Annotated in this window: 97 protein-coding genes, 3 tRNA genes and 6 pseudogenes (1 of these 106 running past the window's edge); 76 read left to right on the plus strand and 30 right to left on the minus strand. The window is 59.3% G+C overall.

Annotated elements, in window-relative coordinates; genetic code table 11:
• Positions 1-150: 150 nt before the first annotated feature.
• Both OU26_RS03410 and OU26_RS09625 read left to right on the plus strand, forming a co-directional pair.
• A complete protein-coding gene (locus tag OU26_RS03410) occupies positions 151-492 on the plus strand; it encodes a hypothetical protein (protein ID WP_052114535.1) in 342 nt (113 codons plus the stop codon).
• A 119-nt stretch (positions 493-611) separates the two neighbouring features.
• Positions 612-1,007, plus strand: a complete 396-nt coding sequence (locus OU26_RS09625; RefSeq protein ID WP_051916218.1) for a hypothetical protein — start codon at positions 612-614, stop codon at positions 1,005-1,007.
• 576 nt (positions 1,008-1,583) lie between these two features.
• Here OU26_RS09625 and OU26_RS03420 read toward each other — a convergent pair.
• Complete coding sequence (locus OU26_RS03420; protein WP_026646885.1) at positions 1,584-2,828, minus strand: nucleotide sugar dehydrogenase; 1,245 nt, start codon at positions 2,826-2,828, stop codon at positions 1,584-1,586.
• A 45-nt stretch (positions 2,829-2,873) separates the two neighbouring features.
• Positions 2,874-5,489, minus strand: coding sequence for an LTA synthase family protein (locus OU26_RS03425; RefSeq protein WP_237743850.1), 2,616 nt, complete (start codon positions 5,487-5,489; stop codon positions 2,874-2,876).
• A gap of 207 nt (positions 5,490-5,696) precedes the next feature.
• On the opposite strand from OU26_RS03425, the gene rfbB reads away from it, so the two are divergent.
• Complete coding sequence (gene rfbB, locus OU26_RS03430; RefSeq protein ID WP_026646887.1) at positions 5,697-6,722, plus strand: dTDP-glucose 4,6-dehydratase; 1,026 nt, start codon at positions 5,697-5,699, stop codon at positions 6,720-6,722.
• Positions 6,723-6,725: 3 nt separating this feature from the next.
• Here rfbB and OU26_RS03435 read toward each other — a convergent pair whose 3' ends face one another.
• The 7 genes from OU26_RS03435 to OU26_RS03465 form a co-directional block, all read right to left on the minus strand.
• A complete protein-coding gene (locus OU26_RS03435; protein WP_026646888.1) occupies positions 6,726-7,049 on the minus strand; it encodes a type II toxin-antitoxin system PemK/MazF family toxin in 324 nt (107 codons plus the stop codon).
• Positions 7,046-7,606, minus strand: a complete 561-nt coding sequence (locus OU26_RS03440) for a Panacea domain-containing protein (protein WP_081815666.1) — start codon at positions 7,604-7,606, stop codon at positions 7,046-7,048. The genes OU26_RS03435 and OU26_RS03440 overlap by 4 nt, the downstream gene beginning before the upstream one ends.
• Positions 7,607-7,745: 139 nt before the next feature.
• Positions 7,746-8,015: a Txe/YoeB family addiction module toxin gene (locus OU26_RS03445; protein ID WP_026646889.1), complete on the minus strand. Its 270-nt coding sequence runs from the start codon at positions 8,013-8,015 to the stop codon at positions 7,746-7,748.
• Between the two features lie 5 nt (positions 8,016-8,020).
• A complete protein-coding gene (locus OU26_RS03450) occupies positions 8,021-8,275 on the minus strand; it encodes a type II toxin-antitoxin system RelB/DinJ family antitoxin (protein ID WP_026646890.1) in 255 nt (84 codons plus the stop codon).
• Positions 8,276-8,445: 170 nt separating this feature from the next.
• Complete coding sequence (locus OU26_RS03455; protein WP_026646891.1) at positions 8,446-8,817, minus strand: HepT-like ribonuclease domain-containing protein; 372 nt, start codon at positions 8,815-8,817, stop codon at positions 8,446-8,448.
• Complete coding sequence (locus tag OU26_RS09630; RefSeq protein WP_237743849.1) at positions 8,814-9,404, minus strand: helix-turn-helix domain-containing protein; 591 nt, start codon at positions 9,402-9,404, stop codon at positions 8,814-8,816. The genes OU26_RS03455 and OU26_RS09630 overlap by 4 nt, the downstream gene beginning before the upstream one ends.
• Positions 9,405-9,521: 117 nt before the next feature.
• On the minus strand, positions 9,522-9,848 hold the full coding sequence (locus tag OU26_RS03465; RefSeq protein ID WP_026646893.1) for a hypothetical protein: 327 nt from the start codon (positions 9,846-9,848) through the stop codon (positions 9,522-9,524).
• A 195-nt stretch (positions 9,849-10,043) separates the two neighbouring features.
• Here OU26_RS03465 and OU26_RS03470 point away from each other — a divergent pair, with 195 nt between their 5' ends.
• The 8 genes from OU26_RS03470 to rplI all read left to right on the plus strand — a co-directional run bounded on the left by OU26_RS03470 (position 10,044) and on the right by rplI (position 16,534).
• Entirely contained in the window at positions 10,044-11,093 is a 1,050-nt protein-coding gene (locus tag OU26_RS03470; protein ID WP_026646894.1) for a LacI family DNA-binding transcriptional regulator, read from the plus strand.
• A 234-nt stretch (positions 11,094-11,327) separates the two neighbouring features.
• Positions 11,328-12,284 (plus strand): nucleoside hydrolase, encoded by a 957-nt coding sequence (locus OU26_RS03475; protein ID WP_026646895.1) that lies wholly within the window; start codon positions 11,328-11,330, stop codon positions 12,282-12,284.
• Between the two features lie 64 nt (positions 12,285-12,348).
• Positions 12,349-13,341: a ribokinase gene (locus OU26_RS03480; RefSeq protein WP_026646896.1), complete on the plus strand. Its 993-nt coding sequence runs from the start codon at positions 12,349-12,351 to the stop codon at positions 13,339-13,341.
• Positions 13,342-13,446: 105 nt separating this feature from the next.
• Positions 13,447-14,460: a ribose-phosphate diphosphokinase gene (locus tag OU26_RS03485; RefSeq protein ID WP_026646897.1), complete on the plus strand. Its 1,014-nt coding sequence runs from the start codon at positions 13,447-13,449 to the stop codon at positions 14,458-14,460.
• A 307-nt stretch (positions 14,461-14,767) separates the two neighbouring features.
• Positions 14,768-15,055 carry a 30S ribosomal protein S6 gene (gene rpsF / locus OU26_RS03490; RefSeq protein ID WP_003810120.1) on the plus strand — a complete coding sequence of 96 codons (288 nt, stop codon included), beginning with the start codon at positions 14,768-14,770 and terminating at the stop codon, positions 15,053-15,055.
• Between the two features lie 42 nt (positions 15,056-15,097).
• Complete coding sequence (locus tag OU26_RS03495; protein ID WP_026646898.1) at positions 15,098-15,757, plus strand: single-stranded DNA-binding protein; 660 nt, start codon at positions 15,098-15,100, stop codon at positions 15,755-15,757.
• A gap of 62 nt (positions 15,758-15,819) precedes the next feature.
• Positions 15,820-16,068 carry a 30S ribosomal protein S18 gene (gene rpsR / locus OU26_RS03500; RefSeq protein WP_003810112.1) on the plus strand — a complete coding sequence of 83 codons (249 nt, stop codon included), beginning with the start codon at positions 15,820-15,822 and terminating at the stop codon, positions 16,066-16,068.
• A 19-nt stretch (positions 16,069-16,087) separates the two neighbouring features.
• Positions 16,088-16,534 (plus strand): 50S ribosomal protein L9, encoded by a 447-nt coding sequence (gene rplI, locus OU26_RS03505; protein ID WP_026646899.1) that lies wholly within the window; start codon positions 16,088-16,090, stop codon positions 16,532-16,534.
• Positions 16,535-16,749: 215 nt separating this feature from the next.
• On the opposite strand, the gene OU26_RS03510 is transcribed toward rplI, so the two are convergent.
• A complete protein-coding gene (locus OU26_RS03510) occupies positions 16,750-19,839 on the minus strand; it encodes a zinc-ribbon domain-containing protein (protein WP_033498889.1) in 3,090 nt (1,029 codons plus the stop codon).
• 164 nt (positions 19,840-20,003) lie between these two features.
• On the opposite strand from OU26_RS03510, the gene OU26_RS03515 reads away from it, so the two are divergent.
• The 6 genes and pseudogenes from OU26_RS03515 to OU26_RS03535 all read left to right on the plus strand — a co-directional run bounded on the left by OU26_RS03515 (position 20,004) and on the right by OU26_RS03535 (position 24,728).
• Entirely contained in the window at positions 20,004-21,236 is a 1,233-nt protein-coding gene (locus tag OU26_RS03515) for a zinc ribbon domain-containing protein (RefSeq protein ID WP_081815667.1), read from the plus strand.
• Positions 21,237-21,512: 276 nt separating this feature from the next.
• A tRNA-Lys gene (locus OU26_RS03520) sits at positions 21,513-21,586 on the plus strand.
• Between the two features lie 164 nt (positions 21,587-21,750).
• Positions 21,751-21,816: pseudogene (locus OU26_RS10720) on the plus strand (zinc-ribbon domain-containing protein); the annotation flags it as partial.
• Positions 21,817-21,933: 117 nt separating this feature from the next.
• The gene (locus tag OU26_RS09635) at positions 21,934-22,647 is read left to right on the plus strand and encodes a hypothetical protein (RefSeq protein WP_237743847.1); all 714 of its coding nucleotides are present in this window, start codon (positions 21,934-21,936) and stop codon (positions 22,645-22,647) included.
• Between the two features lie 186 nt (positions 22,648-22,833).
• Complete coding sequence (locus tag OU26_RS03530; RefSeq protein WP_026646903.1) at positions 22,834-23,565, plus strand: MIP/aquaporin family protein; 732 nt, start codon at positions 22,834-22,836, stop codon at positions 23,563-23,565.
• A gap of 269 nt (positions 23,566-23,834) precedes the next feature.
• Positions 23,835-24,728, plus strand: a complete 894-nt coding sequence (locus OU26_RS03535; RefSeq protein ID WP_033498895.1) for a DUF3152 domain-containing protein — start codon at positions 23,835-23,837, stop codon at positions 24,726-24,728.
• A gap of 53 nt (positions 24,729-24,781) precedes the next feature.
• On the opposite strand, the gene OU26_RS03540 is transcribed toward OU26_RS03535, so the two are convergent.
• The gene (locus tag OU26_RS03540; protein WP_026646905.1) at positions 24,782-25,888 is read right to left on the minus strand and encodes a glutamyl-Q tRNA(Asp) synthetase; all 1,107 of its coding nucleotides are present in this window, start codon (positions 25,886-25,888) and stop codon (positions 24,782-24,784) included.
• On the opposite strand from OU26_RS03540, the gene OU26_RS10030 reads away from it, so the two are divergent.
• The 10 genes from OU26_RS10030 to clpB all read left to right on the plus strand — a co-directional run bounded on the left by OU26_RS10030 (position 25,887) and on the right by clpB (position 37,301).
• On the plus strand, positions 25,887-26,306 hold the full coding sequence (locus tag OU26_RS10030; protein WP_152571306.1) for a hypothetical protein: 420 nt from the start codon (positions 25,887-25,889) through the stop codon (positions 26,304-26,306). The genes OU26_RS03540 and OU26_RS10030 overlap by 2 nt on opposite strands.
• A gap of 11 nt (positions 26,307-26,317) precedes the next feature.
• Positions 26,318-26,476 carry a hypothetical protein gene (locus OU26_RS10455; RefSeq protein ID WP_237743846.1) on the plus strand — a complete coding sequence of 53 codons (159 nt, stop codon included), beginning with the start codon at positions 26,318-26,320 and terminating at the stop codon, positions 26,474-26,476.
• A 38-nt stretch (positions 26,477-26,514) separates the two neighbouring features.
• Positions 26,515-26,694 carry a hypothetical protein gene (locus OU26_RS10460; protein WP_237743845.1) on the plus strand — a complete coding sequence of 60 codons (180 nt, stop codon included), beginning with the start codon at positions 26,515-26,517 and terminating at the stop codon, positions 26,692-26,694.
• A 326-nt stretch (positions 26,695-27,020) separates the two neighbouring features.
• Positions 27,021-27,851 carry a YggS family pyridoxal phosphate-dependent enzyme gene (locus OU26_RS03550; RefSeq protein ID WP_026646906.1) on the plus strand — a complete coding sequence of 277 codons (831 nt, stop codon included), beginning with the start codon at positions 27,021-27,023 and terminating at the stop codon, positions 27,849-27,851.
• A 490-nt stretch (positions 27,852-28,341) separates the two neighbouring features.
• Positions 28,342-29,229, plus strand: coding sequence for a class C sortase (locus OU26_RS03555; RefSeq protein WP_420312604.1), 888 nt, complete (start codon positions 28,342-28,344; stop codon positions 29,227-29,229).
• Between the two features lie 171 nt (positions 29,230-29,400).
• Positions 29,401-30,765, plus strand: a complete 1,365-nt coding sequence (locus OU26_RS03560; protein ID WP_152571307.1) for a DUF7604 domain-containing protein — start codon at positions 29,401-29,403, stop codon at positions 30,763-30,765.
• A 116-nt stretch (positions 30,766-30,881) separates the two neighbouring features.
• Positions 30,882-32,459 (plus strand): isopeptide-forming domain-containing fimbrial protein, encoded by a 1,578-nt coding sequence (locus OU26_RS03565; RefSeq protein WP_026646909.1) that lies wholly within the window; start codon positions 30,882-30,884, stop codon positions 32,457-32,459.
• Between the two features lie 263 nt (positions 32,460-32,722).
• Positions 32,723-33,256, plus strand: a complete 534-nt coding sequence (locus tag OU26_RS03570; RefSeq protein ID WP_026646910.1) for a hypothetical protein — start codon at positions 32,723-32,725, stop codon at positions 33,254-33,256.
• Between the two features lie 44 nt (positions 33,257-33,300).
• Positions 33,301-34,122, plus strand: a complete 822-nt coding sequence (locus OU26_RS03575) for a fumarylacetoacetate hydrolase family protein (RefSeq protein ID WP_026646911.1) — start codon at positions 33,301-33,303, stop codon at positions 34,120-34,122.
• A gap of 440 nt (positions 34,123-34,562) precedes the next feature.
• Positions 34,563-37,301 (plus strand): ATP-dependent chaperone ClpB, encoded by a 2,739-nt coding sequence (clpB, locus tag OU26_RS03580; RefSeq protein ID WP_033498890.1) that lies wholly within the window; start codon positions 34,563-34,565, stop codon positions 37,299-37,301.
• 85 nt (positions 37,302-37,386) lie between these two features.
• On the opposite strand, the gene OU26_RS03585 is transcribed toward clpB, so the two are convergent.
• Positions 37,387-38,286 (minus strand): hypothetical protein, encoded by a 900-nt coding sequence (locus OU26_RS03585; RefSeq protein WP_051592979.1) that lies wholly within the window; start codon positions 38,284-38,286, stop codon positions 37,387-37,389.
• A 180-nt stretch (positions 38,287-38,466) separates the two neighbouring features.
• On the opposite strand from OU26_RS03585, the gene OU26_RS03590 reads away from it, so the two are divergent.
• The 4 genes and pseudogenes from OU26_RS03590 to OU26_RS10730 form a co-directional block, all read left to right on the plus strand.
• Positions 38,467-39,801 carry a DNA recombination protein RmuC gene (locus tag OU26_RS03590; RefSeq protein ID WP_026646913.1) on the plus strand — a complete coding sequence of 445 codons (1,335 nt, stop codon included), beginning with the start codon at positions 38,467-38,469 and terminating at the stop codon, positions 39,799-39,801.
• Between the two features lie 137 nt (positions 39,802-39,938).
• A complete protein-coding gene (locus OU26_RS03595; RefSeq protein WP_026646914.1) occupies positions 39,939-40,607 on the plus strand; it encodes a type I phosphoribosyltransferase in 669 nt (222 codons plus the stop codon).
• A gap of 189 nt (positions 40,608-40,796) precedes the next feature.
• Positions 40,797-41,277 (plus strand): annotated as a pseudogene (locus OU26_RS10725) (RNA methyltransferase); the annotation flags it as partial.
• 77 nt (positions 41,278-41,354) lie between these two features.
• A pseudogene (locus tag OU26_RS10730) lies at positions 41,355-41,645 on the plus strand (TrmH family RNA methyltransferase); the annotation flags it as partial.
• Between the two features lie 124 nt (positions 41,646-41,769).
• Here OU26_RS10730 and OU26_RS03605 read toward each other — a convergent pair.
• Positions 41,770-42,840 (minus strand): type IV toxin-antitoxin system AbiEi family antitoxin domain-containing protein, encoded by a 1,071-nt coding sequence (locus OU26_RS03605; RefSeq protein ID WP_237743844.1) that lies wholly within the window; start codon positions 42,838-42,840, stop codon positions 41,770-41,772.
• 434 nt (positions 42,841-43,274) lie between these two features.
• On the opposite strand from OU26_RS03605, the gene gatC reads away from it, so the two are divergent.
• From gatC to OU26_RS03655, 10 genes are all read left to right on the plus strand, one after another.
• The gene (gatC, locus tag OU26_RS03610) at positions 43,275-43,571 is read left to right on the plus strand and encodes an Asp-tRNA(Asn)/Glu-tRNA(Gln) amidotransferase subunit GatC (RefSeq protein ID WP_026646917.1); all 297 of its coding nucleotides are present in this window, start codon (positions 43,275-43,277) and stop codon (positions 43,569-43,571) included.
• 1 nt (position 43,572) lies between these two features.
• On the plus strand, positions 43,573-45,117 hold the full coding sequence (gene gatA / locus OU26_RS03615; RefSeq protein ID WP_026646918.1) for an Asp-tRNA(Asn)/Glu-tRNA(Gln) amidotransferase subunit GatA: 1,545 nt from the start codon (positions 43,573-43,575) through the stop codon (positions 45,115-45,117).
• A 25-nt stretch (positions 45,118-45,142) separates the two neighbouring features.
• Entirely contained in the window at positions 45,143-46,639 is a 1,497-nt protein-coding gene (gene gatB / locus OU26_RS03620; protein ID WP_011743745.1) for an Asp-tRNA(Asn)/Glu-tRNA(Gln) amidotransferase subunit GatB, read from the plus strand.
• 270 nt (positions 46,640-46,909) lie between these two features.
• Positions 46,910-47,971 (plus strand): GNAT family N-acetyltransferase, encoded by a 1,062-nt coding sequence (locus OU26_RS03625; protein WP_026646919.1) that lies wholly within the window; start codon positions 46,910-46,912, stop codon positions 47,969-47,971.
• Positions 47,971-48,282 carry a DUF2469 domain-containing protein gene (locus OU26_RS03630; protein ID WP_026646920.1) on the plus strand — a complete coding sequence of 104 codons (312 nt, stop codon included), beginning with the start codon at positions 47,971-47,973 and terminating at the stop codon, positions 48,280-48,282. Before OU26_RS03625 ends, OU26_RS03630 begins: the two co-directional genes overlap by 1 nt.
• Before the next feature lie 182 nt (positions 48,283-48,464).
• Positions 48,465-50,054: an NAD(P)/FAD-dependent oxidoreductase gene (locus OU26_RS03635; RefSeq protein WP_026646921.1), complete on the plus strand. Its 1,590-nt coding sequence runs from the start codon at positions 48,465-48,467 to the stop codon at positions 50,052-50,054.
• Between the two features lie 310 nt (positions 50,055-50,364).
• Positions 50,365-52,356, plus strand: coding sequence for a transcription termination factor Rho (gene rho, locus OU26_RS03640; RefSeq protein ID WP_026646922.1), 1,992 nt, complete (start codon positions 50,365-50,367; stop codon positions 52,354-52,356).
• A 395-nt stretch (positions 52,357-52,751) separates the two neighbouring features.
• On the plus strand, positions 52,752-53,228 hold the full coding sequence (locus tag OU26_RS03645; protein ID WP_026646923.1) for an Lrp/AsnC family transcriptional regulator: 477 nt from the start codon (positions 52,752-52,754) through the stop codon (positions 53,226-53,228).
• Between the two features lie 72 nt (positions 53,229-53,300).
• The gene (locus tag OU26_RS03650) at positions 53,301-53,714 is read left to right on the plus strand and encodes a chorismate mutase (RefSeq protein WP_026646924.1); all 414 of its coding nucleotides are present in this window, start codon (positions 53,301-53,303) and stop codon (positions 53,712-53,714) included.
• Between the two features lie 139 nt (positions 53,715-53,853).
• Positions 53,854-55,788 carry a hypothetical protein gene (locus tag OU26_RS03655; RefSeq protein ID WP_051592980.1) on the plus strand — a complete coding sequence of 645 codons (1,935 nt, stop codon included), beginning with the start codon at positions 53,854-53,856 and terminating at the stop codon, positions 55,786-55,788.
• Between the two features lie 271 nt (positions 55,789-56,059).
• Here OU26_RS03655 and valS read toward each other — a convergent pair whose 3' ends face one another.
• From valS to OU26_RS03675, 4 genes are all read right to left on the minus strand, one after another.
• On the minus strand, positions 56,060-58,789 hold the full coding sequence (gene valS, locus OU26_RS03660; protein WP_026646926.1) for a valine--tRNA ligase: 2,730 nt from the start codon (positions 58,787-58,789) through the stop codon (positions 56,060-56,062).
• A 114-nt stretch (positions 58,790-58,903) separates the two neighbouring features.
• On the minus strand, positions 58,904-60,451 hold the full coding sequence (locus OU26_RS03665) for an ABC transporter substrate-binding protein (RefSeq protein ID WP_026646927.1): 1,548 nt from the start codon (positions 60,449-60,451) through the stop codon (positions 58,904-58,906).
• Between the two features lie 134 nt (positions 60,452-60,585).
• Entirely contained in the window at positions 60,586-61,251 is a 666-nt protein-coding gene (gene nth, locus OU26_RS03670; protein ID WP_026646928.1) for an endonuclease III, read from the minus strand.
• A 128-nt stretch (positions 61,252-61,379) separates the two neighbouring features.
• Positions 61,380-62,147, minus strand: a complete 768-nt coding sequence (locus OU26_RS03675; RefSeq protein WP_081815670.1) for a winged helix-turn-helix transcriptional regulator — start codon at positions 62,145-62,147, stop codon at positions 61,380-61,382.
• Positions 62,148-62,300: 153 nt separating this feature from the next.
• Between OU26_RS03675 and OU26_RS03680 the strand changes: the two genes are divergently transcribed.
• Positions 62,301-63,086, plus strand: coding sequence for a hypothetical protein (locus OU26_RS03680; protein ID WP_026646930.1), 786 nt, complete (start codon positions 62,301-62,303; stop codon positions 63,084-63,086).
• 106 nt (positions 63,087-63,192) lie between these two features.
• On the opposite strand, the gene OU26_RS03685 is transcribed toward OU26_RS03680, so the two are convergent.
• From OU26_RS03685 to OU26_RS03700, 5 genes and pseudogenes are all read right to left on the minus strand, one after another.
• A complete protein-coding gene (locus OU26_RS03685) occupies positions 63,193-63,759 on the minus strand; it encodes a manganese efflux pump MntP (protein WP_026646931.1) in 567 nt (188 codons plus the stop codon).
• Positions 63,760-64,095: 336 nt separating this feature from the next.
• A complete protein-coding gene (locus tag OU26_RS03690) occupies positions 64,096-64,584 on the minus strand; it encodes an inorganic diphosphatase (RefSeq protein ID WP_011743733.1) in 489 nt (162 codons plus the stop codon).
• 436 nt (positions 64,585-65,020) lie between these two features.
• Positions 65,021-65,128: pseudogene (locus tag OU26_RS10675) on the minus strand (hypothetical protein); the annotation flags it as partial.
• Positions 65,129-65,460: 332 nt separating this feature from the next.
• Positions 65,461-66,456 (minus strand): sensor histidine kinase, encoded by a 996-nt coding sequence (locus OU26_RS03695; RefSeq protein ID WP_237743843.1) that lies wholly within the window; start codon positions 66,454-66,456, stop codon positions 65,461-65,463.
• A 218-nt stretch (positions 66,457-66,674) separates the two neighbouring features.
• The gene (locus OU26_RS03700; RefSeq protein ID WP_026646849.1) at positions 66,675-67,331 is read right to left on the minus strand and encodes a response regulator transcription factor; all 657 of its coding nucleotides are present in this window, start codon (positions 67,329-67,331) and stop codon (positions 66,675-66,677) included.
• Between the two features lie 398 nt (positions 67,332-67,729).
• Between OU26_RS03700 and OU26_RS09840 the strand changes: the two genes are divergently transcribed.
• The 5 genes from OU26_RS09840 to OU26_RS03720 all read left to right on the plus strand — a co-directional run bounded on the left by OU26_RS09840 (position 67,730) and on the right by OU26_RS03720 (position 71,121).
• Positions 67,730-68,140, plus strand: coding sequence for a hypothetical protein (locus OU26_RS09840; RefSeq protein WP_081815661.1), 411 nt, complete (start codon positions 67,730-67,732; stop codon positions 68,138-68,140).
• 73 nt (positions 68,141-68,213) lie between these two features.
• The gene (locus tag OU26_RS03705) at positions 68,214-69,068 is read left to right on the plus strand and encodes a hypothetical protein (protein ID WP_026646850.1); all 855 of its coding nucleotides are present in this window, start codon (positions 68,214-68,216) and stop codon (positions 69,066-69,068) included.
• Entirely contained in the window at positions 69,058-69,750 is a 693-nt protein-coding gene (locus OU26_RS03710) for a hypothetical protein (RefSeq protein WP_011743727.1), read from the plus strand. Before OU26_RS03705 ends, OU26_RS03710 begins: the two co-directional genes overlap by 11 nt.
• Positions 69,675-70,382 (plus strand): hypothetical protein, encoded by a 708-nt coding sequence (locus OU26_RS09420; RefSeq protein WP_237743842.1) that lies wholly within the window; start codon positions 69,675-69,677, stop codon positions 70,380-70,382. Before OU26_RS03710 ends, OU26_RS09420 begins: the two co-directional genes overlap by 76 nt.
• A gap of 94 nt (positions 70,383-70,476) precedes the next feature.
• Positions 70,477-71,121, plus strand: coding sequence for an ABC transporter ATP-binding protein (locus tag OU26_RS03720; RefSeq protein WP_026646851.1), 645 nt, complete (start codon positions 70,477-70,479; stop codon positions 71,119-71,121).
• Positions 71,122-71,220: 99 nt separating this feature from the next.
• Here OU26_RS03720 and OU26_RS03725 read toward each other — a convergent pair whose 3' ends face one another.
• Entirely contained in the window at positions 71,221-73,473 is a 2,253-nt protein-coding gene (locus tag OU26_RS03725; RefSeq protein WP_026646852.1) for an alpha-1,4-glucan--maltose-1-phosphate maltosyltransferase, read from the minus strand.
• 507 nt (positions 73,474-73,980) lie between these two features.
• Between OU26_RS03725 and OU26_RS03730 the strand changes: the two genes are divergently transcribed.
• The 3 genes from OU26_RS03730 to OU26_RS03740 all read left to right on the plus strand — a co-directional run bounded on the left by OU26_RS03730 (position 73,981) and on the right by OU26_RS03740 (position 77,488).
• Positions 73,981-75,201 (plus strand): tyrosine-type recombinase/integrase, encoded by a 1,221-nt coding sequence (locus OU26_RS03730; RefSeq protein ID WP_004219153.1) that lies wholly within the window; start codon positions 73,981-73,983, stop codon positions 75,199-75,201.
• Between the two features lie 77 nt (positions 75,202-75,278).
• Entirely contained in the window at positions 75,279-76,370 is a 1,092-nt protein-coding gene (locus tag OU26_RS03735) for an adenine-specific methyltransferase EcoRI family protein (RefSeq protein ID WP_004219155.1), read from the plus strand.
• A complete protein-coding gene (locus OU26_RS03740) occupies positions 76,370-77,488 on the plus strand; it encodes an HNH endonuclease family protein (RefSeq protein WP_004219156.1) in 1,119 nt (372 codons plus the stop codon). The genes OU26_RS03735 and OU26_RS03740 overlap by 1 nt, the downstream gene beginning before the upstream one ends.
• A gap of 230 nt (positions 77,489-77,718) precedes the next feature.
• Here OU26_RS03740 and OU26_RS03750 read toward each other — a convergent pair whose 3' ends face one another.
• The 4 genes from OU26_RS03750 to OU26_RS03765 all read right to left on the minus strand — a co-directional run bounded on the left by OU26_RS03750 (position 77,719) and on the right by OU26_RS03765 (position 80,078).
• Positions 77,719-78,507 carry a Rep family protein gene (locus OU26_RS03750; protein ID WP_237743841.1) on the minus strand — a complete coding sequence of 263 codons (789 nt, stop codon included), beginning with the start codon at positions 78,505-78,507 and terminating at the stop codon, positions 77,719-77,721.
• Positions 78,508-78,632: 125 nt separating this feature from the next.
• Positions 78,633-79,394 (minus strand): P-loop NTPase family protein, encoded by a 762-nt coding sequence (locus OU26_RS03755; protein WP_004219161.1) that lies wholly within the window; start codon positions 79,392-79,394, stop codon positions 78,633-78,635.
• Positions 79,391-79,786: a hypothetical protein gene (locus tag OU26_RS03760; RefSeq protein ID WP_004219162.1), complete on the minus strand. Its 396-nt coding sequence runs from the start codon at positions 79,784-79,786 to the stop codon at positions 79,391-79,393. Before OU26_RS03760 ends, OU26_RS03755 begins: the two co-directional genes overlap by 4 nt.
• Positions 79,787-79,892: 106 nt before the next feature.
• On the minus strand, positions 79,893-80,078 hold the full coding sequence (locus OU26_RS03765) for a hypothetical protein (protein ID WP_004219163.1): 186 nt from the start codon (positions 80,076-80,078) through the stop codon (positions 79,893-79,895).
• Positions 80,079-80,237: 159 nt separating this feature from the next.
• On the opposite strand from OU26_RS03765, the gene OU26_RS03770 reads away from it, so the two are divergent.
• On the plus strand, positions 80,238-81,356 hold the full coding sequence (locus OU26_RS03770) for a hypothetical protein (protein ID WP_026646854.1): 1,119 nt from the start codon (positions 80,238-80,240) through the stop codon (positions 81,354-81,356).
• 92 nt (positions 81,357-81,448) lie between these two features.
• Here the strand turns inward: OU26_RS03770 and OU26_RS03775 are convergent.
• Positions 81,449-81,522 (minus strand) — tRNA-Met (locus OU26_RS03775).
• A gap of 195 nt (positions 81,523-81,717) precedes the next feature.
• On the opposite strand from OU26_RS03775, the gene OU26_RS03780 reads away from it, so the two are divergent.
• From OU26_RS03780 to nucS, 10 genes are all read left to right on the plus strand, one after another.
• Positions 81,718-82,752 (plus strand): homoserine O-succinyltransferase, encoded by a 1,035-nt coding sequence (locus tag OU26_RS03780; RefSeq protein ID WP_026646855.1) that lies wholly within the window; start codon positions 81,718-81,720, stop codon positions 82,750-82,752.
• Between the two features lie 443 nt (positions 82,753-83,195).
• Positions 83,196-84,005 carry a F0F1 ATP synthase subunit A gene (atpB, locus tag OU26_RS03785; protein WP_026646856.1) on the plus strand — a complete coding sequence of 270 codons (810 nt, stop codon included), beginning with the start codon at positions 83,196-83,198 and terminating at the stop codon, positions 84,003-84,005.
• Between the two features lie 56 nt (positions 84,006-84,061).
• On the plus strand, positions 84,062-84,289 hold the full coding sequence (atpE, locus tag OU26_RS03790) for an ATP synthase F0 subunit C (protein WP_003809874.1): 228 nt from the start codon (positions 84,062-84,064) through the stop codon (positions 84,287-84,289).
• 59 nt (positions 84,290-84,348) lie between these two features.
• Entirely contained in the window at positions 84,349-84,870 is a 522-nt protein-coding gene (locus OU26_RS03795) for a F0F1 ATP synthase subunit B (RefSeq protein ID WP_026646857.1), read from the plus strand.
• Between the two features lie 29 nt (positions 84,871-84,899).
• A complete protein-coding gene (locus OU26_RS03800; protein ID WP_026646858.1) occupies positions 84,900-85,727 on the plus strand; it encodes a F0F1 ATP synthase subunit delta in 828 nt (275 codons plus the stop codon).
• 71 nt (positions 85,728-85,798) lie between these two features.
• On the plus strand, positions 85,799-87,427 hold the full coding sequence (gene atpA / locus OU26_RS03805; RefSeq protein ID WP_026646859.1) for a F0F1 ATP synthase subunit alpha: 1,629 nt from the start codon (positions 85,799-85,801) through the stop codon (positions 87,425-87,427).
• 3 nt (positions 87,428-87,430) lie between these two features.
• On the plus strand, positions 87,431-88,351 hold the full coding sequence (locus OU26_RS03810) for a F0F1 ATP synthase subunit gamma (RefSeq protein WP_021913575.1): 921 nt from the start codon (positions 87,431-87,433) through the stop codon (positions 88,349-88,351).
• A gap of 8 nt (positions 88,352-88,359) precedes the next feature.
• A complete protein-coding gene (gene atpD / locus OU26_RS03815) occupies positions 88,360-89,844 on the plus strand; it encodes a F0F1 ATP synthase subunit beta (RefSeq protein ID WP_026646860.1) in 1,485 nt (494 codons plus the stop codon).
• A complete protein-coding gene (locus tag OU26_RS03820; RefSeq protein WP_026646861.1) occupies positions 89,844-90,122 on the plus strand; it encodes a F0F1 ATP synthase subunit epsilon in 279 nt (92 codons plus the stop codon). The genes atpD and OU26_RS03820 overlap by 1 nt, the downstream gene beginning before the upstream one ends.
• 138 nt (positions 90,123-90,260) lie before the next feature.
• Positions 90,261-90,965: an endonuclease NucS gene (gene nucS / locus OU26_RS03825; RefSeq protein ID WP_026646862.1), complete on the plus strand. Its 705-nt coding sequence runs from the start codon at positions 90,261-90,263 to the stop codon at positions 90,963-90,965.
• Positions 90,966-91,022: 57 nt separating this feature from the next.
• Here nucS and OU26_RS03830 read toward each other — a convergent pair whose 3' ends face one another.
• Positions 91,023-91,994 (minus strand): FKBP-type peptidyl-prolyl cis-trans isomerase, encoded by a 972-nt coding sequence (locus tag OU26_RS03830; RefSeq protein ID WP_026646863.1) that lies wholly within the window; start codon positions 91,992-91,994, stop codon positions 91,023-91,025.
• A 69-nt stretch (positions 91,995-92,063) separates the two neighbouring features.
• On the opposite strand from OU26_RS03830, the pseudogene OU26_RS03835 reads away from it, so the two are divergent.
• The 12 genes and pseudogenes from OU26_RS03835 to OU26_RS03890 all read left to right on the plus strand — a co-directional run.
• Positions 92,064-93,134 (plus strand): annotated as a pseudogene (locus OU26_RS03835) (hypothetical protein); the annotation flags it as partial.
• Positions 93,135-93,643: 509 nt separating this feature from the next.
• The gene (locus tag OU26_RS03840; protein WP_026646864.1) at positions 93,644-94,648 is read left to right on the plus strand and encodes a DUF8094 domain-containing protein; all 1,005 of its coding nucleotides are present in this window, start codon (positions 93,644-93,646) and stop codon (positions 94,646-94,648) included.
• 157 nt (positions 94,649-94,805) lie between these two features.
• On the plus strand, positions 94,806-95,774 hold the full coding sequence (locus tag OU26_RS03845) for a tetratricopeptide repeat protein (protein ID WP_026646865.1): 969 nt from the start codon (positions 94,806-94,808) through the stop codon (positions 95,772-95,774).
• Between the two features lie 88 nt (positions 95,775-95,862).
• Positions 95,863-95,935 (plus strand) — tRNA-Arg (locus OU26_RS03850).
• Positions 95,936-96,129: 194 nt separating this feature from the next.
• Positions 96,130-96,519, plus strand: a complete 390-nt coding sequence (locus tag OU26_RS03855; RefSeq protein WP_026646866.1) for a Rid family detoxifying hydrolase — start codon at positions 96,130-96,132, stop codon at positions 96,517-96,519.
• Positions 96,520-96,828: 309 nt separating this feature from the next.
• A pseudogene (locus tag OU26_RS09425) lies at positions 96,829-98,222 on the plus strand (amino acid permease).
• Between the two features lie 31 nt (positions 98,223-98,253).
• On the plus strand, positions 98,254-100,044 hold the full coding sequence (argS, locus tag OU26_RS03865) for an arginine--tRNA ligase (protein ID WP_026646867.1): 1,791 nt from the start codon (positions 98,254-98,256) through the stop codon (positions 100,042-100,044).
• A 22-nt stretch (positions 100,045-100,066) separates the two neighbouring features.
• Positions 100,067-101,644 carry a diaminopimelate decarboxylase family protein gene (locus OU26_RS03870; RefSeq protein ID WP_026646868.1) on the plus strand — a complete coding sequence of 526 codons (1,578 nt, stop codon included), beginning with the start codon at positions 100,067-100,069 and terminating at the stop codon, positions 101,642-101,644.
• 162 nt (positions 101,645-101,806) lie between these two features.
• Positions 101,807-103,123, plus strand: coding sequence for a homoserine dehydrogenase (locus OU26_RS03875; protein WP_026646869.1), 1,317 nt, complete (start codon positions 101,807-101,809; stop codon positions 103,121-103,123).
• Positions 103,124-103,294: 171 nt separating this feature from the next.
• Positions 103,295-104,299: a homoserine kinase gene (gene thrB / locus OU26_RS03880; RefSeq protein ID WP_026646870.1), complete on the plus strand. Its 1,005-nt coding sequence runs from the start codon at positions 103,295-103,297 to the stop codon at positions 104,297-104,299.
• Positions 104,296-105,744 (plus strand): Maf family protein, encoded by a 1,449-nt coding sequence (locus tag OU26_RS03885; RefSeq protein ID WP_026646871.1) that lies wholly within the window; start codon positions 104,296-104,298, stop codon positions 105,742-105,744. The genes thrB and OU26_RS03885 overlap by 4 nt, the downstream gene beginning before the upstream one ends.
• Before the next feature lie 114 nt (positions 105,745-105,858).
• Positions 105,859-106,977, plus strand: a complete 1,119-nt coding sequence (locus OU26_RS03890; protein ID WP_026646872.1) for a LacI family DNA-binding transcriptional regulator — start codon at positions 105,859-105,861, stop codon at positions 106,975-106,977.
• A 327-nt stretch (positions 106,978-107,304) separates the two neighbouring features.
• On the opposite strand, the gene OU26_RS03895 is transcribed toward OU26_RS03890, so the two are convergent.
• The gene (locus tag OU26_RS03895) at positions 107,305-109,128 is read right to left on the minus strand and encodes an AMP-dependent synthetase/ligase (protein ID WP_026646873.1); all 1,824 of its coding nucleotides are present in this window, start codon (positions 109,126-109,128) and stop codon (positions 107,305-107,307) included.
• A 590-nt stretch (positions 109,129-109,718) separates the two neighbouring features.
• Between OU26_RS03895 and OU26_RS03900 the strand changes: the two genes are divergently transcribed.
• The 3 genes from OU26_RS03900 to pdxT form a co-directional block, all read left to right on the plus strand.
• Complete coding sequence (locus OU26_RS03900; RefSeq protein ID WP_026646874.1) at positions 109,719-113,558, plus strand: thiol reductant ABC exporter subunit CydD/CydC; 3,840 nt, start codon at positions 109,719-109,721, stop codon at positions 113,556-113,558.
• A gap of 342 nt (positions 113,559-113,900) precedes the next feature.
• Complete coding sequence (gene pdxS, locus OU26_RS03905; RefSeq protein WP_026646875.1) at positions 113,901-114,776, plus strand: pyridoxal 5'-phosphate synthase lyase subunit PdxS; 876 nt, start codon at positions 113,901-113,903, stop codon at positions 114,774-114,776.
• A 183-nt stretch (positions 114,777-114,959) separates the two neighbouring features.
• Positions 114,960-115,343, plus strand: the 5' portion of a protein-coding gene (pdxT, locus tag OU26_RS03910; protein ID WP_026646876.1) for a pyridoxal 5'-phosphate synthase glutaminase subunit PdxT. 342 nt of this gene lie beyond the right edge of the window; the window shows 384 of its 726 coding nt (coding positions 1-384); its start codon is at positions 114,960-114,962; its stop codon lies beyond the right edge, outside the window.

Here is a 115,343-nt window from a genome sequence, read left to right on the forward strand (position 1 = left end):
CGTGGGCTGGTACGCCGTGTCCGCCAAGTAGTTCCGGCCGCGCTCCTTTCCGTTGGGGCGGGCTCGTCTTTCGGGGCGGGTCCGCCCCTTCCTGTTCCGTGGCGGCGTGCCCGTGTCGTGGAGGGGTATGCTTGGAGGGGGACCTCGAGTGTGGCGGCGGTGCTCGCGCTGGTTCCGTTGTCGTGCGTGCCGGTTCCGGTCTGGGCGTCGTCGGGCTCGTCGGTGTCGATGTATCGTTTGTATGACCATTACACGGGTGAGCATTTCTATACGTCGGATGTGTCGGAGCGTGATCATCTCGTTTCCGTGGGCTGGTCGTACGAGGGTGTTGGCTGGCGTTCGGGCGGTTCCGTTCCGGTGTACCGCCAGTACAATCCGTACGCGAGGACGGGCACGCATAACTATACGGCGGACGGGTCGGAGAACGATCGTCTGGTCTCCGTGGGCTGGCGTGCCGAGGGCGTGGGCTGGTACGCCGTGTCCGCCAAGTAGTTCCGGCCGCGCTCCTTTCCGTTGGGGCGGGCTCGTCTTTCGGGGCGGGTCCGCCCCTTCCTGTTCCGTGGCGGCGTGCCCGTGTCGTGGAGGGGTATGCTTGGAGGGGGACCTCGAGTGTGGCGGCGGTGCTCGCGCTGGTTCCGTTGTCGTGCGTGCCGGTTCCGGTCTGGGCGTCGTCGGGCTCGTCGGTGTCGATGTATCGTTTGTATGACCATTACACGGGTGAGCATTTCTATACGTCGGATGTGTCGGAGCGTGATCATCTCGTTTCCGTGGGCTGGTCGTACGAGGGTGTTGGCTGGCGTTCGGGCGGTTCCGTTCCGGTGTACCGCCAGTACAATCCGTACGCGAGGACGGGCACGCATAACTATACGGCGGACGGGTCGGAGAACGATCGTCTGATCTCCGTGGGCAGTGGCACGCCTGTGGCGCCTTCCTCTCCTGTGTTGGGTTCGTATCTGCGTGATGAGTTGGCGCTCGACGGGGCCGACGGCAACTTGCAGATTGACTGATTTGATCCGTCGAGGGCGCGTGTGACTTATTTGTGGGAGGGTATGCCTCCGTGGCTGTTGCATCAGACGTCCAGTAGGCGTGTGTCTGGTGGTTGGGATATTTCGGATCGGTTGGCGACCTACCAGTTCCGCACGGACAACAATAAAGCCGCATTGCAGGAGTTGGACCACTATGCGAAGTCTGCAAGACGGCTTAGCCACAGTTAATGGCAGACAGCCAGTGGATTTCGATGTGAACAACACCGGTCCATATACTATCAATCGGGGCGATTCGTTCGGTATATGGTGTAACTGGGGTGAATCATACATGACTGAGACGAAGAGTGGCTGGTCGGCCACCTTCATTAAACGTGGCTGGTCTCGCACATACGTTCAAATATCCAAGTACGTCTCAATCCAGCTCCTTCTGATTTCGATGCACAGGATTCTTGCTATTTGTTCCAATGATGGGAATCAAACATCGTTACGCTTGACAGTGCTATTTTCATTGGAACAGAAGGAGTGAATTTTCAGTAGCCACCCAAAATCGGGTCACGATTGCTGTTTTTGATCAAACGGCATCGCTTTAGGGGGTGTTCAGTCTCTGCAGAATAAATCGCGTGTGTAGACTTTGCCTCCAACATTTGCGAGATTGTTATCCCAGCGATTTGCCACGATGATTGACGTGCGCGCCTTGAATTCGCTGAGATCGTGGGTGACCTCGCTGCCCTGGAAGTCGAGCTTGTCCAGTGTGGGCTCGTAGATGAGCACGGGGATGCCATTGGCTTTGAACTGCCTCATCACGTCCTGGATGGCGGACTGACGGAAATTGTCGGAGCCAGATTTCATGGTCAGTCGATAAATGCCGATGACCGGATTCTGCACGTCCTTGATGCGTTCCATCACCTCGGAGGCAACGAATTCCTTGCGGGTGCGGTTCGCATCCACAATGGCCTCGATGAGGTTCTGCGGCACCTGATTGTAGTTGGCAAGCAGCTGCTTGGTATCCTTCGGCAAACAGTATCCACCATAGCCAAAGCTGGGGTTGTTGTATCCGTCGCCGATGCGCGGATCAAAGCATACGCCGTCGATAATCTCCCGGGTGTTCAGTCCTCGGCTTTCCGCATAGGTGTCAAGTTCATTGAAATACGCCACGCGGAGAGCCAGATAGGTATTGGCAAACAATTTGATGGCCTCCGCTTCGGTGGTGCCAACCACCAGAGTAGGGATGCCGGTGCTGCCATCATGATTGATACGGGACGCCTCGCTTGGATCGGCGCCTTCGGCGAGTAAAGATGCAAACTGGTGCGCGGCTTCAACGGATTCGGCATCATTTTGCGGAGCTCCGACAACAATGCGGCTTGGATGCAGATTGTCATACAGAGCATGGCCTTCGCGCAGGAATTCGGGAGAGAACAGAATGTAGTCGTCATCTAAATTCTCACGAAGCTGCTGCGTATAGCCAACTGGAATGGTGGACTTGATCACAATCCAGGCATGCGGCGAGTACTGGCGTACCGCGACAATCGCAGCTTCAACGCTGGAGGTATCGAAATAATTCTTCTTCTCGTCGTAATTTGTCGGTGTCGCAATCACTGCGAAATCGACATCCGTATATGCTTCCTGCGCGTCGATGGTGGCATGGAAATCGAGCGGCCGCTCACCGGAGGCGTTCTTCTCCAGAAAATCGGTGATTACCGGATCGACAATCGGACTTTTGCCACTGTTCAGCAGCTCGACCTTCTCAGGAACGATGTCAAGGGCGTGAACCTCGTTATGCTGGGAAAGCAGCAATGCGACGGACAATCCAACGTAACCGGTTCCTGCGACCGCGATCCTCATAATGCTTCTCCTGCTAGATATGTTGCGCATCCATTATGGAAAATACTACTTACTGGGAACTTGAGTGAATTTTGTATTTTGCAAATATCCTTTGCCTGACGTTTGATCGTACTGAACAAGCTCGTAGTCCTTAAGCAACTGTTTCGCTGTTTTCGATAGTTTTTGCTTTTCGATTTCGTCGCCATTCGAATCGAGATAAGTTGCGTTACCTTTACTACGTCCGCCTTTTTGAACGACAATTCGGCTGATGGCGGGTACGTTTTCGCGCAATTTAGTGAGTAAGGCCAAGTATGGCGACACCTTTGCATTCATATGCTCCGCAGCCATCGCCATGAAGTAATTGGATGATGTGTAGGATGTTGCGTGGTCAATTTTAATGCCTCTTGACTTTGAAGCGTTATTGGACCATATGAAGTAATCCGTCTCATGCAAGGTGAGCGCGTTATTCTTGTCCTTACTTGCATTGTCGTAGATTCCCGGAAGATGGTCTCCGTAGAAAATAACAGTGACAGGTTTATCCAACTTGTTGAGGGATTCCAGAAAAGCCAGCGTGGACTTGTCAGTGTAATTGACGCCTTTTGCATATGTGTCAATCGAATATCGATCCCAGTAGCCTAGATTCTCTGAAACGTCTGCATCCTTAAATTCGTTATTGTCATACCAATCGTTGTAGGGAAGATGATTTTGCATAGTGACAAGTTGAAGGAATTGTGGATTGCCATTATTTGTTGTGTCTTGCTTATTCAAAAGGTCAAGAATGCACTGATAGGTAGAAGCATCGTCGACATCTGGTGATTTGTCGATATGATGCTGATGCCATATTGGTTTCTTGCTATCAAGAGTATAGAAATATGAGAATTTGAACTTATTGTAATTCGTATTTCTCAGGTACATGCTGCTGTAATACGGATGAACAGCGGTGGATCCATTTGATCCATACTTTTGGTTCCAGATTTGATTGAACGAATAAGGACTTTTCTGTGTGGGGACAAGCTGCTGATAAGGAACCGTCAAAGAGCTGTTGAAGTTGGCGAGATTCAGACCCGTAAGGGCTTGGTACTCAATATTGGCGGTACCGCCACCGTAGCCTGGAGACAACATCAGACCTGAAGTGGTTGTATTTTTAAGGCTCCTGATATAGGGCATTGGATCGATGTCGTATGCGATGCCTGGAACACGTGTCGGATCTGAAAGAGATTCGGACAAAATCATGACAACATTGTTGTCGGTAAGGTTATTCGCCCTGTTTTTGTTAATGAGCACAGTTTCTTTGTTATAGCGTTGTGCCAGCTTCTGCATGGTTTCTTTGCTGTAGCCATTTGGCTCATCCATTGCTTTGACATGGGTGAGATTGAGGAAGGAGATTGCAGGGCCATTGGCTTGGGCGTCGTCGGTTGGGTTCCAAAGCTCTGCTTTGTATCCCATATCCCTAATCCACTTATATGACCATGAATTAGGTGTGCTGAGATTCCAAGTAAATGAGAAGAAGATCGCAACACTCAATACAGCTGCGATGATGCGTGTTAGATTGCCGAGGATATTCTTGATTGACGTGAACGGATGCGTCCAAGAACAGTAAATGAATTTCCTTCTTCCGTCTAGAACAAAACAGATGAAACATACGACTAAGAACCAAAGAAGGGTTGTAACAGCAGAGCTAATGAATGCTTCGCTGTCTTTAGGAATGAAAGAAACGATATTTCCGGTATCTCCTCCGGAGAGGAAAGATAAATCGGCTGGGATTATCGGTTCGCCGCGAAGCTGAACTTTAAGCATATTGGCTACGGCATAGATGGACATCACAGAGCCGAATGTCGCAGTTGCAATCCAGAATCTATTGCATATGCAAATCAGAGCCAGATAGATTAAAGCGAGGGCAACGAAATTAATCAGGAATAGATATTTCTGTTCCAGCCACATTTGACTTACGAATTTGGTAAGTTGACCTGCAACACTATTTAGAATTTTTGTTGCTTGGCTGACATGTGTGCCTTTAGCATAGTGTGGCTTGCTATACATGCCCCATTGGATGAATAATACTTCGAAGGAAGTGAGCAGGAAGAATATCGCGGTATAGAACGCATAGGAGAACTTCATGCGTTTCTTCCACAAGGCCTGCGCACCCCGGAAGAACTTGATGATGAGCTGGATGGCTTTGAAACTCGTGAAGGTATGCCATGCGTTACGTACCGTGGTTGCAGCGGCGCATGCGGTGCATGCAGTGGTGCGGGTCGCGCTGGCAATAGCGTAACCCGTTCGTTTTAAGCTATGCCCGGCAGTCGTCAGGGCCGTCCGAACCGTTTGAAGAGTGCGCGGCATTGCCTGTAATGCGTGATTGCCATTAACTTGCGCCTCTGCAGCAAAAGAGGAAATATGCTGCTCGTCCGTAATCGCAAGAATATCCGTATCACATGGTGCGACGGACGTTTCCGTTTCCGGTATGTAGATGCTTCGGTGCGCGGGTTCCGCATGAAGAGGGGCTTTATGCGTGTACAGTTCCGCGCGGTGGCGCACATCGAAACAAGAGGGGGTGTCTATCATGCTCTCGTCAGCCAGTATCCGGTAAGTTCCGCCTATAAACGATTGTTTGGAATGCCTGACGTATGAAGGCTCGAAGGCATGAACGGCAGACTGGATATAAGGCATCGTCGCTTCCTTCACGGCAAATAACCCCTTGTGTAAACGGGGGTTTATGAGCATGTAAAACCGAGCTATATATTAGCCAGTGTGTCTGGACGAGTAGGTGTCTTGACGGTATCTGGAAAATGTCTGAAGGGTAAACATGATGAAGTCGGTGTCGGAATGGGGGGTAGAGCCGGAGATGCGTGATTGCGTGGTGATGGAAGGTATGCTGGAGCGGTGAGCAGCATGAGAGAGAATGATGGTTTCAGGCCGAAGCATATTCTGGTGACCGGCGGATGTGGGTTCATCGGCGCCAATTTCGTTCGGTACGTGGCGCGCAATCATCCGGACGTGCACGTCACCGTACTGGACAAGCTGACGTATGCGGGCAATCCGGAGAACATCGCGGGACTGCCGCAATCGCAAGTCGAACTGGTGGTGGGGGATATCTGCGACACCGCGCTGCTCAACCGTCTGGTGCCGGAATGCGACGCCATTGTGCACTTCGCCGCGGAATCGCACAATGACAATTCCATCGCCGATCCGGAGCCATTCATCGCCACCAACGTGGAAGGCACAATGCGGCTGCTGGAGGCGGCGCGCGCATATGACGTGCGGTTCCACCACATCAGCACCGACGAAGTGTACGGCGACCTCGCGTTGGATGATCCGGAGCGCTTCACCGAACGTTCGCCATACCGTCCGTCCAGTCCGTACAGTGCGTCGAAAGCCGCGTCCGACCATCTGGTGCGCGCATGGGTGCGCACATACGGTCTGCGGGCCACCATTTCCAACTGTTCCAACAATTACGGCCCGTACCAGCATGTGGAGAAGTTCATTCCACGGCAGATCACGTCCATTCTGGAAGGCATGCGGCCGAAACTGTACGGCACCGGCGCGAACGTGCGCGACTGGATTCACGTGGATGACCATTCGTCGGCCGTATGGGAGATTCTGACGCGCGGTAGCATTGGCGAGACGTATCTGATTGGCGCCGATGGCGAGCGAAGCAATATCGATGTTTTGCGCATGATATTGCGGTTGATGGGGCAGCCGGAGGATGCATTCGACTGGGTGTGCGACCGACCTGGCCACGACCGCAGGTACGCCATCGACCCGACCAAGCTGCGTACTGAATTGGGATGGCGGCCGGCGCATACGGATTTCGAACGCGGCATGCAGGGCGTGATCGATTGGTATACGAACCACCGCGACTGGTGGGAGCCGGCCAAGGTGGTCACCGAAGCCCGCTACCGCGCGCAAGACCAATGAGCGTCAGTGGAATTGGTATTTCATCTGCAGCTCAATGCGATCATAGGGAGAAAGCTCACCGACGTATTCGCCAAGTGCACTCAACGGAATCTTGAGTAATCTCCGATATCGAACCGCGGATGCTCGGTTGAGTCCGGCTTCTTCCCAATTATGAATAAGCAAGAAGTCCGGGAAATTGGTCTTGCCGACTTGCGACGTCACATAAATCACCACGCAACCGTCTTCGGTGATTTCCTTGATTACGACAGGTCGGTATTTCCCGTTTGTCGGATCCTCTCGAAAAGGGAACCAGACCCTCCAAATTTGCCATGGACGTACATCGGTCAATCTTCTTCCCATCCTTCGGGAAGGAACGGATGGCCGGATGCATCGAGCTTGGCAATCGTCACCTGATTGTCGGGCGTCGGATCCTTATCGATATGCAATGGCGAGCGCTTCACCCATTCATCGATGAGTTCGCAGGGGATTTCGTTGTTTTGGTTGGGTTGATACACTTTCGACCATGGGGTGTCTGGCTTGTGTGTCATACGCATCAGGCCTGTTGCCGAATAGTCTCGCGCATAAGTGCGGTATACGTCGCATAGGAGTTCCAGCACTTCGGGCTGGACGGTTTGCCAGTCGAATGGTTGGGCGACTTTGGTGATGGAATCTCGTTGGTATCCTTTGAATGTTCGGTAGACGTCTTTTACGACAGGACCGTATTTCCAAGCTTCTAGGGGTGTGTCGAAGAGTGGTTTGCCGAAGCGTTGCAGGCTTGCCGCTTGCGCGAAAAACAGCAGTTTGTTGAGTTTCATGTTGGTGATGCCGTCATCTTCTTCCGGATCGCCTTCGTTGGCGGTCGAGATGAAGAAGTCCGCTACGTCCATAACGTTCATTAAGGCCATGGTTCACCTTTCTGCGTAGTGGCTTGCAATGCATAAAAGCATTTCGATATAAAACATTTCAGCATACTTCGCTACGGGTTTCAAGGCAAATTCGTTATTGGTGTAAAGCTGAATAGGGGGCGGGACTTCGTCTGGAACGTCAGGTGCTGCCGTAGTGGGTGCGGCATGCGATGATTTCAAGCGTCTGGTCCTGGCTGACTCGGTAGACAAGACGGTTTTTCTGATCGATGCGACGTGACCAGAATCCCTGAAACTCCCACTTCAACGGTTCCGGCATGCCGATGCCTTGGCCGACGCCGTTACGTTCGATGTCTTTGATGAGCTGATTGATGCGCTTCAATGTTTTCTTGTCCTGAGACTGCCGGTACAGATAATCGTTCCAGGCGTCATCGGTGAAGGTTTTGAGCATTGGCGTCAGTCCTCGATGAGTTCATGAGGATGAGCGTCTTTGGAGTCGAGCTGTGCGACGCTATGGCGCAGATGATCCAAATTCTGCGCCGAATAAAAGGGGTCGGCGGTGACCTCGAATGGGATGCGGCGCTCTCGGACCATGGTTTTTGCGAACATGGCGAATGCGGCGCTCATGCTGATTCCCAGTTCCTTGCACAGCGCCTTCATGGCCTGCTGTGTTTCGCTGTCCAAACGCACGTTGACTATTGCGCTGCCCATGAGTACGCTCCTTTTGTTGATTTCGCAAAAACTATATATTGTATAGATATTCACTATACAATGGATAGTGTTTTATGTCGAGCGTTTTATCTGTCGGCAGGTACTGACGGTGAATGATGGCGGGGTGGTGGCCGAAGCGTCGTCGTGCGCAAGGCCAGTGAGTGTCGGCGTCAGTCTTCGATGGAATCGACGTAGGGGCGTAGCCTGGCGAGGAGCGCTTCGGCGTCGGACGTGGCCGAAGCGTACAGGGCGAAGGCGTCGATGCCGTCGTATTCGTGCACGATGACGTTGCGCAAGGCGCGCAGCTCGTTCCATGGAAGCTGCGGAACCGTTTCACGGAAGTCGTCGGAAAGCCGTCGCGCGGATTCCTGGGCCTGCACCATATCCATCGCCACGGAATTGAATCGCATGTAATCGGATTCAAGCTTTTCGGCCGAGCCGGCGGCCGAAGCGTCGTCGTGTGCCCGTTGCAGATGCTCGACGAGGCGGATGAGGTTGGTTTCGTCGCGGAACCGCTGGTCGGTATGTCTGCGCGTCATCATGCCACCCTGATCATATCCGGCTGGATGTGCTGATAGAAGCGTCGGCTCGCCCGGCTGCGTTGCGCGTTATGCTGCAGCGAATCCAGCGAAGTGAGCGATACTTCCCGTCTGAAGGCGTCTTCCAATTCGCGTTGTAGCGACTCTCGACGCATCATGTTGAGGCGGCTGCCCGCTGCGGACCGATAAAGCAGATCGATATCCGAATCGGCATCGGCTTCGCCCCGCGCCGTAGAACCGTATACGTATACCTCGCTGAGACCGTATTTTCGTGCGATTTTGCCGATGATGAAACGTATGGTGGCGATTTCCACTGTGCTGCTGCGCGCGTTGCCGTTGCTTGTTTCGACGGACATGTTGCCATTGCTGCCTTTGCTGCCATTGCCGGAGGGGTCTCCGGTGCCACCGGAGCCGCTGGCTGACAGCGAGCGCAACGCGTCGTCGTATCGTTGCAGGAAATCCTGTGTCGGATTGCCGCCTCGTTCCGCGCGTGAAAGAGCCGATTGCGTGGTGCCCATCGTTGCCGCCACCTGGTCTTGGCTCAGTTTGAGTTGGAGCCGTTGTTGCTTCAGTTCCTCGATCATGCTCATGCGTTTAGTATAGCGTAAATGCTATATGTGCGTTTTGTTGCATGTGATTGTTGCGTGATTGTCGTGGGCTGGGCGGGGTGTGCTGTGCTGGGTGACGGCGCTTGTTATTTGTCTGCCTCAGTATTTGTCTGCGCATGGCTGCACGGTGTCATCCCCCTTGTGGCCTCCGCTGCTGGCGCTGCGTTGGCGATTGTGCTGATGGTCGCGGCAGTGGTTGCGGCGTCGGTTCTGCGAGCGTTCGAGGTCGCGGTCGAAGAGCGTTCTGTCGGCGGGGCTTACGGTGAGGGTTTCGTTGCTGGAGTCGGATTGTTCGTCTGTTGGTTGTGCCATTTCTCGGGTGTTGCCGTTCATGGTGATTGCCATTGCCGCCAGTGCAATCGTTGCGATGGCGGCGGTGGCGGTGGCTGCGATCGCTGCAGTCGCCCGAACCTGACGCTTCTTCATGGGGTCCTTCCGCTCTTCTCCGCTTCGCGCCGATGCGCCCTGCGGCCCTCTCAACATACCGTGTGAAACGGAATTCCGTCGGAAAAAGGTCGATGGTTTTTGGCTTTGAGGACATTTTTACCGGAGATTTCGCTGCGCGCGTCTTGGGAAAGCAACGTTTTATGCTGATAGGGGAAACGTTTTAAGGGGGTTCTGATGGCACGGAGGGCAACACTGAAGGATGTGGCGGCCGCTGCGGGGGTGTCCATGACCACGGTGTCGCTGGTGCTCAACGACCGCCCGGCACGCGTGTCCACTGAAAAGCGCGAGGCGATCGCGCAGGCCGTGAAGCAGCTCAACTATGTGCCCAACCAGAATGCGCGCAGCCTGGTCACCAAGCAATCCAAGCTGGTGGCGCTCATCGTGCCCGATGTCGAGAACCTGTTCTTCGCGGCGTTGGCCAAATGCGTCGAGGACGAATGCGCCACGCAGGGGTATTCGCTGATCGTGGCCAATTCCGACGATTCGCGCGTCACCGAGCATGATCTGCTACGGCGGCTCTCTTCCCGTGGGGTGGATGGTATCCTGCTGATTCCTGCGCGTGAGTCCTGCTCCGATGGTGTCGGCGCCGACCTGCGCGCGGACGTGGAGCGCATCACCTGCCCGGTGGTGCTGATTGATCGTCTGGCGCGGTGCGGTTGGTGTGATGCGGTCGGTTTCGACAATTATCTTGGCGGGCGATTGGCGGCGCAGTACCTGCTGGAAGGCGGGCATAAGCGCATCGGCATCGTGACCGGCGATGTGGCGGAGTCGAGCGCGGCAGACCGTCGTCGTGGTTTCGCGGACGCGCTCGAACAGGCGGGGGAGCGGCTCGACCCAGCCCTGTGCGTCGCTGGCGACTATCGTTTCGCCAGCGGTTACCGCGCGGCCGACCGGATCATCGACGGCGGTGCCACCGCGGTGTTCTGCTGCAACGACGTGATGGCGCTCGGCTTCCGCCAGCGCATGGCGGAGCGTGGGCTGCACGTCACCGAGGACATGCAGGTGATCGGATACGACAATATTCTGAAGCGATTCGGCCTGGGCTGGCGTATGACCACCGTCGAGCAGAGCGTGGGCGATCTCGCCGCGGCCTGCTGGGGCATGCTGGGCGGGCGGATTGATGGCGTGGTCAATGGGGGTGGAGCCGACGCGGGACGGCCGTGGCTTGCCGAACCGCAGGGGAAGGTGTTGACGCCAAAACTGGTGCAGGCGGCCTGCGCGTAAGTGTTTATAAGCGTTTACGGGTATTCGCGGATGTTTTGACGGTTGGTGGCTTCGCTGAGCCGGGGGTATACGACACGCGAGGATTGGTCTGGTTTGTGTTTTTGGTAAAGCGTTTTATCATGGATGATGTCAGCGAAATCGAGAACGTGCTCGAATTCGCGAAAAACAACCGACGATAATGGGCCGTGTGGTGGCGGACCCCCGTCGGATCCGTCAACGAGGAAAGGCGCAACCATGAAGAAGCTCATTCTGGATCTCGATACCGGCGTCGATGACGCGCTGGCCATCTCCTACGCGCTGGGCAGCCCCGAAGTCGAACTCATCGGCATCACCGGAACCTACGGCAACGTGCTCGTGGAGCAGGGCGTGCGCAACGCCCTCGCCGTCACCGACCTGCTCGGCCATCCGGAAGTCAAGGTCTACCAAGGCCTGCCGCACTCCAGCACCACCGACCACTTCGAAGTGCTGCCCATCTCCGCGTTCATCCACGGCAAGAACGGCATCGGCGACGTCGACATCCCCGACTCCAACCGGTCCGTGGAAACCGAATCGGCCGTCGACTTCATCATCGACGCCATCAAAACCTACGGCAAGAACCTCATCTACGTGCCGACCGGCCCGATGACCAACATCGAGGCGGCCCTCAAGAAAGCGCCGGAAATCAAGGACGAAATCGGCTGCATCGTGCTCATGGGCGGTGCGCTGACCGTACCAGGCAACTGCAATGCCTGCATGGAAGCCAACATCTCCCAGGACCCGGAAGCGGCCGACTACCTGTTCCGCTCCGGTGCGCCGACCACCATGGTCGGCCTCGACGTGACCCTGCAGACCCTGCTCACCTACAAGGAAACCCAGCGGTGGCGCGACCTGGGCACCAAGGCGGGCACGTTCCTCGCCGACATGACCGACTTCTACATCAAGGCGTACGAGACCACCGCGCCGCACCTGGGCGGCTGCGGCCTGCACGACCCGCTCGCCGTTGGCGTGGCCGTCGACCCGACGCTCGTCACCACGCTCGACATCAACATGAAGGTCGACGTGGAAGGCCCGACCCGCGGCCGCACCATCGGCGACGAAACCCGACTCAACGACCCGGTCAAAACCATGAAGGTGGCCGTCGGCGTCGACGTGCCGCGATTCCTCAACGAATTCATGACCCGCATTTCCGGCCTCGCCGCCAACGCCGGGTGACCGACTGAGTGGCCGGCCAAGTGACCGACGGCAATCGCAATAATCGCAAGAAAGGAAAGCAATCATGAGCGCAACCGAAATCCTTTCCGCGCTGGACCGCATCCACGGCACCGTGTCCGTGATCGGTTCCATGAATGCGGACTACACCGTGACCGCACAGCGCCTGCCGGGACCGGGGGAGACCATCACCGGAGGTCCGCTGCAGCTGCTGCCGGGCGGAAAATCCGGCAACCAGGCCGCCGCGGCCGCCCGTATCGGCGCCACCGTGCAGATGTTCGGCGCGGTCGGATCGGACCGCAACGCCGACTTCCTGCTCGGAGCGCTCGGCGAGGCAGGCGTCAATACAACGCACGTGCGCCGCGTGCTCGGTCCGTCCGGCACTACCGTCATCACCGTGGATGCGCAAGGCGAGAACACCATCGTGTACTCGCCCGGATCCAATGCGCAGGTGACCGTGGACTACGTGGAATCCGTGCGCGACGCGCTCACCCGCTCTTCGGTGCTGGGCCTGTGCCTGGAAAGCCCGATTGAAACCGTCACCGCAGCTGCGCGCATGTGCCACGAGGCGGGCGTGAAGGTACTGCTCAACGACTCGCCGTTCACCCCCTCCCTGCCGGTGGAGCTGGTCGAGGCCTCCGACATCCTGCTCGTCAACGAGCATGAGATGGCGCAGCTGCTCGGCATCGCGGAACCGGAGGATGATGATGGGGACGCGTTCGACTGGCGTCACGCGTTCGATGAGTTGCGCGGATTCGGGTTTGAACAGGCGATTGTGACGCTCGGCGGCGACGGCTCCGTAGTGCTTGATGGCACGGCGGACGATCCGGAGCATCGCATCCAGCGCATCGCTCCGGTGCGGGTCAAGGCAGTAGACACCACCGGTTGCGGCGATTCGTTCATGGGTACCGTGCTGGCCGGCCTGGCCTCCGGCATGACGTTGTCGCAGTCCGCGGAACTCGCCTCGTATGTGTCGGCCTACGCGGCCACCGGATATGGAGCGCAGGCATCCTACGGCACCGCGGCGCAGATTCGTGAGGCCTTCGCCGACGCCGAGTAGACGGAACGGGGAGGCGCTTCCGCAGAAGACGCGTGGCGTGGGCACCCACATTGTTATATTGGAGTTTGGCTTAATTTCACGCACCGAACAATTGGGAAGGCAAGCATGTCGGCGATTCTCGAAGGCACTCCGGATAAGAAACTGGCTTTGGTGACGGGACGCGCATACCCCGAGCAAGCCGAGGAAACCGCGAAATATTTGGGAACCGACGTGCTGGAGACCACGGCATACGACTTCGCCAACGGTGAGATGTACGTGCGTTACACCGAACCGGTGCGAGGCGCGGACGCCTTCGTGATGCAGGCCCACACCGAGCCGATCAACAAGTGGATCATGGAGCAGCTCATCATGGTGGACGCCATGAAGCGCGCCTCCGCCCGCTCCATCACCGTGGTCGCGCCGTTCCTTGGCTACTCGCGTCAGGACAAGAAGCATCAGGGCCGCGAACCCATCACCGCGCGTTTGATGTTCGACCTGTTCCGCTCCGCCGGCGCCGACCGCATCATGACGGTCGACCTGCACGCAGCCCAGGAGCAAGGCTTCTTCGACGGCCCGGTCGACCATCTGACCGCCATGCCGATTCTGCTCGACTACGTGCGCAACAGCATGCCGTTGGAGAACACCACCATCGTGTCCCCGGACGCCGGCCGCATCAAGGTGTCCGAGCAGTGGGCCGCGAAGCTTGGCGGACTGCCGCTCGCCTTCATCCACAAGACCCGCGACACCACCCGTCCGAACCATGCCGAGGCGCATGGCATCATCGGCGACGTGAAGGGACGCGACTGCGTGGTCGTGGACGACATGATCGACACCGCCGGCACCATCTGCGAGGCCGTGCGCACGCTGAACAATGCCGGAGCGAAGTCCGTGACGCTTGTCGCCACCCATGGCCTGCTGTCCGGTCCGGCCGTGGAGCGCCTGCGCGACTGCGGCGCCCGCGAAATCGTGCTCACCGACACCGTGCCGGTACCCGAAGAGAAGCGCCTGCCGAACATGACCGTCCTGTCCGTGGCTCCGCTGCTGGCGGCTGGCATCCGTTCCGTGTTCGAATCCGGTTCCGTTTCGACGCTGCTCAACGGCCTGCCCGAGGACATGCGTCCGCGCAATATCTACGCCTGATTTCCGATTTCGTAAATTCCCGTACGATTTCGTACGATTCACTATCGGATTTGCGCCGGCTTCGCGAGCGTCTCGCGCCGGCTGCCGACTAAGCCCCGCCGAACAGCGGGGCTTTTTCATATACGTTTTCGCACGGTTTCGCTACCGGCCCATCCCTACGGATACGTCGCGGCGTCGGGTTAACCTGTACAAGTTGCCATCAGCCGTATTCATATATCCGTCATGGCTATATCGATGCCTGAAGGCAGCTCGCATACACACTCCTGCCATGGAAGGTCCATGGCCGATAGTCCGAAGGAGGTGGGTGATGTCTGCGCATAAGTACGAACTGATGTTCATTGCTGATCCTGAGCTGGATGAGCGCGGTCTGAAGAAGCTGACCGAGCAGTATCTGGAAACTGTCACCAAGGAAGGCGGTGCCGTCGAGAACATCGACATCTGGGGCCGTCGCAAGCTTGCCTACGAAATCGCCGGCAAGACCGAAGGTAACTACGTCGTGGTCAACTACTCCGCTGAGCCGGCCACCAGCGACGAACTCGATCGTCTGCTGAACCTGAACGAATCCGTCATCCGTACGAAGATTCTTCGCAAGTAAGTAATCCAAGCTTTCTAAGCTGCAAAGTAAGTAGGTAACGACATGGCAGGTGAAACTGTAATCACCGTGGTGGGCAACCTCACGGCCGATCCGGAAATTCGTACCATTGGCAGCGGCGCCGCCGTCGCCAGCTTTACGATCGCCTCCACTCCGCGCACCTGGAACCGTAACTCGAACCAGTTCGAAGACGGTCAGGCCCTGTTCCTGCGCTGCTCCGCGTGGCGCGACATGGCCGAACATTGCGCGCAGAGTCTGTCCAAGGGCATGCGCGTCATCGCGCAAGGCCGTCTGCAGCAGCGTTCCTACCAGGCGCAGGACGGTTCCCAGCGAACCGTCATCGAGATGCAGGTCGACGAAATCGGCCCGTCCCTGCGCTACGCGACCGCCCAGGTGACCCGTCAAAGCTCGTCCGGCAACGGAGGCTTCAGCGGCAATCGCGGCGGCTACAACAACGCCAACAACAACGGCGGTTTCGGCGGCAACAACGGCGGATATCAGGGCGGCTCCAGCTATGCTGGCGGCGCCGGATATCAGGGTGGAGCCTCCGCTCCGGTCAACGCCGCTCCCGCACAGTCCGCTCCGGCTTCGGATCCGTGGGGCAGCTCGGATAATTCCGGCTCGTCCTTTGGTTCCTTCGGCGCGTCCCAGTCCTTCGGAGGTTCCTCCGAATTCGGCGGGGACAGCGACGAACCGGAATTCTGACCGGATCGACGAACCAAGCAGCTTAAGCACAGCAATTTCCAGATTTTAAGGAGAACATCAAGATGTCACGCAAGAGGCCGCAGCCGCCGGTCAAGCCGTTTAAGAAGAAGCCGAACCCGCTGAAGGCGGCGAAGGTCACCGAGATCGATTACAAGGACGTCGCCCTGCTGCGCAAGTTCATCTCCGATCGCGGCAAGATCCGTTCCCGTCGTATCACCGGCGTCACCGTGCAGGAGCAGCGCGAGATCTCCAAGGCTATCAAGAACGCCCGCGAGATGGCCCTGCTGCCGTACGCCACTTCCGGCCGCTGATCTTAGAGAGGTTTGAACAATGGCTGAAACTAAGGTTATTCTCACCAAGTCCGTCAACCACCTGGGCCACCCGGGTGACGTCGTGGCCGTCAAGTCCGGCTACGCCCGCAACTACCTGTTCCCGCAGGGCCTGGCCTTCGCTTGGTCCAAGGGTGCTGCCGCCCAGATTGAGTCCATGAAGCGCGCTCGTCTGGCCAAGGCCGTCGCCACCCGCGAGGAGGCTGTTGCCGCCAAGGGAATCATCGAGGGCACCACCGTCGAAATCGCCGCCAAGGTCTCCGAGTCCGGCAAGCTGTTCGGCAGCATCTCCGCCGAGAAGATCGCTATCGCGCTCTCCTCCAAGGTTGAGGTCAACCCGAAGAACATCACCGTCGAGCCGATCAAGACCACCGGTGACTTCCCAGCGACCGTCGCTCTGCACCCGGAAATCTCCGCCAACTTCTTCGTGAAGGTTGTCGCTGAGTGATTTCACCCCCATTCGCCGTTGGAACCCATTCCGGGCCGACGGCGAATGACTTCAGGCTGAAACACGTCTGAGCTTAAGCACAGAAAATCCCCCGTACCAATTCGGTGAGGGGGATTTTCTGTTGCGATGGCGTCCGTTGTTTGTGGCCGTGCGCGGATTCCGCTGCGCACGGCCACAAACAACGGTGTCAATCGTTGAAATCAGCGATTCCGGTATCAGTAATCGCTGTCATCAAGCGTTACCTTGACTTTGCCATTCGAGATGGAGAATCCGCCGTTCACGCTGAAGGTGGTGCTATCGTCATCCGGCTCCCACGAATCGTCGGAATTCTTCTCCTCGTACGTGCACTTCGCCTTGCCGCGTGCGGAGGAGAAGGTGCCGTTGTTGAGGTCGATGTCGGTGATCTTCGGATAGCTGCTGATGGACCATGCGAAGTTGCGGTAGTCATCGTCGTCGTACAAGTTGAAACCGAACGGGCAGTTCTCCGGCGCGTAGTCGGTGGACTTCGCGCAGTCGTCCAGCTTGGCGTTCACCGCGGAGGTCAACGCTTCCTTAAGCTTGCTCGTGGCCTTGATGATCAGCTCTTCCGAGTTGGAGCTACCCGAGTCGGAACCGCCGCTCGTGCGCACGGTGACCGTGTCGCTGGTGATGTAGTCCGACTTTCCGGCAGAGATCTTGTACGTGCCCGGATAGACACGCAACGTCCACGTGTTGCCATCCAGTTTTTCCGCGTTCTTCGGACTCACCTTGACGCCGTTGACGCTTAACGAGTCAACGGTGCTTGGAGCGACCACATTGATGGTTTTGAGTAGCGGGCTTGAGATCTTCCAGTTTGGGAAGATTAGAAGCTTCGACCCGTCCTTGTTGATGGTGAGCGAATCGTTGACCGTCTTGCCGTTCAGCGTATAGCTCACGTTGACCGTGGCTACGCCGGCGGTGGTCTTGACATCGGCCACATGCGGATTGGAGATCGTGGCGTTGTCGGTCTTCGCCACGTTGTTGGACAGCAGTTTGACCTGGTTCTTGTCCACCTGTGGATCGGCGATGCCGTTGGCCTTGGAATAGTCGCCGTCGGCGATTGCCGACATATAGTTCTGCGCCACGGACTTCGCGCTGAAGACGGTCGAATTGAGCACGCCGTAGACAATGCCCAACACGATCAGAGCACCGACTACGATGCCGCCGATGACGATCGCCTTCTTAGTTTTTGGGTCGAGCGGCTGCCCTGCTCCCGGAGCTGTGACAGGAGGCTGGCCCGGCTGCTGCGGAAGTGGCACGGAGCCGTTCGCCATGGCCGGGAAGGCTGGCTGTGCGGCGGGAATCGGGGCAGGCGCTACGGCGGGTTGTGGAACCTGCATGGCCGGCTGCGGCGCCGCGGGGGCGGCTGCCATTCCCGGCGCCATGCTGGCTACCGTGGCGGTGGTCACGGAATTGGCTGCGGAAGCCGTCTTCTTCGTTCCGTAATGAGGATCGCATGCCTTGATGTAATCGACCACGTTCTGCGGGGTTTGCTGCACGGTGCCGCCGACGAGCAACTTCCACATGCCTTGCAAGGATGCGACCAATGTCGGTCCGAACGTCATGGCCACTACTTCGATAAGGAATGCCCAGATGCCCGCGACGAGGAAATACCACATCGGCACCATCACTGCCGCGCCATAGGAGGAATAGTGTGCGGAGAACGAGGTGAACAGGAATTCCGCGACCAGCCAGAACGTCAGCACGGCCACCGGAGCCTTCCATGTGTGCTGCCATCCCGCATAATACGGGTCGTACATGTTGCGCGCCGTCTCACGCAGCGCGATGTACAGCGTAGCGACCAGGAACAGCACGAAGCAGATCCACAGGATCCAGCTGTTCTCGACCTTGGCGGAGATGTTGAACAGGGTGAGCGTCTGCTGCATGCCCGCCGAGTAGGTGATGCCACCGAATGATGACATCGAGAACAGCATGAACGGCAATGCCGGGAACAGCAACGGAACCAGCAACAGGCCGAAGACGCCAGCTCCGCCGGTGATGGATAGCACGAGCGTCGCCACGACGCCGAGCACCAGGAACAGCGCACCGTAGATCGCGAACGATTCGACGAGCGTGCGCACGAAACCGCGGGTGCGGTGCGCCCATCGCCATGCCGCGGTGAACACGTTGCTCGAATCGGCTGCGTATTGGGCGAGGGCGTATCCTGCCAACGCGCCGAATCCCGCGAGGAGGAACGCCATGATGAACGTGCGTGGCGAGGCACCGGTGAATGCGGCGGACGCGGAATAGGAGGAGTAAGATCCGCTGGCGTTCATGGGGAAGATGGCAGCGAGAATCACGACGATCAGACCATTGAGCAGGCCTACGATACCGGCGCTGATCACGCCAGTCCACTTGAACCGCAACGCGAACCTGCGGGCCAGCATGTAAGCGCCGAACGCGGCGCCGATGGCCAGTGCCATGCCGGGAAGCGCAACCGCGCCCGTCACGCTGACATGCGAGGCATCAATGCCGACATCGCTCAGAGAGAAACCACTCGAGGTGGACTTCAGACTCAACGAACCGCCGACGCCGAACGCCAGCACGGTGAAGATGATCTGGAAGAAATTCGGTCCGGTATAGTGCACTCCGCTATTGTCCAGGAGAGACAGTCCGTCGGAGAGGCCTGGAACATTTGATAGTTCACTGCCCGCCACGGAGCTGCCGGCGAAGAAGACGATCGACGCGAGCAGCGCGAATACCACCGCGGAACCGATGCCGATGCCGAGGCTGGCGCCCATGGCCTTCATGGATTGCGGAGTGGTCAGCGCGGTGATGGTCGGATCCGCCGCCGGACGCGCTACCTGCTGCGTCGGCTGGCTTTGATTCGCGGGCGCTGGCTGTGGTGCCTGCTGGGGCGCCGGAGCGTATTGGAACTGCTGTGTCGGCTGAGACGGCTGAGGTGGCTGCATCGGCTGGGCTGTAGGGAGCGGAACCTGCGATACCGACGGTGTCGGCACCTGCTGTGCCGGCTGCGGCACCGGTGCGTATTGGAACTGCTGTGTCGGCTGGACCGTGGGCTGCGGAACGGATGCGGCTGCCGGCTGCGGAACGGATGCGGCTGCCGGCTGCGGAGTGCCCGCAGCGCCGGATGCAGGCAACGGAGCGGTTCCGGTGGAAGTCTGCGGCGTATTGGACGGCTCATGTGGGACGGCGGAGAGCACAGTGCCGTCATCCGGCTGTTGGCTTTGCGACGCCGACGCGTTCGACTGGGGGAGCGGCGAACCGCATGAGGCGCAGAATTTCGCCCCTGCTATGGTCGGCTTGCCGCATTGTGGACATGTCATGGGCGTTGCCTTTCTCCTTCTTGAAATGCATTACGCCTTCCATCTTAAGGGGTTGGCTCCCGTTGGACGGTTTGCGGCGGGGTGCATACCTCGTTTCGTTGCCGACCGTGGCATAAAATGCATAACGAAGAGGGTTTCTGTTGCTGGATACGGAAGGGGCTTCCATGCGATGCGTGCGTTGTGGCTTCGAATTGACTGATGGCGGGCGATTCTGTCCGGAATGCGGAACGGACCAGCTGTCCGGAGGTACGGTGGTTGACGCGGCTCCCATGCTATGCCCGTCCTGCTCATCTCCGGTCAGTGCGGATATGCGATTCTGCCAGCATTGCGGTGCGCCGTTGCGGAGCGTTCCTCCTATGCCCAGAGCTACAGGGACGGACGCGGGTTCCACCACGGTTGGGGGTATGCCAACCGGTCCCGTCGGCTCCGAACCGCCGGTTCCGCTGCCGGCAACGTCCCAGCAGCGCGCGAAAAACGGAAAACGAGGAAAAATCGTCATTGCGGTCGTCGCAGCCATCGTGGTCGTCGCATTGGCGGTGGCCGGCATCGTATTGGCCATCAATCGCACCCATAACGACACACAGAAACATACGGCGGCATCCAGCACGATTTCCAAACCAAGCAAGGAGCGAAAGCAGCCCGGCAAGCAGGCCGACGCCGATTGCACCACCACCCCTGACGCGAGCCTGAGCGGTGTGACGGGCAACGGCTCGACGCTGATCGCCACCGTCGATTTCTCCGCGCGTGCGTGCGGAGACAAGACATGGAAAGGCAAGAACGTCAAAATCACCATCAAAAGCGATGACAATGATGTGCTTGCTTCCGCGGTATACGATTTCACCAACGATCCGATGCGTTTCAAGAACGGCGAGGCCACGCGCAAATTGGCGTATGCGACCGGCCAATATTGGCGCGCTCCGGACCAGATCAAGGCGTCGTCGACCGACATGGTGGTGCAGAAGGACGCGGAGACGAATGGCGTCGCGGCCAAGGGCGTGGGCGACGCGAAGGGCGGTACGAAGATTCCCGATTCGGATGTGGAGCGCTACGCGCATCTCGCGTTGAGCTGGCAGATCGACAACGACCGTTCCTCGGTGTATTCGCTGGAGGATGATGTGACCACGCAGTTGTCCAGCAAGAAATACGGTATGGAAGTGGACGGCAAGACGTGGAAGTACGACGATATCTACGCGCAGTACCTTGAATTGCATGCCGAGTGGCCGAAGGCCGTGATGGCGTGGGCGTCGGACTACGACTATTACACGCGCAACGGGTACGCCTCCGATTTCTATGTGATTCTTTCCGGCGAGACGTTCGATTCGAAGGACGCCGGTCGCGCATGGTGCTCGGATAACCAGTTCGGTGCGAATGACTGCATGGCGATCGATTTCGATTGATGGCTTATCGATGAGGCCGACGATGGCGCTGATGGATTTGATTCGATGATTCTTCGGCGTTAAATGTGAAGAAAATGTGATCACTTGGGATTGGTGGTGGAGTAAGGCGCCTCGAAGCGCTGCGCGGCGTGAAAAACGTCATTTCTGGCGATTTGCTGAAATCGTTGGAAAATGGCGGTTTTACGATTGCGACACGCCGAAGGTTGCGTTCCTTTCGAATCTGAGTATATTTACTCCATGTGCTCAGCGAGAACAAAAAACCTCGCCAAGACCAACGCCCCTTTAGCTCAGTTGGTTAGAGCAGCTGACTCTTAATCAGCGTGTCCAGGGTTCGAATCCCTGAGGGGGCACAGACAAGACCCAAGCCAATTGGCTTGGGTCTTTTTGTATTTTCGTGGCATGGCCCACGTTGAATCCACGGTTCCATGTTTCAGCCTCGGGCTTCCGACTCAAGCATCCCCCTACTACACTGATATGTGAGAACGAGACGGACAAGCAAGCAAAGGGCACCATCATGAAATACTGCACGCAATGCGGCAATCAGGCCGCTGACAACGCCAAATTCTGCGAGTCATGCGGAACTCCGTTCGCAGCTGTCCAGTCCGCGTCTGCGGCGCCCAGCGGGAACCTGCCGCCGATGCCATCGAATCGATCCGCGGTCCCATTGCCCCAGCCGAGCGGGAACGTTGCCCCGCCCGTGTCTGCCGCCCCCATTCAGCCGCCGATGCCGATTCCGGCCGCAGCTGGTCAGCCGATGGGTCCGGCGAAGAAAAAGAAGGTCATCATCGCCGTGGTGGCGGTCGTCGTGGTGCTTGCGTTGGCGTTTGTGGGCATCGGAGTGATGACCGCGCGTGCGAACTCCATGAAGCTTGCCGGATCGAGCTTCTTCGCGAAGGTCGATGACAAAGATGAGGAGATCACGGTGTCCGTGGGGCAGGACAACACCGTCACGCTGTCCGCTCGAGATACGTACTACGACGAGACGACCAAGATCGTCGGCACTTTGGGCAAAGGAAGCATCGACGGTGATTCGGTGAGCTATCCGGTTGCGAATCTGAAAATCTACCGCGACGGCAAGGACGTCTCTTGGAGCGATCTGTTCAGCATGAGCGAAAGCGAGGCCAAGAAGACGCAAAGCATGACATCCGTGATGCTCACCGCGCCGAAGAACGCGGCGAAAGGCAACATGGTCGGTACGTGGGGCGTCTCTTTGAACGTCGGCGTCTTCTCTTACAAAATCGAAGCCGTGGCGTATCAGGGTGGCAGCTGGTCGGGCAAGATGAGCGGCGCGGGAATGGACGCCGAGACCTTCGGCGGCACTTGGGCCAGCCAAGGTGACGGCAGCTACCATATCCACGAAACGCAGACCTACGATTCCGAATTCGACGTGACGCTGCCGTCCGCGCGGTAGACGTCACATGGCACCCGTCCGGCGATCGTGGACTGGTTCCGCGCCGGGCGGCTTTGCAAATCGCGGGACTTCCGGCGCGGGGAGTATGGTAATGCGCTGTTGTCCGCTTAGAGCGGAATCGCAACATATCTCGAATCGTACGAATCGCAAGAATCGTCAAGAGAAGAAGCAACAGAGGAAACTGCAGTGGAATACACACTCTTCACCAAACTTGCCGCGGAATTCGTCGGCACCGCCGTGCTGATGGTCTTCGGTAACGGCGCTGTCGCCAACGCGGAACTGAAAAACACCAAGGGCTACCACGCCGGCTGGCTGAACATCGCCATGGGTTACGGTTTCGGCGTCATGTTCCCGGTGCTCATGTTCGGCGGCGTCTCCGGCGCCCACATCAACCCGGCCATGACCATCGCCCAGGCCGTCAACGGACTGTTCCCGTGGAACGAGGTTCTGCCGTACATCATCGCCCAGCTGCTCGGCGCTCTCGTCGGCCAGCTCATCGTGTACATCACCTACTATCCGCACTACAAGGACACCGATGACGCCGAAGCCATCCTCGGCACCTTCTGCACCACCGACGCCCACAACGACCGCGTCAACTACTTCCTCAACGAGTTCTTCGGCACCTTCATGCTGGTGCTCGGCGCGCTGTGCTGCCTGTCCCTGCCGTGGGGCAAGGCCGACCTCGCCGCCTCTTCCATCGTCGTCGGCTTCATCGTGTGGGGCCTCGTGACCTCCATGGGCGGCCCGACCGGCCCCGGCCTGAACCCGGCCCGCGACCTGATGCCGCGCCTGCTGCACGCCATTCTGCCGATCCCGAACAAGGGCTCCTCCCGCTGGGGCGAGGCCTGGATCCCGGTCGTGGCTCCGATCCTCGGCGCCATCGTCGGCGCGTTCCTGTTCAAGGTGCTGTTCGCCTGATCGACGCCTTTGATCCAAAGACCCGTGGTTTTCTTCGTAAGCCGCGGGTCTTTTTGCGTATGCGGCGGGTCTCGGTGGATGGTGGATTATGACGATGAATGGCAGCCACGCGTCCTGCCGTCATACGTTCGTTGTGCACTGCTGTATACGTTCGCAGTATGTTGGCTGACATTGCTATTCTGTCCAAAAGAGGCTGTTGTATATAGGGGGTCGATTTGAAGCGGATTCGTCATATCATTCGCGCGCTCGATCCAAAGGCCTACGCCGGGATGAACCGTCGGGAACGGCTTGAGGCGCTTCGTATCCGCCGCTTCGCTGCGGTGGCGTTGGTTTTGTTCCTGGTTGTGGCGATGATGACGTCGTGCAGCGTGCACGCGATGTCGGTTCGTATGTCGTCGCGCACGCAGGCGACGGCGCAGACTGAGAAATCGGTGGCGAGCGCGAAAGGCAATGCCGGGAAGACGTCCGGAAAGACGCGTCGCACGACGGCGGAAAAGCGGGCTTCCGAAAAACGATCGGCGGAAAAACGAGCTTCCGAAAAGCAATCGTCTGAAGAGCAGCCGCAGGAGGAAAGTGCCGCGGACAAGGCGCTGCGCGCGCAATCGGCGGCGCTGAGCGACGAAGACAGGAACAGGATTCTCGACCAGGCGCGGAAAACCGCGCAGAACAGCGGCAATCCGGTTGTCCAATATCATTATTGCGTCGCGACCAGGGGTGATGTCGGATCGGCCGACGATTTTGCCAACGCTGCGTTCCGCATCCTTAACGACGAGCATGGTTGGCCACGTGCAGGCGCGGTGTTCGAACGTTCCACCGATGGTGACTGTGATTTCGACCTGGTGCTGTCCCAGGCGTCCCAGATGCCGTCCTTCTCTCCGTCGTGCTCGGTGCAATACAGTTGCAGGGTTGGTCAGAATGTGATCGTCAACGACGATCGTTGGAAGGGTGCCGTCCAATCATGGCTGGACGCCGGTGGCGATCTGGCCCGGTATCGCGTCATGGTGATCAATCATGAGGTCGGGCATCGCCTGGGGCATATCGACAATGAGACCACCTGTGCGGGCGAGGGACAGTTGGCGCCGCTGATGCAGGAGCAGTCCATGCATCTGGACGGTTGCAAGGTCAACGAATATCCGCTCGATTCGGAATTGTGGATTGGCTGACCGTATTGCGGATCTTCTGACCGTACCGGCGAAGCCTCCTCGCGAAGGCGTTCTTACAAACCGAAATACGCGTCGAAATCGTCTTGGCTGATGCTGCGGTCGGCCGTGTCGACGCGCACGTTGCTCCAATCGAATTCCTGCAGCGCCTCGGCCGCGCTCATCGGGCGCGGTGCGGTGCAAGACCGGTCTCCCTGCAGACCAAGCAGCCACGCGCAATAGCCGACGACCTGTTCCGGCGATACGCCGTGCGCGCGCAGCACGCCCATGTCCAGCGAGCGCTCGCGTTTGGCGAGTCGTCTGCCTTCGGCATTGTCGATGAGCGGCAGATGCGCGTAATGCGGGTTTTCCGGGGAATACGGCGATTGCGGCGTCGTTGCGGTTCGCGTTGCCGTCGTGCGTGCTGCGTGCGATTGGAATCCCGCCGCGATAAGCGCTGTGCGTATGGCGATCTGCAGCGCGTTCGACCGGAGCAGGTCGCGGCCGCGCACGATGTCGTCGACGCCCATGTCGAGATCGTCCACAACTACCACCAGCTGGTAGGAGAACAGTCCGTCGGCGCGGCGTACGATGGTGTCTCCGATGTCTTGCGGCAGGCTGAATTCCTGCCGTGCGAACACTTCGTCATCGAAATGGATGGTGGAGTTGTGGCTCGCTTTTTCAGGCATGGCGATCCGCAGCGAATGGCGGTCGCCGTTTTCCAGGCGTTGCCGCGTGGCGTCGGGATCGTTGGCGATGAGGCGTCGGCATGTACCTGGATAGACCATGAAACGGTCGCCTTCCTGCGGCGCGGAGGCGGCGCGGATGTCGGCGCGCGAGCAGAAGCAGGGATAGATCAGCGGAATCGAGGCGGAATTGCGTGCTTTCGCGGAACCGTATGCGTCATCGACCGTCAGGCGTTCCAGACATCGCAAGGCCTCTTCGTATAGGCCGTGCCGCGCCGATTGGTACACGGGCTCGCCATCCCAGTCGAGGCCGAGCCATCGCAGATCGTCCATCATCAATTCGGCAGCTCCGGGCACGACGCGCGGTTCGTCGATGTCCTCGATGCGCAGCAGCATGCCGTCGCCGCGGCTGCGTGCGGACAGCCATGCGCCGAGCATCGCGTAGATGTTGCCGATGTGCATGCGTCCTGATGGGGTCGGGGCGAAGCGACCTGGCATGATGGCTCCTTTCGGTCTGGCGGCGTCGGTTCTGTGCCGTTTTTATGGCCGGGCCTGCATCGCTCGTCTTCCGTTGCTGAAGGAAGCGTGCGTGCCGGCGTTCGCGATATATGCAACTGTACCTGCATGGTGGAGCAGTGGCGGATATGCCTTGGAAAGTCGGCCATTTACAGCCATTCGCGGCGTGATGCGCGGCTTTGCGTGTGATATGCCTCACAATCTGTGGAAAGTTTTTGCGGATGACGGCGGTGGGGGCCGTGTTTTGACTGGGGGTGTGTACAGGGTGGTATATGCCGGCGAATATGCCGGTGAACAATTAGGCAGACCCGAAACCCCTGGGAACAGTGGGCGATGGGTATTAAAAGGGGATTATAAAGAGGTAAAATGGCAAGACGGCATTTTAGTCGATTGGAAGTAGAATACCTGCGCATGCTACCGGCGATTGATTCGGTGACGGAAAGCAGGATCACGTATTCGCGCCAATTCCAGATCGACTGCATGAGACGCTATCTTCAGGGGGAGAAGCCGACCGCGATTTTCACCTCCGCTGGGCTGAGCCCGTCGGTTATAGGGGCACAAGCGTATTGAACGCAACATCGCCCGGTGGAAGCGCGACGAAAGCATCCATGGAAAAGGTGAAGCAGCCGAAGTCGTCGGACGCGCCCGTCAATACGACTCCGAGCGAGCTGCCGGAAGTGGCTTTGGGCAAGATCCAATCGCTGGTATGCCAGGTGCTGTCGCTGAACGAGCGTATCGAAGAACTGGAACGCACGGTGGAGGAGTTGCGCAAGGGGAATACTGACTGACGTCCCGTGAATCGCCTTTTCGGCGGTTCGTGGCCGTTTATCTGGTATAAATGGCTATGCAGACGGAGTCTTTGAAGTCCCCCTTCTACTGCCGTCTGATTTTGCAGCCCGTACGAATTTCGACCGCTTTATCGCTTCACTTCAGGTCGTCGTACGGGCTTCTTCATACGTTGTCGCAGGTTTTCTGGTAACACTTGCTATAGCACTTTCTGGTAATACTTTCCGGTAACACCGGTAGCGGATTCCCGACGGATGATGGAAGGGCTGAGATCAGACGTCGGGATTGGCCGTGAACCGGTCGCGGCATTGACTGTGAGAGGTGGATGATGACTGCGTATATGAATCACAAGGATCTTGCCAACGAGGTGATTGAGGACGCGCGCTCGCGTGAAATCGCGGACGGCGTGCACCGCGTGCTGGATCGCATCGCGTCGGCGGAGGAGAAGGCCGGACGCGAAGCCGGTTCCGTGCGACTGCTGGCCGCTACGAAAACCCGCGACGTCGGCGAGATCATGGCGGCGATCGACGCAGGCGTGCGCATGATCGGCGAGAACCGTCCGCAGGAAGTGGCGGCGAAGGCCGATGGCTTGGCAAAACGATGCGTGGAACGCGGATTCACGTTGGGCGTCACCGCCGACGCGGCCGATTCAACGGAAGTCGTCACGTCCGCGCATATTCCGTTCCATCTGATCGGCCAGCTGCAAAGCAACAAAATCGGCAAGGTGCTGCCGGTGGTGAATACCATCGAATCGGTCGATTCGCTCGATCTGGCGGAAAAGATCTCACGCAGGGCCGTGGCACGCGGCATCACCGTCGGCGTACTGCTGGAAATCAACGAATCCGGCGAGGAATCGAAATCCGGATGCGATCCTGCGCACGCCATCCGCATCGCGCAGAAAATCGGCACATTGGACGGCCTCGAGCTGCAGGGTCTGATGACGATCGGCGCGCACGTGGACGACGAGGCGGTGATCCGCCGTGGCTTCGCGCATCTGCGCAAAACCCGCGACCTCATTCTCGCGTCCGGCGAACCGGGCACCGGCAACTGCCATGAACTGTCGATGGGCATGACCGGGGATATGGAACTGGCCATCGCCGAAGGCTCCACCATCGTGCGCGTGGGCACCGCCATCTTCGGCGAGCGCGCGTTCATCTGAATCGCCTGTTTGTCCGATCCGCGGCTTCCGCCGGCTGACGCGATAGTCGGCGGAGGTGGGGCATCATGCCGTTTCGTGTCCGAATTCACGGTTTGGTGCCTGCAACCGTTGTCTTTTCAGGGAGGGTGCCCTCCTATAGGGGGAAGAGGCTTTGCTTCGCCGGGTGTGAACATGGGTATGTTCAAAGGAGAAACCCATGTCCTGGCTTGCCTGCCGGTCAATGCGCGGACCTGTTCGCAGGCTCGTCCATCAGACGGAATCGTATACCCATTCGACGTACCGTATGGCCGTCCGCGTGCATGCAGACGATGACGGCCTCGGCTCCGACGACGGTTGCCGTGATATGGCGGAGGGTCGTGCAAGTGGCTGTATGGATGACCGTATGCCGATGTTTTGCACGCCATCGTTTCGCGAGGCGATCGACATAGCCGGTGCGGTGCGTTCGCACAGATTGCGGCGGATTCGCTTCACTATAGTGCGATGCGTGTCGATGCTGCTGATCGTGGGCGCGGTGGCGGTGGCGTCGCTGCCATTCGCGATGCAGGCGCGTTCGGCCAGGAGGCTTGCGGAGACCTCCGATTCCGCGGCGCGCGCCGTCGCGGGATGGCCGTATCCGATGGCGGAGAACGAATTGGAACGGGCACATGAGTATAACCGTCGGCTTGCCGTGGAGGGGCAGCCTGTGCTGGGTGAGGCCGCCGACCCGTTCAGTGCTGCGACGGATGGTGGGGTCGGCGGTTCCGTGGTTTCCGTGGCGGATGTGGATACGGAATACCAGGGCCTGCTGGACTCCGGCGCGGGCATCATGGGTACGGTGCTGGTGCCTGGAATCGGCGTCGAACTGCCGATTCGGCATGGCACGTCCGAGCCGGTGCTCGCCGTCGGAGCGGGGCATCTGTATGGTACGAGCCTGCCGGTCGGGGGTGAGGGGACGCATGCGGTGGTCACCGGGCATCGTGGTTTGGCCGCATCGATGATGTTCACCCGGCTCGACGAGCTGGACAAAGGCGATTTCATGTACGTCAAGGTCATGGGCGAGACGCTGGGCTACGAGGTGGACCGGATCAGTGTGATCGAACCGGATGATGTTTCGAAGCTGAAAATCGTGCCGGGGGAGGATCGGTTGACGTTGATGACCTGCACTCCCTACGGCGTCAACACGCATCGCCTGCTCGTATCCGGCCATCGCGTGGCCTTGCCGACGCCCGCGCCGGATCCAGCCGACGTGCACGATCCGCGCGCCGACGGTCTGAATGCGCTCGCCGTCGTTGTCGGTTGCGTGGCAGGAGGCATGACGCTGTGCTGTCTGATCGTGCGTTCGATCCGTCCGCGCCGAATCGTCATGCGCCACGCCTTCGCCCGACCGGCCGGCATGTAATCGGCTCACAAGGTTGGCACGCAAGGGGAAAATCCGCTGAATTCCGTTTCCGGAACGCGCCCCGACCCCCATCAATGGAGGGTGCGGTCCGCATGGTTCCGATCCCTAATGTTTCGAGGCATGGAGGCGCATGGGCAGCCCGCCGCAGCGCCGATGAGGGGTGGATGTGCCATGAAACGGATGAGGAGCCCGCTTGCCGTTCTCGCGAACCGGCATCGTGGTTGGATAAAAGGATTCACGGCTTCGCTTGCGGTTCTTGCGATGCTGGCCGGCGTGGCCGGAGCGGGGTCGATCGCGTATGCCGACGAAGTCGCGCCGAAGGACGGTGGCGCGGTCGTCGAATCCGTGGACGATCGGACGAGCGTGGAACAGCAGAACGAAGTCGATGCTACGGAAGGCGGTGTCGCGGAAAGCGGCACGACGGAAGACGACGCTTCCGGAACCGACGATTCGGAGCGGGCGACATCCGACGGGAGTCCGCAGGAGCGATCGGACGAACAGCAATCGCAGCAAACGGAAAACCAACCCGGAACGGAGGAACAGCCTGGGGTTAGGCAGCCTTCGGCTGGATCCGACGGACTATCTCCGGATGGTGATGCGCCGGTTCAAAGCGACGATGGCAAGGACGACGCTGGGCAAAGCGGCGCGGATGATACGACGGGTGACATCGCGGATGCGGAATCCGACGGCAACACGGATGACAAGGAATCCGATGGCAAGGACGGCGAAGCAGCCGACAAAGAGGACGGCAGCGACGACGAGGACGCCAAAACGGACGAAGGCAAGGATGCCGATGATATGGCCGACGGCCACATCATGCGCGAGCGCTTCACTTTCAATCGCAAAACCGTGATGCGTGCCGCGGCGAACGAGACCGTGCCGGCGCCGGACCACACGAAAAGCATCGTCTACAACGGCGGCGGCATCAATTACGACGCGACCGGCGACGAAGGAACCGGCGAAACCTCCGCAAGGAAGCGCGGCTTCCGTTCGAACGCCGCGGCGCAGGTCTGCTACACGTTCGACCGGCAATCCGATTGCGCGGTCTACCAGCATCCCGTGCTGCAGGTGCCGTCCGCCGACGTGGTCGTGACGAAGCATTGGGAAGGCGGCGCGCCATCCGGTTCGGCCACATTGCGCATCGACCTCATGCAGAACGGCGCGTCGATGGCTGGCAAGGACCTTTCCGAGGACGACGCCATATCGACCGGCGAATGGCGCGTGACGTTCCACGGCATGATGCCGGGCGACTACACCGTCACGGAAGGCGCGATCGCAGGCTACGGCGCGAAGGACGGCGTCGCTTCGGTGCCGATTTCCATCACCAGAGCCGACATGTGGGCCGCATTCGACAAAGGGCGCACCGCGACCTACGAAGCCTCGTTCACCAACGTGCGGCAGACGGTGGCCGCGCTGCCATTGTCGGGTGCGACGGACGAACGGACATGGCTGATCGTAGCCGGAGTGGCAGCGCTGATCCTGCTGCTTGCGGGCATCATCGGACTGGCCATGATCGGACGCGGACGGCCGCTGTGAACGGAATCGGACGCAAGCCGGATGAATCGGCCAAATCAAACGAACATCTTTTCCAAAACCAACCAATCGGCCATGGCGACAGAGCCGAACAAACCAAGAAAGAGAGGTCTCTCATCATGAAGACGAGAAGACTTTGCGCAGTAATAGCCGCGGCGGCAACCCTGCTGGGCGGCATGGCGTTCGGCACGACCGGAGCCTACGCGGCCGACGACGCGTCGATCGAAGTGCGGCACTCGCGGGAAGGGCACACCTACTCCGCGTACAAGTTCGCATCGCTCACCCCCGAAGGCAGCGCCGTGCAGGTGGACACGGACGCCGACTGGGTGCAGGCGGTGACCGCCGCCGTGACTGCGGCGAATGCAGCGACGTCCGCCGACGCCATGCCGGGTGAATACGATGGCAATCCCGCCGCGTTCGCTGCCACCAAAACCGGAAACACCGACGCGGCCTGGTTCCGCTCCTTCGCCGGCGCGCTGGCCATCGGCACGGGAGTCACGGCGAACGGAACTGTCATCGGCAACGGCGAATCCGCGACCATCAGCCCGCTCGAGGAAGGCTGGTATCTCATCACCGATGTGGACAAGGACGGCAACCGTGGCATCAACGCCATCGTCGCCACCACGCTCGGCGGCGTAGCCAAAACCTTCACAGTGAAGGGCGATCCGGCCACCGGCCAAGGCAAGATCGACGCGGTCGGCGCATTCGTGGCCAAGAACGAAGACAAACCCGAACAACCGGACAAGACGGCCGACCAGACCACCACGGCAGACGGCGTTGGCATCGGACAGGCCATCACCTATACCATCGCGCTGGGCATTCCAGCCGCGGCCGAAGGCTACGACACCTACCCATATTTCGTGAAGGACGTCGCATCCAAAAGCCTGACGGTCAACAAGGACTTCTCTGCGAAAATCGGCAGCACGGATGTGCCGTTCACCTACGTGACCGAGCCGACCGTCGACACCGACGGCAACACCACCACCTTGCTGGAATTCGATCTGGCCGGCAAGAGCGGCCATCTGGTCATCACCTACACCGCCGTGGTCAACAAGGACATCATCGCCATGGACGGTAAAATGTCCAACACGGCGTCCGTGTCCCGAGACGGCGAGGCGTGGATCCCGCCGGTCGAATTCGATTCCTACACCGGCGGTTTCGACTTCCGCAAGTACGGCGTCGGAAATGACGACGACGGGTTGGCCGGAGCGACGTTCAACGTGTTCGAAGGATCCGCGGTGTCGAAGACCCCGCTCAGATTCGTCAGGACCGGGGAGGGCATGTACCGTCTCGCTGAAGCCGACGAGCAAGGCGATGAGGTCTCCGCTGACGTGGTCACCACCACCGGCAACGTGAGGATCACGGGACTGAAATCCGGCGAATACACGCTGAAGGAGATTGGCTTCGTGAAAGGCTATGCGAAGAATTTCGTGCCGACCTTCACCGTGAAGCTTGAGATCGATCAGGAGACCGGCGCCTCGACCTTCAAACTGGTCGGCGACAACAACCTCGGTCTGGCGAGCATGGATGAGAAGCCCCAGGTCATTCAGGTCAAGAACGTGAAGAACATCACGCAGCTGCCGCTCACCGGCGCTGCCGGAACCGCGCTGTTCACCATCGTGGCTCTGGTCATGGCCGGAGCCGGCCTGGCGCTTGTGTTCCGTTTCCGTGAACCCGATACGACGGAAACGGTCTGACGGGCCATTCCGAACGATCCGTCCGTGAAAGACGGAAGACGGAGTGTATATGGGCGGGTGAGTCGTCGGATGATCGGCGGCTCACCCGCCTTCGCCATGCCAAAAAGGGTGATTTGGGGTTTCCTCGGCTTAGGACGATTGGGAAACCGCCGTCCGCGCCGTTACGATGAAATACGAGACGGACGGAGAAGACGGCATGACGGAGGTCGTTCGACTATCGCGCGGCGTATGGGAGACGCCGCGTCAGGCCGAAAGGGGACATCATGCACAACGGCGGTGGAACGTTCAGTCCGGAGGAAGTCGAATATCTGCGATCCCTGCCGGTGGTCGCCGAAGCGACATCGAAACGCATCACCTACACGGAATCGTTCAAACACAACTGCATGCGCCGCTACCTTGCGGGCGAATCGCCGGTCGAACTGTTCCGTGAAGCGGGCCTTGACCCGTCGCTGATCGGCTACAAGCGCATCGAACGCTGCTTCGCGCGATGGCGCGCGATCCCATGCCGCATGCATACGGACAAGCTGGTGCCGGTCGATGGCTGCGTGCCGGACGATGGCCGTGCGTCGTATGACAGCCATGCTGCGGACGGCAAACGGACGAATGTCGCGGCCGGCGGAAGGATGCATTCCGAGGACGCGGACGTACGTGCGGATGTGGGCGCGCGTGCGGCCGCAGCATCCGCTTCGCGGACGGGCGTCGACGTGCGCGACCTGCTCATCGTCCAACAGGTGCGGCGCATCGACGCGCTGGAACGCGAGGTCGTCGCCCTGCGCGCCGAACTTGGTCGCGAATGACGATTCGCGCGCGCGGAGGGCGGACGGAAGGTAGACTGGCGGGTATGAGAATTGCACGTTTCACACATGATGATGTACCGCAGTACGCCTTCGTACAGACCGACAAGGATGACGGCAAGGACTACCTCGTGGCCTTGAACGGCTATCCGCTGTCCGGCAAGGCCGTCGAGCCGACCGGCGAGCGCTATCCGGTGGACGGCGATGGCATCCGTCTGCTCGCGCCGGTCATTCCGTCCAAGGTGTACGGCCTGGCCAAGAATTACGAGGCGCATGCGCAGTTCATGCATGACGCCGGCCATTCCGAGGTCAAGCACGCGCCGGAGGATATGGTGATCTTCACCAAGCCGAGCACGTCCGTGATCGGCCCCGATGATCCGATCGTGATTCCGCCGTGTTCGAACGATATGAATTTCGAGCCGGAACTGGCTGTGGTGATGGGACGCATCGCCAAGAACGTGCCGGTGGAGAAGGCCATGGACTACGTGCTGGGCTTCACTTGCGTGAACGATGTGACGTTGCGTGACCTGCAGGGTCTCGATCCGATGTGGACGAGGGCGAAGGGCTTCGACACCGCGTGCCCGTTGGGTCCGTGGATCGTGACGCGCGACGATGTGAATTGGAAGGATGCGAAGATCTCCTTCACGCTCAACGGCGAGGATGTCGAGATGGCATCGGGCACCACGGCGAATCTGATTCATGGCATTCCGGAGCAGATCGCGGCGATTTCGAGCTTCACCACGCTGCTGCCGGGCGACGTGATCATGACGGGCACGCCGAACGCGTCCGGTCATCTGGATCCGGGCGATGAGGCGATCGTGCATGTCGAGGGCGTCGGCGATCTGCGCAATGTGGTGGTGCGTGGCTGACCGTCGCTGACGATTGCCGTCTGTCCTTGGTTGCCTGGCCGTGTGGCTGCGGTTGCCTGGTTGCGGACGGATTCGGCGGTCGGCTGGTTGTTGACGAGCTTTTGTGTATGGCGGGTTTCGTGGCGTTTAGGACGTCGTAGGCCCGCCATCGTCGTATTTTCGGACGCCTTGCTCAATTGCGGAATCGGTTATATCTGATTTCGTAGCCGTTTTCCCAATGAAATCAGTTATAACTGATTCTTTATGCCGTATGGGGGTATGTGGCTGAAGCGTCTTGTTGATGACGTTGCTTAAGAAACGCAAAAGTTGAGTGTGTATGACTCAAGTTTTGGGAATATAATGGCGGTGAAGTCGGTTGGGCATATCAGACAACGACATATGCGCCCCGGTCCGGACACCTTCCGATCGGCCCGGGCGGGACGCGAACCATGGAGGATGATATGGAACAGAAGTTCACGCAGATGGCTCAGGAAGCGCTTTCCGACGCCATCCAGAACGCGTCGGCGCTGGGCAACCCGCAGGTCGACACCCTGCACCTGCTTGACGCGATGCTGCGTCAGGAAAACAGCATGGCGCGCGCTCTTATCGAGGCTGCGGGCGGCAACGCGCAGAACGTGAGCGCCGAAACGCATCGCGCGCTGGGCAACCTGCCGAGCGCCAGCGGCTCGACCACCACGCAACCGGACGTCAGCCGCCAGCTTGCCGCGGTGCTGTCGCAATCCGAAAAGGAAATGCAGCGGATGGGAGACGAATACGTCACCGTCGAACACCTGCTCATCGCCATCGCGGCCGCGAAACCGAATCAGAGCGCCGACATCCTGGAGAAGAACGGCCTGGACGCGGACAAGCTACGCAAGTCCGTGCCGACCGTGCGCGGAGGCGACAGGAAGGTCACCAGCCCGGACGCTGAAGGCAGCTACAAGGCGCTGGAGAAGTACTCCACCGACCTGACGGCCGCGGCCAAGGAAGGCAAGCTCGACCCGGTGATCGGACGTGATCAGGAAATCCGCCGCGTCATCCAGATCCTGAGCCGCCGCACCAAGAACAACCCGGTGCTGATCGGCGAGCCCGGCGTAGGCAAGACCGCCGTGGTCGAAGGCCTCGCACAGCGCATCGTCGCCGGCGACGTGCCCACCACCCTGCAGAACAAGAAGCTCATCTCGCTTGACCTGGGCTCCATGGTGGCAGGCTCCAAGTACCGTGGCGAATTCGAGGAACGCCTGAAGAGCGTGCTCGAGGAGATCAAGAAGGCTGACGGGCAGATCATCACCTTCATCGACGAGATCCACACCATCGTCGGTGCAGGTGCGGCCGAAGGCTCCATGGACGCGGGCAACATGCTCAAGCCCATGCTGGCCCGTGGCGAACTGCGCCTGATCGGTGCGACCACACTGGACGAATATCGTGAGAACATCGAAAAGGATCCGGCGCTTGAGCGTCGTTTCCAGCAGGTGTTCGTCGGCGAGCCGAGCGTGGAGGATACCATCGCCATTCTGCGTGGCATCGCCCCGAAATACGAGGCGCACCACAAGGTCACCATCGGAGATGACGCGCTGGTCGCCGCCGCGACGCTGTCGAACCGGTATATCTCCGGCCGTCAGCTGCCGGACAAGGCCATCGACCTGGTTGACGAGGCCGCCGCGCACCTGCGTATGGAACTCGACTCCTCGCCTGAGGAAATCGACGAACTCACCCGTCAGGTGGAACGCCTGAAGATGGAGAAGTCGTACCTGCTGGGCAATCCGAAGAACGACAAAGCCGCCGAAAAGGCCGAAACCGAACTCGACGACAGCGCCAAGGACCGTCTGGCCGACCTGAACAAGGAAATCGCCGACAAAAGCGAGAAGCTCAACGGGCTCAAAGCGCGCTGGGACGCCGAAAAGAGCGGACATAACCGCATCGGCGACCTGCGCAAGAAGCTCGACGAACTGCGCACCCAGGCCGAACGCTACGAGCGCGAAGGCGACCTGGCCAAGTCCTCCGCCATCAACTACGGCGAGATTCCGGCCATCCAGAAGGAAATCGCCCAGGCTGAGAAGAATGAGCAGAACACCAAGGACGACGCCTCCGCCGACGTGCCGATGGTTCCTGACCGCGTGGACGCCGACTCCGTCGCCGAAATCGTCTCCGACTGGACCGGCATCCCCGTGGGACGCCTCATGCAAGGCGAGAACGAGAAGCTCCTGCACATGGAGGAGTACCTCGGCAAGCGCGTGATCGGACAGAAGGAAGCCATCAAGGCCGTGTCCGACGCCGTGCGGCGCTCACGCGCAGGCATCTCCGACCCGAACCGCCCGACCGGCTCGTTCCTGTTCCTCGGCCCCACCGGCGTGGGCAAGACCGAACTCGCCAAGGCGCTCGCCGACTTCCTGTTCGACGACGAGAAGGCCATGGTGCGCATCGACATGAGCGAATACATGGAGAAGGCCTCCGTGTCCCGCCTGATCGGCGCCGCGCCGGGCTACATCGGGTATGAGGAGGGCGGACAGCTCACCGAGGCCGTGCGCCGTCGTCCGTATTCGGTGGTGCTGTTCGACGAAGTGGAGAAGGCCAATCCGGAAGTCTTCGACGTGCTGCTGCAGGTGCTTGACGACGGTCGCCTGACCGACGGCCAGGGCAGGACCGTGGACTTCAAGAACACGATTCTGATCATGACCTCCAACCTCGGCTCGCAGTTCCTTGTCAACCCCGACATGGACGCGGACGCCAAGAAGAAGGCCGTGATGGACGCCGTGCACATGCAGTTCAAGCCGGAATTCATCAACCGTCTGGACGAACTGGTCATGTTCCATCCGCTGACCCGCGAGGAGCTCGGCGGCATCGTGGACATCCAGGTCGCGCAGGTCGCGGAACGTCTGACCGACCGCCGCATCACGCTCGACGTGACCGATTCGGCCCGCGAGTGGCTGGCCAACGCCGGCTACGATCCGGCATACGGCGCTCGTCCGCTGCGCCGATTGGTGCAGACCGAAGTCGGCGACCAGCTGGCCCGCATGCTGCTGGCCGGCGAAGTGCACGATGGCGACACCGTGCTGGTGGACCAGACCGGCGGCGACCATCTGGAGCTGTCCGCCTGGGCCGCGGACCAGCTGGAGGACATGGGCGAGGATGAGGCGGACGGAACTGATGGATCCGTCGATTCCTCTGATTCCGCCGGTTCATCCGATTCTGCTCGGTGATGCCGGCTATGCCGGAATGCGCTGATTTCCCGGCCTTGGCTGGGGATCAGCGGCATTGGCCGATTCGAGGCTGAATTAATGCTGATTAATGGCTGACGGTCGCCGATGGACGGCTATCAGCCATTTTGCTGTCCGATTTCGGCTGGCTTTCCGGCAGTCTGTCGTAGGCCTGCAGCACCAGCCCCGCGACCGACAGCACGGTCGAGCCGAGCAGCATCGCGATCGCCAGCTTCGGCTGCACGCCGAACGCCAGCCATAACGCGCACGTCCACACCGCGACCACCATCGTCACCGACGTGGTGATCTGCAGCACGCGTGCACGGATCTCGTGGCCGATCGCGGCGCGGAACAGTGCTTCCTCCGCGTCGCTCAGCTGCGTTTTTCCGGTCTCCGTCTGCGACCGCACGGCCAGTCGCCGCCGGACAATCGTATCCGCCAAGGAAAGTACGGCGACCACGCCGACGAACGCAAAATACGGGTCACGCGAGCCGACCGGGAAAATCCAGGAAATCACGCACAACAGCAGGCTGTGTACATACACGATCGTCATTCCCAGCGAAACCAGGGAGTCGCCGTTCGGATGGCGACGGCGCAACGCTGGTAGTCCGCGCTGATGGATCGGCGCGGCGCAATAGAACATGACCGGCGTGATGACGATGGCATGCAGCCATGGATTGGTCATCCAACCCGGCAGGGCGATTCCGGCAAGCGACAGCAGTGTCACGATGAGCGTTGGAATGGTGAGGATCAGAGCGATGGCGAGACGCTTGCCGGGATGGTCGAAAGTGACGTCGTCGGTGATGTCGTCTGCGGCGAGGGCCATTGATTCCGCCGTTTCGTCGGACGCGCCCTCCGTTTGCGATGCGTCTGGCCGTGACGGAATGCCCGTCGACGCGTCCGAGCTTGGGAACAATCGCAGCAAAGCCCAGGTCGCGATGGCCGCGGCGACGATCGATACGGCCGCCAAAAACAGATCGAATCCCATGATGTCCCTTCGAATACCTTTGAGTACCTTTGAATGCGCAGGTATGTTCGCGTTCGGCTGATTTCAGCATAGTGCACATGTCCGTGGCATGCGGTCGTTCCTCCGGATGAATGAGCGTATGCGCGGATATGTGCGGGTAGGCGTTTGCCGTGGCGCGATCGGCATGATACAATCGAACGTATGTTCGATAATCCTGTGTTTGTTGTGATATTGCTGGTGGTCGTGGCCGCGCTGGGGGCGGCTGCGGGCTTCTTCGCTGGGCGTGCCAAAGGACAGGACATGGCCCGCGGCGCCAAGGAATCGGACTTGAATGAGGCGAAAGCGCAGATCGAGGCGGATCGGCAGGATATCGGCGATCTCAATGCGAGCGTGATGCGGTACCGCACGCAGGCGGAAGGGCTTGCGCAGCAGCTGACGTATCTCAAATCGCAGCTGGCGCAGGCGCAGCGTGCCGAGGAGGTGCGTGCGGAACGCGAACGTCAACGTGCCGCCGCCGAAGCGGAACGCCGCCAGGCCGAAAGCGAACGGAAAATGCAGGAACAGAGCAAGGTGCTGTCCGCTTTGGCTCCGGTGCAGAAGAATCTTGACGCGCTGCAGGAGAAGGTCGCGCAGATCGAGGAGGGGCGCAAGCATGAGATGGGTGCGCTCGGCGAGCAGCTCAAAGGGCTTGGCGAGCAGCAGGCGCGTCTGGACCGTGAGACGAGCGCGCTGTCGTCGGCGCTGCGCAACAACAAGGTGCGAGGCGCGTGGGGCGAGGCCCAGCTGCGCAACATCGTGGAATCGGCGGGCCTGCTGGAACACGTCGATTTCGACACCCAGGTTGTGGTCACCGACGCCGATGGGCATACGCAGCGGCCCGACATGGTCATCCACATGCCCGGTGGCAAAAGCATTCCGATCGACGCCAAGGCGCCGTACGCCGACTACCAGCGCGCATGCGAGATACCGGACACCGAGCCGCCCGAGGAACTGGCCCGCAAGAACGAGCTGCTGCGCGCCCACGCCAAGGCGGTTCGCGAGCATGTGAAGACCTTGGGAGACAAGGCCTACTGGAACGCGTTCAGCGACGCTCCGGACTTCGTGATCGCATTCATCCCCAACGAATCGCTGCTGCAGGCTGCGTTGGAAACCGATCCGACGCTGATGGACGACGCCTTCGCGCAAAAGGTGGCGCTGACCTCGCCGATCACCCTGTGGGCGATGCTCAAGTCCGTCGCCTATGCATGGCAGCAGCAAAGCTTGACCGACGACGCGAAAATGCTGTTCGACCTGTCCCGCGAACTATACGAGCGTTTCGCGGTGCTGGGGGAGCGGGCCACCAAGCTCGGCTCCGCCATCACCAAAACGGTGGGTGCGTACAACGCGTTCGCATCATCGCTCGAATCGCGTGTGTTGGTCACCGCGCGCAAGCTACAGCGCGTCGACCAAAGCAAGGTCATCGCCCCCGTCGAAATGATCGCTCCCGAAAAAGCGGACATCCGCGAGCTGACCGCTCCCGAGACCAGCGGCGAGTAGTTTTTTGTCCGTGCCGTGGACGGGATGCCCGACGGAATCGACGTGGGACGGACGGGAGTTCGGCCTCGCATGCTTTGCGTTGATATGGCGGCCGCATTACGATGTGAATGACGAGTTGAAAGGATAGGTTGGGAACCATGACCGAAGAGAACACTTTCCGCAGGACGGCACCGGTTTCGGCGCAGGATCCCGCCGTCCGGTCCGACGCCGCGTCGACGGAATCCACAGTCGATTTCGCCATGCTCGAGCCGCGGGACCAGCTCAAAACACTGCTGCAGGCCGAAATGAAGGATAAGCCGTTCTCGGAGCTTTCCTCCGTGCTGTTCGACCATCGTGGAGCCTCGATCGTCGGCCATATCCTGCTTGACACGTTGGAGGAGGCCGGATATTCCGTTGATGACTTCGACGCAGTCGGCGCACTGACCGCGGCTGCCGTGCCGCTAGTCTCCGCCATGATCCAGGCTGCCGCCTCCCGTGGCGAGGACCTGAACGGCTTCGTCATGGACTTCGTCTACCCGTCCATCAAGGGTCCGTCGATCGCGTGCAAGCGCGTGGTGTTGATCGATTCCTGGCTGTCCGAGAAATCGTACGTGCAGACCTCCTCGTTGGTTACCCTGCGCAACGGCAACGAACTGAGCCTAGACTTCTCCGTGGTGGAGAACGAAGGCGCCGAAGTGCTGGCCGTCGCCTCGCTGATCGGCGGCGTCGACATGGTCGATCCGACCATCAAGGTCATCAACCCGGTGAACGGCGAGGAATCCCAGCTGCCGTTCGTCGAGGTCTTCAAGGAATCCGAGCTCCACTGAATACGAGTTCCGCATCGTTTGCGATGACGGAATCGTCCAGTGATGCTTTGTCTTGCTGTCGCTTTGCCGAAAAACGCCATTGGATGTTCCTGATGGAATGTATGTGCGGCCGCCTATGTAGGGCGCCGAAACACAGTCTGGATTCATTCAGACGATTAGTACTTCTGACTGTTCCGACAAGGAGGGAATGTGCACGACCCGAATCCCATTGATGTGGCCGCCCAAGCGTCCGGTGAGCCGACATTCCGCGAGGTCGGCGTAGGCCCTTGGGCGCAGACCCATCCGGGGGAGCCGCGTCCGGATGACGTGTCATCCCCGAATTATGATGCCCGCTTCGATTCCGCATTGCTTGACGAAGGCGACCGCCGCAACGTGCTCGATCGATACCGCTATTGGACGGTCGCGGCCATTAAGGCCGATTTGGATTCCCGTGGCCGCCACGATTTCGAAGTCGCCGTGGAAAACTGGACGCACGACTTCAACATCGGATCCATGGTGCGCACAGCCAATGCGTTCCAGGCGCGCCGCGTACACATCGTCGGCCCGCATAAGTGGAACCGTAAGGGCGCGCTCATGACGGAGCTGTACCAGCATGTCGAGAACCATCCGTCCATCACGGAGCTCGTCGAATGCTGGAAACTGCGCATCGCCGGCGAAATCGCCGCCGCCCAAGCGCAGCGCAATGCCCTGTCCCTCCGTTTCTATAAAGCCCATAGCGAAGACGACACCAAAACGGTCGCCGAAACATTGAAGCAACTGCAGAAACTGGAAGCGAAAATCGCCGAACTGGAGGCCGCGCGCATCATCGCGCTCGACATCGTTCCCGGCGCCGTGCCCATGGAAACCTACCATTTCCCCAAGCGCTGCCTCATGTTTTTCGGTGCGGAAGGACCCGGTCTGTCCGAGAAAGCGCTCGAACTGGCCGACGACGTGGTTTACATCTCCCAATTCGGCTCGGTCCGCTCCATCAACGCCGGCGCCGCGGCCGCCGTCTCCATGCACGCTTGGATCGCCCAGCACGCCGCGCCCCAAGCCTGAGTCAATACATGCCGCGGCGGCGGCTTCAATGAATCGTCGTGTCATCGTGCCGATAAATCGCAGTACCGCCGAATCGCAATGCACGTGGCTGCGATTCTTGTTCGGTCATATCGGCATGAAAAGCTCAACCGGTGAATTGTGCGTAGTCATTATGGAGATCATGGGACGCCATCGGCACGCCGGCCTGCTTGAGTTTGCGGATCAACGGCGCTTTTTGCAGAACAACGTCGAAAGTAAAACGAACGATGTCGGTGACGCCGGCTTGCCGAAGCGCGTCTTCTCGCTCGCGTTCGAGAAACACGGTTCCCTGTATGCTTCGGCGGTCGGTCATATCCGGATCGACGTACTTCGCCGTGCCATCGAATTCACCGACGATGACTCGCTCGTCGGCCAGCTTCCAAAGAAAATCGACCCTGTAGCTTTTGCCATTGACGATAAACGGGACTTGGACCATGGGCGGCATGAAACCTTCCTCGATCATGGTTCCCCTGGCAAAAGATTCTCCTCCGTTGTCGCTATCCGGATTCGCGTAGAGAAGCAGTTTTGCGACTGCCGGATGAGCACAGGGATCCTTCTCGCATTCCTCAAGCACGTCGTTGGCCGTGACCCCATGCGCGAACGCGGAATCGAAAATGCTGAGAGCGCATCGAAAATACAGTGCGGATGAGCAGTCGATCAACGTGCGAGCGGGGGTCGTCGCCAGGAAACCGCCTATCCGCACCGGAACGCAATTCGGAACGTAAATACGTTTGGTGGGATGCCTCGCACGAATCTTGCCGTGCTCCCGTCCAACGATGGTCAATTGATGGGTGCTATGAAGGCTCCACGGGTGGTCGAAGCCATGAATCGTCGCCGATGTAAGCCCCGCGAAGATCCAATGGGGGTAGAGCAGGGACATCGAACGTGCTATGTGGAGAGTCCTCTCCGGGGGTGACAGATTGTTCCAATAATCCTGCGGAAGATATAATCCGTGGGCGGCGCGGACGAGCTCGCCGCATTTCATTCTGCGTCGCAATGCGGCATTCTCGGCCTCGTTGTGGGAATACGCGCATCTGCGTTCCATGACGGCTTCTTCGATGATTTTGTTCGCTTGGGCGTGATTCTTCATGTTTTGACGGTAAAAGACGGAGAGATTCGTGGCAAGCGCAGATGAGGGCTGTGGTCGGAGATTCTCCGACACCGCGTGTTCCAACATGTCCGGTCTTGGATGGGCTTGTGGATAACTTGCCGGAAGCCCGTAAAATCGCGGTTCTCAAAAAATGAAAACAAGTGTGCGGAATTTGTAAGCAATGCCACGCGCCCATGCCGCGATCGCGTGCCGCACCCCATGTTGTGAGCCCATGTCGTGCCCCTATGGCGTAAGCCCATGTCGTGCACTCATCTCGTGAGCCTATGTCGTGAGTGCATGCCGAGCGCTCATGCCGAGCCTCCATCGGTTTGGTCGATTGACTTCTGCGAAACCGACGCTTAGGGTTTGCTCACCGTCGGTTTCGCGGAATGGGTTAGTGCAAACCGACGCTGAGCGGTGCGTGGGCGTCGGTTTGGCGGAATGGAGGCGATTGAACCGACGGTTGGGACGGCGTGAAATGGGGCACACGCTCGTCACACAGACGCGTTACTGTTAGGGTCATGCCTACTTTCACCAAAGAAGAAATCGTGCATTTGGGCGATCTTGCCCGAATCGCACTCACGGACGAGGAAATCACCCGTCTGCAGGGCGATCTGAACGTCATCGCCGAATCCATCAACAAGGTCCAGGAAGTCGCCACCGATGACGTGGAACCGACCGCGAACCCGATTCCGCTGGAAGCGTACCTGCGTCCGGACGTCCCCGAGACCCCGCTGACCCAGGCCGAGGCCACCGCGGGAGCCCCGGTCTCCGAGGCCGGCATGTTCGTCGCACCGCGAATTCTGGGACAGGAGTGATATGAGCACCGAAAGCACCACCGAACTCGTCAAGCTTTCCGCCGCCGAGATGGCGGCCAAGATCAAGGCCAAGGAAGTCTCCAGCCGCGAGCTGGTCGAAGCCCACCTCGCCGTCATCGAAGCGGCCGAGCCGAGCGTCAAGGCCTTCCTGAAGGTCTCCGCCGATCAGGCCCTCGAGCAGGCCGACGCCTTCGACGCCAAGTCCGATGAGGACAAGGCGCAGCTGCCGGAGCTCGCCGGCGTGCCGATCGCCATCAAGGACATGATCGTCACCAAGGGCATCGAGACCACCGCCGCCTCCAAGATCCTCGAAGGCTGGGTGCCGCCGTACGACGCCACCGTCATCGAGAAGCTCAAGGCCGCGGGCATGCCGCTGCTGGGCAAGACCAACCTCGATGAGTTCGCGCAGGGCTCCTCCACCGAGCACTCCGCCTACCAGACCACCCACAATCCGTGGGACACCGACCGCGTTCCTGGCGGCTCCGGCGGTGGTTCCGCCGCGGCTGTGGCCGCGTTCGAAGCCCCGCTCGCGCTGGGCACCGACACCGGCGGCTCCATCCGTCAGCCGGGCTCGCTGACCGGCACCGTCGGCGTCAAGCCGACCTACGGCGGCGTCTCCCGTTTCGGCGCTATCGCAATGGCCTCCTCGCTCGACCAGATCGGCCCGTGCTCCCGTACGGTGCTCGACGCCGCCCTGCTGCAGGAGGTCATCGGCGGACACGACAAGCGTGACTCCACCTCCATTCCGGAAGGCCCGCGTCCGATGGTCGCCGCAGCCCGCGAAGGCATGAAGCGCGATCTGAAGGGCCTCAAGGTTGGCCTGATTAAGGAGCTCGGCGGCGACGGCTTCCAGCCAGGCGTTATGGCCCGCTTCAACGAGGGCGTCAAGAAGCTCGAGGAGATGGGCGCGGAGGTCACTGAGGTGTCCCTGCCGCATCTGCCGTACTCCCTCGGCGCCTACTACATCATCATGCCGTCCGAGGTCAGCTCCAACCTGGCCCGTTACGATGGCATGCGCTACGGCCTGCGCGTCATGCCGCCGGCAGGCGTTCCGCAGACCGCCGCCAACATGATGGCCTACACCCGTGAGGCCGGCTTCGGCGACGAGGTCAAGCGCCGTATCATCCTCGGCACCTACGCGCTGTCCGCCGGCTACTACGATGCCTGGTACGGCTCCGCGCAGAAAGTCCGCACCCTGATCATCGACGACTTCAAGAAGGCCTTCGAAAAGGTCGACGTGCTCGTCGGCCCGACCAGCCCGGTCACCGCCTTCAAGTTCGGCGAGAAGACCGAGGACCCGATGGCCATGTACGCCATCGACATCACCACCATTCCGGCCAACCTCGCCGGCGTGCCGGCAATGAGCATCCCGGCCGGCCTGAGCGACGACGGCCTGCCGGTCGGCTTCCAGTTCCTCGCCCCGCAGCAGCGCGACGAGGTCATGTACAAGCCCGCCGCCGCTCTCGAAGCGGCCCTCGAGGAAAGCTGGAACGGCCCGATCTGGCAGTCCCTGAAGACCCCGTGGCTCGACGGACTGGACAAGTAGGAAGCATCGGAGGAAAGAAAACAAAATGGCTGAAAAGTTGATGAAGTACGCCGATGCCGTCAAGAAGTTCGACCCGGTCATCGGTCTGGAAACCCACGTGGAGCTGTCCACCACCACGAAGCTGTTCTGCCCGGCCGAAGTCCACTTCGGCGGCGAGCCGAACACCCAGCTCACCCCGGTGAGCCTCGGCCTGCCGGGCTCCCTGCCGGTGGTCAACAAGACCGCCGTCGATTACGCGATCAAGCTGGGTCTCGCCCTGCACTGCGAAATCGCCGAATGGAGCCAGTTCGCCCGTAAGAACTACTTCTACCCGGACATGCCGCGCGATTACCAGATCTCGCAGTATGACAAGCCGACCAACGGCAACGGCTACCTCGACGTGGAGCTTGAGGACGGCACCATCTTCCGTGTGCCGATCGAGCGCGCCCACATCGAAGACGACGCCGGCAAGAACACCCACGTCGGTGGCGCTGACGGCCGTATCGAAGGCGCCGACCACTCGCTGGTCGACTACAACCGCGCCGGCGTGCCGCTGATCGAAATCGTGACCAAGCCGATCGAAGGCGCAGGAGACCGCGCCCCCGAAATCGCAGGCGCCTACATGCGCGCCATCCGCGACATCGTGCGTGCGCTGAACATCTCCCATGCCCGCATGGAGCAGGGCAACATGCGCGCCGACGTGAACGTGTCGCTGCGCAACAGCCCGTCCGATCCGTTCGGCACCCGTTCCGAAACCAAGAACGTGAACTCGTTCCGTGGCATCGAGAAGACTATCCAGTACGAGATCCGCCGTCAGGCCGCCATCCTTTCCGAAGGCGGCGAGATTCTGCAGGAGACTCGTCACTGGGACGAGGCCTCGCAGACCACCGCCGGCGGCCGCGTGAAGTCCGACGCCGACGACTACCGCTACTTCCCGGATCCGGATCTGGTGATGCTGCACATCACCAAGGAGCACATCGAGGAGATGAAGGCCCAGATGCCGGAAATGCCTCGTGAGCGCCGCAACCGCCTGAAGGGCGAGTGGGGCTTCAACGATCTGGAGATGCGCGACGTGCTCAACGCCGACGCTCTGGACCTGCTCGAGGACACCGTCAAGGCCGGCGCTTCCGCCTCGGGCGCCAAGAAGTGGTGGCTGGGCGAGCTGTCCCGCGAAGCCAACAACAAGGGCGTGAGCCTTGAAGAGCTGCCGATCACCCCGGCCGACGTCGCCGAGGTCGAGAAGCTCATCGCCGACGGCAAGCTCAACGACAAGCTCGCCAAGCAGACCGTCGCAGGCGTGCTCGCCGGCGAAGGCACTCCGGACGAGGTCGTCAAGAAGCACGGCTTCCAGGTCGTTTCCGACGACGGCGCGCTCGAAAAGGCCGTCGACGAGGCACTCGCGGCCAACCCGGACATCGTCGAGAAGCTCAAGAGCGGCAACATGAAGCCGATGGGCGCGATTATCGGCGCTGTCATGCGCGCCACCCGCGGCCAGGCCGACGCGAAGGCCGTCACCAAGATCGTGATGGGCAAGATCAAGTGACGTTCCGGCGATTGCCGAACGTTGCCTGATTGATGGCATCGAAAGGCGTGCGTTTTTGCGATGAGAGGAATCGTAAAAACGCACGCCTTTCTGCATTTTGTTGCTTTTTATCTGCTTTTACATGCCTTTTCGTACGATTCACGCGTCGGCTGGGGGAGGTTTCACGGGGATTTTGCCTAACAAAACTCCCAGCTGGCGTTCAGTCGGGTACAATACCGTCGGTACGTGTGTGGCGAGGGACCGCACCGAAGGACATAGGAAACGAGAATCATGTCAGAACACGCTGAAACCACAGCGAAGGAACCGACGGCGGACCAGCGAGCGAGGGAGCTTCCGGGACGCATCGTCATTCCGCCAATCAAAGGCGAGATGGTGCACCTGCGCCCCGCCACCATCGAGGACATCGCCCAGATGGACCGAATCGAAGCGTACATCGGCGCCTCCGGCATCACCGGCAAGGACCGCGTGGCCGAACGCGGCGCGGTGAACGCATGGGTGCGCCGCTCCGTGGCGTGGTCCATGGGAGAGGCATCGTCCGAGTCCGGCGTGGGCGATCCGGAATCCCGTCGCACCATCGCATGGTCCATCATCACCGAAGCCGACCATGACGGCGACGGCGAAATCGACGCGGCCTCCTCGGACAACGTGATCGGCATGATCTTCCTCATCGACATCGACGGCTGGGCGCGTTCCGCGCGCATCCAGGTGGTGCTCGGCAAGGACTACCGCGGCCGCGGCTACTCGCGCGACATCATGCCCCGCGTGATGACTTACGGTTTCGCGCCGGAGCCCGCCGGCCTGGGCATGCACCGCATCTGGGTTGCCGTGCCGGAGCAGAACACGCGTTCCGTGTCCGTCTACCAGTCGCTTGGCTTCGTGCCGTCCGGCCGTTCTCGCGACGCCCTCTGGAACGCTTCGCAGAACCGCTACCAGGACCTGATCGTCATGGACACGCTCGTCGACGAATTCGACCCGATCCGTTCGCTCGACGCGTTCGGCATGCATGTGATCGAAGACAATCCCGGCGTCAAGGAAGCATTGAGCGCCCGCGAGCATTCGATCGCCATCCAGCTCAACACCGCGCGTGACGACGGTTCCGACGATACGGACGCCAAGCAGGACGGAAACGGCGAGCAGACACCGTCTGCGGATCAGGCGTCTGTCGCGCGCCAGCAGGAAAAGCGGTCCGACAAGCCGGCTGAGCTGAATAGTCAGGCGACGGGCGATGCCGACAACACCTGGCCGTACGGCTCGGGCGAGCGCAAGACATCGAAGGATGCTTGGTGGCGCACGCTTGGCCGTGGCCGCAAGCGCGATATGGAAGGCAAGTGATGAGCGCCGAAGATCTCGACAATTACGAAACCGACGCCGAACTGGCGCTGTACAAGGAATACCGTGACGTCATCAAGCTGTTCACCTACGTCGTGGAGACCGAGCGCCGTTTCTATTTGGCCAACAAGGTCGATTTCAATGTGCGTTCCGCCGGACAGGACGTCTATTTCGACGTGCGGCTGACCGACGCATGGGTGTGGGACGTGTATCGTTCCAGCCGTTTCGTCAAGAATGTGCGCATCGTCACGTTCAAGGACGTGAACGTCGAGGAGGTCCAGAAAACCGATATCGACATCCCCGACAGCATGTGATTTTTACGGGAAAACCAGCCTTCGCAGGTTCGCCGAGTGGCTGGTTTTCCTATTTATGACGATTATTTGTGGCGGTTCCCGCTCTGTATGGCGCTGATTTTGTGTGCATATGCACAGTCGCGCTGTGCGTTTCCCTACCTTCGGGTAAACTATTTTCGATTTTGTTTTAAGGAGACTTCAAAGTGACGCAAAAGCAATCCGTGGTGATTATCGGCGGTGGCCCTGCTGGCCTGACCGCCGCGTGGGAGCTCGTCAAGGACGGCGGCTCCGACAAGTACGACGTGACCGTGCTGGAGGCTACCCGCGAATTTGGCGGCATCTCCCGCACCGTCAAGCATGACGGCAATCGCATGGACATCGGCGGCCATCGCTTCTTCTCCAAGGACGACCGCATCATGGACTGGTGGAAGGAAGTCCTGCCGTTGCAGGGCGCTCCCAGCTATGACGACAAGAAGCTCCACCGCGAGCATGATATGGAGCCGGGCGGCCCGGATCCCGAGGTCGAGGACAAGGTGATGCTCAAGCGCCACCGCGTGTCCCGCATCTACTGGAACCGTCATTTCCTCGACTATCCGATTTCGCTGAGCGCCAACACGTTGAAGGCCATGGGCTTCAAGCTGACCATGGTCGCCGGTTTCAGCTACCTGAAATCCATGATCCACAAGCTGCCGGAAACCAATCTGGAGAACTTCTATATCAACCGTTTCGGCCGTAAGCTGTACTCCATGTTCTTCGAGGGCTACACCGAGAAGTTGTGGGGCCGCCACCCGTCCGAGATCTCCGCCGACTGGGGCGCGCAGCGCGTCAAGGGCCTGAGCATCATGGGCGTGCTGAAGAACGCCTTCCAGAAGCTGCTGCCGAAGAAGCGCGACAACTCCGAGGTGGAGACCTCCCTGATCGAGGAGTTCTGGTATCCGAAGCTCGGCCCGGGCCAGCTGTGGGAAACCGTCGAATCCAACTGCGAGGCCGCCGGCGTGAAGGTCATCACCGACGCCAACGTGGTGGAGATCCGTCAGAAGGACGGCAAGATCGCTTCCGTCGTGTATGAGGATTCCGAAGGCAACCGCACCGAAATGGCCGCGGACGACTTCATCTCCTCCATGCCGGTCAAGGATCTCATCAACGCCGTGGACGCGTCCGACAAGCCGGCGCCGAAGGACATGACCGAAATCGCCAATGGCCTGCCGTATCGCGACTTCGTCACCGTCGGCCTGCTCGTCAAGCATCTGCGCCTGACCAACACCACCGACATCCCGACCCTCGGCAACCCGCCGATCGTGCCGGACTGCTGGATCTATGTGCAGGATCCGGGCTACAAGGTCGGCCGTTTGCAGATCTTCAACAACTGGAGCCCGTACCTGGTCAAGGACGTCGACAACACCGTGTGGATCGGCCTCGAATACTTCTGCGAGGAAGGCGACGCCTTCTGGAACATGACCGACGAGGAAGCCACCAAGTTTGCCATCCAGGAACTCACCCGCATGCAGGTCATCAACGGCCCGCAGGACGTGCTCGACTCTCATCGCGAACGCGTCAAGAAGGCCTACCCCGCCTACTTCGACACCTACGACCGCATGCCCGAACTCGTCGATTACCTCGATTCCTTCGGCAACCTCTACTGCGTCGGCCGCAACGGCCAGCACCGCTACAACAACATGGACCACTCCATGGCCACGGCCATCGAAGCCGTCAAGAACATCAAGAGCGGTGAGACGTCGAAGAAGAACGTGTGGTCGGTGAACACCGATAAGTCCTACCACGAGGAGAAGTAGCGATTTCCTCATCCTCGGAATCGCCTTTTTAAAAGGAAATTCAAAGGGATTCGAAGGACACGAGAAACGTGGGTCCGCTGGCACGATGTGCTGGCTGACCCACGTTTTTTCATGTCGGATACGCGGCGCGCGAACCATCCTGTGCAGGCATGATACTTGGTTTGCGTTGGTCTGGGCGGCGTTGTATGGTTATGGCAGTTCGCAACCGTGATATTTCGCGGTGAACTTTCGTTCAACGGATTTTTCCGTAATTCTTTTTTACAGCTGTCGCGGGCGCATGCCTGTGGAAGCCAAGGAAAGGCAACTACCAGTGGCAACAAGCCCTAATCTCGATGATATGAAACTGCCCGAGCTCAAGGAGCTCGCCAAGCAGATGGGACTTCGCGGTATCTCTACCATGCGCAAGACCGAATTGATCGCAACGATCCAGGCCGCCCGTTCCGGTGGACAGGCGCCGGCCGGAGTCACCGTGCGCGCTCCGAAGCCCGCCTCCACCGCAGACGCTGACGTCAACACGGCGAAGAAAGACGATAAGAACGGCGCTGCCGACGATGCGAAGCAGAATCGTCCCGTCCGCGCCAAGAAGACCAAGCCCGCGGAATACGTGAACGCCGCGAATGCCAAGGACGCCGCGAATGCCACGGCCGCCGTGGACACGCTGGAATCGCGTGAGGAGGCGCCGAGGCGCCACCGCCATCGCGACGCGGAGGCCGGTGCCGACCTGCTTGCCGAGCTTGGTCTGGACGAGCCGTCGGCGAAGCGCGACGACCGTCGTCGCCGTGACGACAATCGCAAGGACGATTTCGAGCCGCGTCGCCGTCGCCGCACGTCGGGCGAGCCGAAGGACGAGGACGTCGTGCGCGACCTCGACGACATCCTCGCCACGCTGCCTGCGCAGAACTCCTCCGAGGAGAGCGGACGTCGCGATGACGCGGAGGAGGGCGAGTTCACGCGCCACACCCGCGGCCGCAACGACCGTCGCGGCCGTCGCATGCGTGGCCGCGACCGCGAATACGACGAGCGTGACGACCGTCGCGACAGGGGTGATCGCAACGAACGCATGGAACGCGGCAACGAACGCGGCGACCGTATGGACCGCAATGCCGACCGTTCCACGGATCGCAATGATCGTAACGATCGCAACGAAACAAAGGAAGATCTCGTGCCGGTCGCGGGCATCGTCGACGTGCTCGATTCCTACGCTTTTGTGCGCACTTCCGGCTACCTGCCGGGGCCGAACGACGTGTACGTCTCCATGGGCCAGGTCAAAAAGTACGGTCTGCGCAAGGGCGATGCCGTGCACGGCTCCATCCGCACCCCACGCGAGGGCGAACGCCGCAATCAGCGCCAGAAGTTCGTGCCGCTGCAGTCCATCGACTCCATCAACGGCATGAGCGTCGAGGAGGCGCAGCATCGTCCGCAGTTCAGCAAGCTCACCCCGCTGTATCCGCAGGAGCGTCTGAAGCAGGAGACCACGCCGAACAAGCTCACCGGCCGCCTCATCGACATCGTGGCGCCGATCGGCAAGGGCCAGCGTGGCCTGATCGTGTCCCCGCCGAAGGCCGGCAAGACTATCACCCTGCAGAACATCGCCAACGCGATCGCGACCAACAATCCGGAAGTGCACCTTATGGTCGTCCTCGTGGACGAACGTCCGGAAGAGGTCACCGACATGGAACGCACGGTGCAGGGCGAGGTCATCTCCTCCACCTTCGACCGTCCGGCATCCGACCACACCACCGTCGCCGAACTGGCCATCGAACGTGCGAAGCGTCTCGTGGAGCTCGGCCAGGACGTGGTGGTGCTGCTCGACTCCATGACCCGCTTGGCCCGCGCTTACAACATCGCGGCCCCGGCCTCCGGACGCATCCTGTCCGGCGGTGTGGACGCGCAGGCGCTGTACCCGCCGAAGAAGTTCTTCGGCGCGGCCCGCAACATCGAGAACGGCGGCTCCCTGACCATCATCTCCTCCGCGCTGGTGGAAACCGGTTCCAAGATGGACGAGGTCATCTTCGAGGAGTTCAAGGGCACTGGCAACATGGAGCTGCGTCTGAGCCGCGAGCTCGCCGACAAGCGTCTGTTCCCCGCCATCGACGTGAACGCCTCCGGCACCCGCCGTGAGGAGCTCATCACCGATCCGCAGGAACTGCCGATCATCTACCGTCTGCGTCGTCTTCTGGGCGGCCTCGAGCCGGAGCAGGCCTATCAGACGCTTGTGCCGCGTCTGAAGAAGACCGCGACCAATCGCGATTTCATGGCATCGCTCATCCAGCAGAGCGGCAACGCCACCAACGGCAACTGAGGTTTCCTGAATCGTTGAAATCGATTTCCTGAAATCGATTTTCGCGGAATTCAAGGGCCATGCGACTTTGATCGTCGCATGGCCCTTTTCCATGCCATCCCATGCCACACGCCATGACCATTTTCTGGACATTTTTATGGACAGTGAAATCGCAAAAAGAAGATAAAAATACGAAAAAATCGAAGCGATGAAATAAATAATATTTATTTTGATGGGGGGTGTTTGCAAAATTTAATAAACGCTTGTGGATGAGCGCTTCACCGAAAGGGAAATGCGCGTCATTTCGCGCCGTTATGTGCGTGGTGGTGGGTATGGTTGAAAGAAAAGTAACTTGGGACCACAGTGGGGACGGCCGCTATGGCTGTGTGGCTGCATGTTGAAAAAAAGGGGTATGAATGGCCAATAATGATCATGACATGGATGACGCACGTTCGATCGCAAGCCAGCTTGATGACACCGACGGCGTGATCCTCGACATTCTCGAGAACAACGGACGAGCCACACTGTCCCATCTTTCCGAAGCGACCGGTCTGTCCGTATCCGCGGTGCAATCGCGCGTGCAGAAGCTTGAGCGTCGTGGCGTGATTCGCGGATACAAGGCGATCATCGACGACGAGCGCCGCGGTCTTACGGTGAACGCCTATATCGCGGTCACGCCGACCGATTATTCGTGGGAAGCCGACATCCCCGACAAGCTCAAGGACATCGACGGCATCATGTCCTGCGATTCCGTCGCCGGTTCGCCCAGCTTCATGCTGACCGTCCGCACCGAATCGCCCGCGAAGCTTGAGGAGCTGCTGAACCTCATCCACCGCACTGTGCCGGTCAGCACCGAAACCACCATCGTGCTGAAGCGCTACTTCTCGATGTGATTCGCGGGATGCGCGGCCCGAACGATGGTCGGGAGGCACCCAAGAGGTAGCCTTCGCGGTAGTCTGGAGACCATGAGCGACAGCGAACACGACTGGCCTCGGCCAGAAGAAGAAACCGAATCCGAAACCGTCATCGACGCGCGGACCGCGCGGAACAATCCCGAAGTGGCCGATGCGGTGGCCAAAATCGCCGCGTTGCGCCAATCCATCGACAATGTCGACACGGCCATCGTCTCGCTGCTGGCCGAACGGTTCAAATACACGTCCCAGGTCGGCGTGCTGAAGGCTCGCGCGGGCTTCGCCCCGGCCGACTACCAGCGCGAGAACTCCCAGATCGAACGGCTGCATCGCATCGCCGTCGAAGCCGGACTGGATCCAGACATCGCCGAAATGTACCGCGAATTCGTGGTGACCGAGGCCAAACGCCGTCACAAGCGCATCGCCGAGGCCGGGGGAGACCCAGGCGTCCTCGATGTGTTCGCCTGATTCGGCCGGATTCCATTCGTTTTTATTCTTTTTGTCCGTTTTCGCGGCGGCGCCGGTATGTGCGCGTCGTCGACGGGCATGCCGGGCATTACATTGAATGCTTTGGAAATGCTACTTCGATTGCGATTGTGAGGGACGTATGCGTCACGCACCCACGATTCGTCCGCAGGCGGGTCGCCGTCCACTCGCGGCGGCGGTTGCGGTCGCCGTCATCGCCGCCGTTCCGGTCGCGGCCGTCGATGTGGCCGATGTGGCCGCCGCGGTTCGTCAAAACGATCAGTACGCGGCCGAAGCGGCGCGAAACGACGTGATGAGTGCCTATTCGTCCATCGATAGGCCCGGACGTCTGTTCCTGACGCAAAGCGGCTCCTCCGCATCGCATGAATCGCGGCGCGTGCCCAAAGGCGCCGTCCCATCGCCATGGAAGGTGTCCGTCACCTTCAGTCTCGATGGGCCGGACGTGAGCGCGGCCGATGTTTCCGGCGCTTCCGGCATGGTCGGCATACGAATCGACCTACATGCCGTGGATACGTCCAAAACCGCCGGACTGACGCCGGTGGTCGCATTCACCATTCCCAGCCGGGTCGGCGACGACGTGACCGCCGACGACGGCGTGATCGTTTCCGCGGGCAACACGTCGACGCTGGTCGCGGCCGTCGGCAAACCTGGTGAGGATCTGATCTTCAGCACCTATGTGACGGCGAAACGTTTCTCCATGAGCTCGCTGGCCATCGCCGCGGTGGACGGCGACGCCGACCAATCGCTGTCCGACCTCACCAAACGCGCGTCCATGTTGGTGGACGGGCTGACCAATGTCGGCTCGCAGCGCAACCGTAAGCTTATCGCCCAACTGGAAAAACTCCGCGACAACGAGAAGGCACTGGCGGAGCGGACCATCGCGGAACGTTCCAAAGAGCACGACCAGGCGTTCGACAGCTACATCAACGCGTATGTCGGCTCCTACACCACGCACCTGTCCGGCTCCATTGGCAATTCGACGCAGCTTCCCGCCATTCTTGGCACCGCTTCCGAATTGAACGGCGACACCCCCGTCGCCAAGGCTGTGGCGGAACTGGCCAACGCCGTCAACGACGTGAGCGCCGCATATCGCCATATCGGTGCGGCCGGTGCGGTCGATGAGGTGATTCGCACCATCGAGCAGCGCGGCACGTCCGGACTGATGAGCGAGCTCACCAAACGCGTAGGCGAGGAGGGGCAGCGCGGTTCCAAAGACTACAGTGCCGGACAATCGCAACTGTCCGCCGCAATGATCCCGTATTCCATGGATTTCACTGATTCATACACGGCTCGGCTCAAGGAACTGGGCGCGACCTCCGGCAACGCGTCCGAATACGAGAGCCAGGCGATTGCCGATGTGCGGGCAGGCATGAAAGGCAACGCGAAGCTCAAGGCCGCGTATGACAAGGTCTCCGCCGCGATGACCACATTGGCGGACGCCAGCGAGCATACCGGACAGGCCAGCGCGTTCCACCAGATCGTCGTGAGATTCGCCGACCAGCTGGACTCGGATGACGAGACCTCCGACACGGAGGGCGCCGACGACTCGTCGGTGCTGGATTCGTTGCGTTCCGCCTCTGCCGGCCAGTCACTGTGCGCGAAGGCCGAGAAGGCGCGTGCCAAGGCCCAGCGCAAGGCGGAACGGGCGCAGGCCAAGAACACTTCGGACACACTGACCAGCCTGGTCGACGACAAGAACGCCATCAGCATGGATGACGTGATGAGCTACGCGGGAGGTTTGCGCCCGTCGTTCGGCGCGGCCGCGGACACCACGTCGAAGAACGTGGCGAAGGTCGGGGGAGTGGACTCTATGAAGAAGAACGATTCCGCTGCTTCCCAGAAGAATTCGGCATCGCTTGCCGTCTCGCTGCCGATTGCCGGCTACGGATTGGCGAAAACCGGTTTCACGCCGGATAACGGCGATCTGGTCGATGAGACGGTCGATTTGGCAGCGGCCGCGGAGATTCTGGACGATGCGATGCAGGCCGGGTTGTCCGTCTCTTCCGGCAGGACCTCCGCCGGACCGCAGTATCTGCTGTCGGTTCCGGTGCTGTAAAGGCGTTCACGGCCTGTCGGTGCTGGCCGTTGTATCCGGTTTCCCGGCTTTTTCGAGTACGGGGGTACATATTCCGACCCGAAACACGGTTTTCATGCCCCCGAACATGCATTGCTTGCGATTCGGCTGTGATTCACCGATTTTTCGGATACGGGGGTAGTGCGAATACGACAAAGCCTCCTTTGCGATGCAGCGATGCAGCGATGCAAAGGAGGCTTTGTCACTGGCTGGCAATCCCGTGAAGATCGCCAGCCACTATGATTTCAGAAGATTACTTCTTAGGCTTCTTGGCCGGCGGTTCGCCCAGTTCGCTTTCGGCGACCGTCACATTGGCGGCCTCGTCCTCGCCTTCGACGGAGGACGGAGCGGCGAAGGCGATCGGTCCGGTCACACGACCGGCTTCGGCGATGTCACCCAGCGCGGTCTCGACGGCCGCACGAACCTCGTCGGTGACGACCAGCGTCACGGACAGAATCGGTGTCTTCATCGAAACCTTGGCCTTTGACTTGATGCCACGCAGCGCGGCCAGAGCCTCGCCGGCATACGTCAGCAGGTCCGCGGAGGCGTCACCGGCGGCGGCTGCATACGTCTCCGCCTTCGGCCATGCGGCGCGGTGCACGGAGCCCTCGCCCGCATGCATCCAGCTCCACACCTCTTCGGTGGCGTACGGCAGATACGGAGCCAGCAGACGCGCGAACGCGTCCAGACCCAAGCCCAGCGTGGTGCGCGCGGACCTCACCGCGGCCTCGCTCGGCACGTTGCCGGTCGAATCGGCGGTGCCATAGGCACGGTTCTTGACCAGCTCGATGTAATCGTCGCAGAACTGCCAGAAGTAGTTCTCGATGACTTCCAAAGCCTTGGAATGCTCGTAGTTGTTGAGGTTCTCGGTGGCCTCGCGCACCACGTCAGCCATCTTGGCCATCGCAGCGCGGTCCAGCGGCTCGGTCACATCAGCCGGATTCCAAGTGGCGGTCGCAGGGGCTCCCACATGGTGGTTTTCGTCCTCACGTCCGATGGCCAGAGCGAACTTGGTGGCGTTGAGCAGCTTGATGGCAAGACGGCGGCCGATCTTCATCTGACCCTCGTCGTACGTGGCATCCAGACCCAGACGGGCGGCGGCGGCCCAGTAACGCACCGCGTCGGCGCCGAAGTGCTTGATCGGCTTGTCCGGCACGACCACGTTGCCCTTGGACTTCGACATCTTCTTGTGGTCCGGATCAAGAATCCAGCCAGACAGCGTGGTGTTGGCCCACGGCAGGCACTTGTTCTCGAGATGCGCGCGATCCATGGTGGAGAACAGCCAAGTGCGGATGATGTCCTGACCCTGCGGACGCAGATCCATCGGGAACGTGGCGTTGAAGATCGCCTGGTTCTCCTCGCCCGGCTCCTCCCAGCGGGTCACGATCTGCGGGGTGAGCGACGAAGTGGCCCAGGTATCCATGATGTCCGGTTCGGCGGTGAAGCCGCCCGGCACGTCACGCTGATCCTCGGTATAGCCTTCCGGCACATCGTCGGTCGGGTCGATCGGCAGACGATCCTCGCTCGGGGTGATCGGGTGATCGTAATCCGGGGTGCCGTCTTCCTTCACCGGGTACCACAGCGGGAACGGGACACCGAAGAAGCGCTGGCGGGAAATCAGCCAATCGCCGTTGAGGCCATGCACCCAGTTCTCGTAGCGCACGCGCATGAAATCGGGGTGGAAGTTCAGCTCCTTGCCGCGCGCGATGAGCTCGGCGTTCAGCTTCTCGTCGGTGCCACCGTTCTTCAGGTACCACTGGCGGGAGGTGACGATTTCGAGCGGCTTGTCGCCCTTCTCGTAGAAGTTCGTCATACGCTTGGTCGGGGTCGGCTCGCCGTCCAGATCGCCGGAGGTGCGCAGCTCGTCGACGATCACCTTGCGTGCGGAGAACGTGGTCTTGCCGGCGGTCTCCTGGAAGATACGCTTGCCTTCCTCGGTTTCGATCCAATCCGGGGTGTCCATCACGATACGGCCATTGCGCTGGATGATGGAGCGCAGCGGCAGGTTCAGGTCGCGCCACCACTCGACGTCGGTGACGTCGCCGAACGTGCAGCACATGGCGATGCCGGCGCCCTTGTCCATTTCGGCGGCCTTGTGCGCCAGAATCGGAACCTTGACGTGGAACAGCGGGGAGTAGACGTACTGGCCGAAATACTGCTTGTAACGCTCGTCGTCCGGGTGCGCGATCAGCGCGCCGCAGGCGGCCAGCAGTTCCGGACGGGTGGTCTCGATGTAGATCGGGGTGCCGTCTTCGAAACGGAACGCCACCTTGTGGTAGAAGCCCGGATATTCGCGCGATTCCAGTTCGGCCTGGGCCACTGCGGTCTGGAACGTCACGTCCCACAGACCCGGAGCGTCCTTCTGATACGCTTCGCCACGGGCCAGGTTGCGCAGGAACGCCTTCTGGGCCACGCGCTGCGGATGCTCGCCGATGGTGTGGTAGGTCTGCGACCAGTCGATGGACAGGCCGAGGGAACGCCACAGCGCCTCGAACTGCTTCTCGTCCTGGGCGGTGAGCTTTTCGCACAGCTCGATGAAGTTCTTACGGGAGATCGGCACCTGGTCCTTGGCGTCGATCTTCTTGCCGTCCGTACCCTCGAACGGCGGCACGAAATTCGGATCGTACTTCAGGGAAGTGTCCACGCGCACGCCGTAATAGTTCTGCACACGGCGTTCGGTCGGCAGGCCGTTGTCGTCCCAGCCCATCGGGTAGAACACGTCGTAGCCGTTCATGCGCTTGAAACGTGCGATCACATCGGTGTGCGTGTAGGAGAACACGTGGCCCACATGCAGGTGGCCGGAAACGGTGGGCGGCGGGGTATCGATGGAATAGACGGCCTTGCGGTCGCGGGTGCCCTGGAACTTGTAGACTCCGCTCTCGTCCCAGACGCCACGCCACTTGTCTTCGAGACCGTCCACGCCGACCCTGTCGGGCAGCGGCGTGAGGTTCGCGTTGATGGTGTTATCTTGGCTTTCAGTCATAGTCGCTAGTCTAGAAAGCGAATGTGACAACTGCCATGGTGCCGACTTCCGTCGAACCGAATGCCGGAATCGCATGCAAATCGCGGAAAATCCGCAGCAAAAACGGCGCTGCCTCTAGCCCAGCCTCACCTTGCTCAACGGCAGCAGCCGGTCGGTCAGATTCTTCGGATACCCCTGCAGCTGGTCGGACACAGCGATGAAGTTCTTGCGCGTGTACAGCCAATCGCTGGCGGCGTCCTCGCTGACGATGCGCGCGTAATCGTGCATGCGCGCCTGGTAATCGTTGTCGTTGGTGGCGGCCATGGCGTTGGCGTAGGCTTGCTGCGCGTCGCCGTTCTCGAAATGGAACACTGATTGGCCGCTCGCGAAGACGTTCGCGTCGCCTTCGTCGCTCATGGTGGTCAGCGCGATGTTGTACGTGCCCGCGTTCATGCGTTCCGTCACTTCCGCGGCGGAATCGAGCACCTCCAGATTGGCGCCGACGTTGAGGCTTTCGATTGCGGTTTTCACGGTGTCGCCGATGCTCTTGTACTGCTTCGGCACCAGAATGTCGATCGGGGCGATGTAGTTCGCGCCGAAGTAGGAGCGCATCTGCTGTCCCTGTTCAAGATTGTAGGGGTACAGTCCGCTCAGATCCTCATAGCCGTCCTCGAGCGGGCTGATCGGCCCGCCCAGCACGGCATAGGCGTCCGGGCTGTTCTTGGCGATGGACTGCGCATCGATGGCGTACCGCGTCATTTTACGGATCTGCTCGTCGGAGAAGGGGCTGTTCCCATCGTTGTTGAACGCCAGCAGCACCTTGTCGAAGCTGATGCCGCTGACCGTCGAGATGCCGTCGGTCTTGCCGAGTCCGTCGGCGGCTGACGCGCTGAGCGGCAATGCCATGTCGATTTTCCCGGCCTTCATGGCGTTCGCCATCGCATCCTCGTCGCCGTAGTAATACAGGGTCACCTGCGATGAGACGGCCTTGCTTCCCCAATACGAGTCGTTGCGTTGCAGCACGATTTGCGATTTCGACGCGTCGGATACGGTGAACGGTCCCGATCCGACCGCCGTTTTGGCGTAGTCCGCCTTGTTCTCCTGGTCGTACACGACGCCCGCGCGGCCGGCCAGCGCGCGCAGCAGCCGCGGATTCGGCTTGGACAGCGTGACGGACACCGTGTCCGCGTTCGGATTGGTGATCTCCTTCAGGTCGCCGAGCTGGTCGGAGCCCGCGTAATGGTTGTTGATGGTGTTCTGCAACGACCAGACCACGTCGGACGAGTCGAGTTTGTGCCCGTTGGAGAAGGTCATGCCGTCGCGCAGCGCGAACGTATAGGTCAGGCCGTCGTCGGAGATTTGCCAGGAGGAGGCGATCCCCGGCTGCAGCTTGTTGGTGTCGCTGCGGGACACCAGCGTCTCGTACACGTTGCCGAGCAGCGCCTGCTCCACGGCGGTGCCCTGTTCGGTGCGGATGTCAAGCGATTCCGGCGCCTTGCCTTCGATGCCGATCGTCACGGACGAATTGGAGGAGAGCGTGCCGAAGGATGTGATCGGGTTCTTGTGCTCGACCAGCGACAGTCCCAGCCACAGCATCACGCTGAGCACCGCCGCGACGCCGAGGAATATCAGCCATCGCGTGGCTTCGTCCTTGAGATTGCGCTTCCGCCCGTTTTCATCCATGCACCCGAGTCTAGTTGACGCGCGCTACACGGTCCGTTCTGGCTGGTGGATGAGCATACGGCGGACGATGCGTGCGATTCACCCAGTGAACACGGTGAATGCGGTGGACGCGACGAACACAGTGGATAGGACGATTACACGGCGAACGCGCTCGGACACGTGTCGTTGAGCGGGCAATCGGCGCAATCCGGCTTTCGCGCGTGGCAGATGACACGGCCATGCAGTATCAAACGGTGGGACAGATCTGTCCACTCCTCGGGCGGGAAGCAGGCGGTGATCTCACGTTCGATGGCCACTGGATCGGGGGAGGGGGACGCCCAATCGGAACGCCACCGCAGACGTCCCGTCACCCGGATCACATGCGTGTCCACGGGAAATCCGGGCACGCCGAACGCGTTGCCAAGCACCACATTCGCGGTTTTGCGCCCCACGCCCGGCAGGGAGACCAGCGAAGCCATGTCGGCTGGAACCTCGCCATCGAATCGTTCGCACAATTCATGCGAAAGTCCGATGATATTGCGTGTTTTCGTACGGAAGAAGCCGATGGTGCGGATGATGTCCTCGACATGTTCGGGGTTCGCGGCAGCCAATTCGGCCGGTCCGGGATATTCGCCGAACAGTTCCGGCGTGACCGTGTTCACGCGCTTGTCGGTGGTCTGCGCGCTGAGGACCGTAGCCACCAGCAACTCGAAAGGCGAATGGAAATCCAACGCGCATTTCGGGTGGGGAATCTCCTTGCACAGCAGCTCGTATTCGCCGTGCATGCGCGCGATCCGCGCCTTCTTCGATTCCCGAGGCATGCCTTCAGTTCACCCTTCGTATACGGAAACCAGCGGAACCTTCGAAGCCAACAGAACAGTCGGAATCGGCGGAAACCAACATGAGCCGACATAAATCGGCAGAACGGATGACGCAATCGCAGGAAAACCTAGTTCTCGCCGGTCTCGCCATCATCGTCGCGTGCCGCGTCCTTGGCCGTGGTCTCATGCTCGTTCTCCTCCGGAGGATCGAAACGATAGCCGACGTTACGCACGGTGCCGATGAGGTGCTCGTATTCGCCGCCCAACTTGGCGCGCAGACGACGGATGTGCACGTCGACGGTGCGGGTGCCGCCGTAATAGTCGTAGCCCCACACCTCCTGCAGCAGCTGCGCGCGTGTGAACACGCGGCCGGGATGCTGCACCAGGTATTTGAGCAGTTCGAATTCCTTGTACGCCAGATCGATCGGATGACCATGCAGACTGGCCGTATAGCCGTTAGTGTCCACCACCAGATCGCCGGAACGAATCAGACCATCCTCATCCTGAACACCCTGATCGCCATGCCCCGCAAGCGTGTTGACCGGCGCGTTGCCGCGTTCGGAGACCAGACGCAGGCGCCCCTCCACCTCGGCCGGAGATGCCGTGGCCACCACCACGTCGGCGATACCCCACTGCGAATTGACCACGGTGAAGCCGCCTTCGGTGAGGATAAGCACAATCGGCGTGGACAGGCCGGACGCATGAATCAGCCGGCACAGCGTTTTCGCGGTGGCCAGATCGTCGCGGGCGTCAAGAAACAGAATGGTGTTCTCCGGCATCTTCACCAGGCTGGCCGCATCCATCGGCAGCACGCGCACGCGGTGGGAGAGCAACGCCAACGAAGGCAGGACGGTAGCTGGGTCGCTAGCGAACGTCATAAGCGTAAGATCCGTCACGTCAGCTCCCTTTGTCTTATACTGTTGCCGCGATTGTACACGCGAAATGTGTTATCGGCGTTTCGTCGATTGTAGCCGAAGTATGTGGACACATACGGCTACATTTATTCATATTGCATACGTATTGACCATAATATGAAAAGGGGGTCGAGGATGGCCGCTGTGAAGGACGCTGTCCGGAAACCTGCGTCGAAGGTCGCCTTCGGAAAGGTTCTGGCGATTCAGATCGTCGCGTACGTGGTGCTGGTCGCGCTCGCGCTGATTCCCGGCATCACATATGGTGATCCGGCCAAGCCGGCCGTGGTGTCGTTCTCCGTCATCGGCTCGCTGGCGATGATCGCGCTGCTGGTGGCGTTCAGTCCGTTCCATGACGGCGCTGCCGGACATGTGATCGCCGTTGTGGCAGGCCTGCTGTCGGTGGTGTGCGCCACGACGATGATGTTGGGACGTGCGATTTTCCCCGCCGGTGTGGATGGTTCCAGGAACTTCTCCATGGAGGAAGGCTGGATCGCCGGCGTCGGCGGACTGCTGATCGTGCTGGTCATTGTGTCGTTCGGCCGTCAGATGGCACGTGAGAACCGCACGCACCTGATTCGTTCGCTGTCGCACGGCGTGGTTGAGGGCGCCGCCATGATCGCCAGCGCCGGCTGGTGCTTCCTGCCGACGTTGCTGCCGACGACGCATGACAAGGCCATCGCGGCATCCGTAGCGGCCGGAGCCGATGGCACGTTCGTCGGTCCGGTCACCATGACGTGGGCCATCGCCGCTATCGTGGCGCTGCTGGTGGCCGTGGTGCTCGGCGTGTGCTCGTACTTCTGGTATCGCGACGCCGACCCGGAGCCCGATGCGCGCTCCCCGTGGATCGGCATTGCGCTGCTGCCGGTCATGCTGACCGGTGCGGCGGTGGGTATCGCCGCGTTTGCCGCCGTGACGTTCTGACGGAAGCTTTGATGGACGGTGGTAGACGGCCGATAACGCCCCTATGACAAGGAAAGCCCGTAATCGATTGCGATTACGGGCTTTTGCGTTTGCTGTGGCCGAATTATCAACCGATGAAGCCGAGATGCTCGAGCAGCACCTTCAGGCCGATGAGAATCAGCACGACACCGCCTGCGATCTGCGCCGGCTTCTGCCAGCGCGAGCCGAACAAGCGGCCGATGATTAGGCCGGCCGCGGAGAACAGACCGGTGGTGATGCCGATGATGACCACCGACAGCCAGATGTTGAGCGTCATGAACGCGAGACTCACGCCGACGGCGAACGCGTCGATGCTGCAGGCCACGGCGAGCGGCAGCATGTGGCGCCAATCGAATTCGGGGGTCTCCTTGGCATTCTCCTCGTCTTCCTCGAACGCCTCGCGGACCATATTGCCGCCAATCAGCGCAAGCAGGCCGAAAATGATCCAATGATCCACTGCGGTCACGTATTTGCTGAACGTGCTGGCCGCGAAATAGCCGAGCAGAGGGAAAAGCGCTTGGAATCCGCCGAACCACAGGGCGGTTTTGAACGCATCGACGCCGCGAAGCTTCTTGACGGTCAGGCCTTTGCCAATGGAGACAGCGAACGCGTCCATGGACACGGACACGCCAATAAGCAGAATCTGAATGAGCATAGCTGGTGAAAAGGTTCATCCCGCCGGTCTCCCCACGGGATGGGCCTCGACGGATTGCGTTCCGCCTACGCCTAGGAGTACCGACACAGAACTGCCGCACGCGGATGTGATATGTGACGTCCAGCGGGCTTTGAATTCAGCGAATACTGTTCGCATGCCGAAAATTACAAGAGACCACTATAACGCACAAGCCGCCCTTGAAACAAGAGCGGCTTGTTATCGTCTATCGTCGAGTCGGAATTATTTCGACTCACTTCTCGCTTCCGCATGCTGCGCATGCGGCTTCGCAGCATAGCTGCTCACTTCGGCTACTGACAGCGCACCGCGCTGTCAGCTTCACGCCTCAGCGAGGCGCTTGCGAGCGGCGACGATTTCCTCCTCGGCCTTGGCGGCACCGGTCCAGTAGTCGCCCGGCTTGACTTCCTTGCCCGGTTCCAGAGCCTTGTACTGCTCGAAGAAGTGCTTGATTTCAGCCTTGTGGTACTCGGATACGTCATCGACGTCCTTGATGTCGTCGAAGCGGACGTCAGCCGGCACGCACAGCACCTTGTCGTCTCCGCCGGCCTCGTCGACCATGTGGTACAGGCCGACGGCGCGGCATTCCACCACGCAGCCCGGGAACACGGAGTTCGGGATCATGACGAGAGCGTCGAGCGGATCGCCGTCCTCGCCCAGGGTGCCGTCGATGTAGCCGTAGTCATCCGGGTAGCCCATGGAGGTGAACAGGGTACGGTCCAGGAACACGCGACCGGTCTCGTGATCCACTTCGTACTTGTTCTTGGAACCGCGCGGGATCTCCACCACGACGTTGAAGGTTTCTGCCATTGTTTTCTCCTTGATCGAATGATCAGCAGTAGTTCGTTACTTAGAATACCCGCTTTCGCGCCATATCGGCACCATTTTCCGGATACCTATATGAATGGTGCTCAGTGCTGGGGAGATAAGGCGTGATGCGCTCGCTGGTCAACATCTTTTTGGCCGATTGTGATTGACTATCCTGCCTTGGAACGTTGGAAGAACAATTCCGTAGGTGGTTTTGCTCTTCCGTAGGTGGTTGGCTCTGGTATCCCTGCGGCAAAAAGGCTTGATTTCAGCCATTCTGTTTGCGTGGATTGACCGGAGAGCACCTACGGAATCAAAAAACCACCTACGGAATGCACAAAGCCGGGTTGAAAACGTGAGAAACGTCTTCAACCCGCCCTTGATCTATGTGTTTTGCGCTGGCTGGGTGCTAGGCAGAGTGCCTAGCATCCAAACTCACTCAGTCCTCGACCACCGTCAGCACGTGCGCCACGTCGGCCCACGGTGCCAGTGAGACGTAGTTGTCCCAGCCCCAATCGAACTCGCGTCCGGTCAGTTCGTCACGCACCTAGGTGCGGACTGGCAAGGAACTGTTGCCGATTTGTTATTTCAGGAGATAGCAGAGCAGCCCGTATCATGAAAGTGCATTTTCGACGTTTTGATAAGTCTTTTGCCTTCATCGGAAAAATAAGGCGCGAGCGGGGTTGATAGACATGATGCAATTACCATAAGCTTATGGTAGAAAACTCCGTAATCTTACAAACGTTGAAACTAAGCCTGAGTGATTAGGTGAGCGATTGTAGTCATTGCGGTATCACGGTATGCTGTAAGACCGTCCTGCGGATATTCCACCATCGTTGGGCGGGTATATAGTGCGTCGTCGGTTGGCAAGGTGGTTGCTCAATCCAACCGAATTCGCATTCGTCCAGCTGAATGGTGGCCATCGGTGTGGTCGGTGTCCATTAAAGGTATGGCGGCTTCCAGCGTCCACTGGTCATCGGAGGCGGAGGCGGATAATTCGCCGCCTAATGCCGCGAGTCGTGTTTGATATGAGCGTATGCCTGTGCCATTGCCAAATTGATTGTTGGTGGCATTGTCTTGCGGATGCTTTGAGGTGCTGTTCTTTAAAAGAGGCGTATCGCTGGCGCTGATATGTAATGTGCTGGCGTTGACATACGCAGTGATGACATAGCCATGTGAGGGATCCGCATGTTTGAGTATATTGCCGAAGATTTCTTTGATGAGCTGCTTGATGATAATGCTTTTGCCAGGTGTTGTTGTCAGGCTGTCGGATCCGTCCGCTGCAATAATGCCGTCGAAACCAGCCTTGGCGAGTTTCATACGTTCTTGTTCTAGCAGTTCGATGATGTTGATTGTGGTGATATCGATTTCGGATGTGGAGCAACTGCCATCGTCTTTGCGGAGTGTGGTTATGGCGGTCCTTGAACAACTCAATGCCTCTATGAGACTATCTCTGATGTCAAGTAATGCCATGTTTTCTGCGATCTCAGGGTTTCTCTGACTGTTTGGATTTTCATTCTTTAAAAGGTTTATTTGGTGGATTGCGTAGGTAAGATCGTTGCATACGATGTCGTGCAACTCTTCTGCGATTTCTTCCTTCCATTTGTGGATGGTCAGTTGATTGATGGCGCGTTTTTGATTCTGATGGAGACGAATGGCGCACCCGATTATGGCTAGGGTCAAGAACGTAGTATCGAACATGACGAGTGCGCTCTTGTCTGTATGAGGTTGGAAAAATAAGATGCCTGTGGCGAACAAGAGGATGCTGATTGCTGAAGGGATATTGATATATCCGAGAATTACCGTGGCGGACAGTCCCGCGAATACAAAGGAGTAGGGCAGTACTGGTTTTATGCTAACTGCAGTAATCCACAATATGATGATTATTATTGATCCTGTGTAGGGGAATTGAATAAAAAGAACGATTGAACATAGTTCTGCACAGATGAAAATAATGGAGAATACTGTGAATTGATGGTAGTACCCGCTGATAAGTTCTAAGGAATACAGTAGAAACAGTGGAAAAGCTATGCATAGGGATAATCTTCTTGATAAATTGCGATTCACTTCGCAGTATTGTTTTTTGATTGATTTTATAAAATGTCGTATTTTTTGCATAGTCGAATTATCTCTGATCTATTCTTTGCGCCTATTTTTTTCGAGACTCTGTGAATGTAAGAAAATACGGTATTGGAAGAAATGCCAAGTTGCGAAGCAATTTCTGAAGTATTGTTATTTTGCGTGTAAAGGCGAAGCACTTGAAGTTCTCGCGGGCTGAGCTGCTTGATCTGAGAGAATGAAGAAGGTTGTTCTGCCAGTATGTCATGCGCTTGTTTTGTGGTTGGGAACGAATTTGGTTCAGCGGATTTGCCTTGTGCCACGATGGGCAGTACTTTATTGCAGACATGTGCCAAGTTTTCTTTGGCGATAAGAGCTTGACCGCCGGCAAGCGCTAAATCAGTCTTGTACCGTTCAGGATCATATGCAGTGATGCCGATGATGCCGATGTCGGCGGTTCGTTTTCGTATCTGAGTGCATACGGATATGCCAGTAGCATCGTTCAACGCCATGTCAAGCAAGAGAACATTTGGCTTGTCGTTGGTGTATATACATCGATGGATCGCTTCTGCCGCAGAAGTGGTTTGCCAGATGACATGATACAAAGGTGAGCTGCCGTCAATCCACCGCGCGATTGCCCGTAAGCTCCATGAGTCATTGTCCAGAACGGCGATGGAAATGTCTTTAGCCATATGACGTGAGTGTAGTCGTGGGCCACTCAATCCATGGTGCGATGTGATGAAAATCTTTACATTGCCTTGTTTTGTTATTGCGGAAACAGATTAAAACTTCAAGTGGATTCAACACAATTATGAGAAAAGATATATAGATGAGAGAGATCGCATTAGGAATGATGGCTGTGATGTTGATGGGAGGGAATGTCGACAATGTTTCCGTGTTCAACAGTTGGGATGGGCGAATGTCATATTTGTCTGTTTCTAGAGTTGTGAATTGCCCATCTGGAATTCCTAAGTGGATCTGTTCTTTGTGGAATGCATAAAGAATTTCATTACATAAGATGAACTGGCTTCCTTGAATTATCTTATTATTGCCTTTGTCTTTATTAACATAGCAGAGAAAGGTTTCAACGATGAAATCACGTATTGCAGGCCGAGTGGTTGCAGTTGCAGCAGCTGTGGCTGCTTCTTGTTGTTTTATAACACCGGCGTTTGCTGGGAATGTAGGAAAAACATCATGGAGCGCATATCTTACAGGTTGGAATACGGCAGATACGCCAAATTGTCAAAAACAAGATGCTTCAAATGGCTATATTAAAGCTGATCATGTGTCTGGTGATCGGACGATACGTGCGTGGATGCTTGGGTATGCAAATGAAGATGTGGAATCCGGCGTTGTAACTCTTACTTCAGGCCAAGAGGGTTGGGTCACCAACCAAGTATATAAGAATTTCGGTAAGAAACAGGTCCATATGCGTTTGCAAGCGGCGCATGCGTACTCTGGTGCAACGGAAACATCGGGTAAATGGAGCCCCGATAACTGAGCATGGTTGTGTGGCGTAGAAGATTGCTCTTCTACGCCACGCTGTTTGGATTCGGGAAGACGAAGGGGTCTTGATGGATTGGCGGTTGATGAGAAATCAGTTGGTTGGGCAACTGCGAAGTGTCCGGATGATTGGTGTAATCGTCATATCCTGTATGTTGGTCGCTGTCCAATATCTAACCACGTATAGGGCGAGTTATGTCATTCCCTCGAGCGAATCTACATTGCTACGGGATGTGATGCTATTCAGTCAATACGGGACAGGCGGTGGCATGTATCTGCTGTTGCTGCCTTTCCTATCTGCTCTCTTAGGAGGTAGCGTCGTATCGTTGGAACGGCACGCCGGGCGGCTCCCCATGGTCGTGATTCGAGAAGGACGAGGACGTTTTGTAACGACTGCGATGTCATCTGGATTCGTACTTGGTGGTGTGGGTGGAATAATGCCGATGATTGCGAATCTATCAATAGCTGCTATGCGCAATCCTCATTTGAATTTTATCGATGGTGTATCAGCGGATGCGCGAGGGCGCGTATATAGCAGCAAATATATTTTGATTTCTTCTGATTCTTGGATATATCCGTTGTATGAGTTCAATCAGGTGTTATGCATACTATGCGTGGTGTTGTTGATATTTGTGATTGCCGGACTTTTCTCCACGGTGGCCGTTGGCGTGTCCTTTTTCATGCAACGCAAATATACGGAAGTGTTGGTTCCGTTCGTACTGAGTCTTGTATGGTGGATGCTTCCTTCTCTTACGGGGGGTAAGATACCGGACCAGTGGAGCCATGTTATCTTTCTGGACTTTGCTCCAGGTGCAGACCATTCTGTGCGTTGGCAAAATTATGTGGGCATTGTGCTTTCGACGGCGCTCTTACTTGCATTGTCTACCGTACTGGCGTGTGTGGAAAGGTATCGTGATGCTTTGTGATGGTTTTGCTTCCGTACGGTATTCCACCATTGGTATGAGAATCAGTGCCATATTGGTTATGGTGGTGGGATTTGCGTATGGCATTTCATTATTATTCGACCCTCACGATTTCGTATCTGACTACATCGGATTTATGAAGCAGGGAGCTTCGGCCACAGTACTTCCGATTTGTTTGATGGCAATGTGTTTGGGCCGTGTTCGATTTAGGACGTTTGAATTGGTGCGTCGGAATCCCCGTGACGAGCTTGGTGAAAATGTTATATGGCTGAACATGATGTCTTGCATATGCGCCGCATATGGTGGCCTTGTTTTTGCTGTCATGGAATTTGTCATTAAAAGACAATCTGCATCTGTTCTGCATGGGTCTTTGACTGCAATGCTAGTAGTTCAATGCTTGATGATGAATATTTCAATAGGCTTGGTCCAGCTATTGCTGAGCTACATGGGATTAGTCATGGAACATGTCGCCGCGGTGCTGATTGCGCTTTTTGCTATTGCGCAGTGGTTATTGACTCCGTTGGTTGATGGAGCAGCTCGTATGATGTTCTATTTTTGGTACCCGATCAGTCCAGACTGGTCAGATATTGTTATCTGCCAAGTCATTCCATGCTTTGGATTCTGCTCATTGCTCATTATGGCCTGTATCGTGGCGTTCAACTCCAGAGATCGGCTGAAAAACTAATGCATGCTATATGTCGCATCGGACAGGTTTGTGGCCGTAAAAAAGGTCTGCGGATGCTGATATTCGTCATTTACGCCATATTCGCTTCACGCTTTTACTACAGTGCGCAGGATACAGGTATCTTTATGGGGATGTTTCGCATTGCTCCTGCAATGAGTCATCCGGATCTTACCTTGAATATGTATCCGTTGCTGTTTATGGTCGGGGGAATAGCGCTTGCCTTGGAACAGTGCTCTGAATATCTGATGATTCCTGATTATCTGGTGTATGTCAGAAGTCGTCGAGGATGGTCTCATTTTTGTCGATATTGTGCGCTGCTGCTGTGCTACTGTGCCCTGTTCGCCGGTGTGCAGTTAATTATCGCGGTAATGATTGTTTCTAGGGATCGGCAGGAATGTCTGTTGATGACTGCGATTTGTGCGGCTTTGACGCTTGCCGTACTGATGCTCATCATCAATATTGGTTATTTGCTGAATTGCCGGGTGATGGGCTATGCCACAGCTGCTGCGCTGTATACTGCCTTGCTTTCGTTAGATGGGGTTCGACGATGGTTGATATCCTCGTGGATTGGCATCCTCCCATGTTGGGTACCTGTTTTGACGGTTCTTTTTTTTTGGCGCTCGCTATGGTGAATCTCATTGTTTTTGAGCATGTGGAAATGTATTGAGTTCCAGTAAAACAAAGTGTTGATTGCAATATGGCGCAATGCAAAGGAGGAATGACAAAATGTATGTCAAGATCCGTCATCTTACAAAAACCATCAAACGCAAAGTGGTATTGCGTGACGTGAATGCTGAATTCGAACGGGGTAACATCTACGGCATTGTTGGTCCTAATGGGTCAGGAAAAACAATGCTGTTGCGCGCGATTTGCGGTTTTATCCGGCCGGATAATGGTACGGTGAGCATTGATGGTAAACCCGTGGAATTCAATAAGAAATTACCTGAATCCGTAGGAGTAATTATCGAGAATCCTGGATTCATTCCCAGCCAGAGTGCTATGGAGAATCTTCGGTATCTTGCCGACATCAACCACGCCTTTGATCAGGATGAGATCATGCGTTTGCTGGACTTATTTGGTTTACGGAACCACGCGCACGAACAAGTGCGATCTTACTCTTTGGGTATGCGGCAAAAGCTGGCGATTGTGCAGGCATTGATGGAACATCAACCTTTGATTTTGCTCGATGAACCGACTAATGGCCTTGATGAGCATTCTGTCTCGGTGTTTCTGGAGGAGATGAAGCGTCAGCGTGATATGGGTCGAACCGTATTGATTGCCAGTCATCATAGCGATGAGCTGTCTCAAATCGCGGATCATCTATACCTTATGTCAGACGGGGTGCTGTCTTCCTCTGATGCCGATTGCTGATAGAGCCACGGAGCTATCAATAGCGAGGTGCATGTGAAGCGCGGGTGAGCCATTTGAATGGTCTGCCCGCGCTCTTGTTAAAGTCGGCCGGGCCGAAAATCAGTCCTCGACCACCGTCAGCACGTGCGCCACGTCGGCCCACGGTGCCAGCGAGACGTAGTTGTCCCAGCCCCAATCGAACTCGCGTCCGGTCAGCTCTTCGCGTACCTTGAGCGGCTTGTCGGTGGCGAAACCGAAGTCGGGCAGTTCGATGTGCACGATGGACTGGTGCGCGTTGTGGCCGTCGAGATTCACCACCACGATCACCGTATCCGCCTTGCCGGTGCCGGTCAGTTCGGCCGGGGTCTGGCGCAGGAACGCGATGACGCCCGCATCGTCGCTCGGCAGGATGTGCAGGTTGTGATAGCTGCGGCATGCCGGATGCTCGGCGCGGATCCTATTGAGCGAGGTGAGCAGCTCGGCGATGCCGTACTTGTCGGACTCGTCCCAATCGCGCACCTTGACTTCGTACTTCTCGTTGTCGATCTGCTCTTCGAAGCCCGGACGCTGCTTGTTCTCGATCAGCTCATAGCCGTTGTAGATGCCCCAGCTCGGAGAGCCCATCGCGGCGAGCACCGCGCGCACCGCGTGGCCGGCGATGCCGTTGTCGCGCAGATAGGCGGTCAGGATGTCCGGCGTGGACGGCCAGAAGGTGTTGTGCTGGTAGAAGCCCTCGTCTCCGTTGGTCTCCGCCAGGTACTCCTCGAGCTCCTCCTTGGAATTGCGCCACGGGAAGTAGCAGTGCGACTGCGTGAATCCGGCGTAGCTCAGCGCGCGCATCATGCCCGGACGGGTGAACGCCTCGGCGAGGAACAGCACCTCGGGATGCTTCTTGGTGACCGCGGCGATCACATCCTGCCAGAACCGCACCGGCTTGGTATGCGGATTGTCCACACGGAAGATCGTCACGCCGGCCTTGACCCACAGGTCCATGATGCGTTCAACCTCGGCCTCGATGCCCTCCATGTCGGCGTTGAAGTCGATCGGATAGATGTCCTGGTATTTCTTCGGCGGATTCTCGGCGAATGCGATCGTGCCGTCCGGCTTGGTGTGGAACCAGTTCGGATGCTGCTTGACCCACGGATGGTCCGGCGAGCACTGCAGCGCGAAGTCGAGTGCCACTTCCAGCCCCAGCTCATGCGCGTGCGCGCAGAACGCCTTGAAATCGTCCATGGTGCCGAGCAGCGGGTCGACGGTGTCGTGGCCGCCCAGCTCGGAGCCGATGCCGAACGGGGAGCCCGGATCGTGCGGTCCGGCAATCAGCGTGTTGTTGCGGCCCTTGCGGTTGGTCACGCCAATCGGGAAGATCGGCGGCAGGTACACGATGTCGAAGCCTTCGGCCTTCGCGCGGTCGAGGCCGGACAGCGCCGTCTTCAGCGTGCCCTGCACGATCTTGCCGTCGGCGTCGAAATACGCGCCTTCGGAACGCGGGAAGAACTGGTACCATGCGGCGAAGCTCGACTTCGGACGCTCCACGCGGAAGCGCTGCGGATTCGACGCGCTCAGGCCGTCGCGCAGCGGATTGGTTTCATGCAGGCTTGCGATTGCGTCGGTGGTCGCTGCGGCAAGACGCGCGGTCGCGTCGAGCGACTTGTCGGCAACGGTCTTCGCGGCTTCGCGCAGCGTCTTCTTGTCGTCGGCGGTCAGCTTGGAATCGCGTGCGCCAGCCCAACGTTCCAGCAGCTGCGCGCCGGATTCCAGCGCGTTCTCCACATCGTCGCCGACCTCGACCTTGATTTGCGCGTCGTGCAGCCAGGAAGCGTACGTATCTTCCCAGCCTTCGACCACGATGTGCCATTCGCCCAGCTGGCGCTTGATCTCGGCGTAGCCGTCGTCCCATGGCTTCAGGTCGCTGTGCTCGCCGATCCTGACCATTGCCTCCCAGCGGTCGAGGCCGGGGTTGGTGCAGGTCATGGGGAAGCGCGCCTTCTCGGTGCCGCGCGTATTGCGCACGGACACGGTGGCTCCCGCCTTGGTGCGCCCCTCGATGAACACCTGCGCGGTGACCTTGAAGGCTTCGCCGAGCTCCGCACGGGCCGGATACAGGCCATTTTCGGCGTTCGGGGTGATGTCCAGGACGTTCACGCGGCCGAACTGCTCCGGGCTGGTGCGCTTGATGACTGGTGCGGGGGTTTCGCCGATGGTTCGCGTCGCTGCTGTTTTCGGCTTGGAGGTGCGTTTGCTTGCCGGCTTCTTGGCTGCTTTCACGGTGGTCCTTGCCGTTTTCGCCGCCGTTGTTTTGGCTGATGTCTTATCTGTCTTTTTTGCGGTTGTCTTTGTGCGCGTTTTCGCGCTTGATGTTTCTTCTTCCATGTAGCCGATTATAGAGGTATCGGTGTTCATCCCGTGATCTCCTTATTTAATGGTGAGCGCACGTGCGGCCATCATAAAATTCTTCACTAACGATTGGTAAAATGCTTTAGTCGCATATGGTGCAATCGCTTTACTGCGGTGGTGGCGATGATTCGATTGGTTCCGAGTGATATTGGCAAGCCGATGGCGCTGGTGGCATGCGATTCATGCGAAAGGGGATTGGATTTGGCGAAATAACAGAAAAACCGGAAACCATATGGTTTCCGGTTTTGATTGGTAGCGGGGCATGGATTTGAACCATGGACCTCTGGGTTATGAGCCCACGTTTCTACAGTTTATCCGAGTTTGGTATTGTTTATTCTAGGTCTTGACAATGACCTAGAAACGCCGTAATTCATTGATTTCTGTTAATGGTGATTGGTGACTTTGTCCAACTTTTGTCCAACTGCATCCATGTCCAGAATTGTCCAGAAATGATACACTGGATACATACGAAGGAGGTCAAAGATGGCGAAGCGAGAGACATCGGGAGAGATCAAAGAGTTGGAGCGCGGTCGGCGGTATTCGATTCGTGTGCGACTTGCACCGGACGATACTCACCAATCGTGGCACTGGTCAAAGAGTCGCAAGGTTCAGGGAAACAAGGCAGAAGCCACAGCAGCTCTCGTGGCTTACAGGCAGGAGCTAGAAGATGCTCGTAGTGGGAAGAGCGTTACTGTCGGAGAGTATGCAACCGATTTCCAAGCTAAGAGGAGGGCTCTCGGAAAGGTGTCTTCGCTGACTATCGAACGAGATCAGCACGAGATTGATCGCATCGTGAAGTTTCTCGGTGATGTTCGCGTAGTGGATCTAGATGCACAGCGTATAGAGAAAGCATACTTGCACATGGCAGAGCAAGACAACGCATCGCCTGACGCGATTCATAAGGTGCATATGAAGTTGGCGCAGATCATGCGCAAAGCCTACCTCGAGGAACTGATTGAGCGTAATCCATGCGATGCCGTAGAGGATATCAAACGTCCAAAGGTAAGTCCGCAGAAACGCAAAGAAACGCGAATTACAAAAGAACAGGCCTTGGAGTTCGTGCACAAGCTTAAGAATGAGCCGCAAGACGGTCGGATTGTGGCAGTCTGGCTTGGTCTGGCAACTGGCTTAAGGCGCGGCGAAGCGCTGGCGCTTGTCTGGGAGGATGTTGATTTAGAGAACGCACGTCTCCGGATTCGTAAACAGTACGGCAAGGAGAAAGTACTTAAAGACCCGAAGACAGCAAAGTCTCGCCGCACGATTTCTATTGATAACCAGACTGTAGAATTCCTTACGAAGTGGAAGACCAAGCAAGCAGGGCTATTTGCAGAAGTGGGGCTTACTTTGCAGGAATCCTCGCCAGTATGCAGTAATGATCTGTGCGTTTTCCTCGATCCTGACAACTTCAGCAGATGGAGGAGGAAATTCTATGTTGAAGAGGGACTGGCACATTACGCGCACGAATCAACCTATATCGATCGTCGCGGAATAGAACGAGTGAAGCGGTCGGGATACATCGGCCCGAACTTTCAGGCATTGCGAAGAGCTCAAGCCACGCTGCTGGTGGCGGGGGGAGTGGATCCCAAGACTGTGCAGGCGCGCTTGGGGCACGAGAGCTTGAACACAACGCTGAATATCTATGCCGAAGAAGTGGGCGAGAATGATCGTAAGGCTGCCGATTTTATGGGCAAGCTGTTGGAATAGTGGGTTATCGGTAGTGCTGAAGATCTAGGGTGTATATAATTAATCGATCAGAATGAATGGATGGTGGTGATACAGGCATGGCTACGCCTCTCAATCGAGCAAATCAGGCGAAAGAAGACGAGTTCTACACTCAGTTGTCAGACATCGAATCTGAGTTGAAACATTATCGGAAGCATTTTGCGGGCAAGACGGTGTTGTGCAATTGTGATGATCCATTCGAATCTAATTTCTTCAAATATTTCTGCTTAAATTTCAATCGTCTGAAGTTGAAGAAGCTCATTGCAACTTGCTATTCAGGATCCCCGATAACAGGGAACGAGCTCACGCTTTTCGGTGACGACACAGAAGAGGAAAGGCGCACGCCTTACAAGGCTGTTGTGACTTCTGTGCGTGATGCCAATGGTGATGGTGCTACCAGCATGGTTGACGTGGCCGAATTGTTCAAGCAGGGCGAGAACCTTTGCGAACGTCTAGAAGGCAACGGCGATTTCAGATCAGAAGAATGCCTGAGATTGCTAGATGAAGCGGACATCGTGGTGACCAATCCGCCTTTCTCGAAATTCCGTGAATTCGTGTCTACCCTTGTGGAGCATGATAAGAAATTCATCATCATCGGTAACCAAAACGCTATCACCTATAAGGAGTTCTTCCCCCTATTGCGGGATAACAAAGTCTGGCTGGGCTATGGTTGTGGCGATATGGCGTTTAAGGTTCCAGATGACTATGAGCCGCGTAAAACGCGATATTGGCAAGATGAGAGCGGGCAGAAGTGGCGATCCATGGGAAATGCCTGTTGGTACACCAATCTCGACATCAAGAAGCGCCATGAAGACCTAGTTCTGGTTAAGCGTTACAATCGCGACGATTACCCAAAGTATGACAATTACGAAGCCATCAATGTCGGTAAGGTGATTGATATTCCTTGTGATTATGAGGGAATCATGGGTGTACCCGTCACATTCATGGACAAGTTCAATCCGGATCAGTTCGAGATTATCGGGCTACTTGCTGGCAATATCCGGGGATTAGCCGGCATTCCGTCCTCTACTGGTAAGGACGGCCCATACATCAACGGCAAGCTGAAATTCGGGCGGATACTTGTCCGCAACTTGCACCCCGAACCTCGCCCCTATGAAACAGTCACTCTCGAAGAAGCGCAAGGAAAGTAATGCAGATCACTGAAAACCGCATCAAGGTTCGCGACGTATATGAAAACTATGAGAACGATGATGAAGAGGGTGTGGTCGGCTATGACGATCGCTTGGATATTCGTCCCCGCTATCAGCGTGAATTCGTTTACAAGGACGCGAAGCGTGATGCCGTGATTGATACCGTATTGCAGGGGCTCCCGCTCAATGTGATGTATTGGGCTAAAACAGGCGATGACACGTATGAAGTTCTTGATGGCCAACAGCGCACCATAAGCCTGATGGAATACGTCGATGGCAATTTCTCAATCAAGTACGAGAACAATGCTATGAACTTCGATAACCTTCCCGAAGACGTTCAGGAGAGGATTCTTGATTACGAACTTCTCGTCTACATCTGTGATGGCACGGACTCTGAGAAACTCAAGTGGTTCAAGACCATCAACATTGCAGGAGAACGGCTCACTAATCAAGAGCTCCGCAATGCTGTGTATGCAGGGCCGTGGGTATCGGACGCAAAACGTTATTTTTCGAAGACAAACTGCCCAGCGGCCCGTTATGGGAACAGCAAGGGTTGTAACGGTTACGTCAAGGGCGAGAGTATCCGACAAGAGATCCTTGAGACAGCAATCGAATGGATCGCAGACCGTGACGGCACTACGGTCGATGGATACATGTCGGCGCACCAGAATGACCCGACTGCTCAGGAGCTGTGGAGTTATTTCCGTACGGTAATCGAGTGGACGGAATCACTCTTCCCCGTATATCGGCGAGAGATGAAAGGGCTTCCGTGGGGTCTCTGGTATAACCAGTATCATGAGCAGAAGTACGACCCCAAGGCACTTGAAGATCGAGTGAGTGAGTTGATGGCAGACGACGACGTAACTCGAAAGTCTGGCGTATACGAGTACTTGCTGACCGGCCATGAACGCGTCCTGAATATTCGCGCATTCACCGATCGAGATAGGCGTGCTGCCTACGAAAAGCAAAAGGGCATTTGCCCGTTGTGCCAGCAACACTTCGAGCTCTCCGAGATGCAAGCAGATCACAATATCCCATGGAGCAAGGGCGGCAAGACGATTCTTGAAAATTGTGTGATGCTCTGTGTCAAGGACAACATCAAAAAGAGCAACAAGTAAGCCTCGTGCTATGAGTGGCCTAACGATTGCGCTTAGGCCACTTCACGAGAATGCCTCCATGCTCTGCGATGTGCGCGTTTAGAGCGCTCTCTGTCACGTAGTCCTTGCTGCCGACTCGAATCGAGGGAAGCGCGTCCATCATTAGGCGAGCCTTATTGCGTCCTACATGGAACATCTGCCGTAGATCGTTCACATCGTAGAACTTCAGTCGATCTGACGGGGTTTCGCTGCTAGGCACGGTGGCCATGGTTCTTCCTCCTCTGCTTCTTGGCGCTTTTTTGCGGTTGGTTTTTTACTCGACGATTTTTCCGAGATTTGCGAGCGCTCTGATCGAGCTTCTTTCTCCGCGCACGCTGCTTCGTCTGCTCAGTGGCTTTCTTCCTCCGCAGTTCTTCACGCTGACGTTCCATTAATTCGTCTTTGAACTTCGAGTTCCGTTCTTTGAACTGCCAATATGACCAGATGACTTCACGGCAATAGGTTGTCGCTTTGGCTGCGACCGGTAGTAACTTCGGTTTCTTGAGCTCGCAGAGCTTGAGCAACTCAAAGTAGCCATGCACCTCCCACTCCTCAATGAGTTCCAGAAGTTCCATAACTTCTGGTCGTTCCTCATCTGTGAGCGCGATTTTCTTCCAATCGGCTCCATTGATCTCAATCACATCTTCCGGCAGATACTGAACTTTTTCAGGGTTATCGAGATGGACCAAGTAGCGAGCCATTCCGCGCGGACTTTCCACTCGCAGTATGGTTTTCGGCCCATTAAACTGCTCGAAGAAACGTGTCGCATTGCGACGTGTCGTCGTGTTCGTCCACATTGCGACAACGTGCCTATGTGGTTTCTTCAACTTCCCAGTCTTAGGATCCTCGATGTCCTTGTCATGGACTGGCGAAACCAGTATCTGCAAACCCGACATTTGCATGGTTGCTTTCCAGTCATCGGGACAGCTGTCGGGGTAGATCAAGCCCGCCCAATACCGACCCTTGTCGTTCAGGCTGGTTTGCGTATTATCGTCGGTCATATTCTCGCCTTTCTCGCATCTCACATCTCGTATGGGGGCAGTCGTAGTAGGCCCCCATACACCTTTCAGGCGGCGACTCTGCTGGGTCTGGGCTTTCGCTGACGCTTCGCCCATCGCCAGCCGAGTCACCGATGCAGCCGGTGCAGCTCCTCGTCACTGATGAATGGAACATGCAGATAGACCGTCTGATTAGTCTCGGTATCCCACAAATACCCATCGCCAGGTCGAGAAAAAGGTATCTGCCATGGGCGGGCTCCACGCTTCACTGCATCTTCACCCAACGCCATGGTGGCTTCGCCTTTAGAGTTCAATCGAAGTGCCACGGTAGTGAGCAACAAGCTCCGATATGGCAAGCTGGTGCTTACCCGCGGGTTCTGGGTAGCTACCACGACCGTGCAGTTTAGAGCGCGGGATCGTGAGAGAATCGATCGCACCAACTCGATGCACGAGTCTGATAGCTTTTTGTTCGGGCCCGATCGAACCATGTCCGCCGCTTCATCGATGACAAGCAGTCGGTGGCATGTCTGGGCGTCGGTGAGGGAGCGCGTCTTGCCGCGCCATTCGGCGGCTAGTGTGTCCACATTCGAGTTGAAATCAGTCAGCAGATCATATGCTTCTTCGAGGGTGTAGGCTTTACGGGCCAGCACGTTACAGTAGTTCTCTGCTTCCATGCCTGCTTTCAGATCGATGAACCAAATTTCTCCGCCGAATGCCACCTCCTGAGAGATGATGTTGGCGATGACGCTACCTTTGCCGCTGTTGGACTCTCCGATGACGGCAAGATGTGCAGATCGCGGGATTGTGACTGTCCTCTTCGGGTCGGCGATGTCAAGACCGAGAGAATATCGGTCTGACGGCAGTTTCCGATGGTTTCTGAAGATATTCATCGAAGCTCCTCTAATCGGGCGAATGTGACCCTGTATTTTGCTCTTGAGAACAGTCCCTGTGGGATTGTCTCCACGTTCACTGCTTGGAATGCGTGGCCGAGACGTGGGGCAACCGCATCTGCCCATGCATTCACGTCTTCGTCTGTAGTGAGTGCGGCGGGTAGCAAGAAAATCACGCGCTTGGGCTTCCTCGCGTACCTCACCTTCACTGCTTTCTCCTCGTCTGGCGACAGGCTGAGTGGTTTTGCGCACAGTGTGTCATGTTTGCGGGCTGCACGGCTGTTGTGACGTGCGATGAAGAACGCGCACACAGCGAGGAGGGCGAAGAGAACGATTGCAATGACGATGAAGTGGTCTTGTGCGAACAGTTGCGCTTTGGTGATGAAATCCATTGGTTCTCCTTGGACTGGTTCGAATATGACAAATGTGAAAACAGTGAAGATGGAGTGCCGAAGCTGAGGTTCGCTCCGGCACTTCGGGACAGCCATTGAGGAGAAATCAGAACGTCATGTCTGATTCATCTTGCAGAGCGGCTTTGATAGAGCGCATTTCCAGTGGAGTTGGGAAGAGACGGCCAACGGAGTCCTCTCCAAGAAGAACTTCGAGACACTCGTATGGCTTACCCGCCTTGCTCACACCCTGCACGATTTCTACGTGCAAAATCGGGTCCGTGGTGTTTGCCATGTTGCTCACCTCCTTTCGTTCGTGTTCGTCGGTGATTCCATCTAAAAACATGCAGTTCGGTTTGACGAATTTCGAGTGCAGAAATTACACCTGATGTGGCTTGAGACCTTGATATCATTGGGATAACAAAATTTGAAAAAAGATACGGCCGAGGTGAGTATGGAGATCGATAGCAAAATGTTGGTGGCTTCGCTAAGGAACTATGCGGAAGCAAAGCACATGCAGCTGCAAGATGTAGGTAAGCAGCTGGGATTCAGCAAAGATAGAACCAAGAGCATCTTTACAGGACGATCAAAGCTCACTGGTGATGATGTGCTTCGGATTCTCATGAACGTGGATATACCATTGCCGGAGCTGAAGAGGTACAGGCAACTTTGGCGTTTGCGCAGGGAGGTTCTGAATTTCGAAAGGCCGGACGACTTTGAACAGTTTGTTGACGGCCTGAATGTGAGTGCGACTCTCTTTCCGAGGAAAGTGCAAGGATCATTGGCAAGGAGCGACAACGAACGAGTGTCCACTGAATTGGCTAGAGACATGATGGCACGTGAAAACTGGTATGTGCTTCGAAATGGTTGGGTCTGTGCGCTCAAAGTTGAGGGTAAGTGGGTGACTTTTACACCATTCGCACCAGATTTCATGACAGCGGCAAGGGCAATGATCGGGCTTAAATGGATTCACCGAAAGACTGAAACGAGTATCCCGTTCGTCGATTGGGGCGCTGTTCGTGGAGGATGCCCCTCCAGCGAAGAGACTTCTCGGTTCGTGGGACGAGAGCTGCTGAAGTATATCCAGAGCAAACCTGATCGTTTCCCTCTAGATGACGAATTTCGGGGCATGGTTGCGGGGAAAGCCATGGGTGAATTCCAGCAGAATAGAATTCTCGAACTAGAAAAAAGCTTGAACACGGTAAAAGAGATTGCAGAAAGCTCCTTAAAGTATTCATTGTCTACGGAAAAGGATGAATACGGTATCAGTCCGGCGGAAATCTATTCCAGTGTTTTCGATTATCTGGAGTCAAATGTTACGAATCTATATGGAATCCGTCACCTACTTCTTGAAGACGGCATAACCATACCGCCGCAGCTTGAGGAAGAATGCGAGAGAGTGCTTGGGTTAAATGAACAACATTACAAATATTCGCTGTACATCGAGCCAATTCTTGCGGTAAATGATCTACCGGATAGGCTTGCAAGTCCTACTAAGGCAGAGCGAGTGCAGTATGAAAAGTTACGTGCAGATAGCGAGGAAAAGAGCAAGAAGAGCAAGAGTGGACGATAGTATGTCCAGAATTTGTCCAAATCCGCGTTCTAGCGTAGGGCAAGAAGAAAATAAAAAGCCTAGAAACCGCACGATTTCTAGGCTTTGATTAGTAGCGGGGCATGGATTTGAACCATGGACCTCTGGGTTATGAGCCCAGCGAGCTACCGAGCTGCTCCACCCCGCGTCGGCTTGTCTTCCTTGAGACAGCTCTTATTACTTTACGGATATGGTGAGTAATGTCAAATCGGCGTGTCGCATACCTCGTCCCCAGTGAAAAGGTATGCCGGATAACCCGTTATCCATTTTTCGTATATCGCCGGAGTTCGCTTCGGGAAACTTCCGAATACGCCATATCCGTGCCCGCACCATAATAGGAGACATGCCTATCAAGATCCCCAGTGGCCTTCCGGCCAGAGACATCCTCGACTCCGAGCGAATCTTCGCGCTCGAAAAGCCCGAAGCGGAGCGTCAGCGTGTGCGCCCCCTCAAGCTGGTGGTCCTGAATCTCATGCCGAAGAAAATCGAGACCGAAACGCAGTTGCTGCGCCTGATCTCCAAGAGCCCGCTGCAGGTGGAAGTCGATTTCATGAAGACCTCCACCCACGAGGCCACGCATGTGAGCGCCGACCACTTGGTCAAGTTCTATGAGACGCTCGACACGTTCAAGGACAATTATTATGACGGCTTCGTGGTGACGGGCGCACCCGTCGAGCATCTCGATTTCGAACAGGTCGATTACTGGGACGAGTTCAAGCAGATCCTCGATTGGGCCTCCACCCACGTCTTCTCCACCATGTATCTGTGCTGGGGCGCGATGGGTGCGCTCAACTACCGTTATGGTGTGCGCAAGGAGCTGCTGCCGAAGAAGATCTTCGGCGTGTTCCCGCAGTATCTGCAGGACGAGTACTGCTTCCTCACCAACGGCTTCGACGAGATTTGCCTGCAGCCGCATTCGCGTCTGGCCGGAGTGAACGAGGGCGACATCGCGCACAATCCCGAGCTGCAGGTGCTCACGTGGGGGCCGGAGTCGGGCCCGGGGCTCATCGCCACCCGCGACTTCTCCGAAGTGTTCGCGCTCGGCCATTGGGAATATGGCAAGTACACGCTTGCCGAGGAGTACGAGCGGGATATGAAGAAGGGCATGACCAACGTGCCGTTCCCCAAGAACTACTTCCCGCACGACGACCCGAAGCTCGAACCGCTGTTCGCCTGGCGCGCCCACGCCAACCTGCTGTGGCGCAATTGGCTGAATTGGGTATATCAGACCACGCCGTACGATCTGGCCGAAGTGCCGAGGCTCCGTGCGGAGAAAAGGCTTGGCACCGATCGGTCGATCCGTCATGAGCCAGGCTCGCCGCGCGTCGACGCGTTCACGCCGTTCTCGCATGATGGCTACGGCGTCATCCGCGGCTGATTCCATATTTATTCCTTTATTCCCGCGCATATTCCACGTGTCTTCCGTCGTTGTATGCCGCGTCCTTTCATGGGACGCGGCATATTTTGTCGTGACGTGTATCGTGCGATATGCTTGGTAAAACGTTTTAACGATGGAAAAGCGCACAATTTAAATGGAAGAATCGACGGAAATCGCGGCGGTGTCTAATTATCGCGACATTCATCGCAACCAATGCGAAACGCCGGTTCGAGCCCTACAGTAGTAAGGGATTGTCCGTGCATGTGGGCGTTGTCTATACGCGGGCTAATAATCCTATCCAGCCGTTCGAGGCTTGTATGCGAACGCGTTTACGGGCGCGCTAACATATTCCCGAAGGACGTTGCGGTTTTGGTAACCGGAACGTCACATTCGACTCGGCTGTTGGGCTAAACTGACAGCTGACACAAGAGCAGGAGGCGTGAATGATTAGTGCATTGGGAGAGGGCATGCTGGCCATCGCCGATGGTCCAGAGATGCCGAGCATCAATGACTTCCTTCCCGATCCGTTTGTTTTTCAAGGCACGCCGTTCGCCATCAACCGCATCATCCTCGTTCGTATCCTTGCGACCGTCATCATGCTGCTGGTTCTCGGAATTACGGCAAGCCGTGCAAAGCTCATCCCTAGCCGTTGGCAGGGCGCAGTCGAATGGCTGATCGAGTTTGTCCGCGACAACATCGTCTATCAGGTGATGGGCGAGCTGCGTGGCAAGCGTTACGTGCCGATGATCACCACCGTGTTCTGCACGTTGCTGGTCTTCAATCTGTGCGGCATCATCCCGGGCTTCAACATCGCGGCAAGCGCGTCCATCACGCTGCCTCTGGTGTTCGCCATGTGGTGCTTCTGCCAGTACTGGATTGCAGGCATCCGCGAAAAGGGCCTTGGCCACTTCCTGAGGGACGAGATCTTCCCGAAGGGCGTTCCGGCCCCGATCTATATTCTGCTGTCCCCGATTCAGCTGCTTGAGCTGCTGATTATCCGCCCGTTCTCGTTGACGATCCGACTGTTCGCCAACATGGTCTCGGGCCATCTGATCCTTGCGTTGTGCCTCTCGGCCACGCAGTTCTTCCTTGTTGATGTGGTGAACAAGCTGATGATGCCGTTCGGTATCATCACCTTCGCGGCTGGCATGTTCATGTTCCTGTTCGAGGCGCTGGTCGCCTGCCTGCAGGCTTACATCTTCGCCATCCTGACCACCGCATACATCAATATGAGCTATCCGGAGATCGACTGACCACCGGCTTTTTAAGTGTTGCTTCTTGTCAAGCAATAACCAGAAAGGAAACAATCATGGATATCGTTACCCTCGCTGAGGTTGCCGGCAACCTGAACGTCGTTGGCTACGGCCTCGCCGCAATCGGCCCTGGCATCGGTCTGGGCATCCTGATCGGTAAGACCATCGAAGGCACCGCTCGTCAGCCTGAGCTCGGCAGCCGTCTGCAGACCCTCATGTTCCTGGGCCTGGCATTCGTCGAGGTGCTGGCACTGCTCGGCTTCGTGCTCGCCTTCATCAAGTAAGACTTGATCCCCAAGGTAAACACCGAAGACGCAAACGAACGTGAAAGGAGGAAGACACTATGGTGACCGCAGCTAGTGAGATGGAACTGTTCCTTCCGAAAAGCTACGACATTTTCTGGTCGTTGGTCATTCTGATCATCGTCGCCGTGTTCTTCTACAAGTTCTTCCTGCCGAAGTTCCAGGCCGTGTTCGATGAGCGCGCAGCCAAGATCGAAGGCGGCATCGCCAAGGCCGAACAGGCCCAGAAGGATGCCGACGAAGCCAAGGCGAAGTACGATGCCCAGCTGAGCAACGCACGCGTCGAGGCTTCCAAGATCCGCGACGATGCTCGTGCGGAGGCATCCCACATCATCGCCGACGCGCGCACCCGTGCGGAGGCCGATGCGGCGCAGATCACCGCCACAGCCCAGCGTTCCATCGAATCGCAGCAGCAGCAGGCTCTGGTGAGCCTGAAGGGTGAGGTCGGCGTGCTGGCAACGGCACTGGCCGGCAAGATCCTGGGAAGCAAGCTGGAAAGCGACGACGTGCAGTCGACGATGATCGATCAGATGATCGCCGATCTGGACAGCGACAAGAAGTGATCGAAACCTTCAAGAAAGGGAGGTGACCAATGCGAGGAGAAGCATCGCGTATCGCAGACCGCGTTTCGCGTGACTCGCTGGCCCCCAGGCTGCGCGACAGCGGCGAGGACGCATGGCGCATCGGGAACGAACTGTTCACGATCACCAACGCGCTCGACCACAACGTCCAGCTTGAACGTGCCCTCACCGACCCGTCGCGCCCAGTCGAAGACAAGGTTGCGGTAGTCAAGACCCTCATTGGAGATGAGGCCCATCCGTTGACGATGGAAATCATGTCCGATCTGGTGGCCCGCCGTTGGAGCCGCGTGTCCGACATCGCCAACGCCACCGAGGATTTCGGTGTGGATGGCATGATGTACTACGCGGACCACACGAATACTACTCTGCAGGTCTCCATCGAGCTTGCCCAGCTGCATTCCGCACTGCTCAACCTTCCGGTCGTACGCAGCAAGCTGTATGACACCACCGTCCCTGCCGAAGCCCGCGTCAAGCTGCTCTACAGCCTGATCGGCAATGCGGACTTCAACAAGGTGACCAAGCGTCTGGCCGAGCATGCGACCTGCAATCTGCGCAACCGCCGTTATCTGCAGACCATCCAGTGGCTGATCAACAAATTCTCCCGTCACATGGGCGAATCGATGGTCACCGTCACCACGGCGAAGCCACTGAGCAAGAAGCAGGTTGACAAGCTCATCGCCATCTATTCGGCGAAGACCGGCCATCCGGTGCACATCAACTCGGTGGTCGATCCGACCGTCATAGGTGGCATGCGCATCCAGGTGGGTGACGAGGTCACCGACAACACGGTGGTCGCACAGCTGCAACATCTTCAGCGCACGGTGAAGGCGACCGCCTGACGGCGAGCCGCACGGTGAACAAGCCTGAAACAAGACTTGACTGAATTTATAAACAACAATAAGGAGTGATCATGGCAGAACTTACCATTGATCCCACCACGATACGCAAGGCGCTCGATGAGTTTGTCGAGTCGTACAAGCCGTCGGACACGCCGACCCAGGAAGTCGGCTACGTCGCGACCGCTGGTGACGGCATTGCGCACGTGACGGGACTGCCTGGTTGCATGGCCAATGAGCTGCTGACCTTCGAAGACGGCACGCTTGGCCTGGCGTTCAACCTTGACGCCCGCGAGATCGGCGTGGTTATCCTCGGCGATTTCACCGGCATCGAGGAAGGCCAGGAAGTGCGTCGTACCGGCGAAGTGCTCTCCGTGCCCGTCGGCGACGGCTACCTTGGCCGCGTCGTGGACCCGCTAGGCAACCCGATTGATGGTCTTGGCGAGATCAAGACCGAAGGCCGTCGTATTCTCGAGGCCCAGGCACCTGACGTTATGCATCGTCATCCGGTTGACGAGCCTCTGTCCACCGGCCTGAAGGCCATCGACGCGATGACGCCGATCGGCCGTGGCCAGCGTCAGCTCATCATCGGCGACCGTCAGACCGGTAAGACCGCTATCGCAATCGATACGATCATCAACCAGAAGCGCAACTGGGAATCCGGAGACCCGAAGAAGCAGGTCCGCTGCATCTACGTGGCCGTCGGCCAGAAGGGCTCCACCATCGCATCGGTGAAGCAGTCCCTGGAAGAGGCCGGCGCCATGGAGTACACGACCATCGTGGCCTCCCCGGCTTCCGATTCCGCAGGCTTCAAGTACATCGCACCGTACACCGGTTCCGCCATCGGACAGCACTGGATGTACAACGGCAAGCACGTGCTCATCGTCTTCGACGATCTGTCGAAGCAGGCCGAGGCTTACCGCTCGATTTCCCTGCTGCTGCGTCGTCCGCCGGGGCGTGAAGCTTACCCGGGCGATGTGTTCTACCTGCACTCCCGTCTGCTCGAACGTTGCGCCAAGGTTTCCGATGACCTCGGCGGCGGCTCGATGACCGGCCTGCCGATCGTCGAGACCAAGGCGAACGATGTGTCCGCCTACATTCCGACCAACGTGATCTCCATCACCGATGGCCAGATCTTCCTGCAGTCCGACCTGTTCAACGCGAACCAGCGTCCTGCTGTGGACGTCGGCATCTCCGTGTCCCGAGTCGGTGGCGCAGCCCAGACCAAGGCACTGAAGAAGGTTTCCGGTACGCTGAAGATCTCGCTGGCGCAGTACCGTTCGCTGGAATCCTTCGCCATGTTCGCTTCCGATTTGGATGCGGCTTCGAAGGCTCAGCTGAACCGTGGCGCGCACCTGACCGAGCTGCTCAAGCAGCCGCAGTTCTCCCCGTACTCGATGGAACAGGAAGTCGTGTCCGTGTGGGCCGGCACCCATGGCAAGATGGATGACCTGCCGATCGCCGACGTGCTGCCGTTCGAGAAGGCCATGCTGGATTATTTGGACCACAACACCGATATCCTCAAGACCATTCGCGAGACCGAGGACTTCACCGCCGATACCGAGGCTGCCCTCGATAAGGCTGTGGAAGCGTTCCGTGAGACTTACGTGACCAGCGCGGGCAAGCCGCTGGTCGAGAAGAAGCCGAGCGCGAAGAACGCCACCCCGGTCGAACAGGAAAAGATCGTCGCAGGAGAGAAGTGATCCATGGGCTCGCAACTCGCATTGAAATCTAGGATCGCCTCCACCGCGTCGCTGGAGAAAATCTTCAACGCGCAGGAGATGATCGCGTCTTCGCACATCGCCAAGGCACGTGACGTGGCCTTGAACGCGAAGCCGTATACCGATGCGATTTTCGACGCCGTGCAAGCGCTGGTGGCCCACACCCATATCGATCATCCGATCGTGAAGAAGGACGAGGACAACCCCCGAGTGGCTGTCCTCGCCCTCACCTCGGATCGTGGTATGGCGGGTCCGTACACCTCCTCGATCATCCGCGAAACGGAATCGCTGTTGGCCCGACTCGATGAGAAGGGCAAGCAGCCGGAACTGTATGTGTATGGTCGTCGTGGTGTGACGTATTACAAGTACCGCAACCGTGATGTTGCCGGCACTTGGGAAGGCGATACCGACCAGCCCGGCGTGGAAGTCGCAGAGTCTATCTCGAAGGCACTGCTGGACGCCTATATGAAGCCGGCGGACCAAGGTGGAGTCTCCGAACTCTACATTGTGTTCACCGAATTCGTGAACATGGTGGTACAGAAGGTGCGCGTGCTGCGCATGCTGCCCGTTGAGCTCGTGCTTCCGGACCAGCCGGACTCCGGTCCCGTGCCGGAATCCGATGCCGATGCCGCGACTCCGCTGTATGCGTTCGAGCCGAGCGTCGACGAAGTGCTTGACGCCATTCTGCCGAAGTACATCCAGTCCCGTATCCATGAATGCCTGCTCACCGCAGCGGCATCCGAGACTGCAAGCCGACAGAACGCCATGCACACGGCTACAGACAACGCCCGCAGCCTGATCGACGACCTGACGCGCAAGCTCAACGCTTCGCGACAGGCTTCGATTACCCAGGAACTTACCGAAATCATCGGCAGCGCTGATGCGCTGAACAAGAAGGAAGAGTAGGAACGCATATGGCTGACAATCAGACCACAGCGGCTCCCGAGACGGCTGCGGAACCGACCGCCGGACGCGTCACGCGTATCCAGGGATCGGTTATCGACGTCGAATTCCCGGTGGGCCACCTGCCCGACATTTACAATGCACTTACCGTTGAGCTGAACAGCACCGGCGTTCACGAAGAGGGCGAGACCACCAAGAGGATCACCCTCGAGGTGGAGCAGCACCTTGGCGATTCCACCGTGCGCACCGTCGCCCTGAAGCCGACCGACGGCCTGGTCCGTGGCGCGACCGTGCTCGACACCGGCGGCCCGATCTCCGTGCCGGTCGGCGACGTGACCAAGGGCCACGTGTTCGACGTGTCCGGCAACATCCTCAACAAGAAGCCCGGCGAGACCGTCACGGTCACCGAGCGTTGGCCCATCCACCGCAACCCGCCGGCATTCGACCAGCTGGAATCCAAGACCCAGATGTTCGAAACCGGCATCAAGGTCATCGATCTGCTGACCCCGTACGTGCAGGGCGGCAAGATCGGTCTGTTCGGCGGCGCAGGCGTCGGCAAGACCGTGCTGATCCAGGAAATGATCCAGCGCGTGGCCCAGAACCACGGCGGTGTGTCCGTGTTCGCAGGCGTCGGTGAGCGTACCCGTGAGGGTAACGATCTGATCGGCGAGATGGACGAGGCCGGCGTGCTTGAGAAGACCGCACTGGTCTTCGGCCAGATGGATGAGCAGCCGGGTACCCGTCTGCGCGTCCCGCTGACCGCACTGACCATGGCAGAGTACTTCCGTGACGTGCAGAACCAGGACGTGCTGCTGTTCATCGACAACATCTTCCGCTTCACCCAGGCGGGTTCCGAGGTGTCCACTCTGCTCGGCCGTATGCCGTCCGCCGTGGGCTACCAGCCAAACCTGGCCGATGAGATGGGCGCCCTGCAGGAGCGCATCACGTCGACCCGTGGCCACTCCATCACCTCGCTGCAGGCCATCTACGTGCCGGCCGATGATTACACCGACCCGGCTCCTGCGACGACCTTCGCCCACCTGGACGCAACCACCGAGCTGTCCCGTGACATCGCCTCCAAGGGCATCTACCCGGCAGTCGACCCGCTGAGCTCCACCTCGCGAATCCTTGATCCGCGTTATGTGGGCCAGGCTCACTACGAGTGCGCCAACCGCGTCAAGGCGATTCTGCAGCGTAACAAGGAGCTGCAGGACATCATCGCCCTGATTGGCATCGACGAGCTCGGCGAAGAGGATAAGACCACTGTGAACCGCGCCCGTAAGATCGAGCAGTTCCTTGGCCAGAACTTCTACGTCGCCGAAAAGTTCACCGGCCGTCCGGGCTCCTATGTTCCGGCCGATGAGACCATCGAAGCCTTCACCCGCATCTGCGACGGCGTGTATGACGACGTCCCGGAGCAGGCGTTCTCCGGCATCGGCGGTATCGACGACCTCGAAAAGAAGTGGCACGACATGCAGAAGGAATACGGTGCGTGATGGCCGGATCGACATTGCAGGTGAACATCGTCGCCGCTGACCACCCGGTGTGGCACGGCACGGCGAAGTCCGTTACCATTCCCGCCTCCGAAGGCGGAATGGGCATCCTGCCCGACCACGAGCCTGTGCTGACTGTGATCAAGGAAGGAACCATCGTCGTGGTGGATCCTGAAGGCGAACGTCTTTCCTTCGAGGTGACCGACGGCTTCATCTCCTTCGATTCGAACAAGCTCACCGTCGCGGTCGAGCGTGGAACCAACGTCAAGCGGGCCGAATAATCCGGTTCCGTCGAACGTCAGGCGGTTCGTCGATAGCAATGCATTTTGTATTGCGATTCGACGGGCCGCCTTTGTTCTTGCCTTCGCTTCCACCGTCGTCGCACGCTCGTCATCGCACGCATGGTAGGGTAGTGCCTCGTGCGAATTATTGTTGCTGACTGCTCCGCTGAATATTCCGGACGATTGAACGCCTCCCTGCCGCTCGCCAAGCGCGTGCTGCTCATCAAGGCGGACAACAGCCTACTCATCTTCTCCGAACTTGGCTCATACAAGCCGCTCAACTGGATGTCAGCGCCCTGCAGCATCAAGGACATCACCCCGGACCGCGCCGACGACGACGTGGACACCGAAGTGCCTCAGAAAGTGATCCGAGCCTCGGCGGACAAATCTAACGACGTGCTCGAAGTGACCCTGCAACACATCTATTCGGACGAAACCTACGATCTGGGCGAGGACCCCGGACTGATCAAGGACGGCGTCGAAGACCACCTGCAGAAATACCTGGCCGAGCAGATCGAACGCATCGGTGAAGGCGCGAAGCTCGTGCGACGCGAATACCCGACCGCCATCGGACCGGTCGACATCATGGCCATCGACGGCAATGGCGAGCACGTAGCCATCGAAATCAAACGCAACGGCGGTATCGACGGCGTCGAACAGCTCACGCGGTATTGCGACCTGCTCAACCGTGACCCGCTGCTCGCTCCCGTGCACGGCATTTTCGCCGCGCAGACCATCACCCCGCAGGCACGGGTGCTTGCGCAGGACCGTGGCTTCAAATGCCTGATTCTCGATTATGAGGAGATGAAGGGCACCGAAGACGACTCTCTACGACTCTTCTAATGAAAAAGCCTCCCGGGTGGGAGGCTTTTCACTAGAAGGCTAGAGGAGCCGGCTGGATCAGTAGGCGGCGAGGATGTCGACCACGAAGACCAGCGTGGAGTTCGCCGGAATCTTGTCCTGCTTCTGATCCTTGTAGCCGAGGCTCGGCGGAACGACCAGCAGCACCTGCGAGCCGACCGTATGTCCAGCCAGACCCTGCTTCCAACCAGCAATCACGCTGTCCAGCGAGAAGGTCGAGGCTTCGCCGCGATCCCAGGAGGAATCGAACTGCGTGCCGTCAAGCAGCCAGCCGGTGTAGTTGGCCACCACGGTCTGCGTGTCCTTGACCACCGCGCCCTTGCCCTTGATGAGGTCCTGGGAGACCAGGGAATCGGAGCCCTTGTACCCGTTCATGTCGATCGACGGCTTGCCATTCTTGGCGAGCGTCACCTTCGGCAGGTCGGCGGGCACGTTCGCCACCTTGTCTCCGGTGGCCTTCTTCAGATTCTTCGACTTGGAAACCAGCGTGAGCACCATGAGATACGAGGGACCGGTGGAAGAGGAACTGGTGGAATTCGAGTCGTTGACGCCGAACGCCACGGTGGAGTTGAGCTTGAGGCTCTTGAAGATCTTGTAGTAGTCCTCCCTCATCTGACTGGTGTCGGATGTGACCACCGTGGAGCAGTCGGGGGTGTTCTTCTCCCACGTGCTGGCCAATTGGGAGCCGTCCTTGACGCTGATGGCGATGCCCTGCGAGCAGACGCGGTCGCCGTCCTCGATCTGGGCGCCATCGCCCTTCTGTAGCACCACGTAGCTGTTGTTCTCGACCGTCATAGGCGTTTTGAAGGAGATGGTCGGCTTCTTGCCGAGTTCGCCTTTGGCGGTCACTCCGGCAATCTGATGCATCTCGATTTTCTCTGAGGATGAGGAGGATTTCGAGTCCGATTTAGTGTTTTTCGCGTCGGAATTGCCGCCGCACGCTGAAACGCCGAGGCACAAGACCATCGCGCAGGCTGCCGTGACGGCCTTGGAAAGAAGTGATTTACGCATAGGGTCAACCATAGCGGCAAACCTTGATTTTTATGCAGTTTTCAGGCTTTTATAGGTAGACACTGTAGAATGGCGGGTGCTATGACTTTATCACAGGAAGAACAAGAGAAGCCGCGGATCAAGACGGGCCCGACCCGGCACGCGAAGATCATGCGTGGCATCGTCACGCCCATCTTCGGTCTGCTGGCCATCACGTGCATCGTGCTTGGCGCGCTGAACGCGACCGTGTGGAAGCCGGATAGCAGAATCGCGGCCACGATGTCGGTGAACGGCACGCAATACGTCGTCACCGACCCGAACGTGCTGCAGTTGGTGGATGATTATGTCGTTGCCTCCGTGAAATCGCGGAACGCGAAAACCGAAGTCTGCATCGCATTGGGGTCCGCGCGTGACGTAGCCGGCTGGATCGCCGGTTCTAAGTACACGCGTATCACCGGTTTGTCCGACTGGACCACGCTGTCCGCGCGACATTCCGCGGCGCAGGGAGACCCCGATGCTTCCGCGAATCAAACGGCATTCAAGGATTCCGACATGTGGCGTTCCGTGAAGTGTGGCACAGGTTCGGTGAATATGCGGATCCAGGAATCGTCTTCGAATGACGCCGATAATTCCGTGGCGCTGATCGATTTCGGCGACGGCAAGGCCGGCACGGTTTCGCTTGATTGGAATCGCCGCTCCGTTCCTAACTTTGCCATGCCGTTCTATCTTGTCGGCGGTCTGCTGGCGATTCTCGCTGTGCTTTCCGCTTCCGTGTTCGCGATGCCTCCTCATAAGCGCCGTCATCGCCGTGCCTTCGCTTCGGTCGAGGGCGCCGGCACCATGGAGGGCGACGAGACGGAGGTCGCCGAATGGGTGCGCAATGCCGAAGCAAGCGCTTCGTTCGGCGGTGGCGCCGCTCCGAAGCGTCGTCGTCGCCACGCGAGTCACGCGGCAGGCGCTTCGAGGGAGCCGGAGGAGGCTGCACAGCCGAGGATCGTCGATCCGGCCAGCCGCAATCTGGTCGCAGACCAGCAGAATGCCGCCGCTTCCGCCGCTGCGGTTCCTCCGGAGGAGGACGTGGAGGCGACTTCCGTGATTTCGCAGGATGAGCTGCTGGCGTATTTCGCCCGACTCGCCCGTGAGGAATCGTCCGAGGCACAGCAGGCCGCGCAGCCCGTGGAGCCTGCGAAAACCGAATCCGCAGTGGAACCCGCGGAAGAGGAATCCACCGCACCGCAGTCCGATCAGTCGGATGGAGCGCAGGCCGACCCGCAAGCGGAGAATTCGCAGGCGGAAGAGCCGATAGATGATTCGTCCGAATCGACGGAAACAAGTGAACCGGCGGAAGCCGAAACTGCTTCCGATTCGACGGAATCAGCGAAGCCGGATGAAACCGACGATTCGGCGGAAGCGGACGAATCAGAAGCGTCCGAATCGTCAGACACTGCGTCCGACACCGAAACGTCCGAAACGGAGTCCGGTAGCCATCCGGAAGCGTCAGAGGATTCGCACGCCAAAGAGCCGTCCGTCGGCAGCGTGTGGACACCGCAGGAATCGGAAGGCATCGACATCATGCAGGCGATCAAGGGATTGCAGGGAATCAAGGGATTGCATGTATTCGGGGATCCGCAGAAACAGGATGGCGACGACGAGGACGAGGAGGAGCAGCGATGAGAAAACGCAGTAGCGCGATTATCGCGGCCGTGCTCGCCGCGGGACTGAGCATCGGACTGTGCGGCTGCGAGGGGCAGCTGCCGACGCCGGTTCAGACGTCGTCGACGAACCAGACATCGCCCGTCCTGACGGCCAAGCAGGAGAAGAAGATCCGCACGGGCATTCTTTCGACGCTCAACCAGTGCAACCAGAATCTCGACGTCGCCACTTTGGGATCGATTCTCGAAGGGCCGGAGCTGGATATCCGCACCAGCGAGCTGAACGTGGCGAGAGCCACGGGCAACCTTGACCGCAAGACCACCATCCCCACCGATCTGGCACAGACCGTGATCTCCACGGACAGCGGCTGGCCGCGCACGGTGTTCTCGATCACCACGACCACCGAGGACCAGCAGTCCAAGCGTCTGCTGGTGCTGAAGCAGGATTCCGCACGGCAGAACTACAAACTGTGGGGCGTGGCACGTCTGTTCTCCGGTGTGAAGATGCCGAGTTTCGAGGTCTCCCAGACCGGCAGCGCGCAGGGCACGCCGACGGACACGGGTCTGGTCATGACGCCGAAGGCCGCGGTCGCCGCATACGCGGACCTGCTGCAGAACGGGGCCAACAGCAAGTTCGCCGGCAAATTCGCGGACGACGATTTGCGTACGAAGCTGGCCGAGCTGACCGATCAGGTGCAGAAGGCCATGGAGCTCAATGAAGGCACCCAGCAGCAGGTATTCACGCCTGTCGATGGAGCCATCGCCATCATGCGTTCCGCGGATGGCGGCGACTTGGTGGTCGCCCAGATCAACTCCGAATGGACGCGTACCGCCGGAGCCGGACGCGAATCGCAGCCGGCCTCCGACGCGGAGAAGGCGCTGTTCGGCGACGGCAAAGCCACCAGCACTATGAAGACAAGCTATGTGAACGTGATCGCGCTGTATGTGCCGCCGGCGAAATCCGGGCAGAAGATCACTGCGGTCGGCTCCGAACGCCAGCCCGTGAAGGTCGAGGCGTTGTAAGCCGTCGGACATCGGTCCTGAAGTCACGTTGACGGCGGATTTCCGCCCGTCGCGTATCTTTGGCATCCTCGACGCACCCGCGGGAATGAAAACCGTGAAATCGTTGTTGGCACCTATAGTTGGTGCCAGCAACGATTTTGTGTTTTGGGAGGCATGTATGGCAGAGAAGCAGGCGTTCAATCCGGGTGTTTCATTGGCGGGAGCCGTTGATCTGGAGGCACTCAAGCACCAGGTCAAGGCCGAACCGGGACAGGCCGGGGGAGCGCCGGCGGCCGGCGGATACGTCATCGACACCACGGAGAACACGTTCCAGGCCATGGTGCAGACCTCCGCCACGTTCCCGATTCTGCTGTTCCTGTGGGTGCCGACCGACGACCGTCTGTTCCCCATGGCACGCACGCTGGGTGACGCGGTGAACAAGCTCAATGGCCAGATCCAGCTGTCCCGCATCGACATCGCATCCAATCCGTCCATCGCGCAGGCGTTCCAGATCCAGGGGGCTCCGGCGCTGTTCGCGTTGATTGGCGGCCGTCCGATGCCGATTCTGCAGGGACTGCCTTCCGACGAGGAGCTGCAGCAGATCACGGACGTGGTTGTGCCGAAGCTGATCACGGCCGCGCAGCAGGCCGGAGTGACCGGCGCCGCGCCGTATTCGGGCGATCCCGATTCCGACGCGGCCAATTTCGCATCCGCGTCCAGCGTCCAGGACCAGGTGCCGCCGGAGCATCAGGAGGCGTACATGCTGGCGCAGCAGGGCGATTACGCCGGTGCCGCCGCCGCTTACGAGAAGGTTTTGGAAGCCGATCCGAACGATGCGCGCGCGGCCCGCGAACGTGCGAAGGCATTGCTGCTGGCTCGTTCCGGCGATGCGGATGTGCGCGTGGTGCGCGCCGCAGCTGCCGACAAGCCGGATGATGTGGACGCGCAGCTTGCTGTCGCCGACGTCGACATGATTGGAGGACAGATCCAGGACGCGTTCGACCGTCTGCTCGATTTCGTGGCGGCCGGCCACAAGGCCGACATCGAGCCGGTGCGCAAGCGTCTGCTGGAATACTTCACGATTCCCGACCCGACCGATGAGCGTCTGAAGCGCGCGCGTCGTCGTCTCGCCACCCTCATGTACTGATTTTCCTTGCGATTGCAAGGGGCACGCCACTTTTTTCACCGTATCGTGTCGCAAACGGGCGGCGAGCGTGTAAAGTAGTGTGGCGCACGGGTTTGTAGCTCAGCGGATAGAGCGTCTGTCTCCGGAACAGAAGGTCGTGGGTTCGATCCCCATCAAGCCCACCGGGCAAGGCTCCAGTCGAATGGCTGGAGTCTTTTTCATTGCTGCCTCCATTGTTGACGTGATTACCGGCGCCGCCATATCGCCCTGTGAACGATTTCCCTGCTTCCACCCATTGCGAACGTATGCTTTACATACACGCTTTGGGCGCGCGATCAGACGTGCGCCCGCATACCTTACGACAAAGGAGAACAGTATGAGCAACAAGTTGGAAGCAGTGGCCACCTCCGAAGCCCCGGCGGCGCTCGGCGCCTACAGCCAGGCCGTGAAGGCCAACGGATTCGTGTTCGTCTCCGGCCAGCTGGGCATCGACCCGGCCACCGGTGAGCTGGCCGGCGCCACCGCGGGCGAGCAGGCCGCCCAGGCTCTGAAGAACATCAAGCACATTCTCGACACCGCCGGTTCCGGCCTTGAGAATGTGGTTCGCGCCACCATCTACATGAAGAACGTCGAGGACTTCCATGAGGTCGACGACGTGTACGCGCAGACCTTCATCGGTTCCGTCAAGCCGGCCCGCGTGGCCTTCGGCGGCAACGACATTCCGAAGGGCGCCCTTGTGGAGATTGACGCCATCGCCGCTCTCTGAGTATTCCGTAGACGTCGCGCACATCGCAATCGTCTCAATCGATGGCCCGCATGCTCCATCCGGCATGCGGGCCATCGCCGTCGAACGGGACAGGCGCGCATTGCCGTGAGCCTGCCGTATAGTATTGCGATTGTGCGGCCAACCAAAGTGCGTGCCGCGCCCAACCAAAGTCAACAGGAGCCGGAATCAAGCATGGCCGAATCGCACGCGCAACCGCAATCGCCGCAAGCAAAGCCGCAGAAGCAGGCGGGTGGACCGCAGCAACCGCAGCCGCAGTCCAACGCCGAACAAGGCGGATTGGAACGCAAGATGGAGACGCGCCACCTGACGATGATCTCGCTTGGCGGCGTCATCGGCACGGGCCTGTTCTTAAGCTCCGGCTACACCATCCATCAGGCCGGACCCCTTGGCGCAATCATCGCCTACGCCATCGGCTCCGCGCTCGTCTACTTCATCATGCTGAGCCTCGGCGAACTGTCCGTAGCCATGCCGTACGCCGGCAGCTTCCACCTGTACGCCAAGAATTCATCGGCCCCGGCACTGCGTTCACCATCGCCGTGCTGTACTGGCTCAATTGGGCGGTGGCGCTCGCCTCCGAATTCACCGCCGCGGGCCTGCTGATGCAACGCTGGTTCCCGCATTCGCCCGCCTGGATCTGGTCGGCCGCGTTCATCGCGGTCGTGTTCCTGCTCAACATCCTGTCGGTGCGGTTGTACGGCGAATCGGAATTCTGGTTCGCATCCATCAAGGTGTTCGCCATCGTAGCGTTCATCGTCATCGGCCTGCTGGCCATGTTCGGCGCGATTCCAATCGCCGGCTACGACCATGCGCCGTTGTTCGAGAACTTCTATAACGACGGCTGGCTGCCGAACGGCGTGCTGCCGATCTTCTCCACCCTGCTCACAGTGGTGTTCGCCTTCTCCGGCACGGAAGTGGTCGGCGTTGCGGCCGGCGAGACGAAGGATCCGTCCAAGGCGATTCCGAAGGCCGTGCACACCACCGTGCTGCGTCTGACGATCTTCTTCATCGGGTCGATCGGCGTCATGGCCGCGCTGATTCCGTGGCACAAGTCCGGCGTGGACACGAGCCCGTTCGTGCTGGTGTTCCAGTCGATCGGCATGCCGTTCGCCGGTGACGTCATGAATTTTGTGGTGCTGACGGCCGTCCTGTCCGCCGCGAATTCCGGCCTGTACGTGTGCTCGCGCATGGTGTGGTCGCTGGCGCAGGAAGGCATGATCCCGCGTGTGCTCGCCAAAACCAACTTCCATGGCGTGCCCGTGTTCGCCGTGCTGTTCAGCATGGCCGGCTCCCTGCTGGCGTTGCTGTCTTCCGTGGTGGCCGCCTCGACTGTGTATCTGGCATTGGTGGCGATTTCCGGCTTGGCCACGCTGGTGGTGTGGATGTCGGTTTCCGTCTGCCATATACGGTTCCGTTGGCAATGGCTTGCGCAGGGGCATACGGTCGACGAGCTCAAATACCGCGCGCCCGGCTATCCTTTCGTGCCTATTGCTGCGATCGTGATGTGCATTGGAGCGCTGGTTCTGGTGATCTGCGATCCGTCGCAGCGATCGACGCTGCTGTACATGATTCCGTTTGTCGCGCTGTGTTACGCGGGCTATTACGCGTCCGTGGCCTGGCGTGCGAAACGGCATGGCGGACAGGACGTCCAGCAGCCCGTTCGGAAGGATGGGCGGAAGGGCTGAATCTGTCTGCGCGCCCGGTAGACTTGGAGGAATGAGTCCAGAAGCGCTTAGTGAACTGATTTTCAACATTGCCAACACCCTTGTTTCCGAAGGCAAGGCCGGCACCCTGACCTCCGACCTGATTCCACCGCAGGCAAAATTCGCCGTCATGCGTCCGAAGGATCGCGCGCATGGCGATTGGGCCTCCAACGCGGCCATGCAGCTGGCCAAGAAGGCCGGCATGAAGCCGCGTGACTTCGCGGAGCTGTTCGCCGCGGAACTCACCAAGGCCGACGGCATCAAATCTGTCGAAGTGGCGGGCCCCGGCTTCATCAACATCACGCTCGATTCCGCCTCCGCGGCGGCCGTGGTGGACGCCGTGCTCGAAGCCGGCGACGCATACGGCAAGAACGACCATCTGTCCGGCAAGACCCTGAACCTCGAGTTCGTCTCCGCCAATCCGACCGGCCCGATCCACATCGGCGGCACCCGCTGGGCCGCGGTCGGCGACTCCATGGCCCGCGTGCTCGAAGCCAACGGCGCCAAGGTGGTGCGCGAATACTACTTCAACGACCACGGCGAGCAGATCAACCGCTTCGCCAAGTCTCTCGTGGCCGCCGCGCACAGCGAAACCACGCCGATCGACGGCTACAAGGGCGCGTACATCGACGAGATCGCCAAGCGTGTGATCGACGAGGCCACGGCGGACGGCGTCGACATCCTGAACCTGCCGCGCGTGGACGGCGGCGTCGACAAGGACGGCGAGCCGCTGGGCGAAGGCGATTCCGAGCAGCGCGAGGAGTTCCGCAAGCGCGCCGTGCCGATGATGTTCGACGAGATCCAGAAGTCCATGAAGAACTTCCGCGTCAACTTCGACGTGTGGTTCCATGAGAACAGCCTGTATTCCGACGGCGAGGTCGACAAGGCCATCGCCGACCTGCGCGAGCGCGGCGACATCTTCGAAAAGGACGGCGCCACCTGGTTCGCGTCCACCAAGCACGGCGACGACAAGGATCGCGTGATCATCAAGTCCGACGGCAACTACGCGTACTTCGCCGCCGACATCGCCTACTACCGCAACAAGCGCCACCGCGACGTGAACCCGGCCGACGTGGCCATCTACATGCTCGGCGCCGACCACCACGGCTACATCGGCCGCATGATGGCCATGTGCGAGGCGTTCGGCGACAAGCCGGGCGAGAACATGCAGATCCTGATCGGCCAGCTCGTCAACGTGATGAAGGACGGCAAGGCCGTGCGCATGTCCAAGCGCGCCGGCAACGTTGTCACCATCGACGATTTGACCGACGCCATCGGAGTGGACGCCTCCCGTTACTCGCTGGCGCGCACCGATTACAACTCCCCGGTGGACATCGACCTGAACCTGCTGTCCTCGCATTCCAACGAGAACCCGGTGTACTACGTGCAGTACGCGCACGCCCGTTCCTGCAACGTGGACCGTAACGCGGCCGCCGCGGGCATCACCTACGAAGGCGCCGACGTGAGCCTGCTCGACACCACCGCCGACGGCGAAGTGCTCGCCGCGCTCGCCCAGTGGCCCGCCCTGCTCAAGGAAGCCGGCGACCTGCGCGCCCCGCACCGCGTGGCCCACTACCTGGAGGACCTCGCCGCCACGTATCACAAGTGGTACAACGTGGAACGCGTCGTGCCGATGGAGCTCACCGACCCGGAGGCGCGCGGAGAGGAAGCCGAAGCCATCCGCATCGCCAAAGCCCCGGAACCGGCACGTGCCGCCGCACGACTGAAGCTCAACGACGCCGTGAGGACGGTCATCGCCGAAGGTCTCGATCTGCTCGGCGTCGCCGCCCCGGACAAGATGTGACCGGAAGGAGAGAGCGCAAACCATGCCTGTCACTGCGATTTGGCCGGCCGGCTCGGCTGTGAACGACGAAGGCGAAATCACCTTCCATGGCCGCACCGCGGCAAGCCTGCTCGACGAATTCGGCTCCCCGCTCTACGTCATCGACACCGATGACGTGCGCGCCCGCGCCACGAAATTCGTCCACTCCGCCGCCACCGCGTTCAACAACACCGTCACCCATGTCAGCTTCGCCGGCAAGGCGCTGCTGAGCAAGGAGATCTGCCGAATCGTCACCGAATCCGGCATGCTCATCGACACCTGCTCCATGGGCGAGATGCGCATCGCGCTCGCCGCGGGCGTTCCCGGCCGCCGACTCGTGCTGCACGGCAACAACAAGTCCGATGCGGAAATCGAGCTGGCCATCGAACAGGGCTTCAACAAGATCGTCGTCGACGAGCCGGGCGAGCCGGAGCGCATCGCGGCAATCGCCAAGCGTCTCGGCAAGCGCGCACGCGTCATGCTGCGCGTCACGTCCGGCATCCACGCCGGCGGTCACGAATTCGTGTCTACCGCGCACGAGGACCAGAAATTCGGCGTGGCCCTGCTGCCGGCCGGAGCCGACGCGGGCAAGCTTTCCGTACTCGACGACCTGACCGACGTGACGCCGGCAGGATCGAACGCGCGGCTGGGGGAGAACGCTGACGGTGCTTCCCACGCGGAACGCAAGCTCCAGTACGACGTCAAATACCCGTACGATCTGAGTCACGAGAAGGTCTCCGAAGGCGACCGCAAGCTCGCCGACGCCATGACCATGGTGGCCGACGGCCCGGCGCTCGCCGTGCTCAAGGACATCTACCGCCGTCAGGATGTGCTCGAACTGGTCGGCGTGCATTCGCACATCGGCTCCAACATCCATGACGCCGACGCCTTCATCCAGGCGGCCAAGCGCATGATGCTGCTGCGCAAGACCTTCTACGCCACCGACGCGTACACCCTGCCGGAGGTTGATCTGGGCGGCGGCTATTCCGTGGCCTACACCGACGGTGAGGATTCCATGGACATCGACGTGGAGCTCGGCAGGCTCGCCGACGCGGTCAACACCGTGAACCGTGCGCTCGGCATGCCGGCCCCCGTCATCTCCTTCGAGCCGGGCCGCTGGACGGTGGCCCCGACGGGCGTCACGCTGTACCGCGTGGGCACCGTCAAGCCGGTGCAGCTGACCGGTGAAGCCAAAGACAAGGGCGGCAATCCGGTGACGGAACGCGTGTACGTGTCCGTGGACGGCGGCATGTCCGACAACATCCGCCCGGCGCTGTACGGCTCCGACTACACCGCGAGAATCGCGAATCGCAAGGGATCCGACGAGACCAAGCTGTGCCGCGTGGTCGGCATGCACTGCGAATCGGGCGACATCGTCGTTAACGAAGTGCGTCTGCCGGCCGACATCAGGCGCGGGGACATTCTCGCCGTGCCCGTCACCGGCGCGTACGGCCGCACGATGGCCAGCAACTACAACCAGGCGCTGATTCCGGCGGTGGTGGGTGTCGGCGAGGCCGGAGCGCACGTCATGATCCGCCGTCAGACGATCGACGACCTGCTCGGCTGGGATGTGAGCGAGTAGCGTTCGTCTCACGTTGCGGACGCGATATGGATGCAATATGGACGGTTTTCGGGTTTGACCCCGGAAGCCGTCCATTTTCGTACGATTCCGCCGCCCCACGTCACGTTGAGACCGTACAATGAGCATGGTTATACCAATACTTCGCATTCAAGGGAGGATGCCTTGGCACAGGAAGATGTTGCGCCGATTCGCGTTGGATTGCTGGGCGCGGGTACCGTCGGTTCCCAGACCGCACGCCTGCTGGTCGAGCAGAAGGACGAGCTTGCCGCACGTATCGGACGACCGATCGAGCTGACCGGCGTCGCCTGCCTTGACCCGGCGGAAACCGATCCGTTCCCGTGGATCGACAAGGCCATCGTGACCACCGACACCATGAGCGTGGCCACCAATTCCGATATCGTCATCGAGCTGATCGGCGGCACCGGCGTGGCACGCAAGTTCGTGCTTGCCGCCATCGAATCCGGTGCCTCCGTGGTCACCGCCAACAAGGCGCTGCTGGCCAAGTATGGTCCGGAGATCTACGCGGCCGCCGAAGCCAAGGGCGTCGACATCTACTTCGAAGCCTCCGTGGGAGGCGCCATCCCGTTCCTCAAGCCGCTGCGCGAATCCCTCGTCGGAGACAAGGTGACGAGCATGCTCGGCATCGTCAACGGCACCACCAACTACATTCTCGACGAGATGACCACCAAAGGCCTCGACTTCGACGACGTGCTCAAGGACGCTCAGGCCAAGGGCTACGCCGAAGCCGATCCGACCGGCGACATCGAGGGCTACGACGCGGCCAACAAGGCCGCCATCATGGCCACCCTCGGCTTCCATACCTCCGTCACCATCGACGACGTCTCCGTCGAAGGCATCACCAAGATCACCGCCGACGACATCGCCGCCGCCACCGCGGAAAACAAGGTGATCAAGCTGCTCGCCGTCGTGGAGAACACCGATGCCGGCGTGTCCGCGCGCGTCTACCCGGCACTGATCTCCAATACCCATCCGCTGGCCTCCGTGCACGGTTCCTTCAACGCCGTGTTCGTCAAGGCCGAAGCCGCGGACGACCTCATGTTCTACGGTCGCGGCGCAGGCGGCGCTCCGACCGCCTCCGCGGTCGTCGGAGACGTCGTGACCGAAGCCCGCCATATCGCGCAGGGCTGCACCGGCCCGTCCATCCCGCTGTACAAGGATCTGAAGAAGGCTCCGATCGAGGCTTCCAAGGCCGAGTTCGCTGTCCGCTTCGTGATTCACGACAATCCGGGCGTGCTCGCCGCGATCGCAGCCAAGTTCGCCGACCATGGCGTGTCCATCAACGGCGTGAACCAGGATTTGAAGCCGACGCTGAAGGATCCGGGCTACGATGGCGAACTGCAGCAGCTGCGTCTGGTCACCCACATGACCGACGAGCTTACCCTGCGCGAAACCGTCAAGGACGTGTGCGAGCTGGATTGCGTGTGCGGAGAGCCGTCGATCCTGCGCGTGCTGAACTGATATCGGATGCGATTCGGGCCCATGATGAGATTGGCATGCAAGCCATGCCAAGCCGCCATCATGGGCCCGAATGCGATACATGGGTGCGGTTCCCCCTGAAATTTGACTCTGGCACTGCCACGGTATACGGTGCTTGATTTGTAATGAAGATGTGACGAAGGACGACGAGAGATGACTCCAGTTACCCGCAAGGTGCGTGTGAAGGTTCCGGCCACCAGCGCCAATCTTGGCTCCGGCTTCGATACGGTCGGTTTGGCCTTGGACTACCATGACGAGCTTGAATTCACGCTGAGCGCCGACCCGGTGAACACCGCGGCGCAGGTGATGATCGAAGGCGAGGGCGAGGACACCCTGCCGCGTGACGAGACGCACCTGGTGGTCTCCACGTTCCGCCGCGCATGCCAGACCTTCGGCCTGGGGCGTGTCGGATTCATTCTGCAGGCGCACAACAACATCCCGCAGGCGCGAGGCATGGGCTCCTCCGCCGAGGCCATCGTCGCCGGCATCGCCGCCGCGGCCGCCTTCGCGCAGGACGACGACCTCAACCGCGACGCCGTGTTCGAGCTGGCCGCCGCCATCGAAGGCCATCCGGACAACGTGGCTCCGGCCGTGTACGGCGGACTGACCATGTCCTGGGACATGGAGACCGCGGAAGGCGTCGGGTCCGTGCCGATTCCGGGCGGCGAGCCGATGCACAACGGCTTCCACACCATCAACTACCGCGTGGCGGACGATCTGACCGCGGCCGTGTTCGTGCCGGACTACGAACTGTCCACCGAAAAGGCCCGTCAGGCGCTGCCGACCGAGATTCCGTTCAAAGACGCCGTGCACAACGTCTCCCGCGTGAGCCTGCTGCCGGCCGCCATGAACCCCGCGATGCTGGCCTCCGGCTCGCGCCAGAACGCCAATGCGCTGCTGTTCGCCGCCACGCAGGATCGTCTGCACCAGCCGTTCCGTGCGCCGCTGATGGAACCGTCCTGGGCGCTGATCGAGAAAATGCGTTCCCATGGCTTCGCCTCCACGGTGTCCGGCGCCGGCCCGTGCGTGCTGGTGCTGCATCATGGCGACGCGCATGAGGAGCTTGAGCAGATCGCCGCCGAGGAGCTGGCGTCCGGCCATTGGCGTGTACTGCACCTCGCGGTCGACACCAAGGGCGTGCAGGTGGAGCGCGCATGAGCATTCCGCTGATCCTCGCCTCCCAGTCCCGTCCGCGCCGTGACGTGCTGTTCTCGGCCGGCATCTGCCCGACCATCCGCGTCTCGCACGTCGACGAGCCGGCAGCGCTGGAACGCGAGGCCGCGTCGCTCGGCACCACAGTCGACAATCTGACCGTCGAACAGCGTGTGATGATCCTCGCCACCGCCAAAGCCGAAGCCGTGCATCAGGCGTATCGCAACATCGCGGACGCCGCATCGCACGCGAGCGGCGAACGGATCGTCGGATTCCCGCTGAAGGCGACTGGCCAGGCGTCCGGCTCCGGCGAGCGCGTCACCCTGCGCGCCGACGAGGTCCAATCCGCCGACAGTGTGAAGACCCGCGACTTCTCCGGCGTCACCGTTCCCACCGTCACCGAGCCGATTGCCGATTTTCTGGACGGACGGCCAAGTCTGACCCGTTCGAAGGTCGGACCGCTGATTCTGGGTTGCGATTCCATGTTCCTCATGGACGGCGAATGCTATGGCAAGCCGCACAGCGAGGAGGTCGCGCGCGAACGTTTGCGCGCCATGCGCGGCTCCACCGGCGAGCTGTGGACCGGACACTGCCTCATCGACTTTGCTTCGGGACGCATGGTACGCGGCGCCAGCAAGGCCACGCTGCATTTCTGTGATTATTCCGATCGCGACATCGAACGCTACATCGCCACAGGCGAGCCGTTGGAAGTGGCGGGATCATTCACTCTGGAAGGCTTTGGCGGCGCGTTCATCGATTCGATCGAAGGCGATCCGCATGGCATCATCGGACTGAGCCTTCCGCTGGCACGCCGGCTGGCGGCGCAACTGGGCGTCGAATGGACGGATTTGTGGAACGTCAAGCGTTCCGATTTGGCTCCCACCGTTGAATACGATTCGAAGACGGGCGCTGAGAAGCCGCTGCCGCCCAAGGAAAATGTGCACCAGCCTGGCGATGGCTGGGTGGTCTGCGATTGCGGGCGCAAGCATTGGGGCACGAACGGCGCGTCCGGCGTGCTGCTGGCACGTCGTGACGAAACGACCGGCGAAGCGACGCATGTCGTCATGCAGCATCGCGCCGCGTGGAGCGCGGAGGGCGGCACGTGGGGCATCCCTGGCGGCGCCACCGCGGACGGCGAAAGCCCCATCGAAGGCGCGTTGCGCGAATCGTATGAGGAAGCCAACATCACGCCGGAGGACATCGACGTGGTCGGCTCGTACTGCGAGGATCATGGGCCGTGGGCGTACACCACGGTGTTCGCGTTCGAGAAACCGGGGCATCGCGTCGAGCCGAAGGCCAATGACGACGAAAGCATGGAGATCGAATGGGTGCTGATCGACGAGGTGCCCAATCGCAAGCTGCTGACCGCCATGCGCACCGACTGGCCCAACTTCGCCAAGCGGCTGCGCGATCTGGCCGATGTGCGCAATAACGGACGGAACGAGCGGTAGCCTGTGCCCGTGCAGGTCTTCAAAACCTAGGAACAAGAAGACCGTTAGCGCTAACTGAAGTTGCGTGTACAATAGGCGAACGTACCAACAGTTGTGTGCGAAAGGCGACGGGGCATGGCAGGCAAACGCAATGCGGGCAATAAGCGTCCTTCGATGTTCGAAGTGGCGAAACTGGCGGGTGTGAGCCACCAGACGGTTTCCCGCGTCATCAACCATTCGCCGGACGTCTCCGACGCCACCCGCGAAAAAGTGCGGAAGGCCGTCGACGAACTCGGATATCGCCCCAGCAACTCCGCCCGTGCGCTCGCTTCGCACCGTTCCCGTACCATCGGGCTCATCGCCGGCGGCCAGCATTTCTACGGTCCGGTTTCCACCATTTCCTCGATTGAGGCGATGGCCCGACAGCACGGCCTGTTCATGGCGGTGAGCATGGTGCATGAGGCGCTGTGCTCGCAGGAGGAATTCGACGACCTGTGCCGCACCTTCGATGAGATGAACGTCGACGCGTTCATCTTCCTCACGCCGACCGACGTCATGTTCTCCGCCGCGTGCCGCACGCAGATCACGTCGCCGCGCGTGATTGTCACATCCACGCATGGGAGCATCGGTGTGCAGGACGGCCTGCGCTTGATGAAGCCCGCCGATCGTCGCCGCGTGTCCGTCGTCGGTATGGACCAGTGGTCCGCGATGTCCGACGTGATGCGGCTCGTCGTGGGATACGGCCACCGTTCGGTGCTGTATTTCGCGGGACCCAAGGAGTGGCGTGACGCGGCGACGCGTCTGCTGGCATGGAACAAGCTGTGCGCGGCGAACTCGGTCAGCTCGGTGACGGTGCAGTGCGATACCTGGGAATCCTCCGAAGCGTACGGCAAGATGAACCATATCCTCGACAACATCGGCCGCATCGGCGGCAGTCTGCCGACCTGCGTGATCTGCGCCAACGACAGCCAGGCCGTGGGCGTGGCCCGCGCGCTGCACGAGCATGGCGTGCGGATCCCGCAGGACGTGAGCCTGGTGGGCTTCGACGACATGCCCGCCATGGACAACATGTTCCCGCCGCTGACCACGGTGCGTCCCGATTTCGAGCAGCTGGGCGTCGCCGCCATGCGCGAGGCGCTGTACCTGCTGGGGGAGGGGGAGGAGAACTCCTTCGGCTCGTCGCAGCACGGCGTCGGACTGGTGTCGGCGCAGGTGATCAGCCGCAGTTCCTTGGGGCCTGTGCGCCGCCGTTGATGCGCGCTTTCCGTATCCGTCTGGCTGATTCGAATTCTTGCGGCCGCGTTGCCCGGCGGGGTCGGCTCGATTCCGGGACGCAGTGCCGGAAACCGTCCCAATCCGCCGGCACAGGCTTCCAAATGTGTCACGATTCCGATTTTCGGGCTTTATTTTGAATCGTGACTCATTCCCCATTACAGAAATACCCCCTAATTGCTATTCCTTGGATGGAAATTGCGATTAGGGGGTATTTGTCGATCGCCAAATGTGTCACGATTCAATTTTTTGCCCGAAAATCGAGATCGTGACACATGCAGCGGCATACACGGGGGGTAAAAACCGCGGTCAGCGCTTGCCCGCGTACAGCTGCTGGTCGATCACGTCGGCGAACACGCGGTTCACGGCCGGGCGCACCACCTTCAGCGACGGCGTCAGGCACTTGTTCTCCTGCGTGAACTGCGCGTCGAGCACCACGAACTTGCGCACGGATTCGGCGCGCGACACCGTCGCGTTCGCCTTGTCCACGTACTTCTGGATTTCGTCGTGCACCGCAGCGGTGGTGGCCACGCGGTCGAGCGGAGTGTCCGCGGACAGTCCCACGGAGGGCAGCCATGCCTCTAGGCCCTCCGGATCGAGCGTGATCAGCGCGCCGATGAACGGACGATTGTCGCCCACCACCACGGCATGCTCCACAATCGGGCACTTCGCGATCTCCTGCTCCATCGGAATGGGGGAGACGTTCTTGCCGCCGGCTGTGATGATGATGTCCTTCTTACGTCCCGTGATTGTGATGCGGCCCTCGTCATCGATCGACGCCAGATCGCCGGTCCTGAGCCAATCATCCTCGGTGAACGCCTCCGCCGTCTTCTCCGGAAGATTGTGGTAGCCCATGAAAACGTTCGGTCCCTTGACCTGCAGCTCGCCATCGTCGGAAATGCGCACGGACGATCCCGGCGCAGGCTGACCGACGGTGCCGATCACATTGTCCGTGACGCGGGTCGCGGCGAACGGCGCCGCGGTTTCCGTCATGCCGTAACCCTGGATCATCGGCAGGCCGATGCCGTTGAAGAAATGCGCCAGCGACACGTCCAGCGGAGCGCCGCCGCACGCCACGTAACGGATGCGCGGGCCCAGCGCGCCGCGCACGGTGCGGTACACGGACGCCTCGTACGACAGATGCTCGGCCGTCTGCTTCATGGTCGGCTTCTCGCCGGCCTGCTGCATGCGCGACCAGTCGCGAGCGGACTCGGCGGCCTTGAGGAACAGGCGGCCCTTCCAGCCCATACCGGCCTTGCGGGAAGCCGCGTTGTACACCTTCTCGAACACGCGCGGCACGCCCAGCAGATACGTCGGCTCGAACGAACGCACGTCCGGCAGCAGCGTCTTGGTGTCCGGTAGATAGCCGACCACGCCGTCATCGGAGGCGATCGACGCGTACTGGATGAAGCGCGCGAAGCAGTGGGCGAGCGGCAGGAACAGCAGCAGACGCGGATGGTCCTCGAGAATCATCTCGTGCAGCGCAAGGCTGCCGGCGCGAGTGATCGACACGAAATTGCGATGCGACAGCTCTGCACCCTTCGGCGCTCCCGTGGAGCCGGAGGTGTACACGATGGTGGCCAGGTCGTCGGCATGAACCGACTTGATGCGCTCGTCCAGCTCCTCGTCGGACACGGTGACGCCCAACCCCTCCAAGGCCCCCATGGCATTGGAGTCGAGCATCAGAATGTGCTTCAGCGACGGGCAGTGGTCGATCACGGAATCGAGGCGGTCGAAGCGCTCGCGATCGTCCGCGATGGCCAGCTTCACGTCGGAATCGTTGAGAATGCGTTCGGCCTGCGCCGCGGAATCGGTGTCGTAGATCGGCACATTGACCGCGCCGATCGCGGCCAGCGCGAAGTCGAGCACGCCCCATTCGTAACGGGTGGTGGAGAAGAGGGTCACGGCGTCACCTTTGGCGATGCCGAACGCGATGAGGCCTTTGGCGGCGGAGATCACGTTTTTGTGGAATTCGCCGGTTGTCACCTTGGCCCACTGTCCGGGGGTGGTTTTGCGCTCCGCGATCACGGTGTCCTCGCCGGTGCGCGCGATGCGCTCGGTGAGCAGTGAATAGATCGATTCGTCGTCGCGTACCTCGACGGATGCGCCCGGGGTCGTGTACTCGGTGAGCATGAAGTGTTCTCTTTTCTTGCGATTGCTGCGATTGGTGACGGTTGCGCGCCGCTTCGCTCCGCGTTGCCGTCACGTGCCTCGTACATCCTAAGTTACGGTGGCGTAAGTCCGCATTGTAAGAAACGACAAGAAATATTCCGAGGTGTTTGTGTGAAATGACAAATCGGATGGAACCGTCAAATCTGCTGGAATCTGGTGCACGGCTGTAACAGTTCAAAAAAAGGTTTGACGTAGATATCGGACGCGTTGCCGATCACGTGGGCAACGGGGTGTGGTCGGCTCTGGAAACGGCGGAAAATCGGGCAAAACAAGTCGAAATGATGTTGCGGGCGCCGGCGTTTCCCGTGTACACTCAGTCTTGACGCAACTCTTACCCCTTGCGTCAGGGCTGTTTGCTCAACGGCGAACATTCAGCCACCTACTTTTCGCCGTTACCTTCGGTCCATGCCGTGATTCCATCATTCTCCGCGATTCGCCGCAACGCCATTGTCTTTCGTCTGCGCGCCCGATACGCTTGAAACGATTGCTTCGGAACGATTGCGCTGATGCGTTTCGGACGCGGTTGATTCGATCACGCTGAAAGGGATGGAATGTTCGATAAAAGGCTGTCTTCCTTGGCTGACGGCGTCGGCCGGCTGGTCGCGGCGAAGGTTGTCTGCCAATGGCTGGGTCTGGTGGCCAACATCGCCTTCGTCGTGGCAATGGTGCGCATGCTGCAGCCATTGTTCGCGTCCGTCCGGCCGGCCACCGTGGCGTGCCTTGCGGTCGCTGTGGCAGCCGCGATTGTGCGATTCGCCGCAACCCGCGCCGCCGCACGCTTCGGCACCGAAGCCGCCGAACGCGTCAAACTCGCCCTGCGTGAGAAACTGTTCAACAAAATGCTCGCGCTCGGCCCGTCCTACGCGCAGCGAGTGCGCACCGCCGACGTGGTGCAGTCCTCGGGCGAAGGCATCGAACAGATACAAAGCTTCTTCGAACTGTTCCTGCCGCAACTGTTCTACGCCGTGCTCGCGCCCGTCACGCTGTTCGTGGTGCTCGCGCCGGTCGACCTGCCCACCGCGGCGACGCTGCTCGTCTGCGCGCCGCTGATCGTGCTCATCGTCGGCATGGTGGCCATGCGCGCCTCCCGGGTATTCAAGAAATACTGGGGCAAATACACGGACATGGGATCCGCGTTCCTTGATGATCTGCAGGGCTTGGAAACGTTGAAGACCTTCGACGCGGACGCCCGTGCCGCGCGCGTCATGGACGAGAAGGCGGAGCAGTTCCGTGTGACGACCATGAACGTGCTGCAGATCCAGCTGCGCTCGCTTACGGCGATGGATGCGGTCGCGTATGGCGGAGCCGCGGCCGGCATCGGCGTCGCGATATGGCGTTTTGCGACCGGCGCGATGCGGCCTTCCGGTATGCTGTTCGGCTTGATTCCACTGAATCTGGTGCCGATCGCTGCTGTGGTGCTGACGATTCTGCTGTCCGCCGATTTCTTCATTCCACTGCGGCAGCTCGGTTCGTATTTCCATGTCGCGATGAACGGCATGACGTCCACAAAGCGCATTTTCGCGCTGCTGGATGCGCCCGAACCGGAACATGGCAGTGAAGAACTGCCGGAATACGGGGCTTCCGGGCAGGGCGTCGGTGTGGAGTTCGACGGAGTCTCGTATCAGTATGCGGACGCGGAAGCGGATAGCGCTCCGCAGGCCCGACGCATATCCTCCCAACCGCCTTCCGAACGACAGGGCGCGAACGTCGCCTCCGGCACGGATTCCGGCCGATCCGACCATTCGGATGAAGTGCGCTACGCGCTACGCGACGTGTCCTTCCAAGCGCGGCCCGGCCAGGTCACTGCCATCGTCGGTCCCTCCGGCTCCGGCAAATCCACGGCCATCCGACTGCTCGCCGGCACCCTGACCGGATACGAAGGCGGTCTGAACCTATGCGGGCAATCCTTCGCCGACGCTCAGCCGGCCTGCTTCCATATCCGCAGCCTCACGTCCGCATCCCTCACCCGCGAAATCTCCATCGTCTCCGCGCATAGCCATCTGTTCGCCGGCACCCTGCGCGACAACCTGCTCATGGCATGCCCCGATACGACCGACGACCAATTGTGGCAGGCGCTGGAAGCGGCGCATATCGACGATTTCGTACGCGCGCAATCGCAGGGACTCGACATGCGGATCATGCATGACGGAAGCAACCTGTCCGGAGGGCAACAGCAGCGCATCGCGATCGCCCGCGTGCTGCTACGCCAATCGGCCGTCTATATTTTCGACGAGGCCACCAGCAGTGTCGACGTGGAAAGCGAAACCTTGATTCTACGGACGATTCGCGCGCTCGCCGATGATGGGAAAACCGTGCTGATGGTCACGCACCGCATGGCGAACGCGGCCGACGCGGACCATGTGGTCGTGTTCGATAGGGGTTCCATCGTGGAGCAGGGCGCGCACGATGGGCTCATAGCCGCGGATGGCACGTACGCCAAGCTGTTCCGTGCGCAGGAGAACGTGGAACGGGTGGGCCGCCGCGGGGTGTCCAGCGTGTCTCGGCTGGATTGCGCGCACCATGATGGCCGTGATGATGATCGTGATGGAGGCCGTTGCGAAAACCGGCATGAGACCCGTGGATCCCAGGTCTTGCATGCCTCAGAATCCGCTGATTCCGCTGAATCCGCCGATTCCTCCGGTTCTGCCAATTCCGCCGATTCCGCCATGCCGGTATCCAAAGTCATCGCCCGGCTGCTGCACGAGGTCGGCCCTCTGCGCAAGTACATGGCGATCGCCTGCGCGTGCGGTGTCGCCGGCCATCTCGCCGCCACCTTCCTGCCGGTCTTCGGCGTGGCCGCCCTGTTCGCGGCCGCCGGCCACAAAGTCTGGAATCTCAACGTTCCTGTGGCAATCGCGGCCATGATCGTCTGCGCGCTCATCCGCGGCGGCATGCGCTACACCGAGCAGTACATGAACCACAATGTGGCCTTCCGTTTGCTCGCGCTGTTCCGGTCGAAGACGTTCGCTGCGCTGCGCCGTCTCGCGCCGGCCAAACTGTCCGGCAAGGGCAAGGGCGACCTGATCGCGCTGGTCACTACCGACGTCGAACTGCTGGAGATTTTCTTTGCGCACACCATCTCGCCGGTCGTCATCGCCATCGTGACCACGGCCATCTACGCGATTGCGCTGCTCACGCTGAACCCAGCCATCGCCATCGAATTGCTGATCGCGCATCTGGTCATCGGCATCGTGCTGCCGAAACTCTTCGCCACTGCCGTGGGCGGGCTCGGCTCCGGCATCCGCAAGGAGTCCGCGAGCCTCGATGACGAGATGCTCGACAACATGCGAGGTCTGGACGAGGTCATCCGCTTCGGCCAGGGCTCCGCGCGACTCGCCGACATCGTCGCACGCACCCGCTCGCTATGGGCGCGACGAGCCCGGCTCAGCGCCAAAAACGGTGATTTCGCAGGTTTCGGCGCGGTCCTGGTCATTTTGTTCACCGCGATAGCCGCGCTGCTCGCCATCATCACTTCCGGCGCGGTAGCGCCTCTCGTAGCCGACGACATGATGGCCTCCGCGCAATGGTCCATGTCCGACTCCGCGCCGGGTCTCGTCGCGGCGTTCGCGCTGCTGGCCAGCTCGTTCGGCCCGACGCTTGCCTTGAGCGCGCTGCCGGCCAACCTTACGCAGACCTTCGCTTCCGCGCGCCGTTTGTTCGCTTTGATGGACGAGGCGCCCGCGGTGAAGGAAAACGGCGATTTCCTGCCGAAATACCATGGCATGTCCATGCATGATGTCGTGTTCGGATATGGGAATTCCAGCGATGGCTCCGCCTCCGAACCGATTCTCGACGGTGTCTCGCTCGACGTTCCGCAGCGCGGTATCCTCGGTATCCAGGGGCCGTCCGGACGCGGCAAATCGACGTTGCTGAAGCTGCTCATGCGCTACTGGGACCCGGATTCCGGCCTGGTCACGCTGTCCGAAGTGCCGCTGCCGCAGGTCGACGCGCATCATCGCCGCCGTCTGCAGACGATGATGGGGCAGGAGACGTATCTGTTCGACGGCACGATTCGTGAGAATCTGCTGATGGCATGCGATGTGGACGATTCGTCCGCTCCACCAGCCAGCGACGATGTGCTGCGTGCTGCCCTCGCCAAGGCTTCCGCGCTTGATCTGGTCGATTCGCTTCCCAAGGGGCTTGACACCCCCGTCGGCGAACTCGGCGGCCGGCTTTCGGAAGGCGAGAGGCAGCGTATCGGTCTGGCTCGCATCTTCCTGCGCAACGCGTCCCTGGTGCTGTTCGACGAGCCGACGAGCCGTCTCGACGCCTACAATGAATCCGTGATTCTGCAATCGATCGACGCCTTGGCGCAGCGGGGGAGCGCGGTGCTGCTCGTATCGCACCGCGATTCCACCATGCGCGTCGCGGACCACGTCATACGTATGTGACCGACGGACGTGCGTCACGTACGCCTTTCCGTGCGACACGCGCGTCCGCAATGTGGTCGTATGAAAAACGAACGTCATTCGTGTTTTCTATATCGCGTGCGATGGGGTGGAAAAGCGTGCGAATCGAAAGCGTCGGTCGCGGACGGGGCAAGAAAAGCGGGCGAAATCGGAGGAATGTCGACGGAATCGAAATAGCAGGAAAATGAAACAATACTGAAAATAGGCGTGCAATTTTAATAAAACCAACTTATTTACGTCTCGTAATATTCAGTTCGCGTGAAATCGAAATGGAAAATCGTTAGTATCTGTGTCAAAGGCAAATCCTTCGACGAAAGGCTGGCGATGTCCAACAACAGGAACGAACTGAACAAGAATCTGGCGCAGATGCTCAAGGGCGGCGTGATCATGGACGTCACCACCCCGGAACAGGCGAAGATCGCGCAGGACGCGGGCGCATGCGCGGTGATGGCGCTCGAGCGCATCCCGGCCGACATCCGCGCAGCCGGCGGCGTCTCCCGCATGAGCGACCCGGCCATGATCAAGGGCATCCAGGAAGCCGTGTCCATCCCGGTCATGGCCAAGGTGCGCATCGGCCACATCGCGGAAGCCCGCATCCTGCAGGCCATCGAAATCGACTACATCGACGAATCCGAAGTGTTGAGCCCCGCCGACGACGTGTACCACATCGACAAGAACCAGTTCGATGTGCCGTTCGTGTGCGGCGCGAAGAACTTGGGCGAGGCTCTGCGCCGCATCGCCGAAGGCGCGTCCATGATCCGCACCAAGGGAGAGCCGGGCACCGGCGACGTCATCCAGGCCGTACGCCACATGCGCACCATGAACAAGCAGATCCGCGAGCTTGTCTCCCTGCGCGACGACGAGGTGTACGAGGCCGCCAAGCAGCTGGCCGTGCCGTACGACCTTGCCAAGTACGTGCACGACAACGGTCGTCTGCCCGTCGTGAACTTCGCCGCCGGCGGTGTGGCCACCCCGGCCGATGCAGCCCTCATGATGGAACTCGGTGCCGAAGGTGTGTTCGTCGGCTCCGGCATCTTCAAGTCCGGCGACCCGGCCAAGCGCGCCGCCGCCATCGTGCAGGCCACCGCCAACTGGCAGGACGCCGACCTGCTCGCGCGCCTGTCCGAAAACCTCGGCGAGGCCATGGTCGGCATCAACGAGGACGAGATCCAGACCATCATGGCGGCTCGCGGCGAGTGATTGGGCGCGGTGGGTGATTGGGCGCGGCTCCCTTGGGGGTCGCGGGCAGTTGCTCGCCGTGCATAGGGCGTGAAATGCGACGGTGGCCTCCATCGGCTGCCGCCGCGCCGAAACCCCAATCGTAGACAAACGCCGAAATCAATCGACGAAACCTCAAAACACGGTCAGAATACAGGAACAGCAATGGTTGTAGCAGTCGAATACATCTCCAAAGAAGAATCCGAAGACGCGGAATCCGCCAAGCATGGCGTGACCGGCATTCTCGCGGTGCAGGGCGCGTTCGCCGAACATGCGGCCATGCTCGATCGTCTCGGCGCACCGTGGAAGATGCTGCGCGCCGACGAGGATTTCGACGATTCGATTGACCGGGTCATCCTGCCGGGCGGCGAAAGCACCACGCAAGGCAAGCTGCTGCGCTCGACCGGCCTGTTCGAGCCGATCGCGGCGCATATCGCCGCCGGCAAGCCGGTGTTCGGCACCTGCGCCGGCATGATTCTGCTGGCTCGCAAATTGGATAACGATTCGAACGTCTATTTCGGCGCGCTTGACGCCGTCGTGCGTCGCAAT

The organism is Bifidobacterium ruminantium DSM 6489, assembly GCF_000770925.1.
GTDB lineage: Bacteria > Actinomycetota > Actinomycetes > Actinomycetales > Bifidobacteriaceae > Bifidobacterium > Bifidobacterium ruminantium.

Excerpts from the sequence above, each read along its gene's own strand:
- OU26_RS03725 (WP_026646852.1), bottom strand. The coding sequence starts at position 73,473 with ATGGAAGAAGAAACATCAAGCGCGAAAACGCGCACAAAGACAACCGCA.
- rplI (WP_026646899.1), top strand. The coding sequence starts at position 16,088 with ATGGCTGAAACTAAGGTTATTCTCACCAAGTCCGTCAACCACCTGGGC.
- OU26_RS03585 (WP_051592979.1), bottom strand. The coding sequence starts at position 38,286 with ATGGGATTCGATCTGTTTTTGGCGGCCGTATCGATCGTCGCCGCGGCC.
- OU26_RS09420 (WP_237743842.1), top strand. The coding sequence starts at position 69,675 with ATGCTTTGGATTCTGCTCATTGCTCATTATGGCCTGTATCGTGGCGTT.
- rpsR (WP_003810112.1), top strand. The coding sequence starts at position 15,820 with ATGTCACGCAAGAGGCCGCAGCCGCCGGTCAAGCCGTTTAAGAAGAAG.
- OU26_RS03570 (WP_026646910.1), top strand. The coding sequence starts at position 32,723 with ATGCACAACGGCGGTGGAACGTTCAGTCCGGAGGAAGTCGAATATCTG.
- atpD (WP_026646860.1), top strand. The coding sequence starts at position 88,360 with ATGGCTGACAATCAGACCACAGCGGCTCCCGAGACGGCTGCGGAACCG.
- OU26_RS03870 (WP_026646868.1), top strand. The coding sequence starts at position 100,067 with ATGCCTGTCACTGCGATTTGGCCGGCCGGCTCGGCTGTGAACGACGAA.
- OU26_RS03690 (WP_011743733.1), bottom strand. The coding sequence starts at position 64,584 with ATGGCAGAAACCTTCAACGTCGTGGTGGAGATCCCGCGCGGTTCCAAG.
- OU26_RS03550 (WP_026646906.1), top strand. The coding sequence starts at position 27,021 with ATGACTGCGTATATGAATCACAAGGATCTTGCCAACGAGGTGATTGAG.
- atpB (WP_026646856.1), top strand. The coding sequence starts at position 83,196 with ATGATTAGTGCATTGGGAGAGGGCATGCTGGCCATCGCCGATGGTCCA.
- gatC (WP_026646917.1), top strand. The coding sequence starts at position 43,275 with ATGCCTACTTTCACCAAAGAAGAAATCGTGCATTTGGGCGATCTTGCC.
- OU26_RS03645 (WP_026646923.1), top strand. The coding sequence starts at position 52,752 with ATGGCCAATAATGATCATGACATGGATGACGCACGTTCGATCGCAAGC.
- OU26_RS10455 (WP_237743846.1), top strand. The coding sequence starts at position 26,318 with ATGCTACCGGCGATTGATTCGGTGACGGAAAGCAGGATCACGTATTCG.
- OU26_RS03730 (WP_004219153.1), top strand. The coding sequence starts at position 73,981 with ATGGCGAAGCGAGAGACATCGGGAGAGATCAAAGAGTTGGAGCGCGGT.
- OU26_RS03855 (WP_026646866.1), top strand. The coding sequence starts at position 96,130 with ATGAGCAACAAGTTGGAAGCAGTGGCCACCTCCGAAGCCCCGGCGGCG.
- OU26_RS03830 (WP_026646863.1), bottom strand. The coding sequence starts at position 91,994 with ATGCGTAAATCACTTCTTTCCAAGGCCGTCACGGCAGCCTGCGCGATG.
- OU26_RS03470 (WP_026646894.1), top strand. The coding sequence starts at position 10,044 with ATGGCACGGAGGGCAACACTGAAGGATGTGGCGGCCGCTGCGGGGGTG.
- OU26_RS09840 (WP_081815661.1), top strand. The coding sequence starts at position 67,730 with ATGAAATCACGTATTGCAGGCCGAGTGGTTGCAGTTGCAGCAGCTGTG.
- OU26_RS03495 (WP_026646898.1), top strand. The coding sequence starts at position 15,098 with ATGGCAGGTGAAACTGTAATCACCGTGGTGGGCAACCTCACGGCCGAT.
- valS (WP_026646926.1), bottom strand. The coding sequence starts at position 58,789 with ATGACTGAAAGCCAAGATAACACCATCAACGCGAACCTCACGCCGCTG.
- OU26_RS03895 (WP_026646873.1), bottom strand. The coding sequence starts at position 109,128 with ATGCTCACCGAGTACACGACCCCGGGCGCATCCGTCGAGGTACGCGAC.
- clpB (WP_033498890.1), top strand. The coding sequence starts at position 34,563 with ATGGAACAGAAGTTCACGCAGATGGCTCAGGAAGCGCTTTCCGACGCC.
- OU26_RS03900 (WP_026646874.1), top strand. The coding sequence starts at position 109,719 with ATGTTCGATAAAAGGCTGTCTTCCTTGGCTGACGGCGTCGGCCGGCTG.
- OU26_RS03665 (WP_026646927.1), bottom strand. The coding sequence starts at position 60,451 with ATGGATGAAAACGGGCGGAAGCGCAATCTCAAGGACGAAGCCACGCGA.
- OU26_RS03440 (WP_081815666.1), bottom strand. The coding sequence starts at position 7,606 with ATGGCCTTAATGAACGTTATGGACGTAGCGGACTTCTTCATCTCGACC.
- OU26_RS03685 (WP_026646931.1), bottom strand. The coding sequence starts at position 63,759 with ATGCTCATTCAGATTCTGCTTATTGGCGTGTCCGTGTCCATGGACGCG.
- OU26_RS03700 (WP_026646849.1), bottom strand. The coding sequence starts at position 67,331 with ATGGCTAAAGACATTTCCATCGCCGTTCTGGACAATGACTCATGGAGC.
- OU26_RS03575 (WP_026646911.1), top strand. The coding sequence starts at position 33,301 with ATGAGAATTGCACGTTTCACACATGATGATGTACCGCAGTACGCCTTC.
- OU26_RS03810 (WP_021913575.1), top strand. The coding sequence starts at position 87,431 with ATGGGCTCGCAACTCGCATTGAAATCTAGGATCGCCTCCACCGCGTCG.
- OU26_RS03535 (WP_033498895.1), top strand. The coding sequence starts at position 23,835 with ATGAACCGTCGGGAACGGCTTGAGGCGCTTCGTATCCGCCGCTTCGCT.
- thrB (WP_026646870.1), top strand. The coding sequence starts at position 103,295 with ATGACTCCAGTTACCCGCAAGGTGCGTGTGAAGGTTCCGGCCACCAGC.
- OU26_RS03480 (WP_026646896.1), top strand. The coding sequence starts at position 12,349 with ATGAGCGCAACCGAAATCCTTTCCGCGCTGGACCGCATCCACGGCACC.
- OU26_RS03780 (WP_026646855.1), top strand. The coding sequence starts at position 81,718 with ATGCCTATCAAGATCCCCAGTGGCCTTCCGGCCAGAGACATCCTCGAC.
- atpE (WP_003809874.1), top strand. The coding sequence starts at position 84,062 with ATGGATATCGTTACCCTCGCTGAGGTTGCCGGCAACCTGAACGTCGTT.
- OU26_RS03750 (WP_237743841.1), bottom strand. The coding sequence starts at position 78,507 with ATGACCGACGATAATACGCAAACCAGCCTGAACGACAAGGGTCGGTAT.
- OU26_RS03735 (WP_004219155.1), top strand. The coding sequence starts at position 75,279 with ATGGCTACGCCTCTCAATCGAGCAAATCAGGCGAAAGAAGACGAGTTC.
- OU26_RS03605 (WP_237743844.1), bottom strand. The coding sequence starts at position 42,840 with ATGTTGGAACACGCGGTGTCGGAGAATCTCCGACCACAGCCCTCATCT.
- atpA (WP_026646859.1), top strand. The coding sequence starts at position 85,799 with ATGGCAGAACTTACCATTGATCCCACCACGATACGCAAGGCGCTCGAT.
- OU26_RS03515 (WP_081815667.1), top strand. The coding sequence starts at position 20,004 with ATGCGATGCGTGCGTTGTGGCTTCGAATTGACTGATGGCGGGCGATTC.
- OU26_RS03680 (WP_026646930.1), top strand. The coding sequence starts at position 62,301 with ATGGCCGCTGTGAAGGACGCTGTCCGGAAACCTGCGTCGAAGGTCGCC.
- pdxS (WP_026646875.1), top strand. The coding sequence starts at position 113,901 with ATGTCCAACAACAGGAACGAACTGAACAAGAATCTGGCGCAGATGCTC.
- OU26_RS03795 (WP_026646857.1), top strand. The coding sequence starts at position 84,349 with ATGGTGACCGCAGCTAGTGAGATGGAACTGTTCCTTCCGAAAAGCTAC.
- OU26_RS10460 (WP_237743845.1), top strand. The coding sequence starts at position 26,515 with ATGGAAAAGGTGAAGCAGCCGAAGTCGTCGGACGCGCCCGTCAATACG.
- OU26_RS03625 (WP_026646919.1), top strand. The coding sequence starts at position 46,910 with ATGTCAGAACACGCTGAAACCACAGCGAAGGAACCGACGGCGGACCAG.
- rfbB (WP_026646887.1), top strand. The coding sequence starts at position 5,697 with ATGAGAGAGAATGATGGTTTCAGGCCGAAGCATATTCTGGTGACCGGC.
- OU26_RS03890 (WP_026646872.1), top strand. The coding sequence starts at position 105,859 with ATGGCAGGCAAACGCAATGCGGGCAATAAGCGTCCTTCGATGTTCGAA.
- OU26_RS03765 (WP_004219163.1), bottom strand. The coding sequence starts at position 80,078 with ATGGCAAACACCACGGACCCGATTTTGCACGTAGAAATCGTGCAGGGT.
- OU26_RS03565 (WP_026646909.1), top strand. The coding sequence starts at position 30,882 with ATGAAGACGAGAAGACTTTGCGCAGTAATAGCCGCGGCGGCAACCCTG.
- OU26_RS03720 (WP_026646851.1), top strand. The coding sequence starts at position 70,477 with ATGTATGTCAAGATCCGTCATCTTACAAAAACCATCAAACGCAAAGTG.
- OU26_RS03560 (WP_152571307.1), top strand. The coding sequence starts at position 29,401 with ATGAAACGGATGAGGAGCCCGCTTGCCGTTCTCGCGAACCGGCATCGT.
- OU26_RS03760 (WP_004219162.1), bottom strand. The coding sequence starts at position 79,786 with ATGGATTTCATCACCAAAGCGCAACTGTTCGCACAAGACCACTTCATC.
- OU26_RS03655 (WP_051592980.1), top strand. The coding sequence starts at position 53,854 with ATGCGTCACGCACCCACGATTCGTCCGCAGGCGGGTCGCCGTCCACTC.
- OU26_RS03630 (WP_026646920.1), top strand. The coding sequence starts at position 47,971 with ATGAGCGCCGAAGATCTCGACAATTACGAAACCGACGCCGAACTGGCG.
- OU26_RS03590 (WP_026646913.1), top strand. The coding sequence starts at position 38,467 with ATGTTCGATAATCCTGTGTTTGTTGTGATATTGCTGGTGGTCGTGGCC.
- OU26_RS03800 (WP_026646858.1), top strand. The coding sequence starts at position 84,900 with ATGCGAGGAGAAGCATCGCGTATCGCAGACCGCGTTTCGCGTGACTCG.
- OU26_RS03475 (WP_026646895.1), top strand. The coding sequence starts at position 11,328 with ATGAAGAAGCTCATTCTGGATCTCGATACCGGCGTCGATGACGCGCTG.
- OU26_RS03455 (WP_026646891.1), bottom strand. The coding sequence starts at position 8,817 with ATGATGACGCGCAGACATACCGACCAGCGGTTCCGCGACGAAACCAAC.
- OU26_RS03485 (WP_026646897.1), top strand. The coding sequence starts at position 13,447 with ATGTCGGCGATTCTCGAAGGCACTCCGGATAAGAAACTGGCTTTGGTG.
- OU26_RS03755 (WP_004219161.1), bottom strand. The coding sequence starts at position 79,394 with ATGAATATCTTCAGAAACCATCGGAAACTGCCGTCAGACCGATATTCT.
- OU26_RS03840 (WP_026646864.1), top strand. The coding sequence starts at position 93,644 with ATGAGAAAACGCAGTAGCGCGATTATCGCGGCCGTGCTCGCCGCGGGA.
- OU26_RS03465 (WP_026646893.1), bottom strand. The coding sequence starts at position 9,848 with ATGAAGAAGCGTCAGGTTCGGGCGACTGCAGCGATCGCAGCCACCGCC.
- OU26_RS03555 (WP_420312604.1), top strand. The coding sequence starts at position 28,342 with ATGCTGCTGATCGTGGGCGCGGTGGCGGTGGCGTCGCTGCCATTCGCG.
- OU26_RS03710 (WP_011743727.1), top strand. The coding sequence starts at position 69,058 with ATGCTTTGTGATGGTTTTGCTTCCGTACGGTATTCCACCATTGGTATG.
- OU26_RS03820 (WP_026646861.1), top strand. The coding sequence starts at position 89,844 with ATGGCCGGATCGACATTGCAGGTGAACATCGTCGCCGCTGACCACCCG.
- OU26_RS03510 (WP_033498889.1), bottom strand. The coding sequence starts at position 19,839 with ATGACATGTCCACAATGCGGCAAGCCGACCATAGCAGGGGCGAAATTC.
- gatB (WP_011743745.1), top strand. The coding sequence starts at position 45,143 with ATGGCTGAAAAGTTGATGAAGTACGCCGATGCCGTCAAGAAGTTCGAC.
- OU26_RS03885 (WP_026646871.1), top strand. The coding sequence starts at position 104,296 with ATGAGCATTCCGCTGATCCTCGCCTCCCAGTCCCGTCCGCGCCGTGAC.
- OU26_RS03650 (WP_026646924.1), top strand. The coding sequence starts at position 53,301 with ATGAGCGACAGCGAACACGACTGGCCTCGGCCAGAAGAAGAAACCGAA.
- OU26_RS03540 (WP_026646905.1), bottom strand. The coding sequence starts at position 25,888 with ATGCCAGGTCGCTTCGCCCCGACCCCATCAGGACGCATGCACATCGGC.
- OU26_RS03420 (WP_026646885.1), bottom strand. The coding sequence starts at position 2,828 with ATGAGGATCGCGGTCGCAGGAACCGGTTACGTTGGATTGTCCGTCGCA.
- rpsF (WP_003810120.1), top strand. The coding sequence starts at position 14,768 with ATGTCTGCGCATAAGTACGAACTGATGTTCATTGCTGATCCTGAGCTG.
- OU26_RS03450 (WP_026646890.1), bottom strand. The coding sequence starts at position 8,275 with ATGGGCAGCGCAATAGTCAACGTGCGTTTGGACAGCGAAACACAGCAG.
- OU26_RS03445 (WP_026646889.1), bottom strand. The coding sequence starts at position 8,015 with ATGCTCAAAACCTTCACCGATGACGCCTGGAACGATTATCTGTACCGG.
- argS (WP_026646867.1), top strand. The coding sequence starts at position 98,254 with ATGAGTCCAGAAGCGCTTAGTGAACTGATTTTCAACATTGCCAACACC.
- gatA (WP_026646918.1), top strand. The coding sequence starts at position 43,573 with ATGAGCACCGAAAGCACCACCGAACTCGTCAAGCTTTCCGCCGCCGAG.
- OU26_RS03595 (WP_026646914.1), top strand. The coding sequence starts at position 39,939 with ATGACCGAAGAGAACACTTTCCGCAGGACGGCACCGGTTTCGGCGCAG.
- OU26_RS09630 (WP_237743849.1), bottom strand. The coding sequence starts at position 9,404 with ATGAGCATGATCGAGGAACTGAAGCAACAACGGCTCCAACTCAAACTG.
- OU26_RS03740 (WP_004219156.1), top strand. The coding sequence starts at position 76,370 with ATGCAGATCACTGAAAACCGCATCAAGGTTCGCGACGTATATGAAAAC.
- OU26_RS03705 (WP_026646850.1), top strand. The coding sequence starts at position 68,214 with ATGGATTGGCGGTTGATGAGAAATCAGTTGGTTGGGCAACTGCGAAGT.
- OU26_RS03770 (WP_026646854.1), top strand. The coding sequence starts at position 80,238 with ATGGAGATCGATAGCAAAATGTTGGTGGCTTCGCTAAGGAACTATGCG.
- OU26_RS10030 (WP_152571306.1), top strand. The coding sequence starts at position 25,887 with ATGATGGCTCCTTTCGGTCTGGCGGCGTCGGTTCTGTGCCGTTTTTAT.
- nth (WP_026646928.1), bottom strand. The coding sequence starts at position 61,251 with ATGCCTCGGGAATCGAAGAAGGCGCGGATCGCGCGCATGCACGGCGAA.
- OU26_RS03845 (WP_026646865.1), top strand. The coding sequence starts at position 94,806 with ATGGCAGAGAAGCAGGCGTTCAATCCGGGTGTTTCATTGGCGGGAGCC.